Below are 112,491 nucleotides of genomic sequence, written 5' to 3' on the forward strand. Positions count from 1 at the left end.
CTTGCCGAACAGCTTGCCGAACACGCCCGGCTTGTTGTTCTGCGCGTGCACCAGGTCGTCGTACAGGCGCTGCAGGTGACGCACCGCAGTTTCCTGCGCCGCGTCATGGAAGAAGTCGGGACGTTTCAGATCTGCTTGATATCGTTCTAGGGGCGTCATGATTCGTTAGCGAGGCAACAAAAAACGGGCCGTCACTGTAGCGACAGGCCCGCTTAATGGCAATGCGACTTGCGTCAATATGCCTCATCCAGACCAACTAAGTGCTGGATGGTACCTGCTTTGCCGGTGTTCGCGGGTAAACCCGCTCCTATAGGCGAAATGCCTCAGTCCGGTTGAGGAGCAAGCGCTGCACGCAGGCTTTCAATGGCCGAATCACGGGCTTCGGCACTGTCGAACTGCGGCCCGTCGGCAACCTGTTCGCCGTTCAGCCACAGCCCAAAGCCCAGCCCTTCGACGCGCACATCCGCCTCGCTACCTTGCTGCAGCTGCTTGCTCACGGCGCCGGCGCTCTTGCCGTCGGCGAAGCTGCGCGACAGCAGCAGTTGTTCGCCGTCAGCGGCCAGCAGGCGGAAGCGGAAGCTGCCGTCTTCATCGCGGAAGCTGACGAAACGCGCGCTCTTGGCGGCCTTCTTCTTAACTTCGGTGCTGGCCTGCACGCTGCTGCGGAACGAACGCAGGCCAACGGCCTCGCGCAGTTGCTCGAGGAATGGCGTGGCGATCTTGCGAGCCTTGGCGGCACCGGCCAGCAGTATGTCTTCCAGGTCCGCCGGGCGGGCGATCAGCTGGTGGTAGTACTCGCGCTTCTCGGCCAACTGGCCGTCCAGCAGCTGGAACAGGCGCTGCTTGGCCTCGCCCCAGCCCAGGCCCTGCAGCAGCTCTTCACGGAACTCGGCGCACTGCGCCGGCGTCGAGAAGGCCTGGAACAGGGTGAACAGGTGAGCGTTGTCCGGGTCTTTCGCTTCGCCAGGCGCACGCGAGTCGGTGACGATGCGCGAGATGGCGTCTTTCATCTCCTTGGCACTGGTGAACAGCGGGATGGTGTTGTCGTAGCTCTTGGACATCTTGCGCCCGTCCAGGCCCGGCAAGGTCGCCACGCTCTCCTCGATCACCGCTTCCGGCAGGGCGAAGAAGTCCTTGCCCTGGCCGAACAGGTGGTTGAAGCGTTGGCCGATGTCGCGGGCCATTTCCACGTGCTGGATCTGGTCACGGCCGACCGGCACCTTGTTGGCGTTGAACATCAGGATGTCCGCGGCCATCAGCACCGGGTAGCTGTACAGGCCCATGGTCACGCCGGCATCCGGGTCTTCGCCGTTTTCCAGGTTCTTGTCCACCGAGGCCTTGTAGGCGTGCGCGCGATTGAGCAGGCCCTTGGCGCTGACGCAGGTCAGCAGCCAGGTCAGCTCGGGGATTTCCGGGATATCGGACTGGCGGTAGAAGGTCACCTTGTCCGGATCGAGGCCACCGGCCAGCCAGGTGGCGGCGATTTCCAGGCGCGAACGCTGGATGCGCAGCGGGTCGTCGCACTTGATCAGGGCGTGGTAGTCGGCCAGGAAGTAGAACGAGTCGACACCGGGCTGCTGGCTGGCACGGATCGCCGGGCGGATGGCGCCGGCGTAGTTGCCCAGGTGCGGAGTGCCGGTGGTGGTGATACCGGTAAGAATGCGCGTGGTCATGGGTGTTCGCTTATTCAGGCTTGGCTCAGTTCGAAAGGCGCGGCAGCAGCAGATCCTTCAGATCGGTCAGCTTGCCATGGAAGAAGTGTCCGCATTCTGCCACTTTCAGCAGCTCATGGGGGCGCGACAGGCTGTCGGACCATTCGTAAACCAGCTGCGGGGCGACGACTTCGTCGGCGTCCGGCTGCACCACGGTGAGCGGGCAGCGCTGCGGCAGCGGGAAATCCGCCGTCAGGCGCATGACCGCCGGGGCGATCATGAACAGCTGCTGCAGCTCTACTCCAGCGGCCTCCAGGCGGCCGGCCAGGCTGGTGGCGACGAAGCCGCCGAACGAGAAGCCCATCAGCACCAGCGGCAGGCCCAGATGCTTTTCGCGCAGCCAGGCCGCAGCGGCCTCGGCATCGGCCACTTCGCCAGCGCCCATGTCATGGCTGCCGGCGCTCTGCCCGACGCCACGGTAGTTGAACCGCAGGGTCACGTAGCCGGCGTCGCGGGCGGTGCGTTGCAGGGTCGAGACCACCTTGTTGAGCATGGTGCCACCCTGGACCGGGTTGGGGTGGCAGATCAGCACCGCGCCACGAGCATTGGCCACGTCCAGGTACAAGGCTTCCAGCTGGCCGCTGGGGCCATCGATGAACAAGGGGGTTTCGCGGACAAGCAAGGCACTACTCCGTGACCTCGGAAGGGGTCGATTCGTCTAGGTGAGGAATTCTGTTCTGATTTGCGATCGCTCGCGGTATACAGCGCAGGTCTGAGCCGTTAACGTAAAGCAAAGCCGTTTATAGAGGAAGGACTCGTGGAACTCTCGCTCCTTGTTTGGTTGTTGCCGACCCTGGCCCTGGTCATCGGCGTGGTAGTCGGTTTCGTCGTCGCTCGCCTGCTGCCCAATGCCGCGCCGAGCAGCACCCAGCGTCAGCTGGATGACATCCAGAAGCGTTTCGACAGCTACCAGAACGAAGTGGTCACCCACTTCAACAGCACCGCCGTGCTGGTCAAGAAACTGACCCAGAGCTATCAGGACGTCCAGGATCACTTGGCCGACGGCGCCAATACCCTGGCCCTCGACGACGTGACCCGTCAGCGCCTGCTGGCCGCCCTGCATTCCGAAGGCAGCCAGGGCCCACGTGACCGCCTGACCCCGCCGAAGGACACTGCCGAAGTACCGCGCGACTATGCGCCGAAAACGCCGAACTCGCCGGGCATGCTTGACGAGAGCTACGGGCTCAAGCGCTGATCTGCCGAACATGAAAAAGGCCTCGCAAGAGGCCTTTTTTATGGGCATGTCTTCCTGCCTGGGCGCGATCCCTTGTAGGAGCGGCCTTGTGTCGCGAAAGGGCTGCGCAGCAGCCCCGGCGATCTTGCAGGCTGGCTGAAATCCTGGGGCCGCTACGCGCCCCTTTCGCGACACAAGGCCGCTCCTACAGGTGCCCCAATGCCTGCTCGACATCCGCCAGCAGGTCCTCCACATCCTCCAGCCCCACCGACAGGCGCACCAGCCCCTCCGATATCCCGTGATGCGCCCGTTCCTTCGCGGTATAGCTGGAGTGCGTCATGCTCGCCGGATGCTGCGCCAGCGACTCGGCATCGCCCAGGCTCACCGCACGGGCAAACAGTTGCAGGGCATTCATGAACCTGCGCCCGGCCTCGATACCACCCTTGAGCTCGAAGGCGATCATCCCGCCCGGCAAACGCATCTGCCGCTGCGCCAGCTCGTACTGGGCAAACGACGGCACCCCCGGGTAGTGAATCAGCTCCACCTGCGGCTGCCGGGCCAGAAACTCCGCTACCTGCAGGGCATTGGCGCAATGGCGGTCCATGCGCAAGGCGAGGGTCTTGATCCCGCGCATCAGCAGCGCCGCATCGTGGGGCGACAGCACCGCCCCGGTCATGTCCTTCAGCCCTTCCAGGCGAATGCGGTCGACGAGCGCCTTGCGCCCCACCACCAGCCCGGCAGTGATATCACCGTGGCCACTGAGGTACTTGGTCGCCGAATGCACCACCAGGTCCGCCCCCAGCTCCAGCGGCCGCTGCAGGTAGGGCGTGCAGTAGGTGTTGTCGACCACCACATGCACATCATGCCCGCGCGCCGCCTCGGCCACCGCGGCGATATCCACCAGCTGCATGTTGGGGTTGGCCGGCGTTTCGAAGTAGATCATCCGCGTTTTGCTGTTGATCGCCGCTTTCAGGGCCTTGGCGTCGTTCAGGTCGACATGGCGGATCTTCACCCCGAATTCGCCAATGCCATGGTGCAGGAAAGCAAAGGTGCAGCCATACAAAGTACGCCCGACAATCAGCTCATCGCCGGGGCGCAGCAGGGTCCAGATCGTCGAGGTGATGGCCCCCATGCCCGACGCCAATGCCAACCCCGCCTCGCCGCCCTCCAGCGAGGCCATGCGCTGTTCCAGCAGGGCCAGGGTAGGGTTGGAGATGCGGCTGTAGAAATGCCCCGGCTCCTCCCCGGCGAAGCAGGCAGCGCCGTATTCCACGGTGGGGAAGGCATAGGTAGCGGTCTGGTACACCGGCGGCACCAGGGCGCCACCGTGGGAAAGCGGGTCGTAGCCATGGTGAATGGCCCGCGTGGAAAAACCGGTGTTGTTATGGGAGTCGCGCATGGCAACAGCCTCTTGTGGTTTGCTATAAGCTTATGCCACCGAGCTGCCCGATTTTTTCCAAAATGGCCCACGCATCCGTGCGCTTGTTGGAACAAAAACAATAATTACCGGACCAGGAGGGCAAAACATGCCTTCAAGCCTCGACCGCACCGACCGCGCCCTGCTTGCTGCCCTGCAGGACAACGCCCGCCTCACCGTTGCCGAACTTGCCGACCAGGTAGCGCTGACCACCTCGCCGTGCTGGCGGCGGGTCAAGTTGCTGGAGGACAACGGCTACATCACCGGCTACCAGGCCATCCTCTCGCCCAAGTCGCTGGGGTTTGGCGTGACCGCGTTCGTCAGCATCATGATGGACTCGCACACCAAGGACATGGCGCTGGCGTTCGAGCAGCGGCTGATGGAAATTCCCGAGATTGTCGCCTGCCACAACATCTCCGGGCGCTACGACTTCTTGCTGGAGATCCTGGCGCGGGATCTGGAGTCGTTTGGCGAGTTCACCCGGGAAGTGCTGCAGCGGTTGCCGGGGGTGAAGGAGATCTACTCGAGTTTTTCCTACAAGGCAGTGAAGGAGCGGCGGGTGATACCGGTATCGGAAAAACACATCTGAACGACATGCACAGTCCATGCGGGAACAACTGCCTTGCTCAAAATCCAAAGCTCACGCAATCCTTTGTGGGAGCGGCCTTGTGTCGCGAAAGGGCTGCGCAGCAGCCCCAGCAATTTGTGCATCAGTGCTGAGACCCGGGGGCTGCTGTGCAGCCCTTTCGCGACACAAGGCCGCTCCCACAGGAGACCCGCGCATGTATGGCGGGCATAGAAACAAAAAACCCCGCCGAAGCGGGGTTTTTCTTGCAGCCTGGCGCTTAGATCGCACCGCGCTGACGCAGCACGTCCAGCACCTGTTTCACGCCCTCGTCCACGCTGGTGGCCTGGGTGTCGATCACAAGGTCGGCGTCCAGCGGCACATCGTACGGGAAGCTTTCGCCCGGGATGTTGTCGCCACCTGCAGCGTACAAGCCTTGCGGGTCACGCTCACGGCAGGCCAGCGGCGAGGCCTGGACGTAAACGGTTACCAGGCGCTCCTTGCCGATCAACGCCTTGGCCTGTTCGCGGCCTTCGGCATCCGGGGCCACGAACGCGGCCAGGGTCAGCAGGCCGGCTTCGTTGAACTGGCGCGCCACGTGGGCGGCGCGGCGCCAGTTTTCGGTACGGCCAGCGCGGTCCTGTGGCAGGCCCTTGTTCAGGTCGTGGCGCAGGTTCTGGCCGTCGAGCACGTACACCGCACGGCCCATGTCGAACAGCTTGCGCTCCACGGCGTAGGCCAGGGTGCTCTTGCCAGCGCCGGACAGGCCACTGAACAGCACGGTCGCAGGCTGCTGGCCGAAGCGCAGGGCGCGCTCTTCGGTGGCCACATGGCACAGCTTGCCATGATGGCCGGTGCTGCCGTGCGGCAGGACTGGCGGGGCGATGATCATGCCGGCGCCGACGGTGCCGTTGGTCAGGCGGTCGATGACGATGAACGCACCGGTGGTGCGGTTGCTGTCGTAACCGTCCAGGGCGATCGAAGCGTCCAGGGACACCTTGACGCGGCCGATCTCGTTCAGCTGCAGCGCGCTGGCAGCGCCCTGCTCCAGGGTGTTCACATCGACCTTGTGGGTGATGCTGGCAATCGAGCCCGGCACGTAGCTGGTGGCGCGCTTGATGTCGTATTTCTTGCCCGGGAGCATCGGCTCCTCGGCCATCCACACCAGCATGGCGTCGAACTGGTCGGTGACCGGCGGGACGTTGTCGGCATGCACCAGCAGGTCGCCACGGGAGATGTCGATCTCGTCTTCCATGGTCAGGGTCACGGCCTGGCCAGGGCCTGCGTTTTCCAGCTCGCCTTCGTAGGTGACGATGGACTTGACGCGGCTGCTCTTGCCCGATGGCAGCACGACGATTTCGTCGCCCTTGTGCACCACGCCGCTGGCGATGGTGCCGGCGAAGCCACGGAAGTTCAGGTTCGGACGGTTGACGTACTGCACCGGGAAGCGCAGGTCGGTGAAGTTGCGGTCGGCCGACACTTCTACGGTTTCGAGGATTTCCATCAGCGTCGGGCCGGCGTACCACGGCGAACGCTCGCTGTGGTTGACCACGTTGTCGCCCTTGAGCGCCGACATCGGCACGAAATGCAGGCTGCTCGGGGTCAGGTTGATGGCTTCGGCGAACTTCAGGTAATCGGCCTTGATCGACTCGAAGACGCCCTGATCGAAGCCCTTGAGGTCCATCTTGTTGACCGCGACGACGATGTGCTTGATGCCCAGCAACGAGGCAATATAGCTGTGGCGGCGGGTCTGGGTCTGCACGCCGTAGCGGGCGTCGACCAGGATGATCGCCAGGTCGCAGGTGGACGCGCCGGTAGCCATGTTGCGGGTGTACTGCTCGTGGCCCGGGGTGTCGGCAATGATGAACTTGCGCTTGGCGGTGGAGAAGTAGCGGTAGGCGACATCGATGGTGATGCCCTGCTCGCGCTCGGCCTGCAGGCCGTCGACCAGCAGTGCCAGGTCGACTTCCTCGCCGGTGGTGCCGACTTTCTTCGAATCACGGGTGATGGCCTCGAGGTGGTCCTCGTAGATCATCTTCGAGTCGTGCAGCAGGCGCCCGATCAGGGTGCTCTTGCCGTCGTCGACGTTGCCGCAGGTCAGGAAGCGCAGCAGTTCCTTGCGCTCGTGCTGGGCCAGGTAGGCGAGGATGTCCTCGCTGATCAGATCAGATTGGTGCGACATGGAGTAACCCTGAAATTAGAAGTAGCCTTGGCGTTTCTTGTCTTCCATGGAACCGGCGCCATCGTGGTCGATGACACGGCCCTGGCGTTCGGACGTACGGGTCAGGAGCATTTCCTGGATGATGTCCGTCAGGGTCTCGGCTTCCGACTCGACAGCACCCGTCAACGGGTAGCAGCCGAGGGTACGGAAACGCACCTTCTTCTTGACGATGCGCGCTTTCTCTTCATCGGTGAGATGTTCGAGGATGCGCTCGTCGTCGATCATGATCAGGGTGCCGTTCTTCTCGATGACTTCACGCTCGGCGGCGAAGTACAGCGGCACGATCGGGATGCCTTCGAGGTAGATGTACTGCCAGATGTCCAGCTCGGTCCAGTTCGACAGCGGGAAGACGCGGATCGACTCGCCCTTGTTGACCTTGCCGTTGTACACGTTCCACAGTTCCGGGCGCTGGTTCTTCGGATCCCAGCGGTGCTTGCTGTCACGGAACGAGTACACGCGCTCCTTGGCCCGCGATTTCTCTTCGTCGCGGCGCGCACCACCGAAGGCGGCGTCGAAACCATGCTTGTCCAGCGCCTGCTTCAGGCCCTGGGTCTTCATGATGTCGGTGTGCTTGGAGCTGCCATGGGTGAACGGGTTGATGCCCTGCGCCACACCCTCGGGGTTGACGTGGGTGATCAGCTCCAGGCCCATTTCCTCGACCATCTTGTCGCGGAAGCTGTACATCTCCTGGAATTTCCACTGGGTGTCGACGTGCATCACCGGGAACGGCAGCTTGCCCGGGAAGAAGGCCTTGCGCGCCAGGTGCAGCATCACGGCGGAATCCTTGCCGATCGAGTACAGCATCACCGGGTTGTCGAACTCGGCGGCCACCTCGCGGATGATGTGGATGCTCTCCGCCTCCAGCTGTTTCAAGTGCGTCAGTTTGTCGACCATGGCTACTCACGAAAAACGATCTTATGGACGGCCTGCGGGCCGTGTTCGAGCGAGCCACTTTATCACAGCGGCTGCTTCTATTTAGGAGGCTGGCTAGATCGAAAAAGTCTAACGATATGACTGGGGGTTTGGGCTGGCAGGCCCGGTATTGGTCTCTGGACATGCATAGGATCTGTAGGAGCAGCCTTGTGCTGCGAAGAGGCTGTTACTGCCCAAAAAGCTCTTTTGCCTCACTGGCCTCTTCGCAGCACAAGGCTGCTCCTACAGGGACCGCGCCATCAACACTGTATCCGCGAAGAAGGCGACGCCGATATCAGATCGGGTTCGGGCAATCGATGAACAGGTGCTCCACAGCAAAGCGCCGCGCCAGGTAATCACCCAGCGCCTGTACCCCATACCGCTCGGTGGCATGGTGCCCGGCGGCAATGAAGCTGACGCCATTCTCGCGGGCACTATGGTAGGTCTGCTCCGACGCCTCACCGGTCAGGTACAGGTCCACCCCGGCCGCGATCGCCGTGTCGATGTAGCCCTGCCCGCCCCCGGTGCACCAGCCGACCCGGCGGATCATCTGCTCACCTTCGACCAGCAAAGGCTCACGCCCCAGCACCTCCCGCACCCGCCGGGCGAAGTCGCGGGCGGTCATCGGCTCGGCCAGCGAGCCGACCATGCCGACTACCTTGGGGTTCTCCGGGTCCAGCGGCCCTTCGACAGTAATGTCCAGCTGCCGCGCCAGTTGCACGTTGTTGCCCACCTCCGGGTGCACATCCAGCGGCAGGTGGAACGCCAGCAGGCTGATGTCGTTGTTCAACAGGGTCTTCAGCCGGCGCTGCCGGATACCGGTGACGCACGGGTTCTCGCCCTTCCAGAAGTAGCCATGGTGCACCAGCACCAGGTCGGCCTCGGCCTCGACCGCCGCATCCAGCAGCGCCTGGCTGGCGGTAACGCCGCTGACGATGCGGCTGACCTGCGGCCGGCCTTCGACCTGCAGGCCGTTGGGGCAATAATCCTGGATCTTCGCGCTGCCCAGGTAACGCTCGGCTTCCTCGACCAGGGTGTTCAGAGCGACGGCCATGAAAATCTCCTCGAAATCTGCGTTTTTCTCGGGCACAACGCCCATGCAACGCCCGTATAATGCCGGCCATTATGGGCCGTCGCCGGCACTGGGGGAACCGGTGTATGATCGCGCGCGCTCATGCCCCACCGCACGGTCACCGTCCCCCGGCCCTTTCCAGGATTCATTCATGTTCAAGGCTTTGCGTTATTTTGGCTGGCCCCTGCTTACCGGCGTACTGATCGCCATGCTGATCATCCAGCGCTTCCCGGAATGGGTCGGCCTGCCCAGTCAGGACGTCAACCTGCAACAGGCGCCGCAGACCTCGCGGATCATGCAGGGCCCGGTTTCCTACGCCGACGCCGTGACCCTGGCCGCCCCGACAGTGGTCAACCTGTACACCACCAAGGTGGTGAACAAGAGCGCCCACCCGTTGTTCGAAGACCCGCAGTTCCGCCGTTTCTTCGGCGACAACCTGCCCAAGCAGCGCCGCTGGGAGTCGAGCCTGGGCTCGGCGGTGATCATGAGCCCCGAGGGCTACCTGCTGACCAACAACCACGTCACCAGCGGTGCCGACCAGATCGTCGTGGCCCTGAAGGATGGCCGCGAGACCCTGGCCCGGGTCATCGGCAGCGACCCGGAAACCGACCTGGCGGTGCTGAAGATCGACCTGAAGAGCCTGCCGGCGATCACCATCGGCCGCTCCGACAACATTCACATCGGCGACGTGTCGTTGGCCATCGGTAACCCGTTCGGGGTCGGCCAGACCGTGACCATGGGCATCATCAGCGCCACCGGCCGCAACCAGCTGGGCCTGAACAACTACGAAGACTTCATCCAGACCGACGCCGCGATCAACCCGGGCAACTCCGGCGGTGCGCTGGTGGATGCCAACGGCAACCTGATCGGCATCAACACGGCGATCTTCTCCAAATCCGGCGGTTCACAGGGCATCGGCTTCGCCATCCCGGTGAAACTGGCACTGGAGGTGATGAAATCGATCATTGAGCACGGCCAGGTGATCCGTGGCTGGCTGGGTATCGAAGTACAGCCGCTGAGCCAGGAGCTGGCCGAATCGTACGGCATGAAGGACCGCCCGGGCATCGTGGTGGCGGGTATCTTCCGCGAAGGGCCGGCGGCAAAGGCAGGGTTGCAGCTGGGTGACGTGATCCTGAGCATCAACGGCGAGCCGGCCGGTGACGGGCGCAAATCGATGAACCAGGTGGCGCGGATCAAGCCCAACGAGAAGATCACCATCGAGGTGATGCGCAATGGGCAGCAGCTGAAGCTGATCGCCGAGGTGGGGCTGCGGCCGCCACCGGCGCCGGCAGTCGCCAAGGAAGAGAAGTAAGGCCGCGATCGGGTTTCTGGGGCTGCTTCGCAGCCCATTCGCAGCACAAGGCTGCTCCTACAGGAGATCGCATTTCCCTTGTAGGAGCAGCCTTGTGCTGCGAATGGGCCGCAAAGCGGCCCCTTTTGCATCAATGCAGGATCTGGCTCAGGAACAACTTGGTCCGGTCACTGCGTGGCCGGTCGAAGAAGTCATCCGGCGCCGCCTGCTCGACGATCTCGCCCTTGTCCATGAAGATCACCCGGTTCGCCACGGTCCGGGCAAAGCCCATCTCGTGGGTCACGCAGAGCATGGTCATGCCATCCTCGGCCAGGCCCACCATGGTATCGAGCACTTCCTTGACCATTTCCGGGTCCAGCGCCGAGGTCGGTTCGTCGAACAGCATGATCTTCGGCTTCATGCACAACGCGCGGGCAATCGCCACACGCTGCTGCTGGCCACCGGACAACTGCCCCGGGTACTTGTGCGCCTGCTCCGGAATACGCACCCGTTCCAGGTAGTGCATGGCGATTTCCTCGGCCTTGCGCCGCGGCATCTTGCGCACCCACATCGGCGCCAGGGTGCAGTTTTCCAGGATGCTCAGGTGCGGGAACAGGTTGAAGTGCTGGAACACCATGCCCACTTCGCGGCGGATGGCCTCGATCTGTTTGAGGTCGTTGGTCAGCTCCACACCATCGACCACGATGCGCCCCTGCTGGTGCTCTTCCAGGCGGTTTAGGCAACGGATGGTAGTGGACTTGCCCGAGCCGGACGGCCCGCACAGCACGATGCGCTCGCCCTGGCGCACGTTCAGGTTGATGTCCTTCAGCACATGGAACTGGCCGTACCACTTGTTCACGCCCTGCATCTGGATGATGCCTTCGGGGCCGGCAGGTTGCTTGATCGCTTCACTCATTTCGAAACTCCTAACGCTTGTGGCCAGTGTCCAGCTTGCGCTCCAGGTGCATGGAGTAGCGGGACATACCGAAACAGAAAATCCAGAACACCAGGGCGGCGAACACGTAGCCCTCGGTAGCCATGCCCAGCCAGGCCGGGTCGGCGGCGGCTTGCTTGACGCTGTTCAGCAGGTCGAACAGGCCGATGATGATCACCAGGCTGGTGTCCTTGAACAGGGCAATGAAGGTGTTGACGATGCCGGGAATCACCAGCTTGAGCGCCTGCGGCAGAATCACCAGGCCCATCGCCCGCCAGTAGCCCAGGCCCATGGCAGCGGCAGCTTCGTACTGGCCCTTGGGGATGGCCTGCAGGCCACCACGCACCACCTCGGCGATGTACGCCGACTGGAACAGGATCACGCCGATCATCGCCCGCAGCAGCTTGTCGAAGCTCATGCCCTCAGGCAGGAACAACGGCAGCATCACCGATGACATGAACAGCACGGTGATCAGTGGCACGCCGCGCCAGAACTCGATGAAGGTCACGCACACCACCTTCACCGCCGGCATCTTCGAGCGCCGGCCCAGGGCCAACAGGATGCCCAGCGGCAATGCGCCGACAATGCCCACGGTGGCGATCACCAGGGTCAGCATCAGCCCGCCCCACTGGCTGGTCGGTACGTTTTCCAGGCCCAGCACGCCCCCGTGCAGCAGGGCGTAGGCCAGCAGCGGGTACAGCACCAGGAAGCCCAGGCCGTAGAAGGCCTTGCGCGGGAAACGCTTGATGAACAGCGGCGCGGCGCCGAGCACGGCAAGCCACACGGTCAGGTCCACGCGCCAGCGCAACTCGGCCGGGTAGTAGCCATACATGAACTGGCCGAAGCGCTGCTGCACGAACACCCAGCAGGCGCCCTCCTTGGTGCAGTCGGCGCGGGTGGTACCGACCCAGTTGGCGTCAAGCAACGCCCACTGCAGCAACGGTGGCACGATCAGCCACACCAGGTAGATGGCGAACAGGGTCAGCAGCGTGTTGAGCCAGCTGGAGAACAGATTGGCACGCATCCATGCGAGCACGCCGACGGTTTTTACCGGTGGCGGCATGTCGGGTTTGAAAACATGGGCATTCACGGGCGTATCCTCACCGCTCGATCAGCGCAATGCGCTTGTTGTACCAGTTCATCAGCAGCGAAATGCTGATGCTGATGGCGAGATAGACACTCATGGTGATGGCGATCACCTCGATGGCCTGGCCGGTCTGGTTGAGCACGGTACCGGCGAACAGCGAGACCATCTCCGGATAGCCGATACCGGCCGCCAGCGACGAGTTCTTCGCCAGGTTCAGGTACTGGCTGGTCAGCGGCGGAATGATCACCCGCAGTGCCTGGGGGATGATCACCTTGCGCAGGGTCGGCCCCTCGCGCAGGCCCAGCGAGCGCGCGGCCTCGGTCTGGCCATGGCTGACCGAACGGATACCGGAGCGCACGATCTCGGCGATGAACGCAGCGGTGTAGATGGTCAATGCCAGGGTCAGCGCCAGCAGCTCGGGGATCAGTACCCAGCCACCGACGAAGTTGAATCCTTTCAATTGCGGCACTTCCCAGTGCACCGGGCTGCCGAACAGCAGTGCACAAACGCCCGGAATGGCGATGAACAGCGCCAGCCCCACCCAGAACTTGTGGAACGGCACGCCGGTCTCGTCGAAGCGCTTGTTGGCAAAGCGCACCATCGCCACGATGGCCAGCAGCGCCAGGAGCAGGGCCACGACGAACGGCCAGAAGCCTTCGGCCATGGACGCGCCGGGCATGTTCAGGCCACGGTTGCTGATGAAGAAGGTGTCGTCGATATTGATGCTGCCCCGCGGTCCCGGCAGGGTCAGGAACACGGCAAAGTACCAGAACAGGATCTGCAACAACGGCGGGATGTTGCGGAAGGTTTCCACATACACGGTCGCCAGCTTGTTGATCATCCAGTTCGGCGACAACCGCGCCACACCGATGATGAAGCCGAGGATGGTCGCCAGCACCACGCCGATGAAGGTCACCAGCAGGGTGTTGAGCAGGCCGATGACGAACACCCGCGCATAGCTGTCGGATTCCACGTAGGGGATCAGATGCTGGGCGATGCCGAAACCGGCACTGCGGTCGAGGAAGTCGAAGCCCGAGGTGATGCCCCGGTGTTGCAGGTTGGTTTGCGTGTTGTGGAACAGGTACCAGCCCAGACCGACCACGAAGACTATCGTGAGAATCTGGAACAGCCACGCGCGCACACGCGGATCGTTAAGGGACAAGCCCTTGGGTGCGCCGATTTGATTTTGCATGAAGTGCCCCGGACAGTAGGGATTCGAACAACCTGCGGCGGCGGGATGCCGCCGCAGGGTGCAGCCATCAGCGCACAGGTGGCGCGTACTGGATGCCGCCGTTGTTCCACAGGGCGTTCATGCCACGGTCGATCTTCAGGTCGGTGCCTTGGCCCAGGTTCTTCTCGAACACTTCGCCATAGTTGCCGACTTGCTTGACGATCTGCACTACCCAGTCCTTGGGCAGCTTGAGGTCCTTGCCGTACTCGCCGTCCGCACCCAGCAGGCGGGCGACGTCCGGGTTCTTGGTGCCTTTGGCCTCGGCCTCGACGTTCTTCGAGGTGATGCCCGCCTCTTCGGCGTTGAGCATGGCGAACAGGGTCCACTTGACGATGCTGAACCACTCCTCGTCGCCTTTGCGCACCACTGGGCCCAGCGGTTCCTTGGAGATGGTTTCCGGCAGTACCACGTAGTCGGTCGGCGCGGCCAGCTTGGAGCGCTGGGCGAACAGCTGCGACTTGTCCGAGGTCAGCACGTCGCAACGGCCGGACTCCAGCGACTTGGCGCTTTCGTCGGAGGTGTCGAAGGTGATCGGGGTATATTTCAGGCCATTGGCGCGGAAGAAGTCCGACACGTTCAGCTCAGTGGTGGTACCCGCCTGGATGCAGATGGTCGCGCCATCGAGCTCCTTGGCGCTGGAAACACCCAGCTTCTTGTTGACCAGGAAACCGACGCCGTCATAGTAGGTAACACCGGCGAATACCAGGCCCATGCCAGCATCACGCGAGCTGGTCCAGGTGGTGTTGCGCGACAGCACATCGACTTCGCCCGACTGCAGGGCGGTGAAGCGTTCCTTGGCGTTGAGCTGGCTGAACTTGACCTTGCTGGCGTCGCCGAACACGGCGGCGGCCACGGCGCGGCACACGTCGGCGTCGATACCAACGATCTTGCCCTGCGCATCAGGTACCGAGAAGCCTGGAAGACCGTCGCTCACGCCACACTGGACGAAGCCCTTCTTCTTTACCGCATCGAGGGTGGCGCCGGCCTGGGCGTTGCTCACGGCGCCCAGCGCGGCGGCAGCGGTCAGGACTGCCAGGGTGGTTTTCAACATCTTCATTCACAACCTCCAAATCGCTCTTGTTGTATCGAGCCGGAATTGCACCGCACCCTTTTGAGGCGTATCCGACCCGTATTGGCTTGTTATTGGGTCAATGGCGCAATGGACTGTTCTGTGACAGCCTTCGCGTGCAAAGGGTGTTACCGTCACGGCCTGCCCTTTGCATCATTGGTTGAATTGCAAAGCGCGTACCAGAATTTACGGCTGTAGCGTTTAAGCGCTCGTCAAGTAGGGAAAGTTGTATCGTTGCGACATTCTTTTTCCGACAATCATTTCCAGCGCCTTCTTTTCACGCACGCCATAACAAGACCCGCACACTTTCGGAGCAGTCATGACCAACCCGCTGATTCTCGAACCGCAGAAAACCGCAGATGCCTGTGTGATCTGGTTGCACGGCCTGGGTGCCGACCGTTACGACTTCCTACCAGTGGCCGAATTCATGCAGGAGCGCCTGCTCAGCACCCGTTTCGTCATGCCCCAGGCTCCAACCCGCCCGGTAACCATCAACGGCGGCTACGCCATGCCCAGCTGGTACGACATCAAGGCCATGACCCCGGCCCGTGCCATCGACGAGGCGCAGCTTGAGGAATCGGCCGAGCAGCTCATTGCCCTGATCAAGGCCGAGCAGGCCAAAGGCATCAGCCTGTCGCGGATCTTCCTGGCCGGTTTCTCCCAGGGCGGCGCGGTGGTGCTGCACACTGCCTATATAAAGTGGCAAGAAGCGCTGGGTGGCGTGATCGCCCTGTCCACCTACGCCCCCACCTTCAACGACCAGCATCAGTTGAGCGCCTGCCAGCAACGCACCCCGGCCCTGTGCCTGCACGGCGTGCACGACCCGGTGGTGATCCCTGCCATGGGCCGCACCGCCTTCGAGTACCTGAATACCTGGGGCGTCGCCGCCCGCTGGCACGAATACCCGATGGAACATGAAGTGGTGGTGGAAGAGTTGAGCGACATCCACGACTGGCTGAGCAAGCAATTGCAATAAGCCAGGGCCGCCTGTAGTTGTAAGGCTATTCCACTACGCCGCGCCTGAATCTTGCTTTACACTGCCCGGCGTACATTCCTTAACCAGTTGACGAGACGATCGTGCTCAAGGCACTCAAGAAAATTTTCGGCAAGGGAGACGCCGCGCCACAGGCCGTCGCTCCTGCTGCCAGCGTGACGCTGCCTGCGCCCGCACCCGCCAGCGAGGCCCAGCCTGCGGCAAAACCGGCCGCCCCACGCGCCACCCCAGCGCCACAGGCCGAACAGCCTGCCGCCGTTACGCCAGCCGCCGACAAGCCGGCCAAGGACAAACCGCGTCGCGAGCGCAAGCCCAAGCCGCAGGCCAGCCTGTGGAAACCGGAAGACTTCGTGGTCGAGCCGCAGGAAGGCAAGACCCGCTTCCACGATTTCAAGCTGTCCAACGAGGTGATGCACGCCATCCACGACCTGGGCTTCCCGTACTGCACGCCGATCCAGGCACAGGTGCTGGGTTACACCCTGCGTGGCCAGGACGCCATCGGCCGGGCCCAGACCGGTACCGGCAAGACTGCGGCGTTCCTGATCTCGATCATTTCCCAGCTGCAGCAGACGCCGCCGCCGAAGGAACGCTACATGGGCGAGCCACGCGCACTGATCATCGCGCCAACACGCGAGCTGGTGGTGCAGATCGCCAAGGATGCCATCGCCCTGACCAAGTACACCGGCCTGAACGTGATGAGCTTTGTCGGCGGCATGGACTTCGACAAGCAGCTCAAGGCCCTGGAAGCGCGCCATTGCGACATCCTGGTGGCCACTCCGGGCCGCCTGCTGGACTTCAACCAGCGCGGCGAGGTGCACCTGGACATGGTCGAGGTGATGGTGCTGGACGAAGCCGACCGCATGCTCGACATGGGTTTCATCCCCCAGGTGCGCCAGATCATTCGCCAGACGCCGCCGAAAAGCGAGCGCCAGACCCTGCTGTTCTCCGCCACCTTCACCGACGACGTGATGAACCTGGCCAAGCAATGGACCACCAACCCGGCCATCGTCGAGATCGAGCCGGAGAACGTTGCCAGCGAAACGGTGGAGCAGCACGTCTATGCGGTGGCCGGCAGCGACAAGTACAAGCTGCTGTACAACCTGGTGACCCAGAACAAGTGGGAACGGGTGATGGTGTTCGCCAACCGCAAGGACGAAGTGCGGCGCATCGAGGAAAAACTCGTGCGCGACGGCATCAATGCCGCGCAGTTGTCGGGCGACGTGCCGCAGCACAAGCGTATCCGTACCCTGGAGAACTTCCGCGAAGGGCGCATCACCGTGCTGGTGGCCACCGACGTGGCGGGGCGTGGCATTCACATCGATGGCATCAGCCACGTGATCAACTTCACCCTGCCGGAAGACCCGGACGACTACGTGCACCGCATTGGCCGGACAGGCCGTGCGGGCACCAGTGGTGTGTCGATCAGCTTTGCCGGCGAGGATGACTCGTACCAGCTGCCCGCGATCGAAGAGCTGCTGGGGCGCAAGATCAAGTGTGAAATGCCGCCGGATGAGCTGCTGAAGCCGGTGCCGCGCAAGCATCACTGATTCATCAGCGCTGGCCTGCCCTCTGTAGGAGCGGCCTTGTGTCGCGAAAGGGCCGCATCGCGGCCCCAGCAATCTCTGCATTAATGCTGAAATCCTGGGGCCGCCATGCGGCCCTTTCGCGACACAAGGCCGCTCCTACAAGGAATCAGCGCAGCCTTGGCTACCAGCGCCCAGCGGCATCCTGGTCACTCTGCTTCCCTTCCACCCACCGTGCCCCTTCCTGGGTATTTTCCTTCTTCCAGAACGGCGCCCGGGTCTTCAGGTAGTCCATGATGAAGTTGCAGGCATCGAACGCCGCCTGCCGATGGGCACTGGCCACACCGACGAACACGATCGGTTCGCCCGGCTCCAGCGCACCGATGCGGTGCAGCACCTCCACCTTGAGCAGCGGCCAGCGCTGCTCGGCCTCGACCACGATCTTGGCCAGGGCCTTTTCGGTCATGCCCGGATAGTGCTCGAGGAACATCCCCGCCACTTCACGGCCATCGTTGAAATCCCGCACGTAGCCGACAAAACCGACCACCGCGCCCACGCCGACATTCGCCGCGTGCATGGCATTGGTCTCGGCCCCCGGGTCGAACGCGCCTACCTGTACTCGCACAGCCATGTTCAGCCTCCGGTAACCGGCGGGAAGAATGCCACTTCATCGCCCTCTTCCAGCGGCTCATCGAGCTTGCACAGTTCTTCGTTGCGTGCACACATCAGGTTCTGCTCGGCCAGCACTTCGTACTGCCCGCCCTTGGCCACCAAGGCCTGGCGCACATCGTCGAGCACCTTGAACGCGCCCTCCACCCGCTCGAAATCCACACCCAGCAGTTCGCGGTAACGGGCGAAGTACATCACCTTGACCTTCATCACGCCTCCACCTTGTAGTGGCCGCTCTTGCCGCCGAGTTTTTCCAGCAGGCGCACCTGCTCGATGACCATACCTTTATCCACAGCCTTGCACATGTCATAGATCGTCAGCGCGGCAACGCTGGCGGCGGTCAGCGCCTCCATCTCCACGCCGGTCTGCCCGGCCAGCTTGCAGCGGGCGACGATACGCACGGCGTCCTGCCCCTCGGCGCTGAGCTCGACCTTGACGCTGGTCAGCATCAATGGGTGGCACAGCGGGATCAGGTCGCTGGTCTTCTTCGCCGCCTGGATCCCGGCAATGCGCGCCACGGCGAACACGTCGCCCTTGGGATGTTCACCGTCGACGATCATCTGCAAGGTCTGCGGCAACATGCGCACCCGCGCCTCGGCGGTGGCCTCGCGCTCGGTCACGGCCTTTTCAGTGACGTCGACCATGTTGGCCCGCCCCTGGGAATCAAGATGTGTCAGCACTGCTCTGCTCCTGTGAAGGGAACTTGCAGTGTAAACCTGTGAGTCAGGTTTGAGCAGAGGGGTGCGTCAACCGTGCCCGCGAAAAGGCCGGGCGGCGAACCGCCCGGCGAAGAGGGTTACAGATGCGACTCGGCGTACTCCGCCAGCACCGAGCGTGGCACGCCCTGCAGGGTGATGTGCACGCCATGGGGGAAGTCCTTGAAGCGCTCGGTCAGGTAGGTCAGGCCCGAGCTGGTCGCGGACAGGTAGGGGGTGTCGATCTGCGCCAGGTTGCCCAGGCAGACCACCTTGGACCCGGAGCCGGCACGGGTGATGATGGTTTTCATCTGGTGCGGCGTCAGGTTCTGGCACTCGTCGATCAGGATCAGGCTCTGCTGGAAGCTACGGCCACGGATGTAGTTCAGCGATTTGAACTGCAACGGCACGCGCTCGAGGATGTACTCGACGCTGCCATGGGTGCTCTCGTCATCCATGTGCAAAGCTTCGAGGTTGTCGGTGATGGCGCCCAGCCACGGTTCCATCTTCTCGGCCTCGGTGCCCGGCAGGAAGCCGATCTCCTGGTCCAGCCCCTGCACGCTGCGGGTGGCGATGATGCGCCGGTAGCGCTTGCTGACCATGGTCTGTTCGATGGCCGCGGCCAGGGCCAGGATGGTCTTGCCGGAACCGGCGGCGCCGGTCAGGTTGACCAGGTGGATATCCGGGTCGAGCAGGGCGAACAGCGCCAGGCTCTGGTGGATGTCACGCGGCTTCAGGCCCCAGGCTTCCTGGTGCAGCAGCGGTTCCTGGTGCAGGTCGAGCAACAGCAGCTCATCGTTGCGAATACCCTTGATCCAGCCGACGAAGCCCTGTTCATCGATGATGAACTCGTTGACGTGAACCGCCGGCAGGTTGTCGATCAATTGCACGCGGTGCCAGGTGCGGCCACGCTCCTGGCGGGTATCGACCTTGCTCACCCGGTCCCAGAACGAGCCGGTGACCGAATGGTAGCCCTTGGACAGCAAGGACACGTCATCGACCAGTTGGTCGGTGCTGTAGTCCTCGGCCGCGATGCCACAGGCACGCGCCTTCAGGCGCATGTTGATGTCTTTGGTGACCAGCACAACGTCCAGGTCGGTGCGCCGGGCCCGTACTTCGAGCAACTGGTTGATGATGATGTTGTCGTTGAGGTTTTCCGGCAGCAGCTTGTTCGGCTCGTTGCGCGGAGTCATCAGGATGGACAGGAAGCCCTTGGGCCCGCTCTTGCCACGCTGGATCGGCACGCCCTGCTCGACATCGCTGGGCGAGGCGTCACCAAGGGTCTGGTCGATCAGCCGAATGGCCTGGCGGCATTCGGCGGCGATGGTCTGTTTGCCGGTCTTGAGCTTGTCGAGTTCCTCCAGCACCGTCATCGGGATGGCGACATGGTGCTCCTCGAAGTTCAGTAACGCGTTGGGGTCGTGAATCAGGACGTTGGTATCGAGCACATACAGGATAGGCTTGCTGGAGGAAGGGTTGCGTCCTTGGTCATCCATACTCGGTCACCTTATGTCGAAGCCACACGGCGTGGTCTGTTACGCCGCAGAGTGACTGCCGCTGTCCCCGTATCCGCGTTGTTACGGGCGGGAAGCGAACCTGGCTAGGTGGGCCTGGATGACGCCACCTGTGCTGCAGGTATCGGCTGTCTGGTTTCTTCATACCGCAAAAATGATGACTAAAAAAAGTCTTTTTACGTGCAGGTGAAGTTTATTTTTCCAAATGACGAACAGGGGTTGGCGAGGGGGCGCGTGAGGACTACAGTCAAAAATCAGGCTGGCATTGCTGAGGGGCGCTTTGCGGCCCCCTACCCCCTCAAGCCATAAGCTTGGCAATCTTCCCAACCAATCCCGCTCTGCGCCGTATTGCGCAACAACCACTCCACCGCCGGCTGCGCCTTGGGCAGGCTGTCATGGAACTGGATCACCCCCTTACGCCACAGCAACATCAAGGTCAGCACCCGCTGGGCAGAGGCCTCGGCGCTCAGTGCGCCATCATCCTGGGCATCGATGTCCCACAACGATACCTGCAACTGCTGGCTGGCCATGAACGCCTCGCCATCGGCCCGACGCTGCCCGTAAGGCGGGCGAAACAACGGCACATACTGCTCCGGCAGGTCGGCCTGCACCCGCGCCTGGCTACGCCGCAGCGAGTCCTGCCAGCCTGTCCACTGCGCATGGGAGCGGTACTCCCAACCCTGTATCCCCACGCACTGCCCGCCATAGAGCTGGCGCAAGGCATCTGCCGCCCCGGCGTCGCGGCGTTGCTGCAGGCGGTTGCCGAGCACGAAGAACGTGCCTTCAAGCTTTTGCCGGCGCAGGTAATCAGCCAGCAGGTCGGTACTGCCGCCATCCGGCCCGGGCCCGCCGACGAAGGTCAGCAGGAACATGCGGTCGTTCAGTTCATCCCCATTGCGCTCGCGTGAGGACAGCCGCTCCACCTCGCTGCTGGTCTGCGGCAGCAACGCCGCCTTGCGCAGTTGTTCGTCCAGGTAACGCACATGGAACTGGTGGCTCGGCTCGATCCAATCGGTGTAGAAAGTGCCGACATCGGCAGCGAACGTCGCCGCTTGCGTACGCAACTCCGCCATCGACGTCACCGGGTAGCAGAACGACGCATCCTGCTCGCAACTGCGCTGCGCCTGTTGATAACCTTCCCACAACCGCTGCCACATGCGCGCCCGCACCAGGCGCACCTTCTGCAGGTTGACCTGCCGTAGCCCCAAGCGTGCCGCCAGCGCCGCGTCGTCCAGCAGTTCGCTTTCGTGCAGCACCTGGGCGAACGAGAAGATCTCGGCCCGCGAGGCCACATCGAACAACGCCGGGCTGTCCAGCTGTTCGGGCCACAGGCTGCGGTCCAGGCTCACCTGGGGTGAAGGGGCGGCTTGCACGGCCAGGCTCAGCAGAGCGGCCAGCAAGGCAGAGGCAATACGCACGGTTGAAGGCTCCGCAACGGCGAAACGCGCACTATAGCCTCTGCACCGGCCATGGTCTGTGACTATCGTCGCCATAGTTTGGACTTGCACCGCCCAGCCCGTAGAATTCCCGGCCAACGATGCCAGGAGCCGACCCGATGCTGACGGTGATTTCCCCCGCCAAGACCCTCGACTACGACACCCCGCCGGTGACCGAGCGTTTCACCCTGCCCCAGTACCTGGACGACTCCCAGGAGCTGATCCAGCAGCTGCGCGACCTGTCGCCGGCGCAGATCAGCGAACTGATGCACCTGTCCGACAAGCTCGCCGGCCTGAATGCCGCGCGCTTCGGCAGCTGGACCCCGGACTTCACCCCGGCCAATGCCAAGCAGGCGCTGCTGGCGTTCAAAGGTGACGTGTATACCGGCCTCGACGCCGAAAGCCTGGGCGAGGACGACTTGAGCTACGCACAGCAGCACTTGCGCATGCTTTCGGGCCTGTATGGCCTGCTGCGCCCGCTCGACCTGATGCAACCCTACCGTCTGGAAATGGGCACCAAGCTGGCCAACGCCCGCGGCAAGGACCTGTACGCCTTCTGGGGCACGCGCATCAGTGAATGGCTGAACCAGGCCCTGGCCGAACAGGGCGATGACGTGCTGCTGAACCTGGCCAGCAACGAGTATTTCAGTGCGGTGAAACGCAGCGCGCTGAAGGCCCAGGTGATCAACGTCGACTTCAAGGACCTGAAGAACGGCCAGTACAAGATCATCAGCTTCTACGCCAAGAAAGCCCGCGGCATGATGAGCCGCTTCGTCATCCAGCAGCGCATCAGCGACCCGGAGCAGCTCAAGCAGTTCGATGTGCAGGGGTACTACTATAGTGCCGAACAGTCGAAGCCGGACCACCTGGTGTTCCTGCGGGATCATCCCACCGAGTAAGCCTGTAGCACCGTTTTCGCGGGCACGCCCGCTCCCACAGGTATGCCACTGAATTCAAGGTCAGTGACCAACCTGTGGGAGCGGGCGTGCCCGCGAATGGGCAAAAACATTTCTCCCCGCCTTTGCCCTGCAACAGGGCACACTTCATATCGCCATCACGCCACAAATCCGACGCCAAAAAATCGACAAGCCGCGACTTATAGACAAACGCCATAAGACCGTTCGTAGCTTTTTTGACGAATTTTTCAAAATATTTTTCGATGCTGGCATAAAAATATCTCGCAACAGTTTCGCCCTTTATATATCGGGGCAAAACACCCGTGTGCTATCAGATTGAAATTGTCTGCCACTGAAAAAATATTTAGAAATCTTTCATCCACGCCGAACCCACCCCGGAACTTCTGCTACGACGAATCGCTCATAGTGCCGTAACGATTTTCCTGCCCCCGGGCTGTGAGAGATGACTTACAGATGACAACGGCAGGTATCCACTACCAGCCCCAACAACTTCGACAGGTATGACGGGCAATCCCCGAAGACCCTGTCCATGCAGGAGAGACGCGTCCCTTTCAATTCGTCCTAGTGGTTGATTTCAAAGGATTTTTCCACTTGAAAAAACAAGCACAGCAAAGCGCCACGTAGCGCCTTGCAATAAAGACGGCTGCATTCCAGGGCACGTTTTTTAATTAATGGCTTTTTACTGCCACATTTGAGTGCATAACTTTTTGCGCTCCGGATTTATTTTGCCTGCGCTCGGCGAAGTGTGCATTTCGCCATGGATCCGTGCGCCCGAAAACTGTTGTTAATCAACCCAGTCCGGCTCTCCCCGGAGGTGCCGACGTGATAAACACATGAGGTGATAGCGATGCGTATCAGCATCTTTGGTTTGGGTTATGTGGGTGCGGTCTGTGCAGGCTGCCTGACGGCGCGAGGCCATGAAGTGATCGGTGTGGACGTGTCCAGCACCAAGATCGACCTGATCAATCAGGGCAAGTCGCCCATCGTCGAACCTGGCCTGGAAGCACTGCTGCAACAGGGCATCGCCAACGGCCGCCTGCGCGGTACTACCGATTTCGCCGAAGCCATCCGTGCCAGCGACGTATCGATGATCTGCGTGGGTACCCCAAGCAAGAAGAACGGCGACCTGGGCCTCGAGTACATCGAGTCGGTGTGCCGCGAAATCGGCTACGTGCTGCGTGACAGCGAGCGCCGCCACACCATCGTGGTACGCAGCACCGTGCTGCCGGGCACCGTGAAGAACGTGGTGATCCCGATCCTCGAAGACTGCTCGGGCAAGAAAGCCGGCGTCGACTTCGGCGTTGCGGTCAACCCGGAATTCCTGCGTGAAAGCACCGCGATCAAGGACTACGACCAGCCACCGATGACCGTCATCGGCGAACTGGACACCGCCAGCGGCGACATCCTGCAGGCCCTGTACGAAGAGCTCGACGCCCCGATCATCCGCAAGCCGATCGAAGTGGCCGAGATGATCAAGTACACCTGCAACGTGTGGCACGCCACCAAGGTCACCTTCGCCAACGAGATCGGCAACATTGCCAAGGCCGTAGGCGTGGATGGCCGTGACGTGATGGACGTGGTCTGCCAGGACAAAGTGCTGAACCTGTCCCAGTACTACATGCGCCCTGGCTTCGCGTTCGGCGGCTCGTGCCTGCCCAAGGACGTACGCGCCCTCACCTATCGCGCCGCCAGCCTCGATGTACGCGCACCGCTGCTCGACTCGCTGATGCGCAGCAACGAATCGCAGGTGCAGAACGCCTTCGAGCTGATCGAAGCCCACGACAAGCGCAAGGTCGCCCTGCTCGGCCTGAGCTTCAAGGCCGGCACCGACGACCTGCGTGAAAGCCCGCTGGTGGAACTGGCCGAACGCCTGATCGGCAAGGGCTACCAGCTGGACATCTACGACGAGAACGTCCAGTACGCCCGCGTCCACGGCGCCAACAAGGACTACATCGAGTCGAAGATCCCGCACGTGTCGTCGCTGCTCAACGCCGACTTCCAGAAGGTGATCGACAACGCCGACATCATCGTCCTGGGCAACCGTGACGAGCAGTTCCGTGCACTGGCCCAGCAAGCGCCGGCCGGCAAGCACGTGATCGACCTGGTCGGCTTCATGAGCAAACCGACCTGCGCCACCAGCCGTACCGAAGGCATCTGCTGGTAAGTGCTGGCCGGGCAGCGGGGGCCTCCCCACCCCCGCTGCCCACCTTTTCCCGAATTCTCGACGGATGCTGAACATGCAAAGGATCCAGACAGTGCTGTTGCAGTGCGCCGGTTGGCTGCTCTACATGAGTCTGCTCATGCTGATCGCCCTGGCCCTGCCAGCCGATATCTTCGACTCGCAGTCGAAGCACTTCATCTTCCTGGTCGGCGCAGTCGGCATCTGGCGCTATTCCATGGGCGCCACCCATTTCATCCGCGGCATGATCTTCCTCTACGGCGTGTACCCGCACCTGCGCCGCAAGGTGCAGAAGATGGGCAAGGACGCCGACCCGTCCCACGTGTACCTGATGGTGACCAGCTTCCGCATCGAAGCACTCACCACCGCCCAGGTGTACAGCTCGGTGATCCGCGAGGCGATCAACTGTGGCTTCCCCACCACCGTGGTCTGCTCGCTGGTGGAGATGTCGGACGAACTGCTGGTGAAAAGCCTGTGGGCCAAATACAACCCGCCAGCCCACGTGAAGCTGGACATCGTGCGCATCGCCGGTACCGGCAAGCGCGACGGCCTGGCCTACGGTTTCCGTGCGATTTCGCGCATGCTGCCGGACGAGAACGCCGTGGTGGCGGTGATCGACGGCGACACCGTGCTGGGCGATGGCGTGGTACGCAAGACCGTGCCGTGGTTCAAGCTGTTCCCCAACGTCGGCGGCCTGACCACCAACGAGTTCTGCGAAGTGCGTGGCGGCTACATCATGAGCGAGTGGCACAAGCTGCGCTTTGCCCAGCGCCACATCAACATGTGCTCGATGGCCCTGTCCAAGCGCGTGCTGACCATGACCGGGCGCATGTCGATGTTCCGCGCCAGCGTGGTGACCAACCCCGAGTTCATCGCCGACGTCGAAAGCGACTCGCTGATGCACTGGCGCCTGGGCCGCTTCAAGTTCCTCACCGGTGACGACAAGTCCAGCTGGTTCAGCCTGATGCGCCTGGGCTACGACACCTTCTACGTGCCGGACGCCGCCATCAACACGGTCGAGCACCCGCCGGAGAAGAGCTTCCTCAAGGCCAGCCGCAAGCTGATGTACCGCTGGTACGGCAACAACCTGCGGCAGAACTCCCGCGCGCTTGGCCTGGGCCTGCGCCGGCTGGGGCTGTTCACCAGCATCGTGCTGTTCGACCAGCGCGTGTCGATGTGGACCAGCCTGCTGGGCCTGACCGTGGCGGTGATCGCCAGCCTCAAGTTCGGCCTGGGCTTCCTGCTGGTGTACCTGCTGTGGATCGGCATCACCCGCCTGATCCTCACCATCATGCTGCTGTGCTCCGGCCACAACGTCGGCCCGGCCTACCCGCTGATTCTCTATTACAACCAGATCATCGGCGCGCTGATGAAGATCTACGTGTTCTTCCGCCTCGACAAGCAGTCCTGGACGCGTCAGCCCACTGCCCTCAAGCGTGACCTCGCCAGCTTTCAACAATGGTTCAACACCTGGTCCTCGCGGACCATGACCTTCTCGGCTGCCAGCATCTTCGTTGCTGTGCTGTTCATGGTCGTGTGAGCCCAACCCGGATCGGAACTAACAGGAACAAACCACATGAATACCGCCGTGAACGTCAACGTCGTGCATGAGTCCGAAGCCCAGCGCCAGCATGCCCGGGTACGCATCCCCGCCAAGCTGCGGTTCCTCGACCCTCAGCGCCAGGCCCACGATGTGAAGGTCGACGACCTCTCCGCCGGTGGCCTGAGCTTCCACACCAAGCAACCACTGTCGGTTGGCGACGTGCTCCGCGGGCGGCTGCAGTTCACGGTCGACAACCTCGGCCTGTCGATGGACATCGAGTTCCAGGTGCGCTCCTACAACCCGGGCAGTGGCCGTACCGGCGCCCAGTTCCAGAACCTCGAGCCCCGCGATATCGCCACGCTGCGCCACATCATCACCTCGCACCTGTCGGGTGAGCTGATCACTGCCGGCGATGTGCTCAGCACCTTGCAGCGCGACAACTTCACCAAGGCGCGCAAGCAGAAGGACGGCGGTGCCGGCCTGAGCGCCTTCGGCCGCCTCAAGGCGGTCACCGTCACCCTCGGCGTGTTCGTGGTCGGTGTCGCCGCCTTCGGCTTCATCGCCAAGTCGCTGTACGGCATGTACTTCGTCAGCCATGCCGAGGCCGGCGTGGTCGCGGTACCCACCACCAACGTCACCATGCCGCGCGACGGCACCGTGAACAGCCTGGTCGAAAGCGGTGGGCAGATCGCCAAGGGCGCGCCACTGGCCAGCTTCACCACCAGCATGCTGGACATGCTCAAGGGCAACCTGGAAGACGCACAGCTGGAGCCGGCGAAAATCGAGGAGCTGTTCGGCAAGCAGCTGTCCGGCACCCTCACCAGCCCGTGTGATTGCGTGGTTGCCCGCCAGCTCGTGGACAACGGCCAGTACGCCGCCAAGGGCCAGCCGATCTTCCAGCTGATCCCGCGGACCACCAACCCGATGATCGAGGCGCGCTTCACCTACCGCCAGTTCGACGAGGTCAAGCCAGGTACCCGGGTCAACTTCCAGGTAGCCGGCGAAGACGAAGTACGCACCGGCCAGATCGTCAGCAGTGCCAGCCTCAACAGCGAAGACCTGGCCGCCGACATCCGCGTGCAGATCAAGCCCGACAGCGCCCTGCCCGCCGAACTCGCCGGTCGCCCGGCTTCGGTCAACAGCGACCGTGGCCCATCGCTGAACTGGCTGATCGACAAAGCCATGGCCCGTGGGCTGTAAGAGGACAAGCCTATGACTAGCAGACAACCCGATACCTGTGGGAGCTGGCTTGCCGGCGATCGAGTGCGCAGCACTCGCCCAGCAGATGTATCGCCTGCACTGGCCAATCGCCGGCAAGCCAGCTCCCACAGAGTTCGTGTGAACCTTGGTTTGTGTGGCCTGGCCATGGCCATCGCCCTGGCCGGCTGTGCGGGCCTGCCCGACCAGCGCCTGGCCAACGAAGCCATGAAGCGCGGTGACACGGCACTGGCCGAGCGCAACTACAAGGCGCTGGCCGACCTGGGCTACAGCGAAGCGCAAGTGGGCCTGGCCGACATCAAGGTCGCCACCCGCGATCCGGCGAAAATCAAGGAAGCCGAGGCCACCTACCGTGCCGCGGCCGCCATTTCGCCGCGTGCCCAGGCGCGCCTTGGCCGCCTGCTGGTGGCCAAGCCCGACAGCACCCAGGCCGAGCGCGAAGAAGCCGAAACCCTGCTCAAGCAAGCCGCCAAGCAGGGCGAAAGCAACACCCTGATCCCGCTGGCAATGCTCTACCTGAGCTACCCGCAGAGCTTCCCCAAGGTCAACGCGCAGCAGCAGATCGACCAGTGGCGCGCCGCCGGCAACCCGGAAGCGGGCCTGGCCCAGGTGCTGCTGTACCGCACCCAGGGCACCTACGACCAGCACCTGGGCGAAGTGGAGAAAATTTGCAAGGCCGCGCTGAACACCACCGACATCTGCTACGTCGAACTGGCCACCGTGTACCAGAAGCGCGGCCAGGCGGACCAGCAGGCTGCCCTGCTCGGCCAGCTCAAGGCTGCCTACGCCCGCGGCGCAGTACCGGCCACCCGGGTCGACAGCGTTGCCCGGGTACTGGCTGACCGCAGCCTCGGCCAGACCGACGAGAAAACCGCCAAGGACCTGCTCGAGCAGGTGGCCCCGGCCAACCCGGCGTCCTGGGTCAGCCTGGCGCAACTGGTGTACGACTTCCCCGAGCTGGGCGATACCGACCAGCTGATGGCCTACATCGACAAGGGCCGCGAAGCCGAACAGCCACGCGCCGAACTGTTGCTGGGCCGCCTGTACTACGAAGGCAAGACCGTGCCTGCGGACGCGGCCAAAGCCGAACAACACCTGCAGGCTGCCGCCGACGCCGGCGAAGTCAGCGCCCATTACTACCTGGGCCAGCTGTACCGCCGCGGCTACCTGGGCAACGTCGAGCCACAAAAGGCCGTCGACCACCTGCTGGCCGCCGCCCGTGGTGGGCAGAACAGCGCCGACTATGCCCTGGCCCAGCTGTTCAGCGAAGGCCACGGCATTCGCCCGCAACCGGGCAACGCCTGGGTATTCGCCCAGCTGGCCCAGGCCAACCCGTCGCCGCAGTCCGCTGAATTGCTGCAGCAGCTCGACCAGCAACTTACGCCTGACCAGCGCAGCCAGGCCCAGCAACTGCTGGCACAAGAAAAGCAGGCGCGCGGCAGCATGAGCCAGGGCGCCAACAGCACCCTGGCCATCGAAGCCCTGCAAGACGACGAAAAAGAAGTAACCGGTGAGGACTCGCTATGACGCTCAATCCCTTCGTGAAAGCTGGCATCGGCCTGAGCTTCGCCCTGCTGTGGTCCTGCCCGACCCTGGCGGAAATGACCGCTGAAAAGAACTTCGGCCTGGATGTGAAAATCACCGGCCAGTCGGAAGACGACCGTGACCTGGGCACCCGCTCCGGCGGCGACGTCAACGGCCTCGGTCTTGATCTGCGCCCTTGGGTATATGGCGAGCGTGGCAACTGGAGCGCCTATGCCATGGGCCAGGCCGTCACCGCGACCGACACCATCGAAACCGACACCCTGCGCCAGAACGACGACGGCACCAGCACCGACACCGCTGCCGACGGCCGTGAACAGGACAAGAGCTACCTGGCCATGCGCGAATTCTGGGTCGGCTACAGCGGCCTCACCGCCTACCCTGGCGAGCAGCTGCGTTTCGGTCGCCAGCGCCTGCGCAGCGACGATGGCATGTGGCGTGACACCAACATCGAGGCGCTGAACTGGACCTTCGACACCACCCTGCTCAAGGCCGACCTGGGCGTGGCCCAGCGCTTCAGCGAATACCGCACCGACCTCACCGAGCTGGCCCCGGAAGACAAGGACCGCACGCACCTCTACGGCAACGTCGCCACGCAGTGGACCCCTGGCCACTGGGTCGGCGTACGCGCCCACCACACCCACGACGGCGGCAGCCTGAAGAACCCGGGCGAAACCGTCGATGCGCTGGACAAGACCCGCACCGGCGACCTCACCTGGCTGGGCCTGGAAGCCAACAGCGACGCCTACAACTGGCGCAACGACCACACCGTCAACTACTGGGGCAGCGTCACCTGGCTGACCGGTGATCGCGACACCCTCAGCAGCCAGGTCGTCGGTGACGACACCGTGGCCACCGGCAAGCAGAGCGGTGATGTCAACGCCTGGGCCACCGACCTCGGCATCCGCCTGCGCCTCGACCCGCAATGGCAGGTCGGTGCGGCCTATGCCCGTGGCAGCGGCGGTGGTGGCGACGACGGTTCGAGCAACTACGAGCAGACCGGCCTCGAGAGCAACCGCTCCAACTACACCGGTACCCGTTCGCGCGTGCACCGCTTCGGTGAAGCCTTCCGCGGCGAGCTGGGCAACCTGCAGGCGGCCACGCTGTTCGCCTCCTGGCAGCTGCGCGACGACTACGACGCCAGCTTCATCTACCACAAGTTCTGGCGTGTCGATGGCAACCAGAACATCGGTTCCAGCGGCATCAACGCAGTGGTCAACGACAACGGTGTGAACCGCCCGCTGGTCGATGGCGAAAAAGACCTTGGCCAGGAAATGGACGTGGTCGTGACCAAGTACTTCAAGCAAGGCCTGCTGCCGGCTTCGATGAGCCAGGCCATCGACGAGCCATCTGCCCTGGTGCGCCTGCGTGCCGGCGTGTTCAAGCCGGGCGATGCCTACGGCAAGGAAGCGGACTCGTACATGCACCGCGCCTTCGTCGATGTGATCTGGCGCTTCTGAGGCCGGTAGAGGACTTACCGTTATGAACCTTCACCCGCACTTACGTCACAGCCTGTTGGCCAGCGCCTTGCTGCTGGCCAGCGGCCTGGTGGCTGCCGCAGAGCCCCAGGTGATCGCCAAGGAACTGCAGCAGGCCAAGACCTACACGGTCTCCAGCGCGCCGATCGAGCCGCTGCACATGGACCCGCCGAAGCTGCCCGACCTGACCGGCTACACCGCCGAAGCGGTGCAGAAGAAAATCGACCGCCGCCACAAGGGCAAGGTCAGCCTGCGCCGCATGTTCCAGGAGGATACCCTCAAGGAATTCGTCGGCGGCGACAACAAGGCGGCCGAGTGGGTCCAGCGCCAGCATGGCATTCCGCAGGCGATCTTCGTCGATGACGGCCATGTCGACCTGGTCGAGCTGAGCAAGAAGGTACCCAAGCAGTACCTCAGCGAAGTCGAGCCGGGTGTGTACCTGGCGCGCCTGCCGATCGTGGTCGGGCAGAAGGGCATCCTCGAGATCGACGGCAAGGTCAAGCAACTGCGCCTGTCCCAGGAAGGCGGTTCGTTCCTGGTCAACGACGGCAAGCTGTTCGTCACCGACACCCAGGTGACCGGCTGGCGGGAAAAGGAAAACGGCCCGGCGACCTTCCGCTCGCCCAAGGAATTCCGCCCGTTCCTGCTGTCGTGGGGCGGCACCGAGACCTACATCGTCAATACGAAAATGGCCAGCTTCGGCTACGCAAAGTCCAAGTCGTACGGCGTGAGCATCTCGCAGTACACGCCGAACATGGCCAAGCGCATGGGCCGCCCGGAACCCACCGGCTGGATCATCGGCTCTGAGTTCAGCGACATGTGGTACGGCTTCTACTGCTACGAGACCCAGGACTTCGTGGTCAAGGACAGCACCTACCGCGACAACATCGTCTACGGCATCGACCCACACGACCGCTCGCACCGGCTGATCATCGCCGGCAACACGGTGTACGGCACCAAGAAGAAGCACGGCATCATCGTTTCGCGTGAGGTCAACGACAGCTGGATCATCAACAACAAGAGCTTCGACAACAAGCTCTCGGGCGTGGTGATCGACCGTAACAGCGTCAACAACCTGATCGCCTACAACGAGATCTACCGCAACCACACCGACGGCATCACCCTGTACGAAAGTGGCGACAACCTGATCTGGGGCAACAAGCTGATCAACAACCGCCGCCACGGCATCCGCGTGCGTAACAGCGTGAACATCCGCCTGTACGAAAACGTCGCCATGGCCAACGGCCTGGTTGGTGTATACGGCCACATCAAGGACCTGTCCAACACCGACCGCGACATCGCCCTCGACCCGTTCGACACCAAGGTGTCGCTGATCCTGGTCGGTGGCGAACTGGCGGCCAACGGCTCCGGGCCACTGTCGATCGACTCGCCGCTGTCGGTCGAGTTGTACAAGGTGTCCATGCTCGCCCCGCGCAAGGCCAGCGGCATCAGCCTCAACGGCGTACTGGGCGAACGCCAGGACGAAATCCTCGACCTGCTGGTACGCCAGCAAAAGGCTGTGCTGATCGACCCGGTCGAACGCCAGACCGAAATGATCGATTAAGGAAGCCCAGACCATGACTCCACATCTGATGAAACTGCTGGGCCTGTCCGCCGCCCTCCTGGCGATCAGCCAGGGCGTGCGCGCCGAAGACGTCAAGGCCCCCACCTTCAGCGCCGAGCCTTGCTGCCAGCTGTGCCCTGAAGCGCATGACGCCAGCCGCTACACCACCCGTTACCAGCAGAACTTCACCACGCTGGTGCAGGCCCAGGGCGACTGGCTGTTCCGTACCCGCGAAGACCTGCGCACCGAGTTCAATACCACCCCGGCCGGCTACAAGCGCCTGCAGCAAGTGCACGACGCGTTCAAGAAGCGCGGCGTGGAACTGGTGGTGGTGTATCAACCGACCCGTGGCCTGGTGAACCGCAACATGCTCAACCCGGCGGAAAAGGCTGCCTTCGACTACCAGAAGGCCCTGGGCAACTACCAGGCCATGCTCAAGCGCTTTGCCAGCATGGGCTACAACGTGCCTGACCTGTCGCCGCTGACCAACGAACAGCTGGCCGCTGCCGACCAGGGCAAGGACTTCTACTTCCGCGGCGACCAGCACTGGACGCCTTACGGCGCCGAGCGCGCGGCCAAGATCGTGGCCGATACCGTGCACAAGATGCCGGCTTTCGAAGGCATCCCGCGCAAGGAATTCGAAACGAAAAAGTCCGGGCGCATGGGCAAGACCGGCACCCTGCATAACGTGGCCGGCCAGCTGTGCGGCACCAGCTACGCCGTCCAGTACATGGACCAGTTCGCCACCGAGCCGAAAGGCTCCACCGGCGGCGGCGACGACCTGTTCGGTGACGGCGGCAACGCGCAGATCACCCTGGTCGGCACCAGCCACAGTGGCAAGAACTACAACTTCTCCGGCTTCCTCGAGCAGTACATCGGCGCCGACGTGCTCAACGTGGCCTTCCCTGGCGGTGGCCTGGAAGGTTCGATGATCCAGTACCTGGGTAGCGAGGAATTCCAGAAGAACCCGCCGAAGATCCTGATCTGGGAATTCTCCCCGCTGTATCGCCTGGACCAGGAAACCATCTGGCGGCAAATCCTTGGCCTGCTCGACGACGGCTGCGATGACCGCCCGGCCCTGATGAGCGCCAGCGCCACCCTCAAGCCCGGCAAGAACGAGCTGATGGTCAACGGCAAGGGCGGCGTGATCAAAGACCTGATCAACCGCAACATGCAGATGGACGTCAAGTTCGAAGACCCGTCGGTGAAGGTGCTGCAGGCCACCCTCTGGTACCTCAACGGCCGCCACGAGGACATCAAGCTGGAAAAACCGGAAACCTCCGACACCGACGGCCGCTTCGTCTTCCAGATGCGCGAAGACGAGGACTGGGCCAGCCAGAGCCTGCTGGCGTTCGAGGTGCAGGGGCCGGAAAGCGGTACCCAGAAGGTCGAAGCCAAGCTCTGCAAACGCAACAACTTCGCCGTGCCCGCGCAGACCGCGCAGGCCGGCCAGTGAGGCGACCATGATCCCGTTCAAGCGAATTTCCCGCCCCGCCCTGCTTGCCCTGGCGTTGTGCGGCGGTGCCGCGCACGCCGCGCTGGTACCGCCCCAGGGTTACTACGAGGGGATCGAAAAGCTCAAGACCGGCGACGGCAACTTCCGCTGCGAGGCTGCCCCCAAGCCATACACCGGTGCCCTGCAGTTTCGCAGCAAGTACGAAGGCTCGGACAAGGCTCGGGCAACGCTCAATGCCGACTCGGAAAAGGCCTTTCGCAAGTCCACCGAAGACATCACCACCCTTGAGAAAGGCGTGAGCAAGATGATCGGCCAGTACATGCGTGACGGCCGCCCGGCGCAGCTCGACTGCACCTTGGCCTGGCTGGGCGAATGGGCCCGCGCCGATGCGCTGATGTCCACCGACTACAACCACACCGGCAAGTCGATGCGCAAATGGGCGCTGGGCAGCATGAGTGGTTCGTGGCTGCGCCTGAAGTTCTCCAATTCGCAGCCGCTGGCCGCGCACCAGGCCGAGGCCGAGCTGATCGAAAAATGGTTCGCCCGCCTGGCCGAGCAGACCGTGCGCGACTGGAGCGACCTGCCACTGGAGAAGATCAACAACCACAGCTACTGGGCTGCCTGGGCGGTAATGGCCAGCGCCGTGGCCACCGACCGTCGCGACCTGTTCGACTGGGCCGTGAAGGAATACCTGGTTGGCGCCAACCAGGTCGACGAGCAGGGCTTCCTGCCCAACGAACTGAAGCGCAAGCAACGCGCCCTGGCCTACCACAACTACGCCCTGCCGCCGCTGGCGATGATCGCCAGCTTCGCCCAGGTCAATGGCGTGGATGTGCGCGGCGAGAACAACAACGCCCTGCAGCGCCTGGCGCAGCGGGTGCTGAACGGGTCGAAGGACCCCAGCGAGTTCAAGGCCCGCAATGGCGAGAAACAGGACATGAAAGACCTGAAGATCGACAGCAAGTACTCGTGGATGGAGCCCTACTGCAGCCTGTATGCGTGCAGTGGCGACACCCTGCAACGCAAGCGCGGTATGCAGCCGTTCAACAGCTTCCGGCTGGGCGGCGACCTGACCCGGGTCTACGACCCGAGCGCAGAGAGCAAGAAGTAACACACCCCAATGTGGGGGTGGCACCTGTGGGAGCCGGCTTGCCGGCGATGGGCTGCGTAGCAGCCCCTGTCTACCGCTGGGCAAGGCTTCGCCTTGCATCGCCGGCAAGCCAGCTCCCACAGAGGTACTAGGTTGCCTTCCAGTCTTGCACTGGGGGGTTTGGGGGGCGCTTTGCCCCGGATGCTGTGAACAAAAAGGAGAACCGGGATGGTCTTCTCGTCCAACGTGTTCCTGTTCCTGTTCTTGCCGATCTTCCTCGGCCTGTACTACTTGAGCGGGCAACGTTATCGCAACCTGCTGCTGCTGGTCGCCAGCTACATCTTCTACGCCTGGTGGCGGGTGGACTTCCTGGCCCTGTTCGCCGGGGTCACCCTGTGGAACTACTGGATCGGCCTGAAAGTCGGCGCCGCCGGTGTGCGCACCAAGCCCGCGCAGCGCTGGCTGCTGCTCGGCGTCGGTGTCGACCTGGCGATCCTCGGCTACTTCAAGTACGCCAACTTCGGCGTCGACAGCCTCAACGCGATCATCTCCTCGTTCGGCCTGGAGCCGTTCATCCTCACCCACGTGCTGCTGCCGATCGGTATCTCGTTCTACATCTTCGAGTCGATCAGCTACATCATCGACGTGTACCGCGGCGACACCCCGGCCACCCGCAACCTGATCGACTTCGCGGCGTTCGTGGCGATCTTCCCGCACCTGATCGCCGGCCCCGTGCTGCGCTTCAAGGACCTGGTCGACCAGTTCAACAACCGCACCCACACCCTGGACAAGTTCTCCGAAGGCTGCACCCGCTTCATGCAGGGCTTCATCAAGAAAGTGTTCATCGCCGATACCCTGGCGGTAGTGGCCGACCACTGCTTCGCCCTGCAGAACCCGACCACCGGCGATGCCTGGCTCGGCGCCCTGGCCTACACCGCGCAGCTGTACTTCGACTTCAGCGGCTACAGCGACATGGCCATCGGCCTGGGCCTGATGATGGGCTTCCGCTTCATGGAGAACTTCAAGCAGCCGTACATCAGCCAGTCGATCACCGAGTTCTGGCGGCGCTGGCACATCAGCCTGTCGACCTGGCTGCGCGACTACCTGTACATCACCCTGGGCGGTAACCGCAAAGGCACCTTCAACACCTACCGCAACCTGTTCCTGACCATGCTGCTGGGCGGCCTGTGGCATGGCGCCAACTTCACCTACATCATCTGGGGCGCCTGGCACGGCATGTGGCTGGCCATCGAGCGCGCGCTGGGCATCGACACCAACCCGCAGCGTTTCAACCCGGTCAAGTGGGCATTCACCTTCCTGCTGGTGGTGGTCGGCTGGGTGATCTTCCGTGCAGAGAACCTGGAAGTGGCCGGTCGCATGTACGGCGCCATGTTCAGCTTCGGCGACTGGCAGCTGTCGGAACTCAACCGTGCCCAGCTCACCGGCCTGCAGGTAGCCACCCTGGTGGTCGCCTACATCACCCTGGCGTTCTTCGGCCTGCGCGACTTCTACCGCAACGCCAGGCCAACGCCCAAGGCCACCCCGGTGGAGGTCAACAGCGACGGTTCGATCGGCCTGGACTGGACCCGGGTGATGACCCGCGCCCTGGTGCTGCTGCTGTTCGTGGCCTCGATCCTCAAGCTTTCGGCGCAGAGCTACTCGCCGTTCCTTTACTTCCAGTTCTGAGGTTGATGACATGACCCGGACATTACGCATTACCTATTCGCTGTCGTTCCTCGGCCTGCTGGTGGGCATGGGCGTCTGGTCCACCGGTGGCCTGCAAAGCTTCCAGCGTACCGAGCAGATGACCCTGCTCAACGGCAAGCTGGCCAAGGCCGCCGAGACCCACTACGACGAGCAGTTCCCGATCAAGCGCCTGGGCACCAACCTTTGGGCGGCGATGGACTTCAAGCTGTTCAACGAAGGCCGCCCCGGCGTGGTACTGGGCCGCGACCAGTGGCTGTTCAGTGACGAAGAGTTCAAGCCCACCGCCGGTGCCGAGCAGCTGATGCAGGAAAACCTGGCGCTGATCCGTGGCGTGCGCGACACCCTGCAGCAGCACGGCAGCCAGCTGGTGCTGGCGATCGTGCCGGCCAAGGCGCGGGTGTACGCCGAGTACCTGGGCAAGGAACTGCCGACCAGCCTGCATGACGACCTGTACAACCAGTTCCATGCCCAGGCACGCCAGGCCAACGTGTTCGCCCCGGACCTGATGGCACCCATGGAGCAGGCCAAGGCCCGCGGCCAGGTGTTCCTGCGCACCGACACCCACTGGACGCCGATGGGCGCCGAAGTGGCGGCGCAGGCACTGGCCGAAGCGGTCAACCGCCAGAGCCTGCTCAACGGCGACCCGCAGGCGTTCATCACCGAAGCCGGCAGCACCGCGCCATACAAGGGCGACCTGACCAACTTCCTGCCACTGGACCCGCTGTTCAGCAACCTGCTGCCAGCCCCGGACAACCTGCAGCAACGCACCACTCGCCCGGTCGAGGCCGAAGGTGAAGCCGGTGACGCACTGTTCGCCGACACGCAGATCCCGGTTGCGCTGGTGGGTACCAGCTACAGCGCCAATCCGCACTGGAATTTCCTCGGTGCGCTGCAGCAGGCCCTGCGCAGCGACGTGGCCAACTACGCCGAAGACGGCCATGGCCCGCTACTGCCGATGCTCAAGTACCTGCAAAGCGATGCCTTCAAGAACGCCGCACCCCAGGTGGTGGTGTGGGAATTCCCCGAACGTTATCTGCCAATGAAGAACGACCTCAGCAGCTTCGATCCACAGTGGATCGCCCAGCTGAAGAACACCCGTAAATCCGAAGAAAACCTGGCTTTGTCGTCCACCCGGACAACCCACTGATCAGAGGAAACATACACATGACTACCAAGACTTCCATTGCCAAAGCCCTCACCCTCGCAGCCGGCCTGTCCCTGGCCTCCATGCAGGCCTTCGCCGGTGCCGACGCCGCGCTGTATGGCCCGAGCGCACCGAAAGGCTCGACCTTCGTGCGCCTGTACAACGCCTCCGGCGCACCGGCTGCAGCCTCGGTCGGCAACACCCAGATCAAGCAGGTTGGCGCCCAGGCCAGCAGCGACTTCAGCTTCCTGCCAGGGGGTGACTACACCGCCCAGGTCGGCGGCAAGAGCGTGCCGGTCAAGCTGGCTGCGGACAAGTACTACACCCTGGTCAACAGCGCCAGCGGCAACCCGCAGCTGATCGAAGAGCCGCCGTTCAAGAACAAGCAGAAAGCCCTGGTTCGCGTGCAGAACCTGAGTGACCAGCAACTGACCCTGAAGACCGCCGACGGCAAGACCGAAGTGGTCAAGCCGGTGGCCGCCAACGGCCGTGGCGAACGCGAAATCAACCCGGTCAAGGTCAACCTGGCGCTGTACCAAGGAGACAAGAAAGTGGGTGACGTCAAACCCGTCGCCCTGGAGCGCGGCGAAGCCGCAGTGCTGTACGTAACGGGTTCCGGCAACGCCTTGTCGCCGGTGTGGGTAACTCGCCCCGTGGCTAGCAACTGATTCCCCTGCCTCTCAACGACTATTGGAGAAACATGATGATCCCGGTAATTCTTTCTGGTGGTAGCGGTTCCCGTCTGTGGCCTCTGTCGCGCAAGCAGTTCCCCAAGCAGTTCCTGGCCCTGACCAGTGAACACACCCTGTTCCAGCAAACCCTCGAGCGCCTGGTGTTCGAAGGCATGGACACACCGATCGTGGTCTGCAACAAGGACCACAAGTTCATCGTCCAGGAGCAACTGGCCGCGCTGAAGCTGGAAACCCAAGGCATCCTGATGGAACCGTTCGGTCGCAACACCGCGCCGGCCGTGGCCATGGCTGCCATGAAACTGGTCAACGAAGGCCGCGACGAGCTGATGCTGGTGCTGCCCGCCGACCACGTGATCGATGACCAGAAGGCCCTGCAACGCGCCCTGGCCCTGGCCACCGTGGCCGCCGAGCGTGGCGAGATGGTGCTGTTCGGCGTGCCGGCGACCAAGCCGGAAACCGGCTACGGCTACATCCGTTCCAGCCAGGACGCCCTGCTGCCTGAAGGCGTGGCGCGCGTGGCGCAGTTCGTCGAGAAGCCCGACGAAAAACGCGCCGCCGAGTTCGTCCAGGCCGGCGGCTACTTCTGGAACAGCGGCATGTTCCTGTTCCGTGCCAGCCGCTTCCTCGAAGAGCTGAAGAAGCACGACGGCGACATCTACGACACCTGCGTTCTGGCCCTGGAGCGCAGCCAGGAAGACGGTGATGTGCTGAGCATCGACGAAGCCACCTTCGCCTGCTGCCCTGACAACTCCATCGACTACGCGGTGATGGAAAAGACCCAGCGCGCCTGCGTGGTGCCGATGTCGGCCGGCTGGAGCGACGTGGGCTGCTGGTCGTCGCTGTGGGAAGTGCACGAGAAGGACGACAACGGCAACGTCACCAAGGGCGACGTGGTGGTGCAGGACAGCCACAACTGCATGATCCACGGCAACGGCAAGCTGGTGTCGGTGATCGGCCTGGAGAACATCGTGGTGGTCGAGACCAAGGACGCCATGATGATTGCCCACAAGGACAAGGTCCAGGGCGTCAAGCAGATGGTCAAGACCCTCGACGAGCAGGGCCGCAGCGAAACCCAGAACCACCTGGAAGTGTATCGCCCGTGGGGCTCGTACGACTCGGTGGACATGGGCGGCCGCTTCCAGGTCAAGCACATCACCGTCAAGCCGGGCGCCAGCCTGTCGCTGCAGATGCACCACCACCGCGCCGAGCACTGGATCGTGGTGTCCGGCACCGCCGAGGTGACCTGTGACGAGAACGTGTTCCTGCTGACCGAGAACCAGTCCACCTACATCCCGATCGCCTCGGTGCACCGCCTGCGCAACCCGGGCAAGATCCCGCTGGAGATCATCGAAGTGCAGTCCGGCAGCTACCTGGGCGAGGATGACATCGAGCGCTTCGAGGATGTGTACGGGCGTACCTCTACACCGATCGAGCGTGGTGTTTCGGTGAAGACCATCGCGCAGTAATGCAACCCCTGGGGCCGCTTTGCGGCCCCGCTTTTTGAGCCACTCCCCATTTCGGGCTACGATGGTCAGACTCCGCGCAATCAAGGTCTGCCCGCCTCATGATCATCGGTGCCTTCCTCATCCTCACCTGGCTGGTGCTGCTGTTGCGCTACCCGGCCAAGGCCCTGCCGATCTCGCTGGCTGCCGTTTGTGGCCTGGGCCTGGTGGCCCTGTTCGTCGTCTGGCAGGACACCCGCGAAACCTCGCAACTGGCCCGCCTGGACCTACGCCTGACCTACGCCCCCGAACACTGCCCCGCCGACCGCGCCCTGCAGGTGCGCGTGAAGAACGGCAACGACGTGCCGCTGACCGAACTGCGCTGGCGAGTGGCTGCTTACGCTCCGGGCGATACCGTGAACCTGGCGGAGAACACCTACAACGCCCCGCGTTACCGTGGGCCGGGTGAACTGCAGCCAGGGGCCGAGTGGAAGGACTGCCTGCCACTGCCGCCACTGCGTTCCGGGTACAGGCCGCAGACCCTGGAGTTTCGGGCAGAGCATCTGCAAGGTACGTTTGCCAACTAATGTATCGCCTGTGCCGGCCTCTTCGCGGGTAAACCCACTCCCACAGGGACTACACAGGTCTCAAATTCTGTGGGGTACCTGTGGGAGCGGGTTTACCCGCGAAGAGGCCGGCACAGGAAAACCAATCCTCCCTGACAACAGGCCCCAACCATGCCCACCGTCCTGATCACCGGTTGTTCCAGCGGCATCGGCCGCGCCCTGGCCGACGCCTTCCGCGATGCCGGCCACCACGTCTGGGCTACCGCCCGCAAACCTGAGGATGTCGAGCAACTGAACGCCGCCGGTTTCACCGCCCGGCAACTTGATGTGAACGACAGCGAAGCGCTGGCCCGCCTGGCCGAGGAACTGGTAAACCTCGATATCCTGATCAACAACGCCGGCTACGGCGCCATGGGCCCGCTGCTCGATGGCGGTGTGGATGCCCTGCGCCAGCAGTTCGAAACCAACGTATTCGCCGTGGTCGGTGTTACCCGCGCATTGTTCCCACAGCTACGCCGCTCACGGGGCCTGGTGGTGAACATCGGCAGCGTATCAGGCGTGCTGGTCACGCCGTTCGCCGGCGCCTACTGCGCCTCGAAAGCAGCCGTGCATGCCCTGAGCGATGCCTTGCGCCTGGAACTGGCGCCGTTTGGTGTGCAGGTAATGGAAGTGCAGCCAGGAGCGATTGCCTCGCAGTTCGCCAGCAATGCCCAGCGCCAGGCCGAGCAGGTGCTGGCGACGGATTCGGCGTGGTGGCCGTTGCGTGAGCATGTGCAGGCACGGGCGCGGGCTTCGCAGGACAAGCCGACCTCGGCGGCGGTGTTTGCCCAGGGCGTGTTGGCAGCGGTCGGGAAGTCGCCGGTGCCAGCGGTGGTGCGGTTGGGGAACGGCAGTACGGCGTTGCCGTTGATGGCCCGGTTACTGCCGCGGCGGGTGCTGGATTGGGCGTTGCGCAAGCGGTTTGGCCTACTGCGGCCACTCTGATTGTTTGGTTGCCTGTGCTGGCCTCTTCGCGGGTGAACCCGCTCCCACAGGTACCCCACAGAACTTTGAGTCCCTGCGATCCCTGTGGGAGCGGGTTTACCCGCGAAGAGGCCGGCACAGGCAATACAGATCAGGCAATGGAACGCAGCACCCCGCCATCCACCCGCAAGGCAGCCCCGGTAGTGGCACTGGCCTGCATCGATGCCAGGTACACCACCATGTTCGCCACCTCCTCCACCGTCGCCAGCCGCTTGATCAGCGAGGTCGGCCGGTGCTCAGCCAGGAAGTTGGCTTCCAGCTCTTCAGTCGACACCCCCTGCTCCTCGGCCAGCTTGGCAAAGAAGTCGCCCACACCTTCCGAACGCGTAGGCCCAGGCAGAACCGAATTCACCGTCACCCCGGTGCCGGCCAGGGTCTCGGCCAGCCCGCGCGACACCGCCAGCAACGCAGTCTTGGTCATGCCGTAATGAATCATCTCGGTCGGGATCTGCAGCGCCGACTCACTGGACAGGAACACCACCCGCCCCCATTTGCGCTCGGCCATGCCTTGGGCATAGTGGCGCGACAGGCGAACGGCGCTGAGCACATTGACGTCGAAGAAACGCTGCCAGTCCTCATCCCCGATCTCGAAGAACGGCTTGGGCTCGAAGATGCCCAGGTTGTTGATCAGGATGTCGGTGTGCGGCACCTGGTTGAACAGCGTCTGCGCACCGGCCTGGGTGCCCAGGTCGGCAGCGATGCCGATGATGCGCGCCTGCGGCAGGCGTTCGCGCACAACTTTGAGGGCTTCGTCGACCCGGGCCTGGGTGCGACCGTTGAGGACCACTTCGGCCCCCGCCTCGGCCAGGCCGATGGCGATGGCCAGGCCGATGCCCGCGGTGGAGCCGCTGACGATGGCGCGCTTGCCGTTCAGGGAAATGTGCATCTGTGCCTCCTCATCTGTCTGGGAAATCGCTGGGGCTGCTCCGCAGCCCTTCGCGGGCACGCCCGCTCCTACAGGTTTAACTGTGGGAGCGGGCATGCCCGCGAAGGGCCGCTGGGCGGCCCCCTATGCCTTCTTCACAGGCTGCTCATCAAACGCCTGCCAGCCACCACCCAGGGCCTTGTACAGCCCCACCAACGCCTGCGACACCGCCGCCGAACTGTCGATCCACTGCTCCTCGCTGGCCAGCAAGGCCCCCTGCACCGTCAGCACATTGAGAAAGTCCACCGCCCCTTCCACATACTGGCGCTGGGCAGTTTCCAGGGCGATGCGGTTCTGCCGCACCGCCTCGGCCAGGTGGTCGCGGCGCAGCTGGCTGGCGTTGTACAGGCGTAGCACATCGTCGATTTCATGCCAGGCACCCAGCACCACCTTGCGGTAGTTCAGCGCCGCTTCCTGCTGCTGCGCCTCGCGCAGTTCCAGGGTGCCCTTGAGCCGGCCACCCTCGAAGATCGGCAGCGACAGCTGTGGCCCGAAGGCGAACCGGCGCGAATCCCAGGCGCCGAAATCGGACAGCTGCATGGCCTGGAACCCGACACTGCCCGACAGCCGGATGCTGGGGTAGAAGTCGGCCTTGGCCACGCCAATGCTGGCGGTGGCGGCATGCAGGCGGGCCTCGGCCTGGCGAATGTCCGGGCGGCGCTCGGCCAGTTCGGACGGCAGGCCAATGGCGAACTTCTGCTGCGGCGCTGGCAGTTCGCCGCCCTGCAGCAACTCGGCCTGCAGGCTGCGCGGCGGTTCGGCGGCGAGCAGGCTGAGAGCGTTGATCAGGTCATCGCGCCGCGCTTCCAGGCTTGGCAGGCGCGACTCGATCGAGGCGACCTGGGCACTGGCCTGGGCCACATCCAGGCGCGTGGCGACACCTTCGGCCTGGCGGTTTTCGGACAACTTCAGGCTGTGCTGGGCGACCTTGAGATTGTCGCGGGTCACATCGATGGTGTGCTGCACGGCGCGCAGCTGGATGTAGTTGCCGGCGGTTTCCGAAAGCAATGCCAGCAGCACGCCGCGGCGGTCGTTCTCGGCCACTTCGACCGTGGCATCGGCAGCCTCGACCTGGCGCCGCACACGGCCCCACAGGTCCAGCTCCCAACCGGCCACCAGGTCGCCCTGCCAGAGGTTGAAGGCTTCCTTGCCCGCCTTGCCGGACGGGTCACTCAGGCCTTCGGCACTGTTGCGCGAGCGGCTGTAGCCAGCGTTCACGTCCACCGACGGTACTTCGTCGGCAGCCACGGTGCTGCGCAGGGCGCGGCTTTGCAGCAGGCGGGCACTGGCCATCTGCAGGTCGAGGTTGCGCTCGGCAACACGCTGGATCAAGGCACTCAGGCGGGCATCGTGGAAGCTCTCCCACCAGCGCAGTTCCAGCGGTTCGGCCTGCGGCTGGCTGGCCGCCGCTTCACCTTGCAGCGGCGCCCACTGTTGCGGTGCCTGGCTGTCAGGGCGCTGGAAGTCCGGCCCCAGGGTGCAGCCAGCCATCAATACGGCCAGCAGCAACGGGCTCAAGCGTAATGCCGGTTTCATCGTGCGCTTACCTCTTTGCCGTCCAGCTTGTCGCCACGGGTGTCGATGGTCGCTTCCACCGACATGCCCACGCGCAGGCGGGCAAGCAGCGGCTGGCCGTCATCGAAAACGATCTTCACCGGGATGCGCTGCACCACCTTGGTGAAGTTGCCGGTAGCGTTGTCCGGCTTGACCGCGGCGAAGGTCACGCCGGTGGCCGGGGCGATGCTTTCCACATGGCCTTGCAGCTTCTCACCGGCAAAGGTGTCGACGCTGATGCTCACGGCCTGGCCAGGCTGTACGTGGGTCAGCTGGGTTTCCTGGAAGTTGCCGACTACGTAGGCCTGCTGCAACGGCACCACCGACAGCAGGCGGGCACCCGGGTTGACGTAGGCACCGACACGTAAGGCGCGCTCGCCAACCATGCCGTCCACCGGCGCGGTGATGCGGGTGTAGGACAGATCGAGCTGGGCCTTTTCCAGCCCTGCCTCGGCCCGCTTCAGCTGGCCGTCGGCACTGGCCACCTGGGCGGTAAGGATATCCACCTGCTTGCGTGCCGCTACCAGTGCAGCCTGGGCATTGGCCAGGCGTGCGCGGGCCTGGTCGACCCCGCTGCGCGCCTGCTGGGCGTTCTGCACGGTGCCGGCACCCTGCTCGGCCAGGCGGCTGTAGCGGTTGACCTCATGGTCGGCGAACGCAGCTTCGGCCTGGGCCGCTTTCACTGCGGCCTCGGCCTGGGCAATCAGCGACGCCTGGCGCTCGAGGGTGGCACGGGCATCGGCGCTTTGCGCCTGGGCCACCAGCAACTGCGCCTGCGCGGCATCCAGCGCGGCCTGGTAGTCACGGGCATCGATGGTCGCCAGCAACTGGCCGGCCTTGACCTGCTGGTTGTCCTCCACCAACACCTCCTTGATGAAGCCGGCGATCTTGGGCGCGACCACGGTGTAGTCGGCGATCACATAGGCGTCATTGGTGCTCTGGCGGTGGTCACTGCCGAACATCCAGGGGCCAGCGATGCCAGCCAGGACGGCCACGGCAAGCACCGAGCCGATGAACAGGGTTTTGCGGTTGTTGGTCATTTCAGTGTTCTCGAATTCATCCAGGGTTCAGGCCACCGCGCGCGGCGGATAGACCCGGGTAGGCACGAAAGGAATCAGGCAGATCAGGGCCACGGCAATGCAGGCCATGACCAGGTAGAGATCGGCCGAGGTCAGCACCAGCGCCTGGTCGTGGATGCGCCTGGCCAGGCCGGCTGCGCTACCGTCGACCAGCGGGGCGTTGCCCAGGCTGTCCACCAGGTGGTTGGAATGGAAGTGCCGGCGCAGGGTGCCAAGGGCGTCCAGCAGGCCACCGGCGATCACCGCGGCCAGGCCCTTGACGGTGTTGAACCAGCTGGAGGCGAACGGGCCTTCCTGCGGGGTCATGCCGTTGGTGGACAGCATCAGCAGCGGCAGCACTGCCATTGGCTGGCCGAACACCTGCAGCAGGTAGAACGGGTAGAAGTCGCCACGGATCCACTCGCTGGTCAGCAGGCTGCTGCCGACGCAGGACGCCGCCAGCATCGCCAGGCCGATGCCCAGCACCCAACGGCAGTCCACCGCGCGGATGTTGCACAGCGCCGCCGTCAGCGGCAGGGCGATCAACTGCGGCATGGCCACCAGCATCATCAGCGGGCTGGTCTGCGCCGGGCGGTAGCCCTGGATCTGCGCCAGGTAGGCCGACGGAATGCTGCCAACGCCCGAGAGCACGATCAGCACACCGGCCAAGGTCACCAGGGCGAAACTCAGGTTGCGCCGTGACAGCATGCGCAACTGGAAGAACGGCAGCGGCTCGGACCATTCGTTGTACATGAACAGCACCAGCAACAGCAGGCCACCGCCGAGCAGCCAGCAGATCAGCGGCGAATCGAACCAGCCCCAGCGGTCACCCAGCGACAGGCCCAGCACGATGCAGCTGATGGCGGGCAGGCCGAGCAGCACGCCGCGCCAGTCGAACTGCTTGAAGCGCTCCAGGCGCAGCGGGTCCTGCGGCAGGCCCCAACCGACGCAGAACATGGCCAGCGCCGAGGGCAGGATGATCTGCCAGAACGCCCACTGCCAACCGACGTATTCGGTCCACAGCCCTGCCAACGGCGTGCCGAGGTTGGGGCCGAAGGTGGCGGTGAGGGCATAGCAGGCCAGGCCATAGACCTTGATGCCCGGTGGCAGGAAGCGCAGGGCCACACTCATCAACATCGGCGGCAAGGCGCCAGAGGCGAAGCCCTGGAGCACACGCAGCAGCATCAGGCTGTGCAGGTTGGGGGCGAACGGTTGCAGCAGGCCGAGCACGGCGAACAGGCCGATGGCGCTCATGGTGAAGCGCCGCAGCGAGAACGTGGTGGCCAGCCATGGCGCGAAGGCCATGGCCGAAACCGAGGCGGCGCTGTAGACCGCCAGCAGCCAGGCGCCTTCGTCGGCACCGATGCCCATGGCCCCACGGATATCGGCCAGGGAGATCTTGGTCACCGACTCGTTGAGGCCCGCGCACAACACGGCCAGCAGCACACCGAACAGCCCGACCACTACCTGCAGGCCGAACGCAGTCTGCGCAGGCGCGGCCGGCGCGGGGGCGGCGGCAATCACGGCAGACGGGGCGGACAGGGAACTCATGGGCAGACATCTCCAGCAACAAAATTGCGACTGGAGCAAGTCTAAGAAGGTGGAATGCTGACGAAAACTGACTTATCGGTAGGTTTATGTTGCGTCAGGCGCAATCCACTTCAAAACCCAGTCGCCTGCTTCGCGGGTGAACCCGCTCCCACAGGGAAATCACAAACCTTGAGAGGTGTGTTGTACCTGTGGGAGCGGGTTCACCCGCGAAAAGGCCGGCCCAGGCAGAACATCACTCAAGGGTCGACACTGCAGCAAGCCTTCAGGGTCTGCCGCAACCACCGATGCGCCGGGTCATTGTGAAACCGTGGGTGCCATGCCTGCAGCACGGTCACTCGCTCCAGCGGCACCGGGATCTCGAACGAGCGCAGCGGCAGCCCGAGCTTGTGCACGCTGTTGAGGATGTTGGCCGGCATCGGCAGGATCAGGTCGGAATCCGGCAGCGAGAACAGCGCCGAGTGAAAACTCGGGGTAATCAGCGCCACCCGCCGCTGCACCTTGAAGTTGGCCAGTTCCACATCGATCGGCCCATTGGCTCGCCCACGGCGGGACACGCTGATCTGTGGATAACTGACAAAGCTGTGCGCCGTTATCGGCTGCTCGAAAATCGGGTGGTCGCGCCGTGCCAGGCCCACGTAGTAGGTCTGGAACAGGCTCTGCACCTTGATCTCCGGCCCCAGGTCCACGGTCGAGCTGATGATCAGGTCGGTACGCCCGTCGCGCAGCACGCTGTCATCATCGCCGCCGGGGCTTTCCGGCACGAAGCGCAGCACCGTGCGCGGTGCCTGTTCGTGCATGCGCCGCAGCAGCTGGGCGCCGTAGAGGGCGATGAACAGGTCGTTGGTGCGGATGTTGAAGGCCCGGTCAAGCTTGGGCAGGTCGACCTCGTCGCCACTGCGGAACACCTCGCCGGCCTGCTCCACCAACGCCGCCACCTGCTCGCGCAGGGCCAGCGCCCGCGGTGTCGGCACCAGGCCGCGACCGGCGCGCACCAGGATCGGGTCACCCAACGCATCGCGGATACGCCCCAGGGTCCGGCTCATCGCCGCCGGGCTCAGGTTCATGCGCTGCGCCGCGCCGACCACGCTGCCCTCGTCGAGCAGGGCATCGAGGGCGACGAGCAGGTTCATGTCCGGGAGTTGCATGGCCGTTTTCCGTTACAGCTGTGGGGAATGGCGATGGTAGCAGGTTGCTGGATTGCACCAGACGCAATGCGCTCGTGCGTAGTGGGGCATTTATCCTGAGGGTGGATTGAGCCAAGAATGAGGAATGGCAGGTTCGGCCTTTTCGCGGGTAAACCCGCTCCCACAGTGACTGCACAGGCTTGGAATACTGTGGCGCACCTGTGGGAGCGGGTTTACCCGCGAAGAGGCCAGAACAGACAACCCCTTAGCCAGCCTGAAACAAGGATTCCACATGCCCAGCCCTGTCCTGATCGCCATCGACGCCTCCCCTGCATCCACCGCCCTGCTCACCCTCGCCCGCCGCTACTGCCGCCCCGGCGAACACGAACTGCACGTGCTGCTGGCCATCGACTCTACCTTCGCCGTCCACGACCAACCCGCGCCTTACACCGCAGAAGAACTGGAAGAATACCCCGCCGCCTGCGAAGAGCAGCACCAGGCCGACCAGGCCGTGGCCGAGGCGGTGCGCGAGTTGCAGCAAGCCGGCTTCGCCAGCCGGGGCTGCATGGTGGCCGGGCAGCCGGTCGAGGCGATCGTGGCCAAGGCACAGGAACTGAACTGTGAACTGATCATCATGGGCCACCGCCACCTGTCGCGGCTGGGGCGGATGCTGGACCCGTCGATCAGCGCGAAGGTGATTGATCGAGTGAAGGTGCCAGTGTTGGTAGGGGCAGCGAGCTAACTGCACCGCTCCCACAGTTTTTGCGCCAGCCCCAAGAGCAGCGCATCACTTGTGGGAGCGGGCAAGCACGCGAAGAGGCCAGTAGCTGCACTACCTCACCCCGGATCATTCCTTGCTCGGCTTCACCACCACCGTACAAGTCGTCCCCGCCGCCAGCAAAAACCCGTCCGGCACTTCATCGATATGAATGCGCACTGGAACCCGCTGCGCCAGCCGCACCCAGTTGAAGGTCGGGTTCACATCGGCGATCAACTCGCGGCTCTGTGGGTTGTCGCGGTCGTAGATGCCGCGGGCGATGCTCTCCACGTGGCCCTTGATGCGCTCGCCGCTCATCATCTGCAGCTCGGCCTGGTCACCCACCTTCACATGCGGCAGCTTGGTCTCCTCGAAGAACCCGTATACCCAGAACGAGTTCTCGTCGACCACCGCCATCACCGCTTCACCGGTACGCGCATAGTCACCCTTGTGGATATTCAGGTTGGTCACGTAGCCGTCCACCGTGGCCACGATATGCGTGCGCTTGAGGTTCAGTTCGGCCGCGGCCAGTTCGGCAAGGGCCTGCTGGTAGTCCGCCTGGGCGGAGTTGGCGATGTTGCTGGCGTCGTCGCGGTTTTCCTTGGAGATCACCAGGTTGTCCATGTCGGCACGGCGCTTGGCGTTGACCTTGCGCATCTCCCAGGTGGCCTTGCGCGATGCAACCTGCGCCTTGGCCTGGTCGACCGCCAGCTGGTAGTGCTCGGGGTCGATCTGGATCAGCAGGTCGCCCTTCTTCACCCGCTGGTTGTCCTTGACCGGCACATCCACCACATAGCCAGGCACGTCGGCAGCGACGTTGATGATGTCGGCACGCACACGGCCGTCGCGGGTCCATGGCGTGGTCATGTAGTGCAGCCACAACTGGCGACCGATCACCACGGCAGCGGCAAGCACCAACAAGGTGGCGATCAGGCTGAAGAACTTTTTCATCGAAGGATTCTCACCAGTAGAGCGACAGCGCCAAAGCGCCGAACAGGCAGACGAACAGGCTCAGGCGCAGCAGCGCCGGGTGCCAGAAGAAGCGGTAGCCATCATGGCTGGCAATGAACCGGTCCAGGCCCCAGGCCAGGCCCAGGGCGAACAGGAACATCAAGGTCATGGTGGGCATGTACACGCCATGGAAGGCGATTTCACGGGGCATGGTTTCACGGAGCATCGTGCAGTCCTTTCGCCGGTGCCAACGGCGACTGTGGGTCGAGCAGGGAAGAACGGATGAAGTGCAGGTAGCTTTGCGCGCGGCGCAGCACCGAAGTGTCGAAGTGGCGGGCGAAGGGCTCGTCGGTGGCCTGCACGCGGGCGATGGCGTGGTCCACCGCCACCAGCGCGCGTTCGTGGTTGCTGGCGCTGGGCTGCAGGAACAGCCGGGCCAGGGCACGACCCATCACGCGGATCGCCTGGCGCCAGGGCTGCGACTCGGCGTAGGCCGGATGCACCGGCGCACGGGCCTGTTCCTTGCGCAGCTCGATGACGGCGTGGCCGATTTCCAGCACGGTGAACATCCAGCCCATCAACTGGCTCTGTACCTGCGGCTTGCCGGCTGCCAGGCCATAGGCCTGGTGCAGCAGGTCACGGGTGCGGCTTTCGAAGGCCGTGCCGATGCCGCGCAGGCGGCCGCTGATGGCGAACAGCACCTGCTCGCGCAGTTCCTGCTCCAGGCGGCTCCACAGCCAGCGGCTGTTGGGCGGCAGGATGATCGCACCGGCAGCGGCACAGACGAACATGCCGATGACCATGCCGATGTAGTCGTTGATGAAGGTGTATGGGTCATACACGGTGAGGTTGTTCGGCACCGAACCGATGGCGAAGAACACCAGCAGGCCGATGCCGTAGCCGGCATAGGCCGGCCGTGACGAAAGGAACGCGCCCAGCACGAACACTGGTGCCAGGACCATGCACAGCAGCGGGAAACCGTCGATCCAGGGGAACACGAAGAAGGTTTCGAAGAAGCCGACGAAGGCACCAATCGCCGTGCCGCAGGCCATCTGGAACGACATGCGCTTGGGGTTCGGCGAGGCTGCCGACAGGCCCACGGTGACGGTGGCGATCAGGGTCATCATGGCGCCGCTGGGCCAGTCGCTGAACAGCCAGTAGCTGCCCAGCAGCAACAGCACCGCCGAGGCGCGCACACCGGCGGCCAACGATACCAGCCAGCTGGTCTGCGCCACGTAGGGCTCATCCCACTGCTCGCGTTCGTGCCGGTGCGCAGCCAGCGAGGCGTGGGTTTCGGCGTAGCCGTACATCTCGTCGACGAAGCGGTAGAGCAGCTCGAAGGCGGTGTGGAAGTCGAGCAGGTCGGACTCGCTCGGCTCGGTTGCCAGGTACTCGGCGCGCAGGCCGCGCACCTGTGCCTGCAAGCCTTCCTTGTAGGCGGCCAGCTCCAGGGTCAGGCGTAGCGCATCGGCGTCGGTCAGCGCCCGGCCCACGTAGGGCTGCAACAGCTCCACCAGGGTGTTCAGGCCCGGCTCGATGGCGCCGACGATCTGCAGCGGGCCGCGGGCGCGCAGGCGCTCCAGCAAACGGTGCAGGGCATTGAAGCGCGTGGTGATGGCCATGAACTCACTGTTCATGCGCACCAGGCGACCGGAGCGCCGACGCATGTGCGGGTCTTCGAAGGCGGTGACGTTGCGCAGGCTCTCGAGGCCCACTGCTTCAGCGACGAAGCGCACGTTGCTGCTCTCGAAGCGGTCCCGCTGGCTTTCGCCGCGCAGGGCCTCGACCACCACCCCGGCGAACACGCCAAAGCGCTGGTACAGGGCGTTGCGCATGGCGGCACTGGCCGACTGCGGCAGGATCGCGGCGCTGACGAAGGTCGACACCAGAATGCCCAGGGCGATTTCCAGCACCCGCCATACCGCCGCCATGAACGCCTGGTCAGGGTGCTCCAGCACCGGCAGGCCGATCATCGCCGCGGTGTAGCCGGCCAGCACGAAGCCATAGGCGCGGAAGGTGCGATAGCGCATGGCACCGGCCGAGCACAGGCCTACCCACAGGGCCAGGCTGGGCAGGAACAGCTCGGTGTTCTGCGGGAATATGGCGATCAGCGCCACCATCATCGCCGAGCCGGCCAGGGTGCCGAGCACCCGGTAGAAGCTCTTGGCGAACACATGCCCGCTTTGCGGCTGCATGACGATGAACACGGTGATCATCGCCGTGCGCGGTTGCGGCAACTCCAGGCGCATGGCCAGCCACAGGGTGATGAACGCAGCGGCCAGCACCTTGAAGATGTACACCCAGGTCACCCCGTCGGTGCGCGCCCAGGCAAAGAAGCCCCGGCGCCACTCCAGGCTTTGCAGCCAGCGCACGGGCAAACTGGAAGTGCTCATTCGGCGTTATCCGGCTTCTTGTCGAAAATGGCCAGGGTGGCCGGCGTTTTCGGCGCGGCCTGGCGCTCCTCTTTCGGCACATCCTGACCAGCCTGCAAGCCACCGCCCAGGGCGGTGACCAACTCGGCATGGGCAATCAGGCGGGCAGCCTGCACCTGCTGTTGCACCTGCTGCTGGCGGAACAGCAAGGTCTGGGCGTTGAGCACGTTGAGGTAGTCGGTAAGGCCACGCTGGAAGGCGACCATGGCGATGTCGTAGGTTTTCTGCGCGGCCGCGACCGACCCGGCGGCGAAGTGCGACTGCTCCTTCATCGACTCACGGCGGATCAGCTGGTCGGAGATGTTCTTCAGCGCACCGACCACGGTCTGGTTGTAGCGCGCCACAGCCACGTCATAGCCCGCCGAGGCCACGCCCAGCTGCGAGCGCAGGCGGCCACCGTCGAAGATCGGCAGGCTGATGGCCGGGCCGACGTTGTAGTTGAACTTGCGCCCGGTGAGGAACTCCAGCGGGCCGCCGCCGGTTGCCATGAAACCAAGGCTGCCGACCAGGTCGACGTTGGGGAAGAAGCCGGCATGGGCGACATCGATGCCGCGCGCCTGGGCGGCCACCTGCCAACGGCTGGCGACCACGTCAGGGCGCTGGCCGACCAGTTCGGCCGGCAGGTTCGACGGCAGCTTCAGCGGCGCGGCCAGGGCCAGGCTCGGGCGCTGCAACTGCGCGCCCTCCCCCGGGCCCTTGCCGGCCAGGGCGGCCAGCTGGTTGCGGGCCAGGGCAATTTCTTCGTCCAGGCTGTCGAGCTGGCGGTGGGTTTCCGGCAACGGCGCTTCGGCCTGGCTGACTTCGAAGTGAGTGCCGATGCCGGCATCCAGGCGGCGCTTGGCCAAAGCGAGGATCTGCTCCTGCTGTTCCAGCTCGGCCTTGACGATATCGCGCTGGGCGAAGTGCAGGCTCAGCTGGATGTAGGCGCGCACCACGTTGTTCTGCAGCTCCAGTTGCGCCTGGCGGGCTTCGGCCACGCTCATGTGCGCCTGGTCCACGGCCTGCTCGCTGGCGTTGCGTTCGCGGCCCCACAGGTCGAGTGCATAGCTGAAGCCAATGGCGGCGTTGTTGTCCCAGGTGTTGGCACCGGACAGCGCGCCCGGGCCGTAGAACTGGTCTTCAGGCCAATTGTGGCGCTTGAGCGAGGCCTGGCCGTTGGCCTGGAGCTTTTCCGCCGATTCGACCACGCCGGCCATGGCCTTGGCTTCGCGCACCCGCGCCGCAGCCATGGCCAGGCTCGGGCTGCCGGCCACGGCCAGGGCAACCCAGCGGTCCAGCTGTGGGTCGCCATAGGCGTGCCACCACTGCTGGTCGGGCCAGTGGGCGTCGGTCGCGGCTTCGCGTATGGCCGCGTCGGTGGTCAGGGTGTTGGCTTGCAGCGTCTTGCTTTGCGGGGCAATGCCCCAGGTTCCGATACAGCCGCTCAGGGTGAGGGCAAGGGCACAGGCACTGAACGCACTGAGCGTTCTGATGATGCGACGCGGCACAGCTGCGATTTCCCGAGGAAGAGGTGAAGGGGCCGGGCAATTCTAGGGGGCGGCAGCACTGGCGATAAGCGTGGATTCCTGCGAATCTTTGTTACCAAAACAGCGATAATCCGCCTTTGGTCGAAGGCAACTTTTCATCTCTTTTACGTTACTTCGTGACACAATTTTGTCCTCTACATCGAGAGTGACCCATGGACACCCTGCAAAACATGCGTGCTTTCAGTTGCGTAGCCCAACTCGGCAGCTTTACCGCCGCCGCCGGGCAACTGGATACGACCACCGCGAACGTGTCGCGGGCGGTCTCCAACCTGGAAGCCCATCTGCAAACAAGGCTGCTCAACCGCACCACCCGCCGCATTGCGCTGACCGAAGCCGGCAAGCGCTACCTGATGCGTTGCGAACAGATTCTTACCTATGTCGAAGAAGCCGAGGCCGAGGCCAGCGACGCCCATGCCCGCCCGGCCGGGCAGTTGAAGGTGCACTCGATGACCGGGGTCGGTCAGCACTACGTGGTCGACGCCATCGCCCGCTACCGCGAATCGCACCCGGACGTGACCTTCGACCTGACCATGGCCAACCGCGTGCCTGACCTGCTCGACGAGGGCTATGACGTGTCCATCGTGCTGGCCACCGAACTGCCCGACTCGGGGTTCGTGTCCCAGCGCCTGGGCATCACCTACAGCATCGTCTGCGCCTCGCCCGCCTACATCGCCCGCCACGGCGTTGCGCACAAGCCTGCCGACCTGCTCAAGCACGCCTGCCTGCGCATGGTCAGCCCGGTGATCCCGTTGGAGAAATGGCTGTTCGACGGGCCGGAAGGCCAGGAGATGGTCAACATCACCAGCTCGCCGTTCATGGTCAATACTGCCGATGCCATGAAGACCGCCATCCGCAGCGGCATGGGCGTGGGCGTGCTGCCGATCTATTCGGCCATCGACGGCCTGCGCGATGGCAGCCTGGTACGGGTGCTGCCCGAGTACCGGCTGCAGGAGCTGAACCTGTACGCCATCTACCCGTCGCGGCAGTACCTGGATGCCAAGATCAAGACCTGGGTCGAGTACCTGCGCAACTCGCTGCCGGAGATTCTGGCAGCCCATGAGGCGGACCTGAAAACCCATCAGGTGATGATCGCCAACTAAAAAGCTGCTGCATTGCGGGGGCGGACAATGGTAGGTTGCTAACCATTGCCGGCCTCTTCGCGGGTAAACCCGCTCCCACAGGTACGCCACTGCCTTCCAGGCCTGTGCAATACCTGTGGGAGCGGGTTCACCCGCGAAGAAACCACCACCGCCCCACCGCCTTGCAGAGAAGTTGCCCGATGAAAAAGACCGTCCTGGCCTTCAGCCGTATCACCCCGGCCATGGCCGAACGCCTGCAGCAAGACTTCAACGTGATCGTGCCGAACCCCAAGCTCGGCGACATCAATGCCCAGTTCAACGAAGCCCTGCCCGAGGCCCATGGCCTGATCGGCGTTGGCCGCAAGCTCGGCCGGGCGCAACTCGAAGGGGCGGCCAGGCTGGAGGTGGTATCCAGCGTGTCGGTCGGCTACGACAACTACGACCTGGACTACTTCAACGAACGCGGCATCGCCCTGACCAACACCCCCGACGTGCTGACCGAAAGCACCGCCGACCTGGGCTTTTCGCTGATCATGGGCTGCGCCCGCCGCACCGCCGAGCTGGATGCCTGGACCAAAGCCGGCAACTGGCAAGCTACCGTCGGCCCGGCCCACTTCGGCAGCGATGTGCACGGCAAGACCCTGGGCATCGTCGGCATGGGCAACATCGGTGCCGCCATTGCCCGTCGCGGCCGGTTCGGTTTCAACATGCCGGTCATCTATTCCGGCAACAGCCGCAAGAGCGCGCTGGAGCAAGAGCTGGGCGCGCAGTTCCGCAGCCTGGAGCAACTGCTGGCCGAAGCCGACTTTGTCTGCATCGTGGTGCCGTTGTCCGATGCCACCCGCAAGCTGATCGGTGCGCGTGAGTTGCAACTGATGAAGCCGAGCGCGTTCCTGATCAACATCGCCCGCGGGCCGGTGGTGGACGAGGCGGCGCTGATCGAGGCACTGCAGAACGGCACCATTCGCGGTGCGGGCCTGGACGTGTACGAGAAAGAGCCGCTGAGCGATTCGCCGCTGTTCAAGCTGCCCAATGCCCTGACCTTGCCGCACGTTGGCTCGGCCACTGCCGAAACCCGCGAGGCCATGGCCAACCGGGCAATCGACAACCTGCGCGCGGCGCTGCTGGGTGAGCGGCCGCGGGATCTGGTAAATCCGCAGGTGTGGAAGGGCTGATAGGCCTCTACTGCCTGCACCGGCCCTTTCGCGGGTAAACCCGCTCCCACAGGTATTGCACAGGCTCTGAGGGCTGTGGGGTACCTGTGGGAGCGGGTTTACCCGCGAAGAGGCCGGTGCAGGCAACCCATTACCTATTTGGCCACCACAACACCCTCAGCCACCCTGGCCTTGGGCTTGCGAAACACCAGCACATTCCCCGCCATCACCGCCACCAACCCCAACAAGGCCGGCGCCGTCCACTGATACCCCTCGGCCACCGCCGACACGTTCAACGCCACCAACGGGAACAGCACCGTGCAGTACGCTGCCCGCTCCGGCCCCATGCGCCCGACCAGGGTCAGGTAGGCGGTAAAGGCGATCACCGAGCCCGGCACCACCAGGTACAGCAACGAGCCGATGTACCGCACGTTCCACTCCATGCTGAATGGCACGCCGCTGACCACGCAGAACACCGCCAGCATCACCGCCCCGTAGACCATGCCCCAGGCATTGGTAGTCATGGGTTTGAGCCCGGCCTTCTGCTGCATGCTCGACAGCATGTTGCCGGCCGAGAAGCACAGCGTGCCGAGCAGGGCCAGGCCAAGGCCGTACAGGGTTTCGCGGCTGGCCGCGTGGTGGGACAGCTCGGGCCAGAACAGCAGCCCCAGGCCAAGGAGCCCCAAGGCGCCGCCGCCGAGCACGTTGCTGGCGATCTTCTGGCCGAAGAAGATCCGCGCGTTGAGTGCATTCCACAGGGTGGCGGTGGAGAACACCACGGCGATCAGGCCGCTGGCAATCCACTGGCTGGCGCTGAGGAAGCAGATGAAGTTGACGCAGAACAGGCACAGGCCCTGGGCCAGACAGATCTGGTGGCCACGCCGGTTCATCGGCTGCAGGCGGCGGGTGAGCAGCAGGAAGGCGAAAAGGATCAGCCCGGCCAGGGCGAAGCGGTAGACGATCGAGACCGGAATGGCGACCACACCCAGTTGGAGTTTCAGGGCGATCCAGGTGGTGCCCCAGATCAGGACGGTTAGCAGGTAGAGTGACAGGTTCATGGCGGCGGTTCCTTGGGCCTTTCAGGATCGGTGCCCGGCGCTTCGCGGCTAAAGCCGCTCCCACAAGGACCGCGCTGCTCTCGAGGCTGGCGCGGTCCCTGTGGGAGCGGGTTCACCCGCGAATCGAGGGCGCAGCCCTCGCCGAGGCATTTCAGTGTTCTCCTGTCGAACACCCACGCGCTTGCACAAACTTGCGCATTTGTCCTGCGGGTAGCTGTAAGCCTGGCCAAGGCGCAGTAGGATGGCTGGCAAGAGGAACCGCCCATGACGCCACTCACCCAGCTGCAAGTGTTCAACGCCATGCACGCCTCGCCCCACGCCCGGCTGGAGCTGAGCGCGCACCTGGGCGACGGGCTGGCGGCGGCGTTGTGGAGCAACCGCGACGATGCCCGCGACTACCAGGCACCGAGCCATCACACCCTGTCGTGCTACATCGCCGACGGCACCGGCACCTTTCGCCGCCAGCGCCCCGGCGACAAAGGGGCGCCCGACAAGCTGTGCGTGATGCCGGCCGGGCAGGAATCGAACTGGGTGGTCAATGGCGCGATCCGCCTGGCGCACCTGTATGTCAGCGAGGCGCAATTCGCCCTCGGCTGCGTGCGCCTGCTCGACCGTGAACCGCGTGAGCTGCAACTGCAGGAGGCGACCTTTCTCGATGACCCGCAGCAGGCCAAGCGCTTTCGCCAGCTGATAACCCTGGACTGGGATGAACCTGGCGAACGCTTGCTGGCCAGCAGCCTGGCGAACGAGATCGTCGACCACGCGCTACTCAACCAGGTCGGGCTGCGCCAGGGCCTGCGCCTGAAAGGCGGGCTGGCACCGAGCCTGCGCCGGCAAATGGTCGACTACATCGAAGCGCACCTCGACCAGCCCATCACCCTGGGTGAACTGGCCTTGCGCTGCAACCTGTCCGAATACCACTTTGCGCGCATGTTCCGCGCCAGTTTCGGGCTGCCGCCGCACCAGTACCTGCTGGCCCGGCGGCTGCATCGGGCCTGCCAGCTGTTGCGGCTGGGGTTGATGCCTTTGGGGGAGATTGCCCTGTTGTGCGGGTTTGCCAGTGCCAGCCATTTCAGCAACCGGTTCCGCCAGGCGGTCGGTGCAACGCCTGGCGAATACCGTCTGGCCTTCAATTCGTGAAACTGGGGCCGCTTTGCGGCCCTATCGCGACACAAGGCCGCTCCTACAGGGGTACGCGTTTCCTTGTAGGAGCGGCCTTGTGTCGCGATAGGGCTGCAAAGCAGCCCCAAATGCCTAGAACTCGAAGGTACTGGACAAGCTCACCTGCCGCGCATCGCCAATGGCCACAAAGTACTGGTTCACCGCCGAGCTGTAGTAAACCTTGTCGAACAGGTTCTTCACATTAAGCTGCAACAGCACCTTGTGCTCGTCGAGCCTGGTCTCGTAGCTGGCAAAGGCATCGGCCACGGTATAGGACGGCAGGTCGAAGGTGTTGGTCGGGTTGCCAGCGCGCTCGCCCACGTACCGTGCCCCCGCGCCAATGCGCAGGCGATCGCCGCCGAACAGGCTGCCATAGTCATACACCGCCGACAGCGAACCACTGTGGCGGGCCACGTTCTGCAGGCGGTTGCCCTTGAGGTCCGGGTCCTTGGTCACTTGCGCATCGGTGAAGGCGTAGCTGCCGATCAGGCTCCAGCGCTCACTCAACTGGCCGGTCAGGTCCAGCTCGACACCCCGTGAGCTGACCTCTCCAGCATTGCTGTACACCGTTTCGCGCGTACTGGTATCAAAGTTGGAAACCAGCACGTTGCGCTTGGTGATGTCGAACAACGCCAGGGTTCCGGTAAGGCGGCCTGGCATGTCGAGCTTGGCGCCCAGCTCCCACGATTTGCCCTCCTCCGGCGCCACCGACGAGTCAAGCACCACATTGCCGACCAGCGGCGCGATGGTGGAGTTGGGCTTGAACGACTCGCTATAGCTGCCATAAAACGACAGCTGCTCGTCCACCTTGTAGACGATACCTGCATGCGGCACCCACGCCTGGCCATTGATGTCGGTGTTGGCCTTGAACGGGCGGCCGCGGCCGGCGTATTGGTCGAACTGCTGGAAGCGCGCACCGGCCACCAGGATCCAGTGATCATCCAGGTGCAGCGCGTCCTGCACGAACAACGCGTCGGTGCGTAGCTTGTCGGTCTGGTCGCTGTCACTGGCTTTGACGGTGGTGCCCTCCACTTCCTGCCCGTAGATCGGGTTCATGTAGCTGAAGGTAGATTGGGCGCTCTGCCGGATCAGGTCCCCACGAAAGACCTTGCGGTCTTCATGATCGACACCGAACAGCAGGTCGTTCTGCATCCCGACCAGTTGCACATTGCCGGCCAGGCTCAGGGTGGCGAACTGGTCACGGCTCATGGCGTTGTGGGTGCCGTCGATGCTGCGCGACAGCGTGCCGCTTTTTTCATTCACGCCGGTCACCCGCACCTGGCTGGCATCATAGGTTTCGCGGTTGAAGCTGTAGCCGAAGTGCAGCTTCCAGTCATCGGCCAGTTGGTGGTCGACTTCCAGTCGGTACAGGTCGGAACGCCCCTCCATGTCGTTGAAGGGCTCGTCCAGGCGCCGCGTGGCTGGGATATCCAGCGGGTGGCCGTTGTTGCCGAACGCCGTGCCACGGTCGAAGGGGTAGAGAAATTCGCGGTGCTCGTAGGCCAGTACCACCTGGGTGTCTTCGCCCAGCCAGGCCAGCGACGGCGCTACCAGCGATTCGCGGTGCACGCCGTAGTTGCGCCAGTAGTCTTCATCTTCGTGGTCGACGATCAGCCGATAGGCGAAGTTGCTGTCGCCCAGCGCGCCGGTGCTGTCGAACCCGCCACCGCTGCCGTTCTTACCGCTGCCGTAGGTCGACCCGCGCACGGTCAGGGCGTTGTACTGCCCGAGTTGCGGGCGCTTGCTGACCACGTTGATGACCCCGCCCGGGTCCTGGATGCCGTACAGCAGCGAGGCCGGGCCCTTGAGCACTTCGACCCGCTCGGTGCTGGCGTTGAGGCTGCGGCCCTGCACGATGGGCATGCCATCGCGCATGATCGAGCCGTCGCGGTTGTCGCCGAAACCGCGCTTCATCACCGTGTCGGAGGTGCCACCGAAATTGTTGCCCTGGGTGATGCCGCTGACATTGGCCAGGGCGTCATCGAGGTTGCGCGGAGCCTGGTCACGGATGACCTGGGCCGGCACCACGTTGATGGCTTGGGGGATGTCCTGGCTAGCGCCCTGCCCGCGCATGATCGAGGCGGTAGCCGGGGGCTGGTAGCTGTAGTCGTCCAGTTGCGAGGTCACGGTGATGGCCTGCAGGTTGAGGGCGCCGGAGGTGTCCACTGCTTCAAGGGTGAGCGTGCGTGCATCGACGCGGCGCCAGGCCAGCCCGGTAGTGCCCAGCAACTGTTGCAGGGCCTGTTCGGCGCTGAACCTGCCGTTCAGCGCCGGCGCCTGCACGCCTGGCAGTTCCAGGGTGTAGACCACGCTCTGGCCGGTGGTGCGGCTGAAGGCGCCAAGTGCCTGGGCAAGGGGTTGCGCTGGCTGGGCGAAGGTGTACGCCTGCTGCTGCTCGGCGGCACAGGCCAGGGGGGCGACAGCGAATGCCGGGAGCGCGGAAAGGCCGAGCCAGAGAGGGACGCAACGCGGGGTGAACTTCATGGACGCTGACCTGTGAGAGGGATATGACTGCGAATGAATCGCACTTCCACTCATTACACGGATGCCACGTCCTGTTACCTCACCCGCTATCTGAAAATATTTTTGCCTGTGCCGGCCTCTTCGCGGGTGAACCCGCTCCCACAGGTACTGCACAGGATTTGAAACTTGCGCCCTTCCTGTGGGAGCGGGTTCACCCGCGAAGAGGCCCGCACAGGCGACTACCGGATCAGGGTCAACCGCCCCAGCACTGTCTGCCGCGAAAAGCCCATCACCTTCCCTAGCGAATCCAGCGCCAGCAACGGCTCGGCCACGGGGAAACTGCCACTGACCTTGCGCTGCCCCAGTTCACCATCAAGCAGCAGGATGCGCCCCGGGTAATAACGCCCCAGGTCCTCGACCACTTGCGCCAGCGGCACCTGGTAGTAATTCAGCCAGCCCTGGCGCCAGGCCAGGCGGTTGTCGCTGTCCACCGTCAGGGTGTCGCCGACTCGGCCGGCAGCGTAAGCCGCCTGCTGGTTGGCCGTCAGTTCACGCGCTGCGGCGCCCGGTGCCGGGCTCACCGCCACGCGCCCGCTGCGTACCGTGACCTGGGCGCCCTCGCCCTGCTCGCGCACTTCGAACTGAGTGCCAAGCACGCGCACCTCGCCGCCGGCAGCTTCCACCACGAACGGCGCGCCGGTATGCGTGACCTGGAAGAACGCCGCACCATGCAACAACCGCACGCGGCGCTCGCCCTGCACAAAATCGACTGCAATCGCGCTCCCCGCATCCAGTGTCACCTGCGACTGGTCGGCCAAGGTCACCTGGCGGACTTGACCAGCACTGCTGTAGTCGGCCTGCAGGTCCTGCAGCCACAGGCCCGGGTGCCAACCACCGGCAACGCCCACGGCCAGTACCAGGCACGCAGCCACCGCCAGCGCCGCGACCCGCTGCCGCCAGGGGTGCCTGGCCGGTGGCCTGGCCATCGCATCCAGGTAACGTTGCAGGCTTGCCTGTTCTTCAGCGGCCAGGCGCGCCGCCGGGGCGGCGCTGTTCTGCCACAGCGCCTGGGCCTGGGCGTAGGCCTCACGGTGCCCAGGGTCGGCCAACAGCCAGCGCTTGAACGCCGTGCCCTCGGCTTGCGCAGGCTGCTCGTTGATGCGGCTGAGCCATTGCAGTGCAGCCCGGGACTGCGCCTCGGTGATCGGCGGTAAACGGCTCATCGACGGGCACTCCCTGGCCGGCGTGGGGTGGACGCGGGCTCGGCAACACTCGCCTTGCACGCTTCGAGGGCGCGCATCATATGCTTTTCCACAGCACTCTGGGACAGTTGCATGGCCTTGGCGATCTCGCCGTACTTGCAGCCGTGGATACGGTTGAGCAGGAAGATCTGCCGGGTGCGCTCGGGCAAGGCGCGCAAGGCAGCGTCGATGCGCTGCAAGTCGTGATCGACCTCCACGGCCTGTTCCGGGGCCTGGGCCATGGCCGCTTCATCCAGCGGCAGCACAGCTTCGGCCACGCGCTCGCGGCTGCCTTCGCTGCGCAGGTGGTCGATGGCCAGGTTGCCGGCGCAACGCAGCAGGTAGGTGTCCAGCGCCTCGACCTTGACCTCGGGGCGACGCCAGAAGCGCAGGAACAGTTCCTGGACCAGGTCCGATGCCGTCGCCCGGCAGCCGACCCGGCGGCTCACCAGGGCCTCCATTCGTGCCCGCTGGGCCTGGAACACCTGGACGAAGCGCGCACGCCCGCCGCCGCTTTCGGCATCCGCCTCGATCATGTCGCCCGGCTCGCTCACCTGGTCACTCGGCGAACACGGCCAACAACGGCCCCAGCACCACGCTGGCGGCGGCCAGGCCCAGCAACAGGCGGGGCTGGTATGGCAGGCCGAACACCCACAGGGTCACCCCGGCCATCATCACTGCGGTCCACTCCACCAGGCCATGGGCCCAGCCACGCAGGTGCACGCTGAGCACCAGCGACAGCACCAGCAGCAGCCAGCCGGCGCTGCGCAACAGGCGCAACTGCCCGGGGCGCGGCTTGCGCCCGAGCAGGTCGACGAAGTGCTTCTCCATGGCCAGGCACAGGGCAACGAAGCCGGCGTAAGCGATCAGTGCATTACCCAGCATCAGCTCGCCTCCGCCGTTTCAGTGCTCGGCTTCTTTGCTGCACGCGGGGCCCGCTTGGCCACAGGTTTCGGGCTGTGCAACATCTTGCCGGCCAGCCAGGCCAGGAACAGGCCGGTGCCCAGCGCTGTCAGGTCGAAGCCGGCCATCGCCCAGTCACCCGCCGGCAGCGAATGGTTCAGGCCCTGGCCGGTGGTCAGGCCGTTGAGCAGCGGCAGCAAGGCGAAGGCCAGCGCGCCCAGCGCCAGTTGCTCGCCCCATGCCCGGCGCCCGCTGCGCAGAACGGCGTGCACCAGCGACAGGCCCCAAACGGCGAAGAAGGCGTTGACCTCCCAGTCGGCCCGGCCTTCGACACCCATCGGGATCAGGCGGTTGGCCCAGAAGAAGCCTGCCACGGCCAGCAACAGGCCGCTCATGCTGGCGATATTGAGCACCTCGACCAGGCGCAGTTCGCCCGGCAGGCGTTCGCTCTTGGCATGCTTGAGCTGACGCTTGCCCAGCCACATCACCAGCCCGGTGCCGATCACCGCGGTACCGGCCACGCCGAAGCAGAAGTACAGCCAGCGCAGCCAGGGCCCGGCGAAATTGCCCATGTGCAGGCCGGCAAAGCTGAAGGCGGTCATCATTGCCCCGCTCTCCGGCTTGCCCTGGCTCAGCAGCACACCGCTGGCGCCATCGAAGGTCCAGTTGGCGCTACGCCGGTAAGCCACGTGGTCGGCAGCCGATTGCGTGAAGGTAACGCGGGCATTGCTGTCGCCGGCATTTTCCACCTGGATACGGCCGATACGCGCGCCCGGTTGCAGGTCCTGCACCTTGGCGTACAGGCTCGGCAACGGTACCAGCGGCGCGGCCACATGGGCCGCCTTGGGCGCATCGTTACGGCCGAACAGGTCGTTGAAATACTTGCCGGTGTCATTGCCGTAGCTGGCCATGATGCCCGCCGGCATCACCATGTACATGAACAGCACCAGGCTGCTGTAGCTGATCATCAGGTGGAACGGCAGCACCAGCACGCCAATGGCGTTGTGCCCGTCCAGCCAGGAGCGCTGGCCCTTTCCGGGGCGGAAGGTGAAGAACTCCTTGAAGATCTTCTTGTGGGTGATGATGCCGGTGACCAGCCCCAACAGCATGATGAAGGCGCAGAACGTCGACAGCCAGCGGCCGAAGGGGTATGGCATCTGCAGCTGGAAGTGGAAGCGGTAGAAGAACTCGCCACCGCGACTGTCGCGTGCCTCCACCGGCTGGCCGGTCTGGGTATCGAGGGTCCTGGTGACGAAGCCGCGTGGCCCGCCATTGGGGTCGCGATAACCCACGCTCAAGGCGGCCTCGCGTGCGTTGGGCATGCGGATCAGCCAGGTGCCCGAATGCCCGGCGTTGTCCTGCAGGTACTGCTGGGCTATCTCCAGGCTATGGGTCGGGTCCAGAGCATGGCTGCGCACTTCCGGCTGCGACCAGTGGGTGATTTCTTCCTTGAAATACGACAGCGTGCCGGTGAGGAAGATGGCGAACAACAGCCAGCCGAAGATCAGGCCGGTCCAGGTGTGCAGCCAGGCCATGGCTTGGCGGAAGCCTTCTTTCATGGGGTTTTCATCCAGTAGGCCAACCCGCTGATCACACCCAGCAGCACGCTTGGCGCCAGCACGCCCAGCCAGGCGCGCAAAGCGCTGCGGCAGGCGAAGCACCAGATGAATGCCAGCAGGTAGAAGACGAATGACAGCAGCAGGCCGGTGAGCGTGGCATCGACCTGTGGCAGCGGCGCTAGCAGGATAATGCAGACGCTGGCCACGGACGCCAGCAGGTAGCCGCCCAGCAGCGCGGCCAGGCTGCGTGAAGTCACGGCCAGGCGATAGCTGAGCGAGAGACCGGCGGTTTTGCGCGTCATGGCGAAGGCCCGGGCGTTTTCGGGCCTGCAATAATAATGATTTCAATTCTCATAAGCAAAGGCCGAGCGATGAGCCGCCTGCTGCCTTGAATGCAACAAGAAATTTATTTTCAAAAAGGGCTTGAATTCGTTTCGCCGTTGCCTGACCTTAGAGTCAAGAGGCGCAGAAATTCCAAGGGTCTCAAAGGCCTAGGCGCGTCTCCATGCGAGCAAGCTGAATAAGGATTGAATCATGCAAATCCAGGTCAACAGCAGCAACCATTTCGAAGGCAACGCCCGGCTCGACCAGTGGGTCCGCAGCACACTGCAGAACTCGCTGGAACGTTACGAAGACGACCTCACCCGCATCGAGGTTCACCTGCGCGACGAGAACGGCGCCAAGCCCGGACCGCATGACAAACGCTGCCAGATGGAGGCTCGCCCCAAAGGCCACCAACCGATTTCCGTGACCCACACCGCCACTTCGCTGGACCAGGCGGTCGATGGTGCCGCCACCAAGCTCAACCACGCGCTGGAACACTTCTACGGCAAGCTGCGCAGCAAGCGCGGCGCCCTGGAACTGAGTGACCCGGACGCCTGATCGGCAATGCAAACGCCCGGCCTGATGCCGGGCGTTTTCGTTTGTATCGATCGATGGCGCTGAACCAACAGGTAATTTCCCCGGTCAACTTCTGCACTCATTCACAGCAGAAGCATGACCATGAACAACCCATTCGAACGAATCAGTGCTGCATTCGCCCCCGAATACCGGGTCAACCTGAGCATTGCAAACCTCGACGGCAGCATCATGCTGACCCTGTCCGACGACGCTGGCGTGGTCGCCAAGCGCCTCATCACCCAGGCCCAGCGCAATGACCCGGTACGCCTGCAGCGGGTAATCGACAGCATCCGCCTGGGCTTGGCCATCGAACACAGCCAGAACCCTCTGCAGGTGCTGGCCGCGCTGACCCGTGACGCCCGCCACGAGCCGCGCCATTTCATCGCCAACTGAGGGCTACTTGCCCTCCTCCACTTCCTTGCCGTTGGCATCCAGCACCTTGGTCGAGGGGTAGCGGTACGAGGCGTAGCGCACCACCAGGATCGCGAACGCCAGCAACAGGATGCCACCGCACACGTACAACAGCCCTACGTCCGGCGCCTTGTGGTGCGAGACGTCGCCGATCAGCAGGCGGGTCAGCGCGGTGATGGCCACGTACAGCAGGAAGCGGATCGGCATGTGGTTGGTCTTGACGACACCGAAATCCTGCGCTGTCACAAAAAATACATTTTAAAATCTTGAAAAAATCTTTAATGATTATTGCGAACAACGTTGGCTCTATTCCCTTACAAAGCATCTGGATATACGAAGCAGCGAAAAAATCTCCTGGAACAAGGAGATAGAGCCAGTCGAAGACTGCTCAAGCCCCTCTTCAGATAAACCTCCGCCATCATTCACTTTACCTGCCGCTACGCACCACTATAGTGCGCAGCAGCATAGCCTCAGCTTATTTATCAACAACCCAATGATTTAGAATCTCATCACCACACTTTCTAACGGACGCCAATATAACTGCTCGTTTTTCAGCATCATTCTCTTCATGTGCGATCCTGACCTGTTCAGCAAGTTCAACATGCATCTTATCTGCTGGGTCATATTTAGGCAAGTTCATATGCTTGAATATATTCCCTACCTGAATAGCAATGTTATGACTTTCTACATACTCCTTCACCATCTCAGAATTTAGTATTCCGCATAGGAAATAAGCTGGTGCAGAGTCATCAAAAGCCACAAAATAGACTTTATGATCTGGAACAAACGGTCGCGGACCGATATGTGGAACCTCTCCCATTCCGGCCACTGCCGCTGAAAAACTTCCAGACATTTCAGCCCATACTACCTTCCAAGGTTTAAAGGTAAAATCACCCACGTTATAAATTGCATAATATGGAGCACCGGGCATCCTACCTTTATAGGTGGACCTACTTCTCAAAACCTCTTCAAAAGAGCTGAAATAGGCCTTAGTCTTCGGCAGGGAACCCAGTTTTTTTATAGAGTCTGCATATGATTTCTGGACTATTCCGGTATTAGGAACCAATGTAAACAAGCCATGCGCAGGTTTGAAATAACAAGCTTCAAAATCACTCGCCCCCTTAATCAAAGGGAAAAGCATTTCTGCTTCGAGGCGAACAGAGCGTGCAGGCCCAATGTCACGCTTACCCGCCTCTGGTCTTGTCTTTATCTGAACCAATCCATTGCTCAACACCTTCTCAATAGGCACGAAATAGACACCATTGAGGTCTGCAGTTATCCCTTTACGGCCAGCAACCCAAGCCGAAGCCCCAGCCAAAGCGCTAATAGCTCCCCAACGGCCAGGAGTTAGAATAGCCCAAGGACTTCCCTCATCACCAACAGGAACGGCTTCTTTATCAGCAACACTCACTGCGTTCAAAACAGCTTGAAGACTGGAAGAAGGCTTGATAGATCTTCCACCCTTTTTTACAGCATCCCATACCCGATAGGGTATAGGATAAGCAGGTGCCGCAACGCCTTTTTCAAAAAGCACGACAGCAGTTTTATTAGCAGCATCCGGAAACGGCTTAAGGCTTTGTAGATCCTCAACAAATTTCGGATTCAGCCAGTTATTCTCATCAACTTTAAATTTTCTAAACCCTGAAGACGACGGCGATTGAAAAATGCTTTGTGTTATAACAAAGGCTAATTTTCCACCTACCTTCAGCCACTTATCCCCTGTTGTATAGGTTATAATTGCCGAAATATCTAATTCGTTACCACCATGAAACTTAGTCTTTGAAAAAATAGAATACTGTTCGCAGGTAGGCTTCACCCTTTCGCGATACGCCTCTGGCAATTTAGACCAACGTACCCACGGTGGGTTGCCACATACCAAGTCAAATTGACCAGCAGTTGCTGACCAGAAGAAATTTCGGACAATCCTAAACCAGATTCCATTCCAATTCTGCCTATGCAAATTTAGAACCTGATCATAGGTTTCATTAAGCGGCTTGCGCCATGACTCTATTTTTTCCAGCGAAATCAAACCTGAATTGATGAGACTCTTTTCAGCCTCTTCATATTCCTGATCACTCTCAACCGACTCGCCCATTATCTCGAAAACCTGATCCAGCAATGCTCTGTCCCAAGCGAGAGCGCCTGGCAAGCGTATATTCAGTTTCGCTACCTGGCTGCCAATGTAATAAGAAACCACATCATCTTCCGACGAAGGATCATTCGCGGGAGAGTAAATCGCATCAGCAAGCAAAATAGGGATTTCAACATCCTTGCCTGCGCACTCTCTAAGCAAATCAGCGATCTCCATAACGTAATTTACACGCGCTGTTTGCACTGCAAGAGGGTTAAGGTCAAAACCCCAGACGTTTTCACAAATGAGATCTACTGTAGAAGCAGCATCAAGCCCAGCCTCTCGAGCGGCGTTCCTCTTTCTTCTTATCATCTCGATTACAAAAGAACCAGAGCCGCAAGTAGGATCCAAGCCCCTAACACTCAACCAATCAGCCACGTCGGCGCTTGATAGAGTATGTTCAACGAGCCAATCAGGAGTATAGAACTCACCAAGACTTTTACGCAGCGTTTCAGGGACTAGCCCTTGATAGAAATCCCTTAGAACATCGCGAGTCCTCTCTAATCGATCAGTGCGATAAAGCGCAAGCTTACCAAGAACTCCTCTCAACGCTTCGACAATTGAATCTTTTTCCGGATCAATCCTACTTGCATCCAGATACCAACTAAATATCGCTTCCTCGATAAAACCCTTGATACCAGCCTCAGTATAGATTCGTCCTCTTTCGATATCAGAATCCAAGCTTTCTATCAATTGATTACCATCAAGTAGAAACGCAATTCTCTGAGCAGGGCTGACTTGTGAAGATAAATTGTGTGCTGAAACAATTTCAGCCGCCAATAGTTTTATCACTAACGAGTTGTAGGTATGGATTACAAAAAGGCGTCCCGACATTGCCTGAGCAGCTGTCCCACTCCACTTGAATCTCAGAGTAGTATTGATCGCTTTTTGCTGCTCCACTGACAAGTCAGCGACTTGACCGTAGAGAGTCTTCCACTCTTCAAACAGCATTTTTATCTTGTTATTATTTGCATCTTCGAGACTGCGAGCCAACGCATCCGCCAAGCACTGCATCAGCGCAATAGCTTCGTGCGAGCTTTGCCCAAAATCCTCAATAAGATTTTCAGATGTTACTGCCCTACGATAATTATTTCCGATGGCTTCAATTACGAGTTTTACTGAAGCTTCTGAAAATGGCAGAAGATGCTGAGTAGTTATTTTCCCACTAACAACCTGAGCAAAGCATACATGATCGCCATCTATGGCTATTCCAATATACTCATCTTGCGGAATTCCCTGTTTTTCTGACTGGCGAACAATATATTTTAGAAGCCGATCTTCCGTAGCCTCGATAAATTTCGGACTGCTTTTTGAGCCATTGAAAAAACCAGGAGCCTTAAACTCAATAATTACATTATTGTAGCTGGCATCTTGTTTTGCTCTTTCAGCATCAAAATGAATACCAAGCGCATTTTCGATAGCCGAAATCCAAGCAACTCGAACCTCCTCCTCATTAGCCCAAGGACGATCTCGCTTGATGCTTATCGCATCATAAACTTTCTTTTCCAAGCCACTCTCCAACATTATCACCAGCTTACGCTGAAACTCAAAATTGGTAGTATTCTATACCATTACAGAGCTGATTGGAATGGCCAGCGCTTAACCCCATACAACATTTTTACTCTTTTAACTCCCTCTAACCTTACAATCCGCATCGAACTTAAAACACCCAAAAAAGGTATTAAGTATTAAATTGGATACATCACATCTAAGCACATAGACAACAGGAGCAGATTTAATTCACTAAAAATACGCACAAAAAAAGGCCGCATAATAGCGACCTAATTCATTGGTTTGTTGTCAGTCTGTCTTTTCTTTCACTGAAGGGAAATGTGCCGAAGCATATCGCACAACCAGAATCGAAACGGAAAGCAGCACCACGCCACCGGTGAGGTAAAGAATCCCTTCATCTGGCGATTTGTGATGCGACACATCGCTAATCAGCAGTCGAATCAGGGCTGTCACGCCGATGTAGAGCAGAAACCGCAATGGCATATGATTTGTGCGGAAATAGATTCCACTCATAGCAAGCAGCTCGAGATAGATGAACAGCAACAGAATGTCATCGACGCTGATTTTGTCTTGATGGAGCATGTCAATGAAGGTGGTGATACCCGCGTAGACCGTGATCGCCCCGATCCCGAAAAGCGCAAGGTAATGGAACAGCTCAACCCCCAGGTTCCCAAGGCTGTTTGCCCCCGCATGAACCCTTACGCGCATCCGATCCGCCCATTTCATACCCACTCTCCCCGCACACGCCGAAATCGGCAAAAAAAATCAACACAGCATTTCAGAACAAAAAAAGAAAGCCTACGCCATAAACCAATGATTTCTTGGGTTTTAGAAAAATCATGCACTGAGAAAAAATGTTAGTTACAGGATGGTTGGTCTTGAAGTAGATACCGACCATCGCCCCCAGCTCCAGGTAGATGAACAGCAGCAGGATGTCATCGACACTGACCCCGCCCTTGCCGAGCATGTCCAGGAACGTCATCACCGCCGCATAGGCGGTGATCGCGCCAATGCCGAACAGCGCCAGGTAATGGAATGCCTCGACGCACAGGTTGCCCAGCGAGTCGGCCGAGCCGTGCAGGCCCTTGCGCAGCTTTTCTGCCCATTTGATGTTCACGATGTTCCATTCCCCGATACGTCTTGAAGGATGATGCGTCACCGGCGTGACGCTTGTGCCATGCAGTTAAAAGGCCAGGCCCCTGCCTTGGAAGGCGACCGATTGCCGCAAGGCACCTTCAGGCGTGGCAAGTTGCCAGAAGCGAGCAGCCACCGTGGTGCATCAGGCCTTGCTACTGCAGCCCAAATCGCCGGCTTCGATCCTGATGATGACCTCAATGCATGAGCTGGAGACGTTGCGGGCTTTGCTTGAGTCGGCACTGGTTCAGGTGCAGAGGCCCGCTGAGCCTCGGACTTTGCACTGAGGCTTGAGTGTTGCGTTGTCTGGGCTGGCCTCTTCGCGGGTAAACCCGCTCCCACAGGATCTCCACAGGCCTTTGAGGTAGATGCCGTACCTGTGGGAGCGGGTTCACCCGCGAAAGGGCCCGGATGGCCAAGGCGCTGATGGATGATGCTGAGTTGGGCATGAAGCAGTAAGCCCTCTGCACCACGCTACAATTTCTGCTTGCGAAGCAATCAACATTGCCATTACTGTATATAGATACAGCAAATCGAAACGCAACCAGCAAAAGGCATAGAGGTGATGAATGGCCGTCGAAGTGGTGTACCGCAGCAGCCGCGACCCGGAGCGCTTGTTCATGGATAAGGCCGAAGCAGACCGTCACGACAAGATGCTCGAACTGGCCGAGCGCCTGGCCGAAGTACTGCACAAGGCAGTGCCCTCGCTGAGCGAGAAACAGGTCGAGGAAGCCGGTATCTACATGGCCAAAAACCGCGATGTGTTCGCCCGGGCGTTCAAGAGCCAGCCGGATGCGCTGGCCGAGTTGCTCGAAGCGCCAGCGGCCGAGTAATTGCCTGCACTGGCCGCTTCGGCAGGTACGGCACAAGCGCTGGGCTCGGGCGCTATCCCTGTGGGAGCGGGTTTACCCGCGAAACAGGCGACGCGGTGGATGGCACGGGCTACGCCCGTGTTCGCGGGTGAACCCGCTCCCACAGGGACCGCGGAGCTTTCAAGGTTTGGGGTGGAACAGTTGCTGCTTCAGGTACGGCACAAGCGCTGGGCCGGAGGTATTCCTGTGGGAGCGGGCATGCCCGCGAAGAGGCCAGCAAAACCGGTATCGCCCCTCAGCCGTAGAGCAACCGCTCCGCCAGCATCTGCGCCACCCGCGCCGGCGAGCGCTTCTCTGCCTGGGCATGGCCAAACACTTCGGTCAGCCGTGAAGGTATCCGCGCCAGGTGCGCAGTGATGGTGCCCAGGTCTTCGCCACGATGGGTAAGTGCAACGTAGATCAACCCACCGGCATTGATCACGTAATCGGGCGCATACAGTATCCCGCGCGACTCCAGCTGGTCGGCTACCTGCAAGGTGGTCAGCTGGTTGTTCGCCGCCCCCGCCACTGCCGCGCAACGCAACTGCATCACGCTCTGCCCGTTCAACACAGGGCCCACGCCGCAAGGGGCAAAGATGTCGCAAGGGGTGCTGATCAATGCATCATTGGTCACCGGCTTGGCATCGAACTGATCCATCGCCAGCCGCACGCGTCCCGGGTCCAGGTCGCTGACCAACAGTTCTGCGCCCACCGCATGCAATTGCTCCGCTAGTGCATAACCGACATTGCCCAGCCCTTGCACCGCCACCCGTAAGCCTTTCAAATCGTCGCTACCCAGCCGAAACGAGGTAGTGGCCCGGATGCCAGCGAACACCCCCATCGCCGCATGCGGTGAGGGGTCACCCGAGGCCGTGGTACTGGTCACATGGGGTGTGCTCTGGGCAATGCAGTCCATGTCCAGGGTCGAGGTGCCGCTGTCCACGGCGATGATGAAGCGCCCTTGCAAGGTGTCGATGAAGCGGCCAAAGGCCTCGAACAGCGCGGCGCGGTTTTCCACATGCGGGTTGCGCATGATCACCGCCTTGCCGCCCCCCAGTGGCAGGCCGGCCAGCGCCGCCTTGTAGCTCATGCCCTGGGCCAGGCGAATGGCGTCGGTCATGGCGCTTTCATCATCGGCATAAGGCAGGTAGCGGCAACCGCCCATGGCCGGGCCCAACTGCTCGCTGTGAATAGCCACCACGGCCTTCAGGCCGGTGGGCGGGTGGGTGAACAAGTGCAGCGACTGGGTACGGGTGCTTTGCATCAGCGCGAACATCGACAGGCTCCCCTACGAGGTGCTCCTTCCAGTATAGGCATGGCCCTTGGGCTGGCGCCGCCGCCGGACCACTGGACGAAACCGCGCGCCGCGGCTAATACTCAAGCGTGTGTGGAGAAGCCCCATGAAGCCACGTCAAGCCTGCCTGGCCTGCCTGGAACGCGAGCCCGTCGCCCTGCTGGAAGCCGCATTATGGATTGCCGCCGAGCACGACCGCAGCGTCGAGCCCGCGGCCAGCCTTGCCAAGCTGCATGACCTGCAGCGTGAGATCAGCGCCAACCTGCCGATGCTGCCGCTGTGCGAACTGGCCCAGCCACTGCTGCGCCAACTCAATGCCCTGGGCTTCCAGCAGGATGAATACCACCCGCTGCGCCCTCATGCCGCGATGATGGACAAGGTGCTGCAGCGCCGCCGTGGCCAACCGCTGACTCTGGCCATCCTAGCCCTGGAACTGGCCCGGCGCCTGTCCATCCCCCTTGAGGGCGTAGGCTTCCCTGGCCATTTCCTGCTGCGTGTGCCAGGTGCGGATCACCTGCTCGACCCCTGTGGTGGCCGCCGCCTGTACCCCAACGATTGCCGTGAGCTGCTGGCTCGCCAGTTTGGCCCGCATGTAGCGCTGACCGCCGAGCACATGCGCAGTGCCAGCCCGCTGCAGATGCTGCAACGCCTGTCACGCAACCTGCGCCAGTTGCACATCAGCAACGACGATCACCTGGCGGCGCTGATCGATGCCGAGCGGGTCATGCAACTGGGCCCGGTGCAGGTCAGCGACTATGTGACCCGCGCCTCGCTCTACCAGCACCTGGATTGCCCGCAGGCCGAGCGCTTCGACCTGGAGCATGCGTTACTGCTGACGGAGGACCCGGTCCAGCGCCTGAAACTGTCCGAGCGTATCGGCAAGCTTCCGGCGGCGAACCGTTCCATTCACTGAGCCGGGCTGTCCGGCTGCTGTGCTGGGTGGGCCTGGGCGAACGCCGGGTGCCCCGCCGCCAGGGCGGCAACCCGCAGGATGCGCGGGAAGCTGTCGAGGTCGATGTTGAAGCGTTCGGCCGCGTACAACTGCGGGATCAGGTAGACATCCGCCAGGCCCGGCTCATCACCGAAGCAGAAGCCGTGATCGCCTATCAGCTGCTCCACTGCCGCCAGCCCCTGGCTGATCCAGTGGCCGATCCACTGGTTGACCTGGCTCTCGTCCTGGCCAGCCTGGCGCAGCCGGTTGAGCACGCTGACGTTGTGCAGCGGGTGGATGTCGCAGCCGATGATCGCCGCCACGCCCCGTACCTTGGCGCGCGCCTCGGCCGCAGCAGGCAGCAGGGCGGGCTGTGGATAAACCTCCTCCAGGTACTCGATGATCGCCGGCGATTGCACCAGCAGCTCACCGCCATCGGTGCGCAAGGCCGGCACACGGCCCTGCGGGTTGACCGCGACATAGTCCGCACCGCGCTGCTCACCCTGCAACAGGTTGACCGGCAGGGACTGGTAGGCCAGCCCCTTCAGTGCCAGGGCAATGCGCACCCGGTAGGACGAGGTGGAACGGTAATAGGTGTACAGCTCCATGCCCGTGCCTCCTCAGTTGGCCGCGATGACCGTGCCGCGGCATTCGCCGAAACCGATGCTGGCCACGCCATCACGCACGCAGCGGGCACGCAGGATGATCTCGTCGCCGTCTTCGAGGAACTTGCGCACCTCGCCACTGGCCAGTTCCACCGGGTGCTTGCCGCCTTCGGTGATCTCCAGCAGGCTGCCGAACGAACCTGGCGTGGCGCCCGACAGCGTGCCCGAACCGAACAGGTCGCCCGGTTGCAGCTGGCAGCCATTGACGCTGTGGTGCGCGACCAGCTGTGCCACGGTCCAGTACATGCTGCGGGTATTGCTCAAGGTCAGGCGGTACGGGGCAAGGCCCTGCTCGCGCATGCGCTCGGTGAGCAGCAGCACCTCGAGTTCGATATCGAATGCACCGGCGGCCTGGTCGCGCTTGTCCAGCAGGTACGACAGTGGCTGCGGGTCGCCTTCCGGGCGTGCCGGCTGGGCACAACGGAACGGCTCCAGCGCTTCGGCGGTAACCACCCAGGGCGAGATGGTGGTGATGAAACTCTTGGACAGGAACGGCCCCAGCGGCTGGTATTCCCAGGCCTGGATATCGCGCGCCGACCAGTCGTTGAGCAGGCACAAGCCGGCCACGTGCTCGGCGGCATCGCCTACCGGGATCGCCTGGCCCATGTCGTTGCCCTGGCCGATCCAGATACCCAGCTCCAGCTCGTAGTCCAGGCGCGCGCAGGGGCCGAAGCTTGGCTCGGTGTGCCCGGCCGGCAGGGTCTGGCCCTTGGGCCGGCGCACATCAGTGCCGGACGGGCGGATGGTCGAGGCGCGGCCGTGGTAACCGATCGGCACGTACTTGTAGTTGGGCAGCAGCGGGTTGTCGGGGCGGAACAGCTTGCCTACGTTCTTGGCGTGCTCGATGCCCACGTAGAAGTCGGTGTAGTCGCCGATCTGCGCCGGGACATGCAGCTGGCATGCGCTGGCCGGGTACAGGGCGGCCTGCAGTGCCGTCTGGTGTTCGCTGTGTTCGCCCAGCAGTACCAGCAGGCGCTCGCGCAGGGCGACGCGGGCACTGCGGCCGAGGGCGAAGAATGCGTTCAAGGCCCCACCACGGGTGGCCTCGACAGCGGCCTTGGCGGCACCGTCGAACAGGCCGGCGGCCAGCACCGCCTCCAGGTCAAGGATGGCGTCGCCGATGGCCACGCCACAGCGCTTGGCTTCACCCGGCCGGCTGAAGATGCCCAACGGCAGGTTCTGCAGCGGGAAGTCGCTGTGCCCGTTGGCGTGCTCGACCCAGCTACGGGCAATGGCGGTCTGGTTCATGGGTTATCTCCGGTTCGGGTTGAAGGTGCTCGGCAAGGTGGCCCAGCAACTATCGTAGTCGGCCTGCAACTGCGGGCATTCAAGGGCTTGCAGACTCGGTCGCAGCACCTGGCTGGTCTCGAACATGAAGGCCATGGTGTTGTCGATCTTGTGCGGCGCCAGGTCGGCGGCAATAGCCTTTTCGCAGGTTTCGGCGTCGGGGCCGTGGGCGCTCATCACTCCGTGCAGCGAGGCACCGCCCGGCAGGAAGCCCTCGGCCTTGGCGTCGTAGGCACCGTTGATCAGGCCCATGAACTCGTTCATCAGGTTGCGGTGGAACCATGGTGGACGGAAGGTGTTCTCGGCCACCATCCAGCGTGGCGGGAAGATCACGAAATCCATGTTGGCCAGGCCATGCACGCTGGTCGGCGAGGTAAGCACGGTGAAAATCGACGGGTCCGGGTGGTCGAAGCTGACCGTACCGATGGTGTTGAAGCGGCGCAGGTCGTACTTGTACGGCACGTTGCTGCCGTGCCAGGCGACCACGTCCAGTGGCGAGTGCTGCAGTTCGCAGGCCCAATGTTCGCCCAGGAACTTCTGCACCAGCTGCACCGGGCCATCGGCCTCTTCGTAGTGCGCCACCGGGGTGAGGAAGTCGCGCGGGTTGGCCAGGCCGTTGCTGCCGATCGGGCCCAGGTCCGGGATGCGCAGCGGCGCGCCGTGGTTTTCGGCGATGTAGCCGCGGGCCTCGCCGTCGAGCAGTTCGACGCGGAACTTCATGCCACGCGGGATTACCGCGATTTCCAGCGGCTCGACTTCCATCACCCCCAGTTCGGTGGCAATGCGCAGGCGGCCCTGTTGCGGCACCAGCAGCAGTTCACCGTCGGCGTTGAAGAACACCCGCTCCATGGACCGGTTGGCGCAATAGATGTAGATGCTCACGCCGGCCGGTTTTTCCGCAGCGGCGTTGGCCACCATGGGCAGCCAGCCCTCGATGAAATCGGTCGGTTCGACGGGGATCGGCTGGGGGTTCCAGCGCAGGCGGTTGGGGGTGATGGCCCCCAGCGGGCCGGTCAGCGGCTGACGCGCCAGGCGTTCGAAACGCGGGTGCAAGGCAGACGGACGAATACGATACAGCCAGGTGCGGCGCAGCTCGCTGCGGGTCATGGTGAACGCCGTGCCCGAGAGCAGCTCGGCATACAGCCCATAGGGCGCCTTCTGCGGCGAGTTTTGCCCGACCGGCAAGGCCCCTGGCAGCGCTTCGCTGGCAAACTCGTTGCCGAAACCGCTGAGGTAGTGAAGGTCGGGTGACGTATCGCGATTCATCGATGCCTCCGGGCTCTGGCCGAGCCGTTGCTGGCAGCTGGCTGCTGGCCCAGGGCGGGGTGGCAGCGCGTCTGCATTGTTTTTATCGTAATCAGATTACGAATAACGTAATTTGCTACGGGCAATGCGTCAAGCTATAAAGGCGCGACTCGACGAATCCGGAAGAAGATGTCCATGGCCAAAGCCAGCTCCCCCGCCGACAACGGCAAGCAGAAAGTCCGCTCGGCGGAGGTCGGCACCGACATCCTCAAGGCCCTTGCCGAGCTCTCCCCGTCTACCTCCCTGTCGCGCCTCGCGGAACATGTGCAGATGCCGGCGAGCAAGGTGCACCGTTACCTGCAGGCATTGATCGCCAGCGGTTTTGCCGAGCAGGATGCGGCCACCAACCATTACGGCCTGGGGCGCGAGGCACTGCGGGTGGGGCTGGCGGCGCTGGGCAGCATCGATGTGCTGAAGATTGCCGCGCTGCCGTTGTCGCAGCTGCGCGATGAACTGAACGAGAGCTGCTTCGTTGCCGTATGGGGCAACCAGGGCGCGACAGTGGTGAGCATCGAGCCGGCGGTACGCGCGGTCACCGTGGTAACGCAGATCGGCTCGGTACTGCCGCTGCTCACGTCGTCCACCGGGCTGGTATTCGCCGCCTACCTGCCCGAGCGCGAGACCGTGGAGTTGCGTGACAGGGAACTGGCCGCCCTGCAGCACAGCGCCGCCGACTACCAGGCGGTACTGGCGGGCATTCGTGAACGTGGCCTGCACCATGTGCATGGGCTGTTGATGCCGGGCGTGGATGCGCTGTCGGCCCCGGTGTTCAATGCCATGGGGCAGGTCGCCGCGGTGATGACCGTGGTCGGGCCGACGTCGATCTTCCATGCCGACGAGCATGGCCCGGCGGCGCAACGGCTGCTGGCGGCAGCGCGGGAAACCAGCTGGCGCATGGGCTATTCGCCCGCCGGCTGAGCGCTTGCGGCACTATTGCCCGATACGTAAAGGTGAATGTCATAAGCGGCTATTTTTCCTACAGGATCAGGCGCTTATTCTTAACTCACTGGCCGGCATGAAGGGCTCTCCCCCCCGCCTTTCAGGCCTGCGAGGTTCACCGACGTAGATTTTGAAGCTCCTTGATCTGACGTCTCGATTGGCCGCTGCGGCTTGCAGCGGCCTTTTTTATTTGCCCTGAAAATTTCCGTCGCCTGTGCTGGCCTCTTCGCGGGCTTGCCCGCTCCCACAGGGATATCACCAAGCCTGAGGGCAGTGATATCCCTGTGGGAGCGGGCAAGCCCGCGAAGAGGCCAGCACAGGTAGTACAAAGCTCAGCCCAGCGGATACTTCTGCAAGTTCGCCATCATCTGCTGCAACGCCTGCAAGCTGTCCTGTGGGTGCACTGCCCCGTCGAAGTCGCCAATCCGTGCCCAGTTCTCCGCCACCTGCTCCGGGGTAAAGCCTTCCCGCGGATCGAAGCCTACCCCCAGGCTACGCTCCCACCGTACCTTGCCCACCCAGCCGCCGCCCACTTCGAACAGCTCACCACTGCCCTGGCACTGCTCGCTGCCCAGGTACACCACCAGCGGGCTGACCAGCTCTGGCTTGAGCCGCTCGAATACCTGGGGCGGGATCAACCCTTCGGTCATGCGGGTACCACCGGTGGGGGCGATGGCGTTGACCAGGATGCCGTGCTTGCGCCCTTCGATCGCCAGGGTACGAGTCAGCCCATACAGGCCCAGCTTGGCCATGCCGTAGTTGGCCTGGCCGAAGTTGCCGTAGATGCCGGACGTGGAAGCGGTGAAGATCACCCGCCCCCAGTTCTGCTCGCGCAGGTGCGGCCAGGCGGCGCGGGTGACCTTGTAAGCCCCCTCGACATGCACCTGATACACCTGCTCCCAGTCGCTGTCTTCCATCTTGTGGAAGGTCTTGTCACGCAGGATGCCGGCATTGTTCACCAGCACATCGACCCGGCCGAAGCTGTCCAGGGCCTGCTCGACAATACGCGCGCCGTGGCTGACCGAGTCATGGTTGGCAATGGCACTGCCACCAGCGGCGCGGATCTCCGCTACCACCTGGTCGGCGGCGGAGGCGCTGGCACCTTCACCGTGGGTGGAGCCGCCGAGGTCGTTGACCACCACCCGAGCACCACGCGCAGCGAACAGCAGCGCATGGGCGCGGCCCAGGCCGCCCCCGGCTCCGGTGACGATCACCACGCGATCTTGCAGACGGACAGGCTCGCTCATGCTCATGGCTCCAGGCAGGTTCAGGTCAGCCGAGTGTCCGCCGCCAGCGGCGGGCGGACAATCAAGCTCACGCAGGCTGAATGCCTGGCAATAACGCAGCACGATGGTTATGGGGCCGTTGTGCGGCCCATCGCCGGCAAGCCAGCTCCCACACCAACCGCGCCGGCCTCCAGGCCTGCGCTGTACCTGTGGGAGCCGGCTTGCCGGCGATGAGGCCCTGTCAGGACCACGCCACTTTCTGCTGGAAACAGCTCAGCGGTTGTTCACGAAAGGCCAGGTAATGGCGCAGCACCTGCACTGGCGCTTCGGTATGCGGGTAATGCCCGATGCCCTGCAACTGCACGGTGTCCGGCTCCGGCACCAGTTGCCGGTAGCGCTCCACCATGTGCGCGCCGGACAGCGGGTCGACCACGCCATTGATCAAGCGCAGCGGCACGCCTTCGTGCTGCATCGCGCCAACCCAGCGTTCGCGGTGCAACCTGCGCTCCGGCATGTACCCCACCAGTTTGTGCAGGATGCGCGTGCCACGGTTGGCGGCGATCAAACTCCAGAAGTCATCCAGTACGCTTTCACTGGGTTGGGTACAAGAGCCGTAGACCTGGATCACGCTGCGCACCAGGTCGTCACGCCCGAACGAACGCCCTACCAGCCAGCCCAGACGGCTGAGCAGCAACTTCTGGATCAACAGCATGCGGCAGCTTTCGGGGAACAGCCCGCTGTTGAGGAACACACAGCTGGCGATGTTGGCGCGCTGTTCATGATGCCGCGCCAGCAGTTCCTGCGCCACACTGCCGCCGTAGTCATGGGCCAGCAGATGCACGGGCTGGTCGACCTTCAGCTCGGCGAGCAAGGCCTGCTGCAGGTCGGCCTGCTCCATCAGGCTGTACAGGTGATCGACCGGTTTGGCCGAATCACCAAATCCGAGCATGTCGCAGGCGATCAACCGGAAGCGCTGGGCCAATGGCCCCCACAGGTAGCGCCAATCCCAGCTGGCAGTGGGGAAGCCGTGCAACAGAAGCAGGGGCTCTCCTTGCCCTGCGGTCCAGTAGCGGATGCTCTGGCCCCGGAAGCTGAAACTCTGTCCCCGGGTACGCCAGACGCACAATGGAATTTCGGCCATGGGCATCAGAACGGTCCCGGTGAAGTGTTGTTGGTGGAATAGAGCAAGGCTGCGGTCATTGCATGTCACCTCGGCACTTACATGTGCTCTCTATGTCGAGGCAGAGTCTAGCCAGCAGCCCATCGGCTGGAACTTGCGTTGCCAGCCAGCTTGATGACTTGGCGAGTCAGTGGCACGAACGGTCAGAGCAGCATGGCCAGCAGCGGTGCCGCGAACAGGTTCAACAACCCGGTCAGGACCATGACCAGGCCGGCCACCGAGCCTTCCTCGCGGCCTACCTCCTGCGCCCGGCTGACCCCGGCACCATGGGCACCGACGCCGAACAGCGCGCCCCGCGCCAGCGGCGTGCGCAACGGCAACCAACGCAGCAGCACGCCGCCGAACATGGCGCCCAGCACGCCGGTGAACATCACGAACACCGCCGTCAGCTCCGGTACGCCACCCAGGTCATGGGCCAATGGCATGGCAAAGGGCGTGGTGATCGAACGCGGCACCAGCGACAGGCTGGTCGCGCTGTCCAGCGCCAACATATGAGCCAACCCCCAGGAACTGGCGATCGAAGCGCTGCTGCCGGCGACCATGCCCACCATCAGTGCCGGCCAGTGGCGCGCCAGCATGGCCCGTTGTTGCCAGATCGGCACCGCGAAGGCCACGGTCACCGGGCCAAGCACGCTCATCAGCCAGTGGGTGTTGCGGGCGTACTCGGCATAGGCGGTGTGCAGCGGCACGGCCACCGCCAGCAACAGTACCGGCACCAGGATCAGCGGCGACAGCAGGTAGCGCCCGCTACGCCGGTACAACCAGCGGCTGCCCAGGTACGCCAGCAAGGTCAGGGCCAGCCAGAACAGCGGCATGGGTTCAAGGCTCATGGCGCAAGCTCCAGCGGCACACCAGTTCCACGGTCAAGGCGGTCACCACCATTACCATCAGGGTGCTCACGGCGATCACCAGCAGGATGCGCCAGCCCTCGTCACGAATCAGGGCGCCGTAATCGAGCAGGCTCATCAGCGCCGGGATGAAGAACAGCAGCATCTCAGCCATCAGCCAGCCGGCGCCCAGTTGCAGCATGGCTGGCTTGAGCACACCCGAGGCAAACAGCAACAGCAGCAATGCCAGGCCCATCACACCGCCAGGAATCGGCCAGCCCAGCCAGGTGGCAAGCTGGCCACCGAACAGGAACAAGGCACAGAGGATCGCCAGCTCGACGAGCAGGCGCAGGGCTTTTTTCAATAACGCGGGTTTCATGGGGGGTTCCTCGACAGGCCCTCATTTTAAGATTTGGCTGCCTAGGCCAGAAGCGAATTGTTAGACTTAACGCCATTCCAGAATGGAATTGCGATCATGGAATTCAAACAGCTGCGCAGCTTTATCGAAGTGGTCCACCGCGGCGGTTTTACCCAGGCGGCGCAAACCCTGCACATCAGCCAGTCGGCGGTGAGCAAACAGGTGGCCCAGCTGGAGCAAGATGTGGGCCAGCCGCTGCTGGAGCGCCAGGCCTCGCAGCTGCACCTGACCGCTGCCGGGCGCATCGTGCTGGAGCGTGGCGAAGCCTTGTTGCGCCAACGTCAGGCGCTGCTCAGTGAACTGGACGACCTCAGCCAGATGGGCCGTGGTGAACTGCGCCTGGGCTTGCCGATGCTGGGCAGCGACGCGCTGTTCGCCGGCTTGTTCGCCGAGTATCGGCGGCGTCACCCGAACATCGCGGTCCAGTTGCTCGAAGGCGGCAGCCGCAGCATCGAACAGGCAGTCAAGAGTGGCGAACTGGAACTGGGTGGCAGCCTGACGCCCAGTGACGAGGCGTTCGACTACCAGCCGTTCTGCAACGAACCACTGGATGCCCTGTTGCCTGCCGGCCACGAGCTGGCGGGCCAGGACGGGGTGGACCTGCAGCAGCTGGCCGATACCCCGTTCCTGCTTTACCAGCGCAGTTTCGTGCTCAATGACCGGTTGCTGAAGGCGTGCCAGCAGCAGGGTTTTACCCCCAAGGAAGGCGGGCGCAGTGGCCAGGCGGACTTCCTCGCGGCGCTGGCGGCGGCGGGCCAGGGCGTGGTGCTGCTGCCCCGTGTGGTGGCGAAAGCGCTGGAGCGCCCCGGTGTGGTGCGCTTGCCGCTGCGCTCGCCGGAGGATTTGCGTTGGGATATCGCGTTCATCTGGCGGCGCGGGGCGTATCTGTCACGGGCGGCGCAGGCGTGGTTGGCGTTGGTGAGCGAGCTCCACGGCTGACGCGATCCCTGTAGGAGCGGCCTTGTGTCGCGAAAGGGCTGCAAAGCAGCCCCAGCAATATCTGCTGCGCTGCCGAATCCTGGGGCTGCTGCGCAGCCCTTTCGCGACACAAGGCCGCTCCTACAAGGGCTCGCGTGAAGCCTCGAGTCAGGCCTTCAGTGCTTGAACAAGCTCAGCCAACCAAGGCTCTGCATCCGCCTCCGGTGTCACCGTCTCGCTGGCATCCAGGCGCAGCATCGGCTGCACTTCGCGCACGCCCAGTTCGGCAAACAGTTCGCGCATGTGCTCGCCACCACCGCAATAGGTATCGCCATAACTGCTGTCACCCAGCGCAATCACCGCACCCGGCAGGCCACGCCAGGCCGCAGGCAGGGTATCGCGAATGCTGCTGTACAACGGCATGAGGTTGTCCGGCAGTTCGCCCATGCCAGTGGTCGAGGTCACGGCCAGCAAGGCGTCGGGGGCGAAACCTTCAAGGTCCTGCAAGGTGGCGCGCGCCGCATGCCAGGCCTCCAGGCCCGCAGCCTTGAGCAGCGATTCAGCGTGACGGGCGACTTCTTCGGCGGTGCCGTAGACCGATCCGGAAATAATGGCGACTTTCATCGGGTAGAGGATTCCGAAACTGAGTGAAAACGTAGGATACTAGCATCCGGCGCTGGCAAAAGGCCGCCTCTACCAAAGTCACCCTCCTCAGCCCTGCTTCGCACCCTTGTTTATTCAATGGCCCGAACATGATCAACGCGCAACTACTGCAATCCATGGTCGATGCGTCCAATGACGGCATCGTGGTCGCCGAACAGGAAGGCGACGACACCATCCTCATCTACGTGAACGCGGCCTTCGAACGCCTGACCGGCTACAGCCGTGACGAAATCCTCTACCAGGATTGCCGCTTCCTGCAGGCCGACGACCGCGACCAGCTTGGCCGCGCCCGCATCCGCAAGGCCCTGGCCGAAGGCCGGCCGTGCCGCGAAGTGCTGCGCAACTACCGCAAGGATGGCAGCGCTTTCTGGAACGAACTGTCGATCACCCCGGTAAGGCACGACGCAGAACAGCGCACCTACTTCATCGGTATCCAGAAAGACGTTACTCGCCAGGTCGAACTGGAGCGGGAACTGGCGCAACTGCGCGTTCGTCCGAAACCCGACGAACGCACCTGAACCAAGTACGCCACGCACGGTCAATCCCGTTGAAGAAATCGCCATCGAGTTCGATCATGCAAGCAGAAGCGCTCCTGACCCAGGACGAGCTGGATTTCATACAGAACATGCAGCACTCGCCGCAGTTGAACCTAGCCGACCCCATGTCGAGCCTGCTGGTCAATGGCGACCGCCGCATCCAGAGCTTGCTCACCCGCTTGGTGGCCAACGAGCAGGTAACCCTGCAGGCCCAGTTCAACAACCAGCAGATCAGCTTCCCGCTGCAACTGGTGGAAGACGAGTTCCATGCCCTGCACCTGCAACTGGGCTCACCGGAAATCTACGAAGACGGGCCCATGCTGCGCCCCTGGCGCCTGTCGATGGAGCAGCCGAGCGCGCTGCTCGATGGCCATGGGCAGGAAAGCGGCCTGTGGGTTCGCGATATTTCGTTCAAGGGTACATTGCTGGAAGTCCGTGGCCTGCCAGCGGCACCAGCCCGCTTCGAACTGCGCTTCGCCCCTGGCGGCATCCCCCCCATCGAACTGCATGGCGTGCTGGGCCGGCGCATCGGCCCGGACCTGGCCGCCTATGACCTCAGCCAAAGCCCGACCGAAGAGATCGAACGCCTGCGCGACTACATTCTCCAGGCCCATCGCCGGGCCCACCCCGAGCTACACACTCAGGTATCGAACTGACCGGCCAGAAACTGCCGCAAACGCTGGCGCATCACGCTACCCTGTGCGCCCAGGCAGGCGATAGGGCTGCCAGCCAGGCTGTCCTGTGCCAGTTCCGCCGCTTCACCCGCCAGTAACAACGGGCATTCCAGCCCTGCCACCAGGCGCGTCAGGCGCCGGGTGAGTTCCGCCGTGGGCGGCTGGTGGGAGAACAGCACCAGGGCATCCGGCTTCAGGCGCTCGCAGACCAGTGCCAGTTCTGCCAGCGGCTGCCCGCTCGCCAGTGGCGTCACGCCAAATTCATCACTGCTCAGGATCAGGCTGGTCACCAGCAACTCCAGTTCGTGGCACTGCCCCGGCAACGGCGCCAGCAGCACCATGCGGCTGCGCGGTGCACGGGCAAGTTGCAAGCGGGCCAACACCCGGCCACGCAGGAACTGATCGAGGAACAGCCATTCGCTGGCCTGCCCGTAGCCGCCCTGCCCGACCGCCAGGTCATGCCACACCGGCATGAACACTTCGCTGAATACCTGATCCAGTGTGCAAGCGGCAAACACCTCGTCGAACAGGCGGTCCAGGCTGGCCAGGTCAAAACGTTGCAGCGCCTGGCGGATCTGCTGCTGCCAGCGCACCCAGGCGCCCGTCGCGCCACCTGCCTGCCCGGCTAGGGCATGGTCGCGGGCGAGGATGCTGGCGACCTTGCTTACCGCCACGCCGCGCTCCAGCCAGCCAAGGATGCGGCGGATGTCATCGATGTCGGCCTGGGAGTACAGGCGGTGACCACTGTCGGTGCGGGTTGGCTGGATCAGGCCATGGCGGCGCTCCCAGGCGCGCAAGGTCACGGCATTGACGCCGGTCAGGCGGGAAACCTCACGGATCGGAAACAGGTCCTGCTGCGCGAGGCTCGCATCGATTACCGGGTTCAGTCCCTGTTCGTTCATCTGCAAAGGGTACCCTGTGTGCCCAAGTTGAACACCTAGTCTACTACGGCAACCGTTTGCCGGCTGACAGTTGCCGAAGATCGCACATGGGCGATAATCCGCGCCCGATTCTTGCATGCACGCCTGCGTCGCCCACCACCCCGGGCCACACAGCCAAAGGGGCCGGCTACCCGCCAGCCCCGTTGCCAGGAGATACACGATGTCTACCCCACCCGTCACTCTGATGGTGTCGCGCCGCGCCGCCCATGGCCGCTACCAGGACCTGCTGGCCTGGCTGCATGAAGGCGAACAGCTGGCCACCGACTTCCCCGGCTACCTTGGCTCGGGCATCCTGGCGCCACCCCGCGACAGCGACGAATTTCAGATCATTTTCCGTTTCAGCGACGAGCCGACCCTGCATGCCTGGGAGCATTCCGCCTCGCGCCGGGCCTGGTTGCAGCGCGGCAACGGCTTGTTCGAACGCCCCAAAGAGGCGCGCGTAAGCGGCATCGACGACTGGTTTGGCACCAATATGGTGCAAAAACCGCCACGTTGGAAGCAGGCCGTGGCCATCTGGCTGGCCTTCTTCCCGGTCTCGCTGGTGTTCAACCTGGTGTTCGGCCACTGGCTGGCAGCACTGGACCTGGTGCCCCGGGTACTGCTCAGCACCCTGGGCCTGACGCCGGTGATGGTCTACCTGTTCATCCCCCTTTCCACCCGCCTGCTGGCCGGCTGGCTGCATGCATCCCCAGCCCCTGCTGGCGCCCTGCGCAGCCGCTGAGGCCAGGCCGTACACGCGGTAGACAGTTCGGGTATGCTGGGCGGCAACCAAAGGACAGACAAGTTGACCGCCCCGAACATGAACAGCCCCATTCTCGTTACCGGAGCCAGCCAGCGCGTCGGGCTGGCCCTGGCCCTTGAACTGGCACAGGCCGGCCATACGGTGGTCAGTGCCAGCCGCAGCGTCCAGCCACAGGCGGCCCACCCGAACATCGTGCAGTTCCAGGCCGACCTGTGCCAGGCGGCCGACCGCCAGGCCCTGATCGACTACCTGCACAAGCATTACGACGGCCTGCGTGCGATCATCCACAACGCCTCGCTGTGGCTCGACGATGGCCTCGACAACCTCGAGACCATGTTCCGCCTGCACGTCGAAGCGCCCTACCACCTCAACCTGGCCCTGGGCGACCTGCTGGCCAAGGTGGAAAAGGCCGACATCATCCACATTTGCGACGAAACCTCTTCACGCGGCAGCAAAAGCCATATCGGCTACGCCGCGACCAAGGCCGCATTGCAGAACATGGTGCTGTCGTTCGCCGAAAAATATGCGCCCAAGGTGCATGTGAACGGTATCCTGCCGGGGCTGCTGATCCTCAAGGAAGGGGGCGACGAAACCTACCGCCAGCAGACCCTGAAAAAGGCCCTGCTGGAGTTCGAACCCGGCGCCGGCCCGCTGATCGAGACGGTCAAGTACCTGCTCGCCAGCCAGTACAGCACCGGCAGCCAGGTGGTCATCAACGGTGGCCGCCACCTGAAGAACCGCATGACCTGAGAGAAGCCCATGACCCCACAGCAACAGCTCGAACTCGAGGCCGCCGCGTTCCGGCGCCTGGTCGAACACCTGCAGAAGCGCACCGATGTGCAGAACATCGACCTGATGAACCTGTCCGGCTTCTGCCGCAACTGCCTGTCCAAGTGGTACAAGGCCGCGGCTGACGAGCGCCAGCTCGACCTGAGCCTGGATGACGCCCGCGAAGCGGTGTACGGCATGCCTTACGCCGAGTGGAAAGCCCAATACCAGAAAGAAGCCAGCGCCGACCAACAAGCGGCGTTCGAAAAAGGAAAACCCCGTGACTGACCTGAACACCCTGCGCGCCAGCCTGGCCAGCGGCCAACACGTGTTTGCCGACACCCTGGCGTTCATTGCCGACAACTACAGCTACCAGCCACAGGCCTTCGACAATGGCGGCGTGGCGAATGCGGCCGGGCAGAACGAAGGTTCGTGCAAGACCCTGGGCCTGGCGCTGCTGGAAGGGCTGAGCGACCAGGAAGCACTGTTGGCCTTTGGCGAGCACTACCGTGACGTGGTGGCCACGCCCGAGGGCAGCGACCATGGCAATATCCGTGCGCTGATCAAGCATGGGCTGGCGGGCGTCAAGTTTGCCGAGCTGCCGCTTGCGCGCAAGGCTTGAGATAGCCGGGGCTGCTTTGCAGCCCATCGCGACACAAGGCCGCTCCTACAGAAGACCGCGTTCCCTTGTAGGAGCGGCCTTGTGTCGCGATAGGGCCGCAGAGCGGCCCCAAGATCTCGAAACCAACCTCACCTGATGATGGTTCCCGGCACCCCACCCGCCAACCCACCCTGCCGCAACCACTGCAAGGCCACCGGCCACAAACTTTCGCGAAAGCGGTCATGGAAGAACGCGAAATGGCCAATTTCATCGACCGAGATATCCACAGGCGCAATGCGCAGGTGCTGGCGCTCGGCGCCCTGCAGATAACCCAGCAAACGCTCGGTCGCCGCCACGGTACCAAAGGGGTCATCGGTCAGGCTGATGGCCAGCGTCGCCGCCCGCACCTGGGCGAACGGTAGTGCCTCCAGTGCACGCCCGCTGGGTCGGTGCTCATAGCGCGGGGTACGGGTGGTCCAGTCGTGCACCACGCCGGATGGCGTGTCCTCCAGCCAACCCAGGCGCTTGCCGGGAAAGTAACCGAACACCCGGGTGAGCAGCGGCATTACCACATGCCACTTGCCGAACAGCTGCCAACGCTGGTCAGCCGCGTAATCGCGCCAATAGGCGAATTGCGCCCCAACCATCACTACCCGGCGAACCTTGCTCGCCGACGGTGCCAGCCCCACTGCGCAGCCGCCAAAACTGTGCCCCACCACATCCACCGGCTGGCCGGGGAAATGTTCTGCGGCATGCACCAGCATGGCTTCGAAATCCAGCCGGCCCCAGTCGCTCCAGGATGCCTGGAAGCCACGCAGCGAGGCCGGGCGGGATTCGCCGATGCCACGGTAGTCGTAGGTCAGCACATCGCAACCTTGGGCGAACAGGTAGTCGGCGAAACGCGAGTAGTAGCGGCAGCGTACCGAGGTGGCAGCGTTGATGATCACCAGCGGGCGCTGGGGGTCAGGTCGGGCGTGGCGCCAGCGGAAGCCGCCGAGGCTGTAGCCGTCGGCTGCGGTGTGGCGAAAGGCAGTGGCGGGCTGGGTGAGGCTGCTCATGGCACATTCCCTGTTGTTGTGCGCCAAAGCTAGCAAAAAAATCCTGGGCTGTACCGGCCTCTTCGCGGGCTTGCCCGCTCCCACAGGTTCCCCACTGCCCTCAGGCGTGGTGAGATCCCTGTGGGAGCGGGCAAGCCCGCGAAGAGGCCGGTACAGGCCGACAGCGATTACAGCTCGACGCAGTCGAACTTCACATCGGTAGCCACGTCTTCGTCGTAGTTGACGTCAGCGCGCTCGAAGCCGAACAGGTTGAGGAACTGCTTCTTGTAGCCGGCATAGTCGGTCAGCTCGAACAGGTTCTCGGTGGTCACCTGTGGCCACAGCGCCTTGCAGGCGTCCTGCACGTCATCACGCAGTTCCCAGTCGTCCAGGCGCAGGCGGCCCTTCTCGTCGACCTCGGCCGGCGCGCCGTCGGCACGGTACATGCGGTCGCGATACATGCGGTCCAGCTGGTCCTGGGTGCCTTCGTGAACACCCTTCTCCTGCATGATCTTGAACACCATGGACAGGTACAGCGGCATCACCGGGATGGCCGAGCTGGCCTGGGTAACCACCGACTTCAGCACCGCCACGTTGGCGCCGCCCTTGACTTCACCGGCCAGTTTCTTGTCCAGGCGCAGGGCGGTTTCGTCCAGGTCCTGCTTGGCCTGGCCCAGCGCACCGTGCCAGTAGATCGGCCAGGTGATGTCGCTGCCGATGTAGCTGAAGGCCACGGTGCGGGCGCCTTCGGCCAGCACGTTGGCGCCAGCCAGGGCGTCGATCCACAGCTGCCAGTCCTGGCCACCCATGACGGTGACGGTGTCGGCGATTTCCTGCTCGGTAGCCGGCTCGATGCTGGCCTCGATGATGGTGTCCTTGTTGGTGTCGATGGCGGTCGACTTGTACGGCTGGCCGATCGGCTTCAGGGCCGAACGCACCAGTTCACCGGTCTGCGGCAGCTTGCGCACTGGCGAGGCCAGCGAGTAGACGACCAGGTCGACCTTGCCACCCATTTCGTTCTTGATCAGTTCGATGACCTTGGCACGGGCTTCGTCGGAGAAAGCGTCACCATTGATCGACTTGCTGTACAGGCCTTCGGCCTTGGCGAACTTGTCGAAGGCTGCAGCGTTGTACCAGCCAGCGGTGCCGGCCTTGGTCTCGGTGCCTGGCTTTTCGAAGAACACGCCCAGGGTGTCGGCCTTGAAGCCGAACGCCGCGGTGATGCGGGCTGCCAGGCCGTAGCCGCTGGAAGCACCGATGACCAGGACCTTCTTCGGGCCATCCTCGCGCACGCCCAGCTTGCGGGTGGCTTCGATCTGGTCACGGACGTTGAGCTCGCAGCCCTTCGGGTGAGTCGTGGTGCAGATGAAACCGCGGACCTTAGGATGAATGATGGCCAATGTCTGTACCTCGTCAGGTTTATGCCGGGGGAAGCGCCGCCATGGGCGATTCCGGTTGATCAGAGGGTGAGACTACCCCCGCAGGTTATCCGACACATATTACGGGGTGATCTTGGGGATGCAAAACGGTGGATTACCTGTACCGGCCCTATCGCCGGCAAGCCAGCTCCCACAAAGACGGCGCAAAACTTGAGCCCTGTGAGGGACCTCTGGGAGCTGGCTTGCCGGCGATAGAGCCAGTGCAGGCAACATCAATCTGACAAGAGAGCCCCTTTCAGCCATTCCAGGAACTGCCGGGCCAGCGGATCATCCTGGCTGTCCCGATGCACCAGGCAAGCCCACGCCGGCCCACGCACGCGCTGCGCCGACAAAGCCTGCAAACGCCCCTCCTCCACCGCCCGCCGCGCCAGCAACTGGCTGACCAGGGCCACCCCCAACCCCTCGCTCGCCGCATCCAGCAGCAGCCCGGGGTCGGAAAAGTTCAGCCCCTTGCCCTGCTGCCCCACATCCTCGCCACCCTCCAGCTGCCAGTGGCTCCAGTCCATCTCGCGCTCGCCATGCAAGGTGGTGCGCCGCGACATCGGCGTTTGCAGCAACGCCGGGTGGCAGGCCGGGTACAGCTGGTCCTGGTGCAGCACGTTGAAGCTGCACTCGGCCTGGGCACTGAGGTCGTCGCGGATGGCCAGGTCGATGGTCTCGGTCGCCATGTCCGGCACCTCGAAACTGGTGAACAGCCACAAGTCGACATCCGGGCAGCGCTGGTGAAAGTCGGCCAGCCGCGGCAGCAGCCAGTGCCTGGCAAAGGCCGGGCTGGTGTTGACCACCAGTTGGTTGGGCTTGCGGTACTGGTCGAGCCGGCGAATGCCCACCGCCAGGTGCTGCAGCAGTGACTGCGTGGTGCTGAGCAGGTCGTGCCCGGCATCGGTCAGGCTCACGCTGCGGCCACTGCGGTGGAACAGCGGCTGCTCCAGGTAGGTTTCCAGGCTGCGAATCTGCTGGCTGATGGCCGACTGGGTCAGGTTCAGCGCTTCGGCGGCCTTGTGGAAGCTGCCCAGCCGCGCAGCGGCTTCGAAGCCGCGCAGGGCATTCAGGGGTGGCCAGTGTTTGAGCATGATTGATAAGCCCTGCTGATCAGATGTGCGCTAAATCTATCGTTTGTCGCAGGCCAAGCCTAGCCATAGCATGGACATCAACACCCGCGACGGCGGGCTTCGTTGATAAAAATCCTTAATTGATCGGAGTTCACTATGCACCTGTCCCTCGACAGCGGCTGGCGCATGCCCGCCGAATGGGCCCGCCACGCTGCCACCTGGATGGTCTGGCCACACAACCAGGCCCTGTGGGAAAGCGGCTGGCACGTGCGCCTGGCCGACGTACAGCAGGACTACGCCCGGGTCGCGGCGGCCATCGCCCGTTTCGAGCCGGTGAAGATGGTGGTCGACCCTTCGGCCTTGCAAAGCGCACGTGCCCTCTGCGGCGCCAATATCGAACTGGTCGAAATGGCCGTGGACGACAGCTGGTGCCGGGACAGCGGCCCTAGCTTCGTCTGCCACCCACAGCATGGCCTGGCCGGCCTGAGCTGGCGCTTCAACGCCTGGGGTGGCAAGTCGCAGCACGGCCAGGACCGCAGCCTCGGCCGGCGCATCCTCGACCACCTGGGCCTGGACGGTTTCAGCACGGCGCTGTGCAACGAAGGCGGCGCGATTCATGTGGACGGCGAAGGCACCCTGATCACCACCGAGTCGGTGCTGCTCAACCCCAACCGCAACCCTGGCGTGAGCAAGGCCGAGTTCGAGGCCTGCTTCGCCCGCTATCTGGGCATCCGCAAGACCATCTGGCTACCGGGCGACCCACAATACATCACCGGCGACATGACCGACGGCCACGTCGACGGTGTATGCGCCTTCGCCCGCCCTGGCGTGCTGCTGGTCGACGCCACCCATGACCCGCATTCGGTGTACGCCGAAGTCGTGCGGGAAAACCGCCGCGCCCTGGAACTGGCCACCGACGCGCAAGGCCGGCACTTCGAGCTGCTCGACCTGTATGAAGCCAGCGCCGCCGTCGACCAGGACGCCGAGGTATTCTGCGCCTCGTACACCAACTTCTACATCGCCAACGGCGCGATCATCATGCCGGCCTATGGCATCGCCGCCGACCTGGAAGCCGCCGCGCAACTGGCCCACGCCTTCCCGGGCCGGGAGATCGTACCGGTGCGCATCGACCACATCGCCCATGGCGGTGGCGGCATCCATTGCATCACCCAGCAACAACCCGAGGTGCAGCCATGAGCCTGCTGCGCATCGCCACCACCCAGATGCCATGCAGCTGGGACCTGCCTGGCAACCTCGACCGCGCCGAACAGCTGGTTCGCCAGGCTGCCGCCAAGGGCGCCCAGGTGATCCTGCTGCAGGAGCTGTTCGCCACCCCGTACTTCTGCATCGAACAGGACCACCAGCACCAGGCACTCGCCCAACCCTACCCTGCCAGCCCTATCCTGCAGCGCTTCGCCGCACTGGCCGGTGAGCTGGGCGTGGTGCTGCCGCTGAGCTGGTACGAGCGCGCCGGCAATGCCTTCTTCAACTCGTTGACCGTGGCCGATGCCGATGGCCGCCTGCTTGGCGTCTACCGCAAGACCCACATCCCCAACGCCATCGGCTACCAGGAGAAGGAATACTTCAGCCCCGGCGATACCGGCTTCAAGGTCTGGGACACCGCCTTCGGCCGCCTGGGCATCGGCATCTGCTGGGACCAGTGGTTCCCCGAGACCGCCCGCTGCCTGGCACTGATGGGCGCCGAAGTGCTGCTGTTCCCCACCGCCATCGGCTCCGAGCCCGGCTGTGCCGAACTGGACTCGCGCGACCACTGGCAGGTGGCCATGCGCGGCCACGCCGCCGCCAACCTGTTGCCGGTGGTGGCGGCCAATCGGGTGGGCGAAGAAGTCGCAGCCAGCGACGCATCGTTGGCCATGCGCTTCTATGGCTCGTCGTTCATCTGCGACCACAAGGGCGCCATGTTCGCCGAAGCCGACCGCGACAGCAGTGGCATCTGGCTGCACGACCTGGATCTGGCCGGCATGCGGGAAGACCGCCTGAGCTGGGGCATCTACCGCGATCGCCGCCCGGAGATGTACGCACCGCTGCTGACCCTGGACGGCACCCACCCACACACCCTGAGGGCATGAGCATGAAACGCCACGTTCTGGCCGCCTTGGCGCTGGCCGTCTGCGCCTGCCAGGCTCAGGCCGAGCAGCCCGTGCTGCGCCTGTACAACTGGGCCGACTATTTTGCCGAGGACACCCTCAAGCAGTTCACGGCCGAAACCGGCATCCAGGTGATCTACGACGTGATGGATGGCAGCGAAGTGCTCGAGGCCAAGCTGATGTCCGGGCGCAGTGGCTACGACCTGGTCTTCCCCGGTGATACCGTCGCCGAGCGCCTGATGCGCGCCGGCAGCCTGCAGCCACTGGACCACAGCCGCCTGGAGGCCCTGGACGACATCGAGCCCGGGCTGCGTCAGCTGCACGCCCGGTACCCCAAGGCCAGCCAGGCGACCGTGCCCTACACCTGGGGCACCATCGGCCTGACGGTGAATGCCGACAAGGTCCGCCAGCGCATGCCCGATGCACCGCTGGACAACCTCGACATGCTGTTCAAGCCGGAGCTGGCCGCCAAATTCGCCGACTGCGGTATTTCAGTCATCGATTCACCCGACGAAGTGCTGGCAGTGGTCCTCAACTACCTGGGCCGCGAGCCACGCAGTGCCAAGCGCGAAGACCTGGCCGCAGCCAGCGAACTGCTCAAGGCGATTCGCCCGTACGTGCGCAAGTTCCAGTCGCAACCAGTGACCGAACTGGTCAACGAGAACCTGTGCCTGTCACTGGGCTACAGTGGCGACGTGATCCAGGCGCAGCGTACCGCCGACGCCGCGGGCAAGCATCTCGACTTCCAGTACCGCGTACCGCGCCAAGGCACCACGGTGTGGATGGATACCATGGCCATCCCGGCCGATGCCAAGCACCCGGAATACGCCTATCGTTTCATCAACTTCGTCATGCGCCCGGCGAACATGGCGGCCATCAGCAACTTCACCGGTTACCCTACCGCCAGCGCCAAGGCACGCCAGGCAGTGGACCCGCGCATGCGCGACAACCCCGATATCTACCTCGACCAAGCCACCTATGCCCGGCTGATCCCGGGCCGCGATATCCCACAGGCCGACATGCGTGCACGCATGCGCGTGTGGACCCGCTTCAAGACTGCACAGGACTGAGCCATGCCAAGCCGTAGAACCTTCCTGCAACTTTCGCTCGCCGCCGGCCTCGGTGCCAGCCTCGGCCTGCCGCTGGGCCTGGCCCGCGCCGAAGAACCGGGGCGCTGGTTCATGCCGGACGAAGGCGAGCCGCAGCAACGCGCATTCATCGCCTTCGGCGCCCAGGATGCGATCTGGGAGGACTTCACCGCCGATGTGCAGGCCGCCCTCGGTCGCATCGCCCAGGCCATTGCGCGCTATCAGCCAGTGACGGTGTTCTGCAGGGCCAGCGAGCGCGAGCTGGCCGAGCAACACTGTGCCAGCCAGCGCACAAGTTTCGTCGAGTGCGAGCTGGACGACATCTGGATGCGCGACATCGGCGCCAACTTCGTCGTCGATGATGACGGAGCCCTGGCGGCGGTGGACTTCAATTTCAATGGCTGGGGCAACAAGCAACGTCACCGCAACGATGCCCAACTGGCCAGGCGCGTAACCACGCTGGCCGGTGCCCGCTACCAGCGCAGCGACCTGGTGGGTGAAGGCGGCGCCATAGAGGTGGACGGCCACGGCACGGGCATCATGACCGAGAGCAGCTGGGTCAACGCCAACCGCAACAAGGGCTGGAGCAAGGCCGAGATCGAGGCGGAGCTCAAGGAGCGCCTGGGGCTGAGCAAGATCATCTGGCTACCGGGCATCGCCGGCCAGGACATCACCGACGGGCACGTGGACTTCTATGCCCGCTTCGTCAGGCCGGGGGTGGTGATTGCCAACCTGGATAACGACCCGGACTCGTATGACTACGCCGTGACGCGCAAGCACCTGGAGATCCTCAAGCGAACCACCGATGCCGAGGGCCGCAGGTTGCAGGTGCACGTCGTGTCGCCGCCGCTGCACGGGCGGCGCAACAGGTTCAGCAAAGGCAATGACGACTTTGCCGCTGGGTACATCAACTACTTCGTGATCAATGGCGCGATCATTGCGCCACAGTTTGGCGATGGGGCAGCGGACGAGAAAGCGCGGGGGCTGCTGGCGGCGTTGTATCCGGGGCGGGATATCGTACAGCTGGATATCGATGCCATTGCTGCGGGGGGCGGGGGGATTCACTGTGTGACCCATCAGTGCCCGGCGGTGTAGCAGGTGTTGCCTGTGCTGGCCTCTTCGCGGGTAAACCCGCTCCCACAGGTACTGCGCAAACCTTGAGTTTTGCACAGTCCTTGTGGGAGCGGGCTTGCCCGCGAAGAGCCCGCCACAGTCAATCGCGGTGCCGACGGCGCCCCGTGATCATCGACCACGGCAGGTTTTCCCGCATGCGCACGCTCTCGTAGATGGCCGCCAGCACATGCACGCAAACCAGCACCAGCAGCGCGTTGGCCAGCCAGCTGTGCAGGTCCATCGGCCAGTCGACACCAAACAGCGCGTCCACCTCCTGCGACGCCCACCCGGTAAGGCCCAGACCGGCAATGCAGGTCAGCATCAGCACCATCACCAGGGCGCCAATCGGCGAATGCCCCATGTGATGGTCAAGCTCCCCATGCAGCAGCGCCCGGGCATGGCCGACCAGGCTTGCCGGGGTTGGCCAGAAGTCGGCCCAACGCGCGCTGCGTGGCCCGACAAAGCCCCAGATCACACGCACCACCACAACGGCCAGTGCGTAGTAACCCAGCCACTGGTGCCAGTCTTCACCTTCTTCGTTGAAGAAGTAGTTGGCGAAGAACACCACGGCGATCGACCAGTGGCACAGCCGCAGTAGGGGGTCCCACAGCTGTACCGTGCCGTCGCTGTTCAATCGTGGTACTCGGTCTTGACTGCCTTGCCCGTCACTGGGTCATGGTAGATCTCGACCTTCTTGCCATCCTTGTCGAAACCGTAGATCTCGTAGCAGTTACCCTTGGTGACCTTGAACTTGTTGATCTTGTAGCCCTGCTTCTTGAGCTGCGCCTGGAATTTTTCCTGATCCTGCCAGGTGCTTTTGTCAGCGGTGGTGCATTCGGTGGCGGCGAATGCGGTGCTGCTGGCGATCAAGAGGGTCATGGCGATCAATGTACGCATGGGCATGAACTCCATTCAGATGAGTGTAAAAGCGCATCCCTCAGCATAGTTCTGCAGGCCGCTTTACGCTCATTCATTTGCTTTACACATCAATCGCAAAGAAAAACAAACTTAACAAATGAGCCAAAGCCACCGATGCTTGAGGCATCACGCCCATCGCACGGAGAACAACAACATGAACGACGTGGTCATCGTCGCAGCAACCCGTACCGCCATCGGCAGCTTCCAGGGCGCCTTGGCCACTGTGCCTGCAGTAGACCTGGGTGCCGCCGTGATCAAGCGCCTGCTGGAACAGACCGGGCTGGCCCCGGAGCAGGTCGACGAAGTCATCCTCGGCCAGGTACTTACCGCCGGTGCCGGGCAGAACCCGGCACGCCAGGCCGCGATCAAGGCCGGCCTGCCCTTCAGCGTACCGGCAATGACCCTGAACAAGGTTTGCGGCTCGGGCCTGAAGGCACTGCACCTGGCCGCTCAGGCCATCCGTTGCGGTGACGCCGAGGTAGTCATCGCCGGCGGCCAGGAGAACATGAGCCTTGCCCCCTACGTGATACCGTCGGCCCGCACCGGCCAGCGCATGGGCCATGGCCAGCTGATCGACAGCATGATCACCGACGGCCTGTGGGATGCCTTCAACGACTACCACATGGGTATCACTGCCGAAAACCTGGTGGACCAGTACGGCCTCAGCCGTGAGCAGCAGGATGCCTTTGCCGCCGAGTCGCAGCGCAAGGCGGTAGCGGCGATGGAGGCCGGCCGCTTCGATGATGAAATCACCCCGATCGTGCTGCCGCAGAAAAAGGGAGAACCCAAGGTGTTCGCGCGGGACGAGCAGCCACGCCCGGACACCACCGCCGAATCCCTGGGCAAACTGCGCCCGGCGTTCAAGAAGGATGGCAGCGTCACCGCCGGCAACGCCTCGAGCCTGAATGACGGCGCCGCCGCCGTGCTGCTGATGAGCGCCGCCAAGGCCAAGACCCTTGGCCTGCCGGTGCTGGCCAGGATCGCGGCTTATGCCAGTGCCGGTGTAGACCCGGCGATCATGGGCATCGGCCCGGTTTCGGCCACCCAGCGCTGCCTGGACAAGGCCGGCTGGCAATTGGCCGAGCTGGACCTGATCGAAGCCAACGAAGCCTTTGCCGCGCAGGCGCTGGCCGTGGGCAAGGCGCTGGAATGGGATGCCGCGCGGGTCAACGTGAATGGCGGGGCGATTGCCCTTGGCCACCCGATTGGTGCGTCCGGGTGCCGGGTGCTGGTGACCCTGCTGCACGAGATGATCAAGCGGGACGCCAGAAAAGGCCTGGCAACCCTGTGCATTGGTGGCGGGCAAGGCGTGGCCTTGGCAATCGAGCGTTGATCACAGATTGAATTGAACAGGCCTGACCCTTTCGCGGGTAAACCCGCTCCCACAGGGACCCCACTGAAGCTGAATCCAGTGGGGGCCCTGTGGGAGCGGGTTTACCCGCGAAAGGGCCGGTACAGCCAGCGAAGAATCAGGCAGTGGCACGCAGCTCGCGGGCAGCTGCGACCATGTTCACCAGCGCTGCCTCGGTCTCCGGCCAGCCACGGGTCTTCAGCCCGCAATCCGGGTTGACCCACAGGCGCTCGGCCGGGATACGCCGGGCAGCCTTGCGCAGCAGCTTGACCATTTCCTCACGGGTCGGCACCCGTGGCGAGTGAATGTCATACACACCCGGACCGATCTCGTTGGGGTAGGCGAACCGCTCGAACGCCGCCAGCAGCTCCATGTCGGACCGCGAAGTCTCGATGGTGATCACGTCGGCATCCATCGCCGCGATCGACTCGATCACATCGTTGAACTCGCTGTAGCACATGTGGGTGTGGATCTGGGTTTCGTCACGCACCCCCGAGGCACACAGGCGGAAGGCCTCGGTGGCCCACTCCAGGTAATGGGCCCAGGCGCCGTGGCGCAGCGGCAGGCCTTCACGGAAGGCCGCTTCGTCGATCTGCACGATCCTGATACCCGCCGCTTCCAGGTCGACCACTTCGTCGCGGATCGCCAGCGCCAGCTGGCGCGCCTGCACTTCGCGGCTCACGTCTTCACGCGGGAACGACCACATCAGCATGGTCACCGGGCCGGTCAGCATGCCCTTCATCACCTTGCTGGTCAGGCCCTGGGCGTACTTTATCCATTCCACGGTCATGGCCTTCGGCCGGCTCAGGTCGCCAACGATCACCGCAGGCTTCACGCAGCGCGAACCATAGCTCTGCACCCAGCCGAAGCGGGTGAACACATAGCCATCGATCTGCTCGGCGAAGTACTCGACCATGTCGTTGCGTTCGGCCTCGCCGTGCACCAGCACATCCAGGCCCAGGTCCTCCTGGATTTTCACCGCATGGCGGATCTCGCTGTGCATGGCCTCGACGTAATCGGCCTCGGTCAGCTTGCCCTGCCTGTAGGCCTGGCGTGCCAGGCGAATCGCCGAGGTCTGCGGGAACGAACCGATGGTGGTGGTCGGGAACGCCGGCAGGTCGAGCCCCGCACGTTGCTTGGCGATACGTTGGGCAAACGCCGACTGACGCTGGCTGTCAGCGGGCTTGATGGCCGCCAGGCGGGCCTGCACGGCCGGCTTGTGAATACGCGGCGAAGCGGCGCGGCTGGCCTGCACGGCCTGGCTCTGGGCCAGTGCGGCGACCACATCGTCGGCGTGCGGGGCATTGATGGCCTTGGCCAGCAGCGCCACTTCCTGGCACTTCTGCACGGCGAAGGCCAGCCAGCTGTGCAGTTCGGCATCAAGCTGGTCTTCACGGTCCAGGTCCACCGGGCTGTGCAGCAGCGAGCAGGAAGGCGCCACCCACAGCCGCTCACCCAGGCGCTCATGGGCATGGCGCAGCACCTCCAGCGCCTTTTCCAGGTCGCAGCGCCAGACGTTGCGGCCGTTGACCAGGCCCAGCGACAGCACCTTGTAGGCCGGCAGGCGGTCGAGGATGGTCGGGTACTGCTCGGGCGCACGTACCAGGTCGATGTGCAGGCCATCGACCGGCAGGTTGGCGGCCAGGCCCAGGTTGTCTTCCAGGCCGCCGAAGTAGGTGGCGATCAGCTTCTTCAGTGGCGCCCGCTGAAGGATGTTGTAGACCCGCTCGTAGGCATTCTTCCAGTCCTGAGGCAGGTCCAGGGCCAGGATCGGCTCATCGATCTGCACCCATTCCACGCCTTGGGCAGCCAGCCGGTTGAGGATCTGGTCATACAGCGGCAGCAGGCGATCGAGCAGCTCCAGCTTGTCGAAATCGCCACCCTTGGCCTTGCCCAGCCAAAGGTAGGTCAGCGGGCCGATAACCACCGGCTTGACCGCGTGGCCCAGGGCCTGGGCTTCTGCCACTTCTTCGAACAGCTGCTCCCAGCTCAGGGCGAACTGCTGGTCGGCGGTGAATTCGGGGACCAGGTAGTGGTAGTTGGTGTCGAACCACTTGGTCATTTCCTGGGCGTGCGCGCCGCCACAGCAGCTGTCACCCACAGCGCCACGCGCCATGGCGAACAGGGTCTGCAGGGTGGGCCTGGCAGCGTCGTGGCTGCGAAAGCGCTGCGGGATCACGCCGAAGGTCAGCGAGTGGGTCAGCACCTGGTCGTACCAGGCGAAGTCGCCGACCGGCAGCAGTTCGATGCCGGCGTCTTTCTGCACCTGCCAGTGGCGGGCACGCAGCTCGCGGCCGACGGTGCGCAGGCCGGCTTCGTCGAGTTCACCTTTCCAGAAGGCTTCCTGGGCCTTTTTCAGCTCGCGGTCGCGGCCGATACGTGGAAAGCCCAGGTTGTGTGCCAGTGCCATGTCTTGTCCCTCAGCATGCATAAATGAATGAGGGGATTTTCCGGGAGGCGCCATCTTGAGACAAACTCATTAAATTTGAGATGAAATCAAGGTTTTCTCATGTTCATGTTGTTGTGCTGCCTGTACCGGCCCTTTCGCGGCTAAAGCCGCTCCTACAGGTACCGCGCCACCCTGTGGGAGCGGCTTTAGCCGCGAAAGGGCTGGCACAGGCAAACCCGATGTCTCATTCAGAGCAGCACCCTGCGCATCCGGACATGACCCCACCCGCCTTCTGCCGCACAATGCCACCCTGACCAAACCAGGTACCCGGCCCCATGAGCCTGCTGAAAACCGCGCTGCGCGAAAACACCTTCGTCTGCGTCATGGAGTTCGTTCCCAAGCCCTCCGCAGAACGCTTCGCCGCCATGGACGCGATCCTGGCCCGTGCGCACCTGTGCGGCTGGCCGATGACCGTGGCCATCGGCGATCGCGTCGGCAGCCCGCTGGACATGTCGCCACTGGACGCCCTCGCCTCGTTCAGCAACCGGGTACCCGCCCTGCCGCACTTCTCCGGCAAGGACCGCGAACGCCACCACCTGCTCGCCCAACTGCAACGCATGGATGCCGCCGGCCTCGACCAACTGTTGCTGCTCACCGGCGACCGCCTGCCGGGCCACCAGCCCGGCCAGCGCCCGGTGCGCTACCTGGAATCGGTCGCAGCCCTGCAGATCGCCCGCCAGGCCTGCCCACACTGGCTGCTTGGCGCGGCGCTCAACCCGTTCAAGTACTGCGAGGAAGAAGGCGGCGCCCAATACTTCAAGGCCGAGAAAAAACTGGCGGCGGGCGCCGACTTCCTCACCCTGCAACTGGGTTTCGATGCCAGCAAACACCAGGAAGCCATGCACTGGATGAACCGCCAGGCCGCGCCCAGGCCGATGCTGGCCTGCCTGATGAGCCTCACTCACGGGCGCGCGACGATGCTCGAGCACGTGGCCGGCGTGACCGTCACGCCGTCCATGCGCGACATGCTGGAAGCGGAAGCGGCGCAGTCCAAGGCCTTTGCCCAGGCACGCAGCGTCGACCGCCTGGCCTTGCAGATCATCGGCGTGAAGCTGATGGGCTACGCCGGCGTGCATCTGTCGGGGGTTCACGAACTCAAGCAACTGCTGGCCCTGGAGGCACGCATCGAACACTGGCAGGCGCAAATCCACACACTGGAACAATGGGCGCCGGCCTGGCAGGCCAGCTGGCAGATGCCCGGCCTGCCGGCAGTCAGCTTCCATCCGCCGCAGGCAAGCTGGCGCCAGGGCGAGTCACGGGTCGATGCCTCGTTCAAGGAGAAAGCGCGCTATCACCTGATGCACGGCATGCATTCGCTGCTGTTCAGCCGCCGCAATGGCCTGAGCAAGGCATTTGGCTGGGCTGTGCGCCAGCCGATGTGGGCTACCCGCCTTGGCGCGCAGGTGCTGCACAAGGTGGAACACGCGGTGAAGCACCCGCTGGTAGGCTGCGACACCTGCGGCCGCTGCCGCCTGGAGGACACCCTGTACATCTGCCCGGAAACCTGCCCCAAGGGCCTGGCCAACGGCCCCTGCGGCGGCACCGCGCTGAACCGCTGCGAGTTCGGCGACCGCGAATGCATCCACAGTGTCAAGTACCGCACCGCCAAGGCGGTGCGACAGACGGCGCTACTGACCGAGCGCCTGATCCCGTGCATCGAGCTCGAGACACGCCACCGCAGCTCATGGCCGCAGTGGTTCCAGGCCCAGACGCCGCGTCAGCTCAGCCCGCAGCCAGCGCCTCGAACCCAGCCCGAATCGTAGCTTCGGGCAGTTCGTCTGCAATGAACACCATCACGCTCTCGCGGGTTTCCCCCTCGGCCCATTCGGCGTCCCAGTCGAAACCATAGAGCTTGAGCACACCCTGGAACACCAGCTTGCGCGCTTCACCGGCAATGTTCAGCACGCCCTTGTAGCGCAGCAACTGCTTGCCGTGGGTTTCCAGCAGTTCGTTCATGAAGTCGCTGAGGCGGTCGATGTCCAGCGCGCTTTCCGTGCGCAGCACCAAGGTGGAGATCCGGTCCGGGGTAGCGGGCTTGAGCAGCGGGCGTAGCGCTGGCTTCAGGTTCGCGCCCAGATCGGGGTTGAGGTTGAAACCACGCACATCCAGCAGCTCGGCCAGGTCGATGCGACCATGCTCGACCACGCGGATCGCAGCGCGGCCATTGATGCGGGCCAGGCGCTCGCGCAGGGCCTCGACCGCAGCGGGCTCGACCAGGTCGGTCTTGCTCAGCAGCAGGCGATCGGCAAAGCCGACCTGGGCCTGGGCGATGGTCTGGGTCAGGTGCAGCTCGGCGTGGGCGGCATCGACCAGGGTGATGATGCCGTCGAGGATGTAGCGCTCACGCAGCTCTTCGTCGATGAAGAAGGTCTGTGCCACTGGCGCCGGGTCGGCCAGGCCGGTGCATTCGATTACCAGGCGGTCGAAGGCGATCTCGCCGGCATCCAGGCGTTCGAGCAGCAGGTACAAGGCGCGGGTCAGGTCGCCGTGGATGCTGCAGCACACGCAGCCATTGGCCAGGGTCATCACCTGCACCGGCTCGTCGCCCAGCAGCTGGCTGTCGATGCCGGCCTCGCTGAATTCGTTTTCGATCACGGCGATCTTCAGGCCGTGCTCGGCCTTGAGCATGTGCTTGAGCAAGGTGGTCTTGCCGGCACCGAGGAAGCCAGTGAGTACGGTTACGGGAATAGGCGTCTGCACGCAGAATATCTCCTGTGCAGTGAAATGGACGGGGGGAGCGCGATCCCTGTAGGAGCGGCCTTGTGTCGCGATCGGGCCGCAACGCGGCCCCGGATTTTCAGCTTCGCAGCCAAAATTGCCGGGGCCGCGTTGCGGCCCGATCGCGACACAAGGCCGCTCCTACACAGTACCGCGCTAGCCTGGACTTAGCAGCACTTGGGCCCGGACTTGCCGCCATAACGCGCTTCCTGGCGTTCGCGGAAGAACTCCTCGTACGTCATGACCGGCTTGTCCGGGTGCTTGGTCTGCATGTGCTCGACGTAGTTGTCGTAGTCGGGCATGCCGACCATCAGGCGGGCTGCCTGCCCCAGGTACTTACCCAGTCGACCCAGGTCGTTGAACATCGCAGCAGTCCTCTCAAGCGTCAGGCAGGGCCTGGAACGGGGTTTCCTTGTCGGTGCGCTCCTTGCGGCCGAGGGCGGCGAAACCGACCTTGACAGCGAAGAACAGCACGCTGAACACCACCACCAGGAACAGCACGGTCAGGCCGGCGTTGGTGTAGGCGTTGAAGATCACGTGCTGCATCTGCCCGATGTCCTTGGCCGGGGCCAGTACCTGGCCGGCATCCAGCGCGGTGCTGTACTTCTTGGCCAGGGCCAGGAAGCCGACTGCCGGGTTCGGGTCGAACAGCTTGATCAGGCCTGCGGTGGTGGTGCAGATCAGCAGCCACACGGCCGGCAGCAGGGTGACCCAGACGTAGCGCTGACGCTTCATCTTGATCAGCACCACGGTGCCGAGCATCAGGGCGATACCGGCCAGCATCTGGTTGGAGATACCGAACAGCGGCCACAGGGTGTTGATGCCACCCAGCGGGTCGATCACGCCCTGGTACAGCAGGTAGCCCCACAGGGCCACGCAGCCGGCAGTACCGATCAGGTTGGCAGTCCACGATTCGGTGCGCTTGAGCGCTGGCACGAAGCTGCCCAGCAGGTCCTGCAGCATGAAGCGCCCGGCACGGGTGCCGGCGTCTACCGCGGTGAGGATGAACAGCGCCTCGAACAGGATCGCGAAGTGGTACCAGAAGGCCATGGTGTTTTCACCCGGCAGCACCTGGTGCAGGATCTGCGCGATACCTACGGCCAGCGTCGGCGCACCACCGGCACGGGCCAGCACGGTGTGCTCGCCAATGTCGCGGGCGGTGGCCTCGAGCTGCTCAGGGGTGATCAGGAAGCCCCAGCTGCTCACCGTTTGCGCAACCGACGCCACGTCTGCACCGACCACTGCGGCCGGGCTGTTCATGGCGAAGTACACGCCTGGCTCGATCACCGAGGCGGCGACCATGGCCATGATGGCAACGAACGATTCCATCAGCATGCCGCCGTAGCCGATGTAGCGGGCGTTGGTTTCGTTGTCCAGCAGCTTCGGCGTGGTCCCCGAGGAGATCAACGCGTGGAAGCCGGACACCGCGCCACAGGCAATGGTGATGAACAGGAACGGGAACAGGGTGCCCTTCCACACCGGGCCGGTGCCGTCGGTGAACTGGGTCAGCGCCGGCATCTTCAGCTCGGGCGCGATGATCAGGATACCGATGGCCAGGCCGACGATGGTGCCGATCTTGAGGAAGGTCGACAGGTAGTCACGTGGCGCCAGTACCAGCCATACCGGCAGTACCGCGGCGACGAAGCCATAGCCCACCAGCATCCAGGTGATCTGCACGCCGGTGAAGGTGAACGCCGGGCCCCAGGTCGGGTCTGCGGCAATCTGGCCCCCCAGCCAGATCGAAGCCAGCAGCAGCACCACGCCGATGACCGAGATCTCTCCGATATGGCCCGGGCGGATGTAGCGCATGTAGATGCCCATGAACATCGCGATCGGGATGGTCGCCATCACCGTGAACATGCCCCACGGGCTTTCGGCCAGGGCCTTGACCACGATCAGCGCCAGCACCGCGAGGATGATGATCATGATCAGGAAGCAGCCGAACAGGGCGATGGTGCCCGGGATGCGGCCCATCTCCTCGCGCACCATGTCGCCCAGCGAACGGCCGTTGCGGCGGGTGGACAGGAACAGGACCATGAAGTCCTGCACCGCACCGGCCAGCACCACGCCGGCTATCAGCCACAGCGTGCCGGGCAGGTAGCCCATCTGCGCGGCGAGTACCGGGCCGACCAAGGGCCCTGCGCCAGCGATGGCGGCGAAGTGGTGACCGAAGAGGATGTGTTTGTTGGTCGGGACGTAGTCCAGGCCGTCGTTGTTGAGCACCGCCGGGGTGGCACGGCGTGGGTCGAGTTGCATCACCTTGGTGGCGATGAACAGGCTGTAGTAGCGATAGGCGACCAGGTAGATGGCCACTGCCGCGACCACGATCCACAAGGCATTGATCGCCTCGCCGCGACGCAGGGCAACCACACCCAGCGCACAGGCTCCTATGACTGCCAGCGCCAGCCACGGAATGTGGCGTAGCAGGCTATTATTGTTGTTCATGGTTTGCTTCCAGCTGGTGGATTGGAAAAGACCGCCCATCGAGTCTAGGGCGTGTCATCGCGCATTGCCACACTTGCTTTGGTCTAGAGCCTCTGCGGCCAGATTGCGGTACCTGATGTACATACCACTCTAACTATAGTCAGGATGTCACCTGAGGACCTATGCGAGGATCTACCCCATGAGCGATCACGACGAACGCCGCCGTTTCCAGCGCATCGACTTTGACGCCCCAACCGAACTGCGCCAGGGCGTGAAACGCTGGCCTGCCAAGCTGCTGGACCTTTCACTCAAAGGTTTGCTGATCGAACGCCCGGCAAATTGGGATGCCGACCTGACCCAGGATTTCGATGCCATCATTCACCTGGCCCCCGATGCACGGGTACAGATGCAGGTTGAACTGCGCCATGAGGAACCAGACCGCCTGGGCTTCATCTGCCTGTACATCGACGTCGAGTCGATGACTCATCTGCACCGTCTTGTGGAATTGAACGTGGCCGACAGCACCGAAATGATGCGTGAGCTGCGCGAACTCATCGAATAATGAAATCTCTTAGCTAGCTAATGGCTTCCCCACCTTGTGTTTCCTGTCTACCCAGACAGCTTTAAGCCTGGGTAGCAGCGTTTTGTACACACCCCTCTAGCACAGCCTCTGACGAGTTGGTACGCCTTCTGCATTGGGTTCCCGCACACCTTGCGGGCGCTCTTGTGCGCGCTCCGATCAAAATATTGTATACAATTCTTGTGGCAATCATTTGTAGGAAGTGTCTACAGTAGCACCACAACAATAAACAGAGAGCCTGCTCCATGACTACGTCCCCTAGCACGTCTCCCGCCAAGCGCCCCGAGGATGAAAACCTCGGCCTTGGTGCCAACCTGGCCTATGGTCTGCAGCATGTGCTGACCATGTACGGGGGGATCGTCGCGGTACCCCTGATCCTGGGGCAGGCCGCGGGCCTGAACGGTGCCGAAATCGGCATGCTGATTGCCGCTTCGTTGTTTGCCGGTGGCCTGGCCACCCTGCTGCAAACCCTCGGCCTGCCGTTCTTCGGCTGCCAGTTGCCGCTGGTGCAGGGCGTGTCGTTCGCCGGTGTGGCAACCATGGGTGCAATCCTCAGTAGCGAGGGCGGCGGTGGCCTGCCAGGCGTGCTCGGCGCGGTCATGGCAGCCTCGCTGATCGGTTTTCTGATCACCCCGGTGTTCTCGCGCATCACCAAGTTCTTCCCGCCGCTGGTAACCGGCATCGTCATCACCACCATCGGCCTGACCCTGATGCCCGTGGCCGCTCGCTGGGTGATGGGTGGCAACAGCGCCTCACCGGAATTCGGCAGCGTGGCCAACATCGGCCTGGCAGCCCTGACCTTCGCCATCGTGCTGCTGCTGAGCAAGCTGGGCAGCGCGGCGATCTCGCGCCTGTCGATCCTGCTGGCCATGGTGGTCGGTACCCTGATCGCCTGGGCGCTGGGCATGGCCGACTTCAGCAAGGTCACCGAAGGCCCGATGCTCGCCTTCCCCACGCCGTTCCATTTCGGCATGCCGGAATTCCACATCGCCGCGATCCTGTCGATGTGCATCGTGATCATGGTGACCCTGGTGGAAACCTCGGCCGACATCCTCGCCGTGGGTGAGATCATCGACACCAAGGTCGACTCCAAGCGCCTGGGCAACGGCCTGCGCGCCGACATGGCCTCGAGCATCCTGGCGCCGATCTTCGGCTCGTTCACCCAGAGCGCGTTCGCCCAGAACGTCGGCCTGGTAGCCGTGACCGGGGTCAAGAGCCGCTACGTGGTGGCCACAGGTGGCGTGATCCTGGTGGTGCTCGGCCTGCTGCCGATCATGGGCCGGGTGATTGCCGCAGTCCCTACTCCGGTACTGGGTGGCGCGGGCATCGTGCTGTTCGGCACCGTGGCGGCCAGCGGTATCCGCACCCTGTCCAAGGTCAGCTACAAGAACAACGTCAACCTGATCATCGTCGCTGCCTCGCTGGGCTTCGGCATGATCCCGATTGCCGCACCGACCTTCTACCACCACTTCCCGAACTGGTTCGAGACCATCTTCCACTCGGGCATCAGCTCGGCGGCGATCATGGCCATCCTGCTGAACCTGATCTTCAACCACTTCACCGCCGGCAACTCGGACCAGCAGTCGGTGTTTGCCGCCGCGTACGAGCGCACCATCCAGTACTCGGACATTTCAGCGCTGCGTGATGGCGACTACTTCAAGGATGGCAAGCTGTTCGATGCCGAGGGTAATGAAGTGCCGATGCTGGAACTGGACGAGCATGGCAATGAAACGGTCAGGCGCAGTGCGGTTGCCGAGCATTGACTGCTGACTGAGCGGTGAGGTGGGGGCCGACGCGCATCGTCGGCCCCTTTTTCATTTTGCCTGTGCCGGCCCTTTCGCGGGTAAACCCGCTCCCACAGGGTTTGCGCAATCCTGAAGCTGATGCGGTACCTGTGGGAGCGGGTTTACCCGCGAAGAGGCCGGTACAGGCCACGAATTATTCAAACAGCGCATCCAGGGCCTGCTCCAGCCGGGTAACGGCAATCACCTGCAACCCTGCCGGAGCCTCTTTCGGCGCATTGCCCTTGGGCACGATGGCCCGCTTGAAACCATGCTTGGCGGCTTCCTTCAAACGCTCCTGGCCACTGGGCACCGGCCGCACCTCGCCCGACAGGCCGATCTCGCCAAACACCAGCAGGCCATGGGCCAGGGGCCGGTTGCGCAGGCTGGACATCACCGCCGCCAGCAACGCCAGGTCCGAGGCGGTTTCCAGCACCTTCACCCCGCCCACCACGTTGAGGAACACATCCTGGTCATGGGTGGGAATACCGCCGTGGCGGTGCAGCACTGCCAGCAACATGGCCAGGCGGTTCTGGTCCAGGCCCAGGGTCACCCGGCGCGGGTTGGCCAGGTGGCTGTCGTCGACCAGCGCCTGCACCTCCACCAGCATCGGCCGGGTACCCTCCCAGGTCGCCATCACCACGCTGCCCGGTACTTCCTCCTGGGTGCGGTTGAGGAAGATCGCCGAGGGGTTGGACACCTCCTTCAGGCCGCGGTCGGTCATGCCGAACACACCCAGCTCGTTGACCGCGCCAAAACGGTTCTTCACCGCCCGCAGCAGGCGCAGGCGGCCATCGGACTCGCCCTCGAAATACAACACAGTGTCGACCATGTGCTCGAGTACCCGCGGGCCGGCCAGCGAGCCTTCCTTGGTCACGTGGCCGACCAGGAAGATCGCCGTGCCGCTCTGCTTGGCGTAGCGCACCAGCAACGCCGTGCTTTCGCGCACCTGGGCCACGCCGCCGGGTGCCGATTGCAGCTGCTCGGTGAAAATGGTCTGGATCGAGTCGATCACCATGACCCGCGGTTTCTCGACACGGGCCGTGGCGATGATGGTCTCGATGCAGGTTTCGGTCATGACCTTGAGCTGGTCCTGGGGCAGGCCCAGGCGCCGGGAGCGCATGGCCACCTGCTGCTGCGACTCCTCGCCGGTGACATACAGCGCCGGCATGCCCACGGCAATGTTGCACAAGGTCTGCAGCAGGATGGTCGACTTGCCGATGCCGGGGTCACCACCGATCAACACCACCGAGCCATCCACCAGGCCACCGCCCAGCACGCGGTCCAGTTCGGTACTGCTGGTGGTGAAGCGCGGGATTTCCTCGACGCTGACTTCAGCCAGGGTCTTGATCTGCGCCTGCTGCCCGGTCCAGCCGGCACGGCCGCTACTGGGCGCAGCGGCGCCGCCGCTTTCGATCATGGTCTCGACCAAGGTGTTCCAGGCGCCGCATTCGCCACACTGGCCGGCCCATTTGGGGAAGGTCGCACCGCACTCGGTGCAGCCATACAAGCGCTTGGCCTTGGCCATGGCTGGGGTCTCCTGGAAAAAAACCGCCATGATAGCCGAGCCGGACGTGCCTCGAACGCCTCGGGATGCGACAAAACTATTCGTTCTAACAGCAGTCTGTGGCCCTGAGCACAACGCATGAAGCGTTTGAGTGGCTTACACTGCGTAAACCTTACCTTTTGTTACAAGGAACCAAACATGGGCATGATCAGTGAATTCAAGGCCTTCGCGGTCAAAGGCAATGTCGTCGACATGGCGGTTGGTATCATCATCGGCGCGGCCTTCGGCAAGATCGTCTCGTCTTTCGTCGGTGACGTGGTCATGCCGCCACTGGGCCTGTTGATCGGTGGCGTGGACTTCAGCGACCTGGCAATTACTCTGAAGGCTGCCGAAGGTGACATTCCGGCCGTGGTGCTGGCGTATGGCAAGTTCATCCAGACCGTGATCGACTTCCTGATCGTGGCCTTTGCCATCTTTATGGGGGTGAAGGCGATCAACCAGCTCAAGCGTGAAGAGGCCGTGGCGCCGACTGCACCGCCTGTGCCGACTGCAGAAGAGACCTTGCTGACCGAGATCCGCGACTTGCTCAAGGCGCAGAATCAGAACCGCTTGCCTTGAGATTGCCGGGGGCTGCCTTGCAGCCCTATCGCGACACAAGGCCGCTCCTACAAGGTTTTTGCATCTCCCAGGAAATAGCGGTTCCTGTAGGAGCGGCCTTGTGTCGCGATGGGCCGCAAAGCGGCCCCCACGGCCTTACCAGTAGTTCTCCACAGCCACCTGCCCCGGCCGCTTGCTCAGGCTCAATTGCAGGTCGCGCGCCTTCAGTACCTTGCGCGTTTCATCAATCATCTCTGGGTTGCCACACAGCATCACTCGCGAATGTTCCGGCGACAGTTCCAACCCCGCCGCCTTCTCCAACTCGCCATTCTCGATCAGCGTGGTAATCCGCTGGTTCAACGCCCCCGGGTGCGGTTCACGGGTCACCACCGGAATGAACTGCAACTTGCCGGCGAATTCGGCCAGGTAATCGCGCTGCTCCAGCCCGGCGATTTCATCCACATAAGCCAGCTCTTTCGCTTCGCGCACCGAGTAGACCAGCTTGATGTTGTCGAAACGCTCCCAAGCCTCGAAGTCCTGCAGGATCGACATGAACGGCGCAATGCCAGTACCGGTCGCCAGCAACCACAGGTCGCGGCCACCGACGAAGCGGTCGAGGGTGAGGAAGCCGAAGGCCTGGCGGTCGATCAACAGGGTATCGCCTGCCCCCAACCGGCTCAGCTCGCTGGTGAATTCCCCGCCTGGCACCACGATGGAGAAGAAGTCGAGGTGCTCGTCATGCGGCGCGCTGACCATGGAATAGGCGCGCCACACCACGCTGCCATCGGCCTTGGTCACGCCAAGGCGGGCAAACTGGCCGGAACGGAAGCGGAACCCCGCATCGCGCGTAACCCGCAGGCTGAAGAGGTTCGGCGTGAGTGGCTGAACATCGAGCAGGGTCTGGCGGGTGAACTTTTCGGCGCTAGCGGTCATATCGGGCTCCAGGTTTGGCGTGCGCACAGTGTCGCGCAAAGTGGCGCGGATAAAAACCACTGCTTTGTAGGGCCTCATCTGCGGCGATCCTGCCGAAGTCGCATCGTATCCTGACCGCTATAACAAAAAAATCTCAGCACATTGGTAGGTCTTTTCCTACAATCATGCGGGCACCCAAACGGACTGGACCTGAGGCACAAGGAGTATTTCAGATGCGCCACTGGAAAACCGAGTATCTTTGTGCGTTCGACGCCGAACGCTGCCCACAGAAGTTGTTCGGCATGGCCGTGCATATGGCGCAGGATCTGGGCATGGAGTACGTGGGGCTGAACATTCGCATCCAGATCGCTACGCAAACACCCCACCTGTTCCTGTACAGCAACTACCCCAGTGAATGGATCGAGCGCTACCAGCGCGAAGACCTGTACAAGCAGGACCCGGCTGCCGATTTGAGCCACAAATCCACCATGCCTGTGCTATGGACCGATGACCTGTATCGCGAGGCTCCGCAATTTCGTGAAGCTGCCTGCCAGAGCGGTTTGCGCCATGGCTGGACGCAGTCATTGCACGACCAGCAGCACAACGAAAGCCAGATAAGCGTGGCCAGGTCCACCAAGCCCATCAGTATTGTCGAACTCTACAGAAAGGCCGGCAGTGTGCAGTGGCTGAGTCACAAACTGCATGAGGTGATCAGCGCACATCACCTCACTGCACTATGCCCGCCGCAGCCGAAGTTGAGCGATCGGGAACTGGAAGTGCTGAAATGGTCGGCCGCCGGCAAGACCGCCGCCGACGTTGCCTGCATCCTGTCACTGTCGCAAAGCACGATAAACTTCCATATCCGCAGTGTCATCACCAAGACCAACGCCGCCAACAAGGCCGCCGCCATCGCCATCGCCGCCCTGCGTGGCTGGATCTGACCTTCAAACCTGCGACCTTGGGCAAAGCCCTGTAGAATCGCCCGGCAAAGCCCGGGGCGAACCGCAACGGGCAGTTTCGTACCCGAGCCAGACGCCATGCCCCTGTTGACCACCCCATACGCCGAACTCGACCTGATCCGCCAGCCGGAACAGGCCAACGACCCGCTGCAGGCTTTCGATGCCGCCGACGAGTACCTGCTTGCGCAGCTGCACGAACAGGCTCCAGGGGCCGACTGCCGGGTACTGGTGCTCAATGACAGCTTCGGCGCCCTGGCCGCCAGCCTGGCGGGCAAGCTGCAGGTAGTCAGCAGTGGCGATTCACACCTGGCGCACCTGGCCCTGGAAAAGAACTTGGCACGCAACGGCCTGCCATTTGACAGTGTGCCGTTCGTGCCGGCCAGCGAACACTGGCAAGGCCCGTTCGACCGAGTACTGGTGCGCGTGCCCAAGACCCTGGCCCTGCTCGAAGAACAACTGATCCGCCTGCAAGGCCACCTGGCGCCCGGTGCGCAGGTGATTGCCGGGGCGATGATCAAGCACCTGCCACGGGCGGCCGGTGACCTGATGGAGAAGTACATCGGCCCGGTGCAAGCCTCGCTGGCACAGAAAAAGGCCCGCTTGCTGACCGCGACGGTGGCCGATCGGCCGGTCGCCCGCTCGCCCTACCCTAGCCGCTACCGCCTCGACGCGCCGGCGCTGGAGCTGCTGAACCACGCCAACGTGTTCTGCCGTGAGGGGCTGGATATCGGCACGCGGGCGTTCCTGCCGCACCTGCCCCGCGAACTGGGCCGCGCGCGGGTGGCGGACCTGGGCTGTGGCAACGGCGTGCTGGCGATCGCCAGCGCCCTGGCCAACCCGGATGCCCAATACACCCTGGTCGACGAGTCGTACATGGCGGTGCAATCGGCGCGGGAGAATTGGCAGGCCGCGCTGGGCGAGCGCCCGGCGGTGTTCGAGGCAGCCGATGGGTTGGCGGGGGTAGAGAAGCAATCGCTGGACGTGGTGCTGTGCAATCCGCCGTTCCACCAGCAGCAGGTGGTGGGCGATTTCCTCGCCTGGCGCATGTTCCAGCAGGCGCGTGAGGCGTTGGTGGTGGGTGGGGCGCTGTATATCGTGGGTAACCGGCACCTGGGCTATCACAGCAAGCTGGCGCGGTTGTTCCGAGGGGTGGAGCAGGTGGCGGCAACGCCCAAGTTCGTCATCCTTAAAGCCCGTAAATAGGCTTGGGGGCTGCTTTGCAGCCCATCGCGACACAAGGCCGCTCCTACAGGGAGACGCGACAATCTGAATGATCGCGGTCCCTGTAGGAGCGGCCTTGTGTCGCGAAAGGGGCGCAAAGCGCCCCCATTGGTTCAATGGGTGGTCAGCCCCGCAGCCCCCATGAACAGGCGCATCACGTAGGCCGCCACGCCCAGGGCCGCCACGCTCATCGCCCAGATCAGCAGCAGCCAGCCCAGGCGCTGCCACAGGGGTTTCTTCTCGTCCAAGCCATGCTTGCCGGTCATCATGCAGCCCTCCTAGTGATAGCCGTCTTCATGGGTCACCTTGCCGCGGAACACGTAGTAGCTCCAGAAGGTATACATGAGGATGAACGGCAGGATGAACAGTGTGCCCACCAGCATGAAGCCCTGGCTCTGCGGTGGTGCCGCGGCATCCCAGATCGAGATCGACGGCGGGATGATGTTCGGCCACAGGCTGATGCCCAGGCCGCTGTAACCGAGGAAGATCAGCACCAACGTCAGCAGGAACGGCGTGTAGTGCGCATTGCGCGCCACCGCCTTGAGCAACCCGTAGAAGGTCACCAGCACCAGGATCGGCACCGGCATGAACCAGACCAGGTTAGGCATGCTGAACCAGCGGTCGGCGATCTGCGGGTAGGCGATCGGTGTCCACAGGCTGACGATGCCGATCACTACCAGCAGCACCAGCGCCAGCGGCCGGGCGATGTCGTGCATCTTCTGCTGCAGCGACCCTTCGGTCTTCATGATCAGCCAGGTGCAGCCCAGCAGGGTGTAGGCAACGATCAGCCCCAGGCCACAGAACAGGCTG

Annotated in this window: 104 protein-coding genes and 2 pseudogenes (2 of these 106 only partly in view); 47 read left to right on the top strand and 59 right to left on the bottom strand. The window is 63.3% G+C overall.

Features of this window, described 5'->3' with window-relative positions:
- The 3 genes from zapE to ACGLHT_RS10825 all read right to left on the bottom strand — a co-directional run.
- Positions 1–159: the 5' portion of a cell division protein ZapE gene (gene zapE, locus ACGLHT_RS10815; protein ID WP_025340562.1), read on the bottom strand. Its footprint begins 936 nt before the window's first position; 159 of the gene's 1,095 nt are visible here — the first part of the coding sequence; it begins with the start codon at positions 157–159; the stop codon falls past the left edge of the window.
- A gap of 164 nt (positions 160–323) precedes the next feature.
- Positions 324–1,673, bottom strand: a complete 1,350-nt coding sequence (locus tag ACGLHT_RS10820) for a tryptophan--tRNA ligase (protein WP_137162370.1) — start codon at positions 1,671–1,673, stop codon at positions 324–326.
- Positions 1,674–1,698: 25 nt separating this feature from the next.
- Positions 1,699–2,334, bottom strand: coding sequence for an alpha/beta hydrolase (locus ACGLHT_RS10825; RefSeq protein ID WP_274120365.1), 636 nt, complete (start codon positions 2,332–2,334; stop codon positions 1,699–1,701).
- Positions 2,335–2,469: 135 nt separating this feature from the next.
- Here ACGLHT_RS10825 and ACGLHT_RS10830 point away from each other — a divergent pair, with 135 nt between their 5' ends.
- On the top strand, positions 2,470–2,907 hold the full coding sequence (locus ACGLHT_RS10830) for a YhcB family protein (RefSeq protein ID WP_274120364.1): 438 nt from the start codon (positions 2,470–2,472) through the stop codon (positions 2,905–2,907).
- A gap of 184 nt (positions 2,908–3,091) precedes the next feature.
- On the opposite strand, the gene ACGLHT_RS10835 is transcribed toward ACGLHT_RS10830, so the two are convergent.
- On the bottom strand, positions 3,092–4,285 hold the full coding sequence (locus ACGLHT_RS10835; RefSeq protein ID WP_274120363.1) for a methionine gamma-lyase: 1,194 nt from the start codon (positions 4,283–4,285) through the stop codon (positions 3,092–3,094).
- 127 nt (positions 4,286–4,412) lie between these two features.
- Here ACGLHT_RS10835 and ACGLHT_RS10840 point away from each other — a divergent pair, with 127 nt between their 5' ends.
- Entirely contained in the window at positions 4,413–4,892 is a 480-nt protein-coding gene (locus tag ACGLHT_RS10840; protein WP_016498026.1) for an Lrp/AsnC family transcriptional regulator, read from the top strand.
- A gap of 256 nt (positions 4,893–5,148) precedes the next feature.
- Here the strand turns inward: ACGLHT_RS10840 and cysN are convergent, their stop codons facing one another.
- The 3 genes from cysN to ACGLHT_RS10855 form a co-directional block, all read right to left on the bottom strand.
- The gene (gene cysN / locus ACGLHT_RS10845) at positions 5,149–7,050 is read right to left on the bottom strand and encodes a sulfate adenylyltransferase subunit CysN (protein ID WP_025340568.1); all 1,902 of its coding nucleotides are present in this window, start codon (positions 7,048–7,050) and stop codon (positions 5,149–5,151) included.
- 15 nt (positions 7,051–7,065) lie between these two features.
- Positions 7,066–7,983, bottom strand: coding sequence for a sulfate adenylyltransferase subunit CysD (gene cysD, locus ACGLHT_RS10850; protein WP_013974136.1), 918 nt, complete (start codon positions 7,981–7,983; stop codon positions 7,066–7,068).
- A gap of 313 nt (positions 7,984–8,296) precedes the next feature.
- On the bottom strand, positions 8,297–9,055 hold the full coding sequence (locus ACGLHT_RS10855; protein WP_137162375.1) for a Nif3-like dinuclear metal center hexameric protein: 759 nt from the start codon (positions 9,053–9,055) through the stop codon (positions 8,297–8,299).
- A gap of 169 nt (positions 9,056–9,224) precedes the next feature.
- Here ACGLHT_RS10855 and algW point away from each other — a divergent pair, with 169 nt between their 5' ends.
- Positions 9,225–10,385: a Do family serine endopeptidase AlgW gene (gene algW / locus ACGLHT_RS10860; RefSeq protein WP_025340570.1), complete on the top strand. Its 1,161-nt coding sequence runs from the start codon at positions 9,225–9,227 to the stop codon at positions 10,383–10,385.
- 130 nt (positions 10,386–10,515) lie between these two features.
- On the opposite strand, the gene ACGLHT_RS10865 is transcribed toward algW, so the two are convergent.
- From ACGLHT_RS10865 to ACGLHT_RS10880, 4 genes are all read right to left on the bottom strand, one after another.
- Positions 10,516–11,280 (bottom strand): amino acid ABC transporter ATP-binding protein, encoded by a 765-nt coding sequence (locus tag ACGLHT_RS10865; RefSeq protein WP_003251792.1) that lies wholly within the window; start codon positions 11,278–11,280, stop codon positions 10,516–10,518.
- Positions 11,281–11,290: 10 nt separating this feature from the next.
- On the bottom strand, positions 11,291–12,388 hold the full coding sequence (locus ACGLHT_RS10870) for an amino acid ABC transporter permease (protein ID WP_025340571.1): 1,098 nt from the start codon (positions 12,386–12,388) through the stop codon (positions 11,291–11,293).
- A gap of 10 nt (positions 12,389–12,398) precedes the next feature.
- Positions 12,399–13,577, bottom strand: a complete 1,179-nt coding sequence (locus tag ACGLHT_RS10875) for an amino acid ABC transporter permease (protein WP_274120362.1) — start codon at positions 13,575–13,577, stop codon at positions 12,399–12,401.
- Positions 13,578–13,644: 67 nt separating this feature from the next.
- Complete coding sequence (locus ACGLHT_RS10880; protein ID WP_085614304.1) at positions 13,645–14,673, bottom strand: amino acid ABC transporter substrate-binding protein; 1,029 nt, start codon at positions 14,671–14,673, stop codon at positions 13,645–13,647.
- 331 nt (positions 14,674–15,004) lie between these two features.
- Here ACGLHT_RS10880 and ACGLHT_RS10885 point away from each other — a divergent pair, with 331 nt between their 5' ends.
- Both ACGLHT_RS10885 and rhlB read left to right on the top strand, forming a co-directional pair.
- On the top strand, positions 15,005–15,661 hold the full coding sequence (locus ACGLHT_RS10885; protein ID WP_046616497.1) for an alpha/beta hydrolase: 657 nt from the start codon (positions 15,005–15,007) through the stop codon (positions 15,659–15,661).
- 101 nt (positions 15,662–15,762) lie between these two features.
- On the top strand, positions 15,763–17,226 hold the full coding sequence (gene rhlB, locus ACGLHT_RS10890) for an ATP-dependent RNA helicase RhlB (RefSeq protein WP_025340574.1): 1,464 nt from the start codon (positions 15,763–15,765) through the stop codon (positions 17,224–17,226).
- Between the two features lie 160 nt (positions 17,227–17,386).
- Here rhlB and moaE read toward each other — a convergent pair whose 3' ends face one another.
- The 5 genes from moaE to ACGLHT_RS10915 all read right to left on the bottom strand — a co-directional run bounded on the left by moaE (position 17,387) and on the right by ACGLHT_RS10915 (position 21,498).
- On the bottom strand, positions 17,387–17,833 hold the full coding sequence (moaE, locus tag ACGLHT_RS10895; protein ID WP_075046280.1) for a molybdopterin synthase catalytic subunit MoaE: 447 nt from the start codon (positions 17,831–17,833) through the stop codon (positions 17,387–17,389).
- Between the two features lie 2 nt (positions 17,834–17,835).
- A complete protein-coding gene (locus tag ACGLHT_RS10900) occupies positions 17,836–18,081 on the bottom strand; it encodes a MoaD/ThiS family protein (protein ID WP_274120381.1) in 246 nt (81 codons plus the stop codon).
- On the bottom strand, positions 18,081–18,551 hold the full coding sequence (gene moaC, locus ACGLHT_RS10905) for a cyclic pyranopterin monophosphate synthase MoaC (RefSeq protein ID WP_003251775.1): 471 nt from the start codon (positions 18,549–18,551) through the stop codon (positions 18,081–18,083). The genes ACGLHT_RS10900 and moaC overlap by 1 nt, the downstream gene beginning before the upstream one ends.
- Positions 18,552–18,667: 116 nt before the next feature.
- On the bottom strand, positions 18,668–20,062 hold the full coding sequence (locus ACGLHT_RS10910) for a PhoH family protein (RefSeq protein ID WP_013974146.1): 1,395 nt from the start codon (positions 20,060–20,062) through the stop codon (positions 18,668–18,670).
- 308 nt (positions 20,063–20,370) lie between these two features.
- Entirely contained in the window at positions 20,371–21,498 is a 1,128-nt protein-coding gene (locus ACGLHT_RS10915) for a polysaccharide deacetylase family protein (protein WP_274120361.1), read from the bottom strand.
- A 137-nt stretch (positions 21,499–21,635) separates the two neighbouring features.
- Between ACGLHT_RS10915 and yaaA the strand changes: the two genes are divergently transcribed.
- The 15 genes from yaaA to ACGLHT_RS10990 all read left to right on the top strand — a co-directional run bounded on the left by yaaA (position 21,636) and on the right by ACGLHT_RS10990 (position 41,038).
- On the top strand, positions 21,636–22,415 hold the full coding sequence (yaaA, locus tag ACGLHT_RS10920) for a peroxide stress protein YaaA (RefSeq protein WP_274120360.1): 780 nt from the start codon (positions 21,636–21,638) through the stop codon (positions 22,413–22,415).
- A gap of 865 nt (positions 22,416–23,280) precedes the next feature.
- Positions 23,281–24,597 carry a nucleotide sugar dehydrogenase gene (locus ACGLHT_RS10925; RefSeq protein ID WP_085592165.1) on the top strand — a complete coding sequence of 439 codons (1,317 nt, stop codon included), beginning with the start codon at positions 23,281–23,283 and terminating at the stop codon, positions 24,595–24,597.
- Positions 24,598–24,670: 73 nt separating this feature from the next.
- Positions 24,671–26,152, top strand: coding sequence for a glycosyltransferase family 2 protein (locus ACGLHT_RS10930; RefSeq protein ID WP_084785351.1), 1,482 nt, complete (start codon positions 24,671–24,673; stop codon positions 26,150–26,152).
- 36 nt (positions 26,153–26,188) lie between these two features.
- Positions 26,189–27,355, top strand: a complete 1,167-nt coding sequence (locus tag ACGLHT_RS10935; RefSeq protein WP_025340581.1) for an alginate biosynthesis protein Alg44 — start codon at positions 26,189–26,191, stop codon at positions 27,353–27,355.
- A gap of 165 nt (positions 27,356–27,520) precedes the next feature.
- On the top strand, positions 27,521–28,900 hold the full coding sequence (gene algK, locus ACGLHT_RS10940) for an alginate biosynthesis TPR repeat lipoprotein AlgK (protein WP_085592167.1): 1,380 nt from the start codon (positions 27,521–27,523) through the stop codon (positions 28,898–28,900).
- Complete coding sequence (locus ACGLHT_RS10945) at positions 28,897–30,375, top strand: alginate export family protein (protein WP_075046286.1); 1,479 nt, start codon at positions 28,897–28,899, stop codon at positions 30,373–30,375. Before algK ends, ACGLHT_RS10945 begins: the two co-directional genes overlap by 4 nt.
- 22 nt (positions 30,376–30,397) lie before the next feature.
- The gene (algG, locus tag ACGLHT_RS10950) at positions 30,398–31,957 is read left to right on the top strand and encodes a mannuronan 5-epimerase AlgG (RefSeq protein WP_085614309.1); all 1,560 of its coding nucleotides are present in this window, start codon (positions 30,398–30,400) and stop codon (positions 31,955–31,957) included.
- 13 nt (positions 31,958–31,970) lie between these two features.
- Positions 31,971–33,413 carry an alginate O-acetyltransferase gene (locus tag ACGLHT_RS10955; protein WP_025340584.1) on the top strand — a complete coding sequence of 481 codons (1,443 nt, stop codon included), beginning with the start codon at positions 31,971–31,973 and terminating at the stop codon, positions 33,411–33,413.
- 7 nt (positions 33,414–33,420) lie between these two features.
- Complete coding sequence (locus tag ACGLHT_RS10960; RefSeq protein WP_274120359.1) at positions 33,421–34,524, top strand: mannuronate-specific alginate lyase; 1,104 nt, start codon at positions 33,421–33,423, stop codon at positions 34,522–34,524.
- A 207-nt stretch (positions 34,525–34,731) separates the two neighbouring features.
- Positions 34,732–36,189, top strand: coding sequence for an MBOAT family protein (locus tag ACGLHT_RS10965; RefSeq protein WP_013974157.1), 1,458 nt, complete (start codon positions 34,732–34,734; stop codon positions 36,187–36,189).
- A 10-nt stretch (positions 36,190–36,199) separates the two neighbouring features.
- Entirely contained in the window at positions 36,200–37,357 is a 1,158-nt protein-coding gene (locus tag ACGLHT_RS10970) for an alginate O-acetyltransferase (protein WP_274120358.1), read from the top strand.
- Between the two features lie 17 nt (positions 37,358–37,374).
- Positions 37,375–38,022 (top strand): alginate O-acetyltransferase AlgF, encoded by a 648-nt coding sequence (locus tag ACGLHT_RS10975; protein ID WP_075046290.1) that lies wholly within the window; start codon positions 37,375–37,377, stop codon positions 38,020–38,022.
- Positions 38,023–38,057: 35 nt separating this feature from the next.
- Positions 38,058–39,512, top strand: coding sequence for a mannose-1-phosphate guanylyltransferase/mannose-6-phosphate isomerase (locus ACGLHT_RS10980; RefSeq protein ID WP_075046291.1), 1,455 nt, complete (start codon positions 38,058–38,060; stop codon positions 39,510–39,512).
- Between the two features lie 98 nt (positions 39,513–39,610).
- Positions 39,611–40,075 carry a multidrug transporter gene (locus ACGLHT_RS10985; RefSeq protein WP_274120357.1) on the top strand — a complete coding sequence of 155 codons (465 nt, stop codon included), beginning with the start codon at positions 39,611–39,613 and terminating at the stop codon, positions 40,073–40,075.
- Between the two features lie 150 nt (positions 40,076–40,225).
- Positions 40,226–41,038, top strand: a complete 813-nt coding sequence (locus ACGLHT_RS10990; RefSeq protein WP_061552458.1) for an SDR family oxidoreductase — start codon at positions 40,226–40,228, stop codon at positions 41,036–41,038.
- 130 nt (positions 41,039–41,168) lie between these two features.
- On the opposite strand, the gene ACGLHT_RS10995 is transcribed toward ACGLHT_RS10990, so the two are convergent.
- From ACGLHT_RS10995 to ACGLHT_RS11015, 5 genes are all read right to left on the bottom strand, one after another.
- Complete coding sequence (locus ACGLHT_RS10995) at positions 41,169–41,963, bottom strand: SDR family NAD(P)-dependent oxidoreductase (RefSeq protein ID WP_274120356.1); 795 nt, start codon at positions 41,961–41,963, stop codon at positions 41,169–41,171.
- 123 nt (positions 41,964–42,086) lie between these two features.
- Entirely contained in the window at positions 42,087–43,538 is a 1,452-nt protein-coding gene (locus tag ACGLHT_RS11000; protein ID WP_274120355.1) for an efflux transporter outer membrane subunit, read from the bottom strand.
- Positions 43,535–44,596, bottom strand: coding sequence for an HlyD family secretion protein (locus tag ACGLHT_RS11005; protein WP_075046296.1), 1,062 nt, complete (start codon positions 44,594–44,596; stop codon positions 43,535–43,537). The genes ACGLHT_RS11000 and ACGLHT_RS11005 overlap by 4 nt, the downstream gene beginning before the upstream one ends.
- Before the next feature lie 27 nt (positions 44,597–44,623).
- Positions 44,624–46,165 (bottom strand): MFS transporter, encoded by a 1,542-nt coding sequence (locus ACGLHT_RS11010; protein ID WP_274120354.1) that lies wholly within the window; start codon positions 46,163–46,165, stop codon positions 44,624–44,626.
- Between the two features lie 236 nt (positions 46,166–46,401).
- A complete protein-coding gene (locus tag ACGLHT_RS11015) occupies positions 46,402–47,310 on the bottom strand; it encodes a LysR family transcriptional regulator (protein WP_274120353.1) in 909 nt (302 codons plus the stop codon).
- A 271-nt stretch (positions 47,311–47,581) separates the two neighbouring features.
- On the opposite strand from ACGLHT_RS11015, the gene ACGLHT_RS11020 reads away from it, so the two are divergent.
- Positions 47,582–48,031, top strand: a complete 450-nt coding sequence (locus ACGLHT_RS11020) for a universal stress protein (protein WP_274120352.1) — start codon at positions 47,582–47,584, stop codon at positions 48,029–48,031.
- A 105-nt stretch (positions 48,032–48,136) separates the two neighbouring features.
- Here the strand turns inward: ACGLHT_RS11020 and ACGLHT_RS11025 are convergent, their stop codons facing one another.
- From ACGLHT_RS11025 to ACGLHT_RS11040, 4 genes are read right to left on the bottom strand one after another with little or no spacing between them, the layout of a single operon-like run.
- Positions 48,137–48,997, bottom strand: coding sequence for an HlyD family secretion protein (locus ACGLHT_RS11025; RefSeq protein WP_274120351.1), 861 nt, complete (start codon positions 48,995–48,997; stop codon positions 48,137–48,139).
- A gap of 10 nt (positions 48,998–49,007) precedes the next feature.
- Positions 49,008–49,208: a DUF1656 domain-containing protein gene (locus ACGLHT_RS11030; protein WP_008097766.1), complete on the bottom strand. Its 201-nt coding sequence runs from the start codon at positions 49,206–49,208 to the stop codon at positions 49,008–49,010.
- A gap of 4 nt (positions 49,209–49,212) precedes the next feature.
- Positions 49,213–51,390: an FUSC family protein gene (locus ACGLHT_RS11035; protein WP_137162384.1), complete on the bottom strand. Its 2,178-nt coding sequence runs from the start codon at positions 51,388–51,390 to the stop codon at positions 49,213–49,215.
- Entirely contained in the window at positions 51,387–52,916 is a 1,530-nt protein-coding gene (locus ACGLHT_RS11040; protein WP_274120350.1) for an efflux transporter outer membrane subunit, read from the bottom strand. The genes ACGLHT_RS11035 and ACGLHT_RS11040 overlap by 4 nt, the downstream gene beginning before the upstream one ends.
- A gap of 191 nt (positions 52,917–53,107) precedes the next feature.
- Here ACGLHT_RS11040 and ACGLHT_RS11045 point away from each other — a divergent pair, with 191 nt between their 5' ends.
- Positions 53,108–54,055, top strand: coding sequence for a LysR family transcriptional regulator (locus ACGLHT_RS11045; RefSeq protein ID WP_274120349.1), 948 nt, complete (start codon positions 53,108–53,110; stop codon positions 54,053–54,055).
- A gap of 179 nt (positions 54,056–54,234) precedes the next feature.
- Entirely contained in the window at positions 54,235–55,209 is a 975-nt protein-coding gene (locus tag ACGLHT_RS11050; protein ID WP_085664426.1) for a D-glycerate dehydrogenase, read from the top strand.
- 134 nt (positions 55,210–55,343) lie between these two features.
- On the opposite strand, the gene ACGLHT_RS11055 is transcribed toward ACGLHT_RS11050, so the two are convergent.
- Positions 55,344–56,246: a DMT family transporter gene (locus tag ACGLHT_RS11055; protein ID WP_085627222.1), complete on the bottom strand. Its 903-nt coding sequence runs from the start codon at positions 56,244–56,246 to the stop codon at positions 55,344–55,346.
- Positions 56,247–56,510: 264 nt separating this feature from the next.
- Between ACGLHT_RS11055 and ACGLHT_RS11060 the strand changes: the two genes are divergently transcribed.
- The gene (locus ACGLHT_RS11060) at positions 56,511–57,386 is read left to right on the top strand and encodes a helix-turn-helix domain-containing protein (protein ID WP_137162387.1); all 876 of its coding nucleotides are present in this window, start codon (positions 56,511–56,513) and stop codon (positions 57,384–57,386) included.
- A gap of 114 nt (positions 57,387–57,500) precedes the next feature.
- On the opposite strand, the gene ACGLHT_RS11065 is transcribed toward ACGLHT_RS11060, so the two are convergent.
- The 6 genes from ACGLHT_RS11065 to ACGLHT_RS11090 all read right to left on the bottom strand — a co-directional run bounded on the left by ACGLHT_RS11065 (position 57,501) and on the right by ACGLHT_RS11090 (position 63,875).
- The gene (locus tag ACGLHT_RS11065; RefSeq protein ID WP_274120348.1) at positions 57,501–59,891 is read right to left on the bottom strand and encodes a TonB-dependent receptor; all 2,391 of its coding nucleotides are present in this window, start codon (positions 59,889–59,891) and stop codon (positions 57,501–57,503) included.
- Positions 59,892–60,109: 218 nt separating this feature from the next.
- Positions 60,110–61,093, bottom strand: coding sequence for a FecR domain-containing protein (locus ACGLHT_RS11070; protein WP_137162389.1), 984 nt, complete (start codon positions 61,091–61,093; stop codon positions 60,110–60,112).
- Positions 61,090–61,647 (bottom strand): RNA polymerase sigma factor, encoded by a 558-nt coding sequence (locus ACGLHT_RS11075; protein ID WP_170978878.1) that lies wholly within the window; start codon positions 61,645–61,647, stop codon positions 61,090–61,092. The genes ACGLHT_RS11070 and ACGLHT_RS11075 overlap by 4 nt, the downstream gene beginning before the upstream one ends.
- 22 nt (positions 61,648–61,669) lie before the next feature.
- Positions 61,670–61,996 carry a DUF3325 domain-containing protein gene (locus ACGLHT_RS11080; protein ID WP_015271767.1) on the bottom strand — a complete coding sequence of 109 codons (327 nt, stop codon included), beginning with the start codon at positions 61,994–61,996 and terminating at the stop codon, positions 61,670–61,672.
- Positions 61,996–63,573, bottom strand: a complete 1,578-nt coding sequence (locus ACGLHT_RS11085; protein WP_137162390.1) for a PepSY domain-containing protein — start codon at positions 63,571–63,573, stop codon at positions 61,996–61,998. The genes ACGLHT_RS11080 and ACGLHT_RS11085 overlap by 1 nt, the downstream gene beginning before the upstream one ends.
- Positions 63,570–63,875, bottom strand: a complete 306-nt coding sequence (locus tag ACGLHT_RS11090; RefSeq protein WP_274120347.1) for a DUF3649 domain-containing protein — start codon at positions 63,873–63,875, stop codon at positions 63,570–63,572. The genes ACGLHT_RS11085 and ACGLHT_RS11090 overlap by 4 nt, the downstream gene beginning before the upstream one ends.
- 232 nt (positions 63,876–64,107) lie before the next feature.
- Here ACGLHT_RS11090 and ACGLHT_RS11095 point away from each other — a divergent pair, with 232 nt between their 5' ends.
- On the top strand, positions 64,108–64,455 hold the full coding sequence (locus ACGLHT_RS11095; protein ID WP_003260689.1) for an HPF/RaiA family ribosome-associated protein: 348 nt from the start codon (positions 64,108–64,110) through the stop codon (positions 64,453–64,455).
- 120 nt (positions 64,456–64,575) lie between these two features.
- Positions 64,576–64,866, top strand: a complete 291-nt coding sequence (locus tag ACGLHT_RS11100; protein WP_025340607.1) for a DUF3509 domain-containing protein — start codon at positions 64,576–64,578, stop codon at positions 64,864–64,866.
- Between the two features lie 3 nt (positions 64,867–64,869).
- Here ACGLHT_RS11100 and ACGLHT_RS11105 read toward each other — a convergent pair.
- The 4 genes and pseudogenes from ACGLHT_RS11105 to ACGLHT_RS11120 all read right to left on the bottom strand — a co-directional run.
- Positions 64,870–65,103: pseudogene (locus ACGLHT_RS11105) on the bottom strand (phosphate-starvation-inducible PsiE family protein); the annotation flags it as partial.
- 256 nt (positions 65,104–65,359) lie between these two features.
- A complete protein-coding gene (locus ACGLHT_RS11110) occupies positions 65,360–68,524 on the bottom strand; it encodes an Eco57I restriction-modification methylase domain-containing protein (RefSeq protein ID WP_137162392.1) in 3,165 nt (1,054 codons plus the stop codon).
- Positions 68,525–68,815: 291 nt separating this feature from the next.
- On the bottom strand, positions 68,816–69,259 hold the full coding sequence (locus ACGLHT_RS11115) for a phosphate-starvation-inducible protein PsiE (RefSeq protein WP_170978799.1): 444 nt from the start codon (positions 69,257–69,259) through the stop codon (positions 68,816–68,818).
- A gap of 136 nt (positions 69,260–69,395) precedes the next feature.
- Positions 69,396–69,644, bottom strand: a pseudogene (locus tag ACGLHT_RS11120) (phosphate-starvation-inducible PsiE family protein); the annotation flags it as partial.
- Positions 69,645–70,230: 586 nt separating this feature from the next.
- Here ACGLHT_RS11120 and ACGLHT_RS11125 point away from each other — a divergent pair.
- Positions 70,231–70,494, top strand: a complete 264-nt coding sequence (locus ACGLHT_RS11125; protein WP_003260692.1) for a YebG family protein — start codon at positions 70,231–70,233, stop codon at positions 70,492–70,494.
- Between the two features lie 274 nt (positions 70,495–70,768).
- Here ACGLHT_RS11125 and ACGLHT_RS11130 read toward each other — a convergent pair whose 3' ends face one another.
- The gene (locus ACGLHT_RS11130) at positions 70,769–71,788 is read right to left on the bottom strand and encodes a Glu/Leu/Phe/Val dehydrogenase dimerization domain-containing protein (protein ID WP_075046347.1); all 1,020 of its coding nucleotides are present in this window, start codon (positions 71,786–71,788) and stop codon (positions 70,769–70,771) included.
- A 124-nt stretch (positions 71,789–71,912) separates the two neighbouring features.
- Here ACGLHT_RS11130 and ACGLHT_RS11135 point away from each other — a divergent pair, with 124 nt between their 5' ends.
- Entirely contained in the window at positions 71,913–72,719 is an 807-nt protein-coding gene (locus tag ACGLHT_RS11135) for a SirB1 family protein (RefSeq protein WP_137162395.1), read from the top strand.
- Here the strand turns inward: ACGLHT_RS11135 and maiA are convergent.
- Genes maiA through hmgA form a run of 3 tightly spaced genes read right to left on the bottom strand, consistent with a single transcriptional unit; the run spans position 72,713 to position 75,955 of the window.
- A complete protein-coding gene (gene maiA, locus ACGLHT_RS11140; protein ID WP_025340612.1) occupies positions 72,713–73,345 on the bottom strand; it encodes a maleylacetoacetate isomerase in 633 nt (210 codons plus the stop codon). The two genes, ACGLHT_RS11135 and maiA, sit on opposite strands and share 7 nt — an antisense overlap.
- 12 nt (positions 73,346–73,357) lie before the next feature.
- Positions 73,358–74,650 carry a fumarylacetoacetase gene (gene fahA, locus ACGLHT_RS11145; RefSeq protein WP_137162396.1) on the bottom strand — a complete coding sequence of 431 codons (1,293 nt, stop codon included), beginning with the start codon at positions 74,648–74,650 and terminating at the stop codon, positions 73,358–73,360.
- A 3-nt stretch (positions 74,651–74,653) separates the two neighbouring features.
- Positions 74,654–75,955, bottom strand: a complete 1,302-nt coding sequence (gene hmgA / locus ACGLHT_RS11150; protein ID WP_137162397.1) for a homogentisate 1,2-dioxygenase — start codon at positions 75,953–75,955, stop codon at positions 74,654–74,656.
- Between the two features lie 174 nt (positions 75,956–76,129).
- Here hmgA and ACGLHT_RS11155 point away from each other — a divergent pair, with 174 nt between their 5' ends.
- Positions 76,130–76,912 carry an IclR family transcriptional regulator gene (locus ACGLHT_RS11155; protein WP_025340615.1) on the top strand — a complete coding sequence of 261 codons (783 nt, stop codon included), beginning with the start codon at positions 76,130–76,132 and terminating at the stop codon, positions 76,910–76,912.
- Positions 76,913–77,265: 353 nt separating this feature from the next.
- On the opposite strand, the gene ACGLHT_RS11160 is transcribed toward ACGLHT_RS11155, so the two are convergent.
- The 4 genes from ACGLHT_RS11160 to ACGLHT_RS11175 form a co-directional block, all read right to left on the bottom strand.
- A complete protein-coding gene (locus ACGLHT_RS11160) occupies positions 77,266–78,180 on the bottom strand; it encodes an SDR family oxidoreductase (RefSeq protein WP_085664438.1) in 915 nt (304 codons plus the stop codon).
- Positions 78,181–78,400: 220 nt separating this feature from the next.
- Positions 78,401–79,306 (bottom strand): alpha/beta fold hydrolase, encoded by a 906-nt coding sequence (locus tag ACGLHT_RS11165; RefSeq protein ID WP_085593034.1) that lies wholly within the window; start codon positions 79,304–79,306, stop codon positions 78,401–78,403.
- A 176-nt stretch (positions 79,307–79,482) separates the two neighbouring features.
- On the bottom strand, positions 79,483–80,169 hold the full coding sequence (locus tag ACGLHT_RS11170; protein ID WP_024087732.1) for an LrgB family protein: 687 nt from the start codon (positions 80,167–80,169) through the stop codon (positions 79,483–79,485).
- A complete protein-coding gene (locus tag ACGLHT_RS11175) occupies positions 80,159–80,545 on the bottom strand; it encodes a CidA/LrgA family protein (protein ID WP_075046354.1) in 387 nt (128 codons plus the stop codon). Before ACGLHT_RS11175 ends, ACGLHT_RS11170 begins: the two co-directional genes overlap by 11 nt.
- Before the next feature lie 96 nt (positions 80,546–80,641).
- On the opposite strand from ACGLHT_RS11175, the gene ACGLHT_RS11180 reads away from it, so the two are divergent.
- Positions 80,642–81,523, top strand: coding sequence for a LysR family transcriptional regulator (locus ACGLHT_RS11180; RefSeq protein WP_137162398.1), 882 nt, complete (start codon positions 80,642–80,644; stop codon positions 81,521–81,523).
- A 147-nt stretch (positions 81,524–81,670) separates the two neighbouring features.
- On the opposite strand, the gene ACGLHT_RS11185 is transcribed toward ACGLHT_RS11180, so the two are convergent.
- Positions 81,671–82,126, bottom strand: coding sequence for a flavodoxin (locus ACGLHT_RS11185; protein ID WP_274120975.1), 456 nt, complete (start codon positions 82,124–82,126; stop codon positions 81,671–81,673).
- Positions 82,127–82,254: 128 nt separating this feature from the next.
- On the opposite strand from ACGLHT_RS11185, the gene ACGLHT_RS11190 reads away from it, so the two are divergent.
- Positions 82,255–82,683 carry a PAS domain S-box protein gene (locus tag ACGLHT_RS11190; protein WP_054572763.1) on the top strand — a complete coding sequence of 143 codons (429 nt, stop codon included), beginning with the start codon at positions 82,255–82,257 and terminating at the stop codon, positions 82,681–82,683.
- 56 nt (positions 82,684–82,739) lie between these two features.
- Positions 82,740–83,357, top strand: coding sequence for a hypothetical protein (locus tag ACGLHT_RS11195; protein WP_137162399.1), 618 nt, complete (start codon positions 82,740–82,742; stop codon positions 83,355–83,357).
- On the opposite strand, the gene ACGLHT_RS11200 is transcribed toward ACGLHT_RS11195, so the two are convergent.
- A complete protein-coding gene (locus ACGLHT_RS11200; protein WP_274120974.1) occupies positions 83,342–84,277 on the bottom strand; it encodes a MerR family transcriptional regulator in 936 nt (311 codons plus the stop codon). The genes ACGLHT_RS11195 and ACGLHT_RS11200 overlap by 16 nt on opposite strands.
- Positions 84,278–84,476: 199 nt before the next feature.
- Here ACGLHT_RS11200 and ACGLHT_RS11205 point away from each other — a divergent pair, with 199 nt between their 5' ends.
- From ACGLHT_RS11205 to ACGLHT_RS11220, 4 genes are read left to right on the top strand one after another with little or no spacing between them, the layout of a single operon-like run.
- Positions 84,477–85,037 carry a hypothetical protein gene (locus ACGLHT_RS11205; RefSeq protein ID WP_015271784.1) on the top strand — a complete coding sequence of 187 codons (561 nt, stop codon included), beginning with the start codon at positions 84,477–84,479 and terminating at the stop codon, positions 85,035–85,037.
- Positions 85,038–85,070: 33 nt separating this feature from the next.
- Positions 85,071–85,808, top strand: coding sequence for a dihydromonapterin reductase (gene folM / locus ACGLHT_RS11210; protein WP_274120973.1), 738 nt, complete (start codon positions 85,071–85,073; stop codon positions 85,806–85,808).
- Between the two features lie 9 nt (positions 85,809–85,817).
- Positions 85,818–86,114 carry a DUF1244 domain-containing protein gene (locus ACGLHT_RS11215; protein ID WP_003260708.1) on the top strand — a complete coding sequence of 99 codons (297 nt, stop codon included), beginning with the start codon at positions 85,818–85,820 and terminating at the stop codon, positions 86,112–86,114.
- A complete protein-coding gene (locus tag ACGLHT_RS11220) occupies positions 86,107–86,448 on the top strand; it encodes a HopJ type III effector protein (protein WP_003260709.1) in 342 nt (113 codons plus the stop codon). Before ACGLHT_RS11215 ends, ACGLHT_RS11220 begins: the two co-directional genes overlap by 8 nt.
- Positions 86,449–86,576: 128 nt before the next feature.
- Here the strand turns inward: ACGLHT_RS11220 and ACGLHT_RS11225 are convergent, their stop codons facing one another.
- From ACGLHT_RS11225 to ACGLHT_RS11235, 3 genes are all read right to left on the bottom strand, one after another.
- Positions 86,577–87,485 (bottom strand): alpha/beta fold hydrolase, encoded by a 909-nt coding sequence (locus ACGLHT_RS11225; protein WP_274120972.1) that lies wholly within the window; start codon positions 87,483–87,485, stop codon positions 86,577–86,579.
- Between the two features lie 167 nt (positions 87,486–87,652).
- Positions 87,653–88,864, bottom strand: a complete 1,212-nt coding sequence (fabV, locus tag ACGLHT_RS11230) for an enoyl-ACP reductase FabV (RefSeq protein WP_025340626.1) — start codon at positions 88,862–88,864, stop codon at positions 87,653–87,655.
- Between the two features lie 251 nt (positions 88,865–89,115).
- Positions 89,116–89,976, bottom strand: coding sequence for a LysR substrate-binding domain-containing protein (locus ACGLHT_RS11235; RefSeq protein ID WP_025340627.1), 861 nt, complete (start codon positions 89,974–89,976; stop codon positions 89,116–89,118).
- 135 nt (positions 89,977–90,111) lie between these two features.
- Between ACGLHT_RS11235 and ACGLHT_RS11240 the strand changes: the two genes are divergently transcribed.
- From ACGLHT_RS11240 to ACGLHT_RS11255, 4 genes are read left to right on the top strand one after another with little or no spacing between them, the layout of a single operon-like run.
- Positions 90,112–91,152 carry an agmatine/peptidylarginine deiminase gene (locus ACGLHT_RS11240; RefSeq protein WP_274120971.1) on the top strand — a complete coding sequence of 347 codons (1,041 nt, stop codon included), beginning with the start codon at positions 90,112–90,114 and terminating at the stop codon, positions 91,150–91,152.
- The gene (gene aguB, locus ACGLHT_RS11245; protein ID WP_274120970.1) at positions 91,149–92,045 is read left to right on the top strand and encodes an N-carbamoylputrescine amidase; all 897 of its coding nucleotides are present in this window, start codon (positions 91,149–91,151) and stop codon (positions 92,043–92,045) included. The genes ACGLHT_RS11240 and aguB overlap by 4 nt, the downstream gene beginning before the upstream one ends.
- Before the next feature lie 2 nt (positions 92,046–92,047).
- Positions 92,048–93,133: an extracellular solute-binding protein gene (locus tag ACGLHT_RS11250; protein WP_274120969.1), complete on the top strand. Its 1,086-nt coding sequence runs from the start codon at positions 92,048–92,050 to the stop codon at positions 93,131–93,133.
- 3 nt (positions 93,134–93,136) lie between these two features.
- Entirely contained in the window at positions 93,137–94,246 is a 1,110-nt protein-coding gene (locus ACGLHT_RS11255) for an agmatine/peptidylarginine deiminase (RefSeq protein WP_274120968.1), read from the top strand.
- Positions 94,247–94,364: 118 nt separating this feature from the next.
- On the opposite strand, the gene ACGLHT_RS11260 is transcribed toward ACGLHT_RS11255, so the two are convergent.
- On the bottom strand, positions 94,365–94,898 hold the full coding sequence (locus tag ACGLHT_RS11260; protein ID WP_075046368.1) for a cytochrome b/b6 domain-containing protein: 534 nt from the start codon (positions 94,896–94,898) through the stop codon (positions 94,365–94,367).
- On the bottom strand, positions 94,895–95,161 hold the full coding sequence (locus ACGLHT_RS11265) for a PepSY domain-containing protein (protein WP_274120967.1): 267 nt from the start codon (positions 95,159–95,161) through the stop codon (positions 94,895–94,897). The genes ACGLHT_RS11260 and ACGLHT_RS11265 overlap by 4 nt, the downstream gene beginning before the upstream one ends.
- A gap of 175 nt (positions 95,162–95,336) precedes the next feature.
- On the opposite strand from ACGLHT_RS11265, the gene ACGLHT_RS11270 reads away from it, so the two are divergent.
- Positions 95,337–96,515 carry an acetyl-CoA C-acetyltransferase gene (locus tag ACGLHT_RS11270; protein ID WP_274079102.1) on the top strand — a complete coding sequence of 393 codons (1,179 nt, stop codon included), beginning with the start codon at positions 95,337–95,339 and terminating at the stop codon, positions 96,513–96,515.
- 136 nt (positions 96,516–96,651) lie between these two features.
- Here the strand turns inward: ACGLHT_RS11270 and metE are convergent, their stop codons facing one another.
- A complete protein-coding gene (metE, locus tag ACGLHT_RS11275) occupies positions 96,652–98,943 on the bottom strand; it encodes a 5-methyltetrahydropteroyltriglutamate--homocysteine S-methyltransferase (protein ID WP_274120966.1) in 2,292 nt (763 codons plus the stop codon).
- Between the two features lie 314 nt (positions 98,944–99,257).
- On the opposite strand from metE, the gene ACGLHT_RS11280 reads away from it, so the two are divergent.
- Positions 99,258–100,745 carry a methylenetetrahydrofolate reductase C-terminal domain-containing protein gene (locus tag ACGLHT_RS11280; RefSeq protein ID WP_274120965.1) on the top strand — a complete coding sequence of 496 codons (1,488 nt, stop codon included), beginning with the start codon at positions 99,258–99,260 and terminating at the stop codon, positions 100,743–100,745.
- Here ACGLHT_RS11280 and yjiA read toward each other — a convergent pair.
- From yjiA to ACGLHT_RS11295, 3 genes are all read right to left on the bottom strand, one after another.
- Positions 100,705–101,682, bottom strand: coding sequence for a GTPase (yjiA, locus tag ACGLHT_RS11285; protein ID WP_015271793.1), 978 nt, complete (start codon positions 101,680–101,682; stop codon positions 100,705–100,707). The genes ACGLHT_RS11280 and yjiA overlap by 41 nt on opposite strands.
- A 185-nt stretch (positions 101,683–101,867) precedes the next feature.
- The gene (locus ACGLHT_RS11290; protein WP_013974210.1) at positions 101,868–102,065 is read right to left on the bottom strand and encodes a YbdD/YjiX family protein; all 198 of its coding nucleotides are present in this window, start codon (positions 102,063–102,065) and stop codon (positions 101,868–101,870) included.
- Positions 102,066–102,078: 13 nt separating this feature from the next.
- Positions 102,079–104,145 (bottom strand): carbon starvation CstA family protein, encoded by a 2,067-nt coding sequence (locus ACGLHT_RS11295; RefSeq protein ID WP_024087740.1) that lies wholly within the window; start codon positions 104,143–104,145, stop codon positions 102,079–102,081.
- Between the two features lie 178 nt (positions 104,146–104,323).
- Between ACGLHT_RS11295 and ACGLHT_RS11300 the strand changes: the two genes are divergently transcribed.
- On the top strand, positions 104,324–104,686 hold the full coding sequence (locus ACGLHT_RS11300) for a PilZ domain-containing protein (RefSeq protein WP_137162409.1): 363 nt from the start codon (positions 104,324–104,326) through the stop codon (positions 104,684–104,686).
- A gap of 263 nt (positions 104,687–104,949) precedes the next feature.
- Positions 104,950–106,467, top strand: a complete 1,518-nt coding sequence (locus ACGLHT_RS11305; RefSeq protein WP_025340639.1) for a nucleobase:cation symporter-2 family protein — start codon at positions 104,950–104,952, stop codon at positions 106,465–106,467.
- A 175-nt stretch (positions 106,468–106,642) separates the two neighbouring features.
- Here ACGLHT_RS11305 and radA read toward each other — a convergent pair whose 3' ends face one another.
- On the bottom strand, positions 106,643–108,013 hold the full coding sequence (radA, locus tag ACGLHT_RS11310) for a DNA repair protein RadA (RefSeq protein ID WP_003251626.1): 1,371 nt from the start codon (positions 108,011–108,013) through the stop codon (positions 106,643–106,645).
- Positions 108,014–108,190: 177 nt separating this feature from the next.
- On the opposite strand from radA, the gene mscL reads away from it, so the two are divergent.
- Positions 108,191–108,610, top strand: a complete 420-nt coding sequence (gene mscL / locus ACGLHT_RS11315) for a large-conductance mechanosensitive channel protein MscL (protein WP_137162411.1) — start codon at positions 108,191–108,193, stop codon at positions 108,608–108,610.
- Between the two features lie 135 nt (positions 108,611–108,745).
- Here mscL and ACGLHT_RS11320 read toward each other — a convergent pair whose 3' ends face one another.
- Complete coding sequence (locus ACGLHT_RS11320) at positions 108,746–109,522, bottom strand: ferredoxin--NADP reductase (RefSeq protein WP_025340641.1); 777 nt, start codon at positions 109,520–109,522, stop codon at positions 108,746–108,748.
- A gap of 212 nt (positions 109,523–109,734) precedes the next feature.
- Here ACGLHT_RS11320 and ACGLHT_RS11325 point away from each other — a divergent pair, with 212 nt between their 5' ends.
- Together ACGLHT_RS11325 and ACGLHT_RS11330 are read left to right on the top strand one after the other, a co-directional pair.
- Positions 109,735–110,442: an autoinducer binding domain-containing protein gene (locus tag ACGLHT_RS11325; protein WP_137162412.1), complete on the top strand. Its 708-nt coding sequence runs from the start codon at positions 109,735–109,737 to the stop codon at positions 110,440–110,442.
- Between the two features lie 96 nt (positions 110,443–110,538).
- Positions 110,539–111,663, top strand: a complete 1,125-nt coding sequence (locus ACGLHT_RS11330) for a methyltransferase (protein ID WP_137162413.1) — start codon at positions 110,539–110,541, stop codon at positions 111,661–111,663.
- 131 nt (positions 111,664–111,794) lie between these two features.
- On the opposite strand, the gene ACGLHT_RS11335 is transcribed toward ACGLHT_RS11330, so the two are convergent.
- Positions 111,795–111,950, bottom strand: coding sequence for a DUF2474 domain-containing protein (locus ACGLHT_RS11335; protein WP_008094148.1), 156 nt, complete (start codon positions 111,948–111,950; stop codon positions 111,795–111,797).
- Positions 111,951–111,959: 9 nt separating this feature from the next.
- Positions 111,960–112,491: the 3' portion of a cytochrome d ubiquinol oxidase subunit II gene (gene cydB / locus ACGLHT_RS11340; protein WP_025340644.1), read on the bottom strand. It continues 476 nt past the right edge of the window; only the last 532 of its 1,008 coding nucleotides appear in the window; the start codon falls outside the window, past its right edge — the gene reads right to left on this strand; its stop codon occupies positions 111,960–111,962.

The sequence above is a fragment of the Pseudomonas sp. PsB genome, from assembly GCF_043658375.1.
Taxonomy (GTDB): domain Bacteria; phylum Pseudomonadota; class Gammaproteobacteria; order Pseudomonadales; family Pseudomonadaceae; genus Aquipseudomonas; species Aquipseudomonas putida_Z.

Bases quoted from the DNA above. Each gene is read 5' to 3' on its own strand.
- ACGLHT_RS10820 (WP_137162370.1), bottom strand. From the start codon at position 1,673: ATGACCACGCGCATTCTTACCGGTATCACCACCACCGGCACTCCGCAC.
- ACGLHT_RS10835 (WP_274120363.1), bottom strand. From the start codon at position 4,285: ATGCGCGACTCCCATAACAACACCGGTTTTTCCACGCGGGCCATTCAC.
- ACGLHT_RS10840 (WP_016498026.1), top strand. From the start codon at position 4,413: ATGCCTTCAAGCCTCGACCGCACCGACCGCGCCCTGCTTGCTGCCCTG.
- cysN (WP_025340568.1), bottom strand. From the start codon at position 7,050: ATGTCGCACCAATCTGATCTGATCAGCGAGGACATCCTCGCCTACCTG.
- cysD (WP_013974136.1), bottom strand. From the start codon at position 7,983: ATGGTCGACAAACTGACGCACTTGAAACAGCTGGAGGCGGAGAGCATC.
- ACGLHT_RS10855 (WP_137162375.1), bottom strand. From the start codon at position 9,055: ATGGCCGTCGCTCTGAACACCCTGGTCGAGGAAGCCGAGCGTTACCTG.
- algW (WP_025340570.1), top strand. From the start codon at position 9,225: ATGTTCAAGGCTTTGCGTTATTTTGGCTGGCCCCTGCTTACCGGCGTA.
- ACGLHT_RS10865 (WP_003251792.1), bottom strand. From the start codon at position 11,280: ATGAGTGAAGCGATCAAGCAACCTGCCGGCCCCGAAGGCATCATCCAG.
- ACGLHT_RS10875 (WP_274120362.1), bottom strand. From the start codon at position 13,577: ATGCAAAATCAAATCGGCGCACCCAAGGGCTTGTCCCTTAACGATCCG.
- ACGLHT_RS10880 (WP_085614304.1), bottom strand. From the start codon at position 14,673: ATGAAGATGTTGAAAACCACCCTGGCAGTCCTGACCGCTGCCGCCGCG.
- ACGLHT_RS10885 (WP_046616497.1), top strand. From the start codon at position 15,005: ATGACCAACCCGCTGATTCTCGAACCGCAGAAAACCGCAGATGCCTGT.
- moaE (WP_075046280.1), bottom strand. From the start codon at position 17,833: ATGGCTGTGCGAGTACAGGTAGGCGCGTTCGACCCGGGGGCCGAGACC.
- ACGLHT_RS10900 (WP_274120381.1), bottom strand. From the start codon at position 18,081: ATGAAGGTCAAGGTGATGTACTTCGCCCGTTACCGCGAACTGCTGGGT.
- ACGLHT_RS10910 (WP_013974146.1), bottom strand. From the start codon at position 20,062: ATGGATGACCAAGGACGCAACCCTTCCTCCAGCAAGCCTATCCTGTAT.
- yaaA (WP_274120360.1), top strand. From the start codon at position 21,636: ATGCTGACGGTGATTTCCCCCGCCAAGACCCTCGACTACGACACCCCG.
- ACGLHT_RS10925 (WP_085592165.1), top strand. From the start codon at position 23,281: ATGCGTATCAGCATCTTTGGTTTGGGTTATGTGGGTGCGGTCTGTGCA.
- ACGLHT_RS10930 (WP_084785351.1), top strand. From the start codon at position 24,671: ATGCAAAGGATCCAGACAGTGCTGTTGCAGTGCGCCGGTTGGCTGCTC.
- ACGLHT_RS10935 (WP_025340581.1), top strand. From the start codon at position 26,189: ATGAATACCGCCGTGAACGTCAACGTCGTGCATGAGTCCGAAGCCCAG.
- algK (WP_085592167.1), top strand. From the start codon at position 27,521: ATGGCCATCGCCCTGGCCGGCTGTGCGGGCCTGCCCGACCAGCGCCTG.
- ACGLHT_RS10945 (WP_075046286.1), top strand. From the start codon at position 28,897: ATGACGCTCAATCCCTTCGTGAAAGCTGGCATCGGCCTGAGCTTCGCC.
- algG (WP_085614309.1), top strand. From the start codon at position 30,398: ATGAACCTTCACCCGCACTTACGTCACAGCCTGTTGGCCAGCGCCTTG.
- ACGLHT_RS10955 (WP_025340584.1), top strand. From the start codon at position 31,971: ATGACTCCACATCTGATGAAACTGCTGGGCCTGTCCGCCGCCCTCCTG.
- ACGLHT_RS10960 (WP_274120359.1), top strand. From the start codon at position 33,421: ATGATCCCGTTCAAGCGAATTTCCCGCCCCGCCCTGCTTGCCCTGGCG.
- ACGLHT_RS10965 (WP_013974157.1), top strand. From the start codon at position 34,732: ATGGTCTTCTCGTCCAACGTGTTCCTGTTCCTGTTCTTGCCGATCTTC.
- ACGLHT_RS10970 (WP_274120358.1), top strand. From the start codon at position 36,200: ATGACCCGGACATTACGCATTACCTATTCGCTGTCGTTCCTCGGCCTG.
- ACGLHT_RS10975 (WP_075046290.1), top strand. From the start codon at position 37,375: ATGACTACCAAGACTTCCATTGCCAAAGCCCTCACCCTCGCAGCCGGC.
- ACGLHT_RS10980 (WP_075046291.1), top strand. From the start codon at position 38,058: ATGATCCCGGTAATTCTTTCTGGTGGTAGCGGTTCCCGTCTGTGGCCT.
- ACGLHT_RS10985 (WP_274120357.1), top strand. From the start codon at position 39,611: ATGATCATCGGTGCCTTCCTCATCCTCACCTGGCTGGTGCTGCTGTTG.
- ACGLHT_RS10990 (WP_061552458.1), top strand. From the start codon at position 40,226: ATGCCCACCGTCCTGATCACCGGTTGTTCCAGCGGCATCGGCCGCGCC.
- ACGLHT_RS10995 (WP_274120356.1), bottom strand. From the start codon at position 41,963: ATGCACATTTCCCTGAACGGCAAGCGCGCCATCGTCAGCGGCTCCACC.
- ACGLHT_RS11000 (WP_274120355.1), bottom strand. From the start codon at position 43,538: ATGAAACCGGCATTACGCTTGAGCCCGTTGCTGCTGGCCGTATTGATG.
- ACGLHT_RS11005 (WP_075046296.1), bottom strand. From the start codon at position 44,596: ATGACCAACAACCGCAAAACCCTGTTCATCGGCTCGGTGCTTGCCGTG.
- ACGLHT_RS11010 (WP_274120354.1), bottom strand. From the start codon at position 46,165: ATGAGTTCCCTGTCCGCCCCGTCTGCCGTGATTGCCGCCGCCCCCGCG.
- ACGLHT_RS11015 (WP_274120353.1), bottom strand. From the start codon at position 47,310: ATGCAACTCCCGGACATGAACCTGCTCGTCGCCCTCGATGCCCTGCTC.
- ACGLHT_RS11020 (WP_274120352.1), top strand. From the start codon at position 47,582: ATGCCCAGCCCTGTCCTGATCGCCATCGACGCCTCCCCTGCATCCACC.
- ACGLHT_RS11025 (WP_274120351.1), bottom strand. From the start codon at position 48,997: ATGAAAAAGTTCTTCAGCCTGATCGCCACCTTGTTGGTGCTTGCCGCT.
- ACGLHT_RS11030 (WP_008097766.1), bottom strand. From the start codon at position 49,208: ATGCCCCGTGAAATCGCCTTCCATGGCGTGTACATGCCCACCATGACC.
- ACGLHT_RS11035 (WP_137162384.1), bottom strand. From the start codon at position 51,390: ATGAGCACTTCCAGTTTGCCCGTGCGCTGGCTGCAAAGCCTGGAGTGG.
- ACGLHT_RS11045 (WP_274120349.1), top strand. From the start codon at position 53,108: ATGGACACCCTGCAAAACATGCGTGCTTTCAGTTGCGTAGCCCAACTC.
- ACGLHT_RS11050 (WP_085664426.1), top strand. From the start codon at position 54,235: ATGAAAAAGACCGTCCTGGCCTTCAGCCGTATCACCCCGGCCATGGCC.
- ACGLHT_RS11055 (WP_085627222.1), bottom strand. From the start codon at position 56,246: ATGAACCTGTCACTCTACCTGCTAACCGTCCTGATCTGGGGCACCACC.
- ACGLHT_RS11060 (WP_137162387.1), top strand. From the start codon at position 56,511: ATGACGCCACTCACCCAGCTGCAAGTGTTCAACGCCATGCACGCCTCG.
- ACGLHT_RS11065 (WP_274120348.1), bottom strand. From the start codon at position 59,891: ATGAAGTTCACCCCGCGTTGCGTCCCTCTCTGGCTCGGCCTTTCCGCG.
- ACGLHT_RS11070 (WP_137162389.1), bottom strand. From the start codon at position 61,093: ATGAGCCGTTTACCGCCGATCACCGAGGCGCAGTCCCGGGCTGCACTG.
- ACGLHT_RS11075 (WP_170978878.1), bottom strand. From the start codon at position 61,647: ATGATCGAGGCGGATGCCGAAAGCGGCGGCGGGCGTGCGCGCTTCGTC.
- ACGLHT_RS11080 (WP_015271767.1), bottom strand. From the start codon at position 61,996: ATGCTGGGTAATGCACTGATCGCTTACGCCGGCTTCGTTGCCCTGTGC.
- ACGLHT_RS11085 (WP_137162390.1), bottom strand. From the start codon at position 63,573: ATGAAAGAAGGCTTCCGCCAAGCCATGGCCTGGCTGCACACCTGGACC.
- ACGLHT_RS11090 (WP_274120347.1), bottom strand. From the start codon at position 63,875: ATGACGCGCAAAACCGCCGGTCTCTCGCTCAGCTATCGCCTGGCCGTG.
- ACGLHT_RS11095 (WP_003260689.1), top strand. From the start codon at position 64,108: ATGCAAATCCAGGTCAACAGCAGCAACCATTTCGAAGGCAACGCCCGG.
- ACGLHT_RS11100 (WP_025340607.1), top strand. From the start codon at position 64,576: ATGAACAACCCATTCGAACGAATCAGTGCTGCATTCGCCCCCGAATAC.
- ACGLHT_RS11125 (WP_003260692.1), top strand. From the start codon at position 70,231: ATGGCCGTCGAAGTGGTGTACCGCAGCAGCCGCGACCCGGAGCGCTTG.
- ACGLHT_RS11130 (WP_075046347.1), bottom strand. From the start codon at position 71,788: ATGTTCGCGCTGATGCAAAGCACCCGTACCCAGTCGCTGCACTTGTTC.
- ACGLHT_RS11135 (WP_137162395.1), top strand. From the start codon at position 71,913: ATGAAGCCACGTCAAGCCTGCCTGGCCTGCCTGGAACGCGAGCCCGTC.
- maiA (WP_025340612.1), bottom strand. From the start codon at position 73,345: ATGGAGCTGTACACCTATTACCGTTCCACCTCGTCCTACCGGGTGCGC.
- fahA (WP_137162396.1), bottom strand. From the start codon at position 74,650: ATGAACCAGACCGCCATTGCCCGTAGCTGGGTCGAGCACGCCAACGGG.
- hmgA (WP_137162397.1), bottom strand. From the start codon at position 75,955: ATGAATCGCGATACGTCACCCGACCTTCACTACCTCAGCGGTTTCGGC.
- ACGLHT_RS11155 (WP_025340615.1), top strand. From the start codon at position 76,130: ATGGCCAAAGCCAGCTCCCCCGCCGACAACGGCAAGCAGAAAGTCCGC.
- ACGLHT_RS11160 (WP_085664438.1), bottom strand. From the start codon at position 78,180: ATGAGCGAGCCTGTCCGTCTGCAAGATCGCGTGGTGATCGTCACCGGA.
- ACGLHT_RS11165 (WP_085593034.1), bottom strand. From the start codon at position 79,306: ATGCCCATGGCCGAAATTCCATTGTGCGTCTGGCGTACCCGGGGACAG.
- ACGLHT_RS11170 (WP_024087732.1), bottom strand. From the start codon at position 80,169: ATGAGCCTTGAACCCATGCCGCTGTTCTGGCTGGCCCTGACCTTGCTG.
- ACGLHT_RS11175 (WP_075046354.1), bottom strand. From the start codon at position 80,545: ATGAAACCCGCGTTATTGAAAAAAGCCCTGCGCCTGCTCGTCGAGCTG.
- ACGLHT_RS11180 (WP_137162398.1), top strand. From the start codon at position 80,642: ATGGAATTCAAACAGCTGCGCAGCTTTATCGAAGTGGTCCACCGCGGC.
- ACGLHT_RS11185 (WP_274120975.1), bottom strand. From the start codon at position 82,126: ATGAAAGTCGCCATTATTTCCGGATCGGTCTACGGCACCGCCGAAGAA.
- ACGLHT_RS11190 (WP_054572763.1), top strand. From the start codon at position 82,255: ATGATCAACGCGCAACTACTGCAATCCATGGTCGATGCGTCCAATGAC.
- ACGLHT_RS11195 (WP_137162399.1), top strand. From the start codon at position 82,740: ATGCAAGCAGAAGCGCTCCTGACCCAGGACGAGCTGGATTTCATACAG.
- ACGLHT_RS11200 (WP_274120974.1), bottom strand. From the start codon at position 84,277: ATGAACGAACAGGGACTGAACCCGGTAATCGATGCGAGCCTCGCGCAG.
- ACGLHT_RS11205 (WP_015271784.1), top strand. From the start codon at position 84,477: ATGTCTACCCCACCCGTCACTCTGATGGTGTCGCGCCGCGCCGCCCAT.
- folM (WP_274120973.1), top strand. From the start codon at position 85,071: ATGCTGGGCGGCAACCAAAGGACAGACAAGTTGACCGCCCCGAACATG.
- ACGLHT_RS11215 (WP_003260708.1), top strand. From the start codon at position 85,818: ATGACCCCACAGCAACAGCTCGAACTCGAGGCCGCCGCGTTCCGGCGC.
- ACGLHT_RS11225 (WP_274120972.1), bottom strand. From the start codon at position 87,485: ATGAGCAGCCTCACCCAGCCCGCCACTGCCTTTCGCCACACCGCAGCC.
- ACGLHT_RS11235 (WP_025340627.1), bottom strand. From the start codon at position 89,976: ATGCTCAAACACTGGCCACCCCTGAATGCCCTGCGCGGCTTCGAAGCC.
- ACGLHT_RS11240 (WP_274120971.1), top strand. From the start codon at position 90,112: ATGCACCTGTCCCTCGACAGCGGCTGGCGCATGCCCGCCGAATGGGCC.
- aguB (WP_274120970.1), top strand. From the start codon at position 91,149: ATGAGCCTGCTGCGCATCGCCACCACCCAGATGCCATGCAGCTGGGAC.
- ACGLHT_RS11250 (WP_274120969.1), top strand. From the start codon at position 92,048: ATGAAACGCCACGTTCTGGCCGCCTTGGCGCTGGCCGTCTGCGCCTGC.
- ACGLHT_RS11255 (WP_274120968.1), top strand. From the start codon at position 93,137: ATGCCAAGCCGTAGAACCTTCCTGCAACTTTCGCTCGCCGCCGGCCTC.
- ACGLHT_RS11265 (WP_274120967.1), bottom strand. From the start codon at position 95,161: ATGCGTACATTGATCGCCATGACCCTCTTGATCGCCAGCAGCACCGCA.
- ACGLHT_RS11270 (WP_274079102.1), top strand. From the start codon at position 95,337: ATGAACGACGTGGTCATCGTCGCAGCAACCCGTACCGCCATCGGCAGC.
- metE (WP_274120966.1), bottom strand. From the start codon at position 98,943: ATGGCACTGGCACACAACCTGGGCTTTCCACGTATCGGCCGCGACCGC.
- ACGLHT_RS11280 (WP_274120965.1), top strand. From the start codon at position 99,258: ATGAGCCTGCTGAAAACCGCGCTGCGCGAAAACACCTTCGTCTGCGTC.
- ACGLHT_RS11290 (WP_013974210.1), bottom strand. From the start codon at position 102,065: ATGTTCAACGACCTGGGTCGACTGGGTAAGTACCTGGGGCAGGCAGCC.
- ACGLHT_RS11295 (WP_024087740.1), bottom strand. From the start codon at position 104,145: ATGAACAACAATAATAGCCTGCTACGCCACATTCCGTGGCTGGCGCTG.
- ACGLHT_RS11300 (WP_137162409.1), top strand. From the start codon at position 104,324: ATGAGCGATCACGACGAACGCCGCCGTTTCCAGCGCATCGACTTTGAC.
- ACGLHT_RS11305 (WP_025340639.1), top strand. From the start codon at position 104,950: ATGACTACGTCCCCTAGCACGTCTCCCGCCAAGCGCCCCGAGGATGAA.
- radA (WP_003251626.1), bottom strand. From the start codon at position 108,013: ATGGCCAAGGCCAAGCGCTTGTATGGCTGCACCGAGTGCGGTGCGACC.
- mscL (WP_137162411.1), top strand. From the start codon at position 108,191: ATGGGCATGATCAGTGAATTCAAGGCCTTCGCGGTCAAAGGCAATGTC.
- ACGLHT_RS11320 (WP_025340641.1), bottom strand. From the start codon at position 109,522: ATGACCGCTAGCGCCGAAAAGTTCACCCGCCAGACCCTGCTCGATGTT.
- ACGLHT_RS11325 (WP_137162412.1), top strand. From the start codon at position 109,735: ATGCGCCACTGGAAAACCGAGTATCTTTGTGCGTTCGACGCCGAACGC.
- ACGLHT_RS11330 (WP_137162413.1), top strand. From the start codon at position 110,539: ATGCCCCTGTTGACCACCCCATACGCCGAACTCGACCTGATCCGCCAG.
- ACGLHT_RS11335 (WP_008094148.1), bottom strand. From the start codon at position 111,950: ATGATGACCGGCAAGCATGGCTTGGACGAGAAGAAACCCCTGTGGCAG.